Here is a 115,343-nt window from a genome sequence, read left to right as displayed (position 1 = left end):
CCTTGTCACGGTCGAGCGCCACGAGCCGGGCCTCGGGGAAGCGCGTCAGCAGCGCCTCGCTGTGGCCGCCGAGCCCGAGGGTGCAGTCGACGACGACGGCCCCCGGCTCGGCCAGGGCCGGGGCCAGCATGTCCAGACACTGCCGGAGCATGACGGGCACGTGTCGACTCTTGCTCAACGAGGCCTCTCAGTCCGGCGCGGCCGGGTCCGCGCGGCCGGTCCCCGCCCTCACCCGGCCGCCGCCGGGGACCCGGCGAATGGGATGGCTGCCGGCGCCGGAAGCGTCAGCCGACCGGGACGGGAGGAGGCCGAGCCGTACGTACGCGCCGCGCACGCGGGGAGAAACCGGCGCGCTGCCGGTGTCTCCGGGGTGAACAGTCCGCAGGGAGATCATTTCGTCTCCCGTTCGCGTCACTTTAGTCCACCCTGTCTTGCGGTCAATCAACCGCCCTGCGCGTCGTGCTTCCGGGCCTCACGGTGGCACGGTTCGAAGGGATTCACACGTCCGGCGGAGGTTTCGCCTTCTGTGTGGGTTGCCTCACAACAAGCATCGAAGACGTTCTTTGTGCGCTCTCACAGCAGGCCGGGATCATCTGTGACCAGTAACGTCGTGGGTATGACGACTTCCGCATCCGTTCCCGCCGGTCCCGAAGGCGCCATAGTAGGCACCGTCACCGATCGCCTCGTCGATGCCAATGAGCGGTACGCCGCCGCGTTCACCGATCCCGGGATGGACGCCCGCCCCGTGCTGCGCGTGGCGGTGGTGGCGTGCATGGACGCCCGGCTGGACCTGCACGCCGCGCTCGGCCTCGAACTGGGCGACTGCCACACCATCCGCAACGCGGGCGGCGTCGTCACCGACGACGTCATCCGTTCCCTCACCATCAGCCAGCGGGCGCTCGGCACCCGCAGCATCGTCCTCATCCACCACACCGGCTGCGGCCTCGAGTCCCTGACCGAGGAGTTCCGGCACGACCTGGAGATGGAGGTCGGCCAGCGGCCCGCCTGGGCGGTCGAGGCCTTCCGCGACGTCGACCAGGACATACGGCAGTCGATGCAGCGGGTGCGCACGTCGCCGTTCCTGCTGCACACGGACGACGTACGCGGCTTCGTGTTCGACGTGAAGACCGGACTGCTGCGCGAGATCGACCCCGCATGACCCGACGGGCGGGGACCCACCCGGTCCCCGCCTCTGTCATCTGCGAACATCCATTCGGGAAAAAAATCATGGCTGCGGTGCGCCAAAAAGGCCGTAAGGCCGACATATCGCAGTCAGTTATCCACAGGCGAGTGACACGAACCGGTAACGGCAACAAGAATGCGGTTGTGGCGTCACGCGGAACTATCCCCGCGTGCTGTCCGTGTTTCGGGGTGGGCCGGTCCGCATCGCAGAGCGTCGGCCCGGAGCAATAACGGGCCGAGGAGGGCCGGGTGACGACCTATGACGATCGAGCGAGCCTTACTGATCTGACTGCCACTGTGGAGCGCGTCCGCAGCTCGGTGGAAGGAGTGATCGAGGGCAAGCCGGAGGTCGTACGGCTATCGCTGACCGTGCTGCTCGCCGAGGGTCATCTTCTGATCGAGGATGTCCCCGGCGTCGGCAAGACGATGCTCGCCAAGGCGCTGGCGCGATCCATCGACTGCTCGGTACGGCGTATCCAGTTCACTCCCGACCTGCTGCCCTCGGACATCACGGGTGTCTCCATCTGGGACCAGCAGCGCCGGGACTTCGAGTTCAAGCCGGGCGCCATCTTCGCCCAGATCGTGATCGGCGACGAGATCAACCGCGCCTCGCCGAAGACGCAGTCCGCGCTGCTGGAGTCGATGGAGGAGCGCCAGGTCACCATCGACGGCGAGACGTACGCACTGCCGAACCCGTTCATGGTGGTCGCCACCCAGAACCCGGTGGAGATGGAGGGCACCTATCCGCTGCCCGAGGCCCAGCGCGACCGCTTCATGGCCCGCGTCTCCATCGGCTACCCCAGCGCGGACGCCGAGCTGCAGATGCTCGACATCCACGGCGGGGTGAACCCGCTGGACGACCTCCAGCCGGTGGCGCACGCACACGAGATCGTGAAGCTGGTGGAGGCCGTCCGGGGCGTCCACGTGGCGGAGGCGGTCCGGCGCTATGCCGTGGACCTGGTCGCGGCCACGCGTACGCACCCCGACCTCAGACTCGGCGCCTCCCCGCGCGCCACCCTGCATCTGCTGCGCGCGGCGAAGGCGTCCGCAGCCCTCAGCGGCCGGGAGTACGCGCTGCCCGACGACGTGCAGGCCCTCGCCATCGCCGTCCTGGCGCACCGGCTGCTGCCCACCGCACAGGCCCAGCTCAACCGCCGGACCGCGGAGCAGGTCGTCGAGGAGATCCTGCAGCGCACCCCGGTACCCGCGGCACCCCAGCAGGGCCTCACGCTGGGCCGCGGCTACGGCGAGCAGCCGCCCCGGAGGCTGTGATGGCACCCGCGGGGACGGCCCGCACCGGCGCGGAGGACAAGGGCGGGCTGCGCACGACGCTCGCCGGGCTGACCACGCGGGGGCGCTCCTTCCTGGCCGCCGGAATCGCGGCCGCGATCTGCGCCTATGTCCTCGGCCAGAGCGATCTGCTCCGGGTCGGGCTCCTGCTCGCGGTGCTGCCCCTGTTGTGCGCGACGGTGCTCCACCGCACGCGCTACCGCGTCGCGGGCAGCCGCCGGCTCTCCCCCTCGCGGGTGCCCGCGGGGTCGGAGGCCCGGGTCCATCTGCGGATGGACAACGTCTCGCGGCTGCCCACCGGTCTGCTCATGCTCCAGGACCGGGTGCCCTACGTGCTCGGACCGCGCCCCCGCTTCGTCCTGGACCGGGTGGAGGCGGGCGGCCGGCGCGAGGTGTCGTACCGCGTGCGCTCGGACCTGCGGGGCCGCTATCCGCTGGGTCCGCTGCAGCTGCGCCTGACCGATCCGTTCGGGATGTGCGAGCTGACCCGCTCCTTCTCGACCTACGACACCCTCACGGTCATCCCGCGCGTGGAGCCGCTGCCGCCGGTACGGCTGACGGGTGAGGCGAGGGGGTACGGCGACGGGCGGCAGCGCTCGCTGGCGCTGGCGGGCGAGGACGACGTGATCCCCCGGGGTTACCGGCACGGCGACGACCTGCGCCGGGTGCACTGGCGCTCCACCGCGCGCTACGGCGAGCTGATGGTGCGCCGCGAGGAGCAGCCGCAGCGGGCCCGGTGCACGGTACTGCTGGACACACGGGCCATCGCCTACCGCGGTTCGGGGCCGGACTCGTCCTTCGAGTGGGCGGTGGCGGGCGCGGCGTCCGCGCTGGTCCACATGCTCGAACGGGGCTTCTCCGTCCGGCTCTTGACCGATACGGGCAGTTCGGTGCCGGGTGAGGGCGCGGACGGCTTCGCGGGCGCGAGCCAGGAGTCCGCGGACGCGGCCGGGCTGATGATGGACACGCTCGCCGTGATCGACCACTCCGACGGGGCCGGCCTGTCGCGCGCCTACGAGGTGCTCCGCGGCGGCAACGAGGGCCTGCTGGTTGCCTTCTTCGGGGACCTCGACGAGGAACAGGCCACGGTGGCCGCCAAGATGAGCAAACGCAGCGGCGGAGCCCTCGCCTTCCTGCTGGACAGGGATGCCTGGGGACGCGAAACAGCCGACGCTCAGGGCTCGTTGGACCGGAGTGAGGAGCGGCTGCGGATGCTGCGCGAGGCGGGCTGGACCGCGCTGACGGTGCCGAGGGGCGTCTCGCTGGCGGAGCTGTGGCGCGAGGCGGACCGGCAGCGCACGGGTGTGGGCTCCCTGAGCGCCATGGAGGGACGTTCATGAGCGGAAGGGCCCGGATGACGCTGTGCGCCGCGGCGGCGACGCTGCTGGCGTCCTGCGCCCTGCTGCCGCTGGTGTCACCGGCCACCTGGATCCTCCAGGCGGCGTTCATGGTGGCTGTGCTGAGCGGCGTGGGGGCGCTGGCCCGCCGGGTGCCGCTGGCGCGTCCACTCACCATCGTCTGCCAGGCGGTCGCCGGTCTGCTGCTGCTGACGCCGGCCTTCGCCCATGAGCAGGCCATCGCCGGGTTCATCCCCGGCCCCGAGGCCTTCCGCCACTTCGGCGAGTTGCTGCAGTCGGGCGGGGAGGACGTCGGGCGCTACGCGATCCCGGCGCCGCTGACCTCAGGGATCCGGCTGATGTTGGTCGGCGGCGTGCTGGTGATCGGGCTCCTCGTGGACGCCCTGGCGGTGACGTTCCGTGCGGCGGCTCCGGCCGGACTGCCGCTGCTCGCGCTGTACGCGGTGGCCGCGGGCCTCTCGGGTGGCGGCACCGACTGGCTGTGGTTCCTCTTCGCCGCGGTCGGCTATCTGACGCTGCTGCTGGCCGAGGGCCGCGAGCGGCTCTCCCAGTGGGGCCGGGTCTTCAGCGGTGCCTCCCGCAGCGCGGGCGCGGACACCGGCGGCGCCGTCGCCCCGGTGCGCACCGGACGGCGCATCGGCGTGGTCGCGCTGGGCACCGCCCTGGTGGTGCCGCTCGCTCTGCCCTCGCTCTCCGGCGGGCTGCTGCACGGCGCCGGGGCCGGCGTCGGCGCGGGCATCGGCGACGGCAGCACCATCTCCGCGGTCAACCCCCTGGTGTCGCTGCGCGACAGCCTGAACGTGGACCAGGACCGCCAGGTCCTGGCGTACCGCACCAACACGGACGACACCCAGGACATGTATCTGCGGATCGTCGCCCTGGACGACTTCGACGGCACGACCTGGAAGCCCGCCCAGCGCCACATCACGGGCGTGCCGGACACGTTCCCCACACCGTCCGGCCTCGCGGGCGGTGTCCGGCGGACCGAGATCGAGACCCAGATCTCGGCGGCGGACTGGTACGCGCAGGACTGGCTGCCCATGCCGTACCCGGCGACAGGCGTGAGGATCAAGGGCAGCTGGCGGTACGAGCCGGTGGGCCGGACGCTCGTCGGCGACCACGGGCAGAACACGCGCGGCCTGCAGTACACCGTGAAGAGTCTGATCGTGCAGCCGACCGCGGAGCAGCTGGCCACGGCACCAGAGCCGTCGGCGGCGCTGAAACGCGAGTTCACGAAGGTGCCGGGTTCCCTGCCCTTGGTGGTGGCCCAGACGGCCCGCAAGGTGACGGCGGGAGCGTCGAACCACTACGAGGAGGCGGTCAAGCTCCAGGACTACTTCTCGCTCGACGGCGGCTTCACCTACAACACGCAGGTGCAGGTCGGTACGGGGCCGGGCGCGATCGCCCGGTTCCTGAGGGACAAGCAGGGTTTCTGCGTGCACTTCTCCTTCGCGATGGCCGCGATGGCACGGACGCTGGGGATACCCGCGAGAGTCGCGGTGGGCTTCACCCCGGGCTCGCCGGAGGCCGACGGCTCCATGGCGGTGGGCCTGCGGGACGCGCACGCATGGCCGGAGCTGTACTTCGAGGGCGTGGGCTGGACCCGTTTCGAGCCGACCCCGAACCGGGGCACGACACCGGCGTACACGCAGTCGACCGCACCGACCGGTCAGAACCCGATCGCGCCGCATCCGTCGCTGTCGTCGTCCACGGCGTCCTCCAGCGCCCCGTCGGTGAGTGAGAGCTGTTCGCGGGTGGCGCGCAAGCTGGACGCGTGCCCGAGCCAGTCCGCCGGCGCCGCGGTGGTCTCCGGGGATGGCGGGCCTCCGTGGTACCAGATCCTCGCCTGGACGCTGCTGGGACTGGCCGTGGTCGCGGTACCGCTGACGCCGATGCTGTACCGGCTGCGGGCCAGGTCGGTACGCCTGTCCTCCGCCCGGCACGCGTCGTTCGCCCGGTCGGCCCGCCTGCGCCCGGGGAATCGCGGAGCGGCCGATCAGTACACGGACGACGTCTCCGTGACGACCCTGCCGGGCCGGACAACTCCTCCGGAGCGGATGACCGAACTGGCCCTGGGACACACCCTGGCCGTGTGGCGCGAGCTCACGGACACGGCGTGGGACTACGGCATTCCGCCGGACGACGCGCTGACCCCGCGCCGGGCCGCCGAGCGCATCGTGCGGCTGGGCCGGCTGGAGACACCGGCGGCCGAGGCCGTGCACCGGGTCGCGGGCGCCGTCGAGCAGGTGCTCTTCGCACCCGAGCCGCGCCCGCAGGCCGGTCTGGTCGACGATGCGCGCAAGCTGCGGACGGCACTGCGGTCCACGGCGAGCTGGCGGACCCGAGTACGAGCCGTCGTGGCTCCGCGCTCGGCCATGCGTGCCGTGTGGGCCATGAGCGACCGCTGGGCGGACCTCAAGGACCGCTGGACGGCACGCTGGTCGACCCTGCTGCGCCGCCCCTCGGGACAGCAGAGCAGCTGACGCCACGGCCCCGCCCGCGCGGGGCCGTGCGCGGTGGTTGGGACGCGGGTGGCTGCGTGCCGGAGACCGGGCGGGCAGGGTCGTGTGCACCGCCCGGAACCGGCCCGCTCCGCGCCGGACAGAGCGGTCTGCACCGCCCGGGACGGCCGATTCCATGCCGGACAGGGGCCGTGAGCACCGCCCGGGACCGGCCCGCTCTGCGCCGGACAGAGCGGTCTGCACCGCCCGGGACAGCCGATTCCATGTCGGACAGGGACGGGGCACCGCCCGGGACGGTCGTCTCCGGACCGGAAACCGGGCGGGCAAGATCGTGTGCACGGCCCAGGAAAGCCGACTCCGCATCGGAGACTGGGCAGACAGGACCGCGTTGCCGCCCGAGACGGCCGGCTCCGCGCCGGGAGACCGGGGCCGGCAGGGCCACGCTTACCGCCCAGGACGAGCCGACGGGGCTGCGTTCACCGCCCGAGACGCGGCCGGTTCCGCGCCGCGCGGCAAGGCGGAGGGGGCTGTGCTCACCGCCCCCGAGACGGCCGACTCCGCCCCCGGAGACCGGGGCTGGCAAGACCGTGTGCACGGCCCAGGACGGCCGCCTCCACGTCCACGCCGCAGACCAGGGCGGACAAGGGGCCTACGCGGTATGCGAGGGCCGCGGCGCTCGCATGCCCAGGAGGCGCGGCGCGAGTCGCCCTGGGGGCGCGGGCGCCGCAGGTCTCCGTGGGCGGCCGTGCGAGCCCTGGGCATGGCACAAGGGGGCGACCACCTCACCGGTGGTCGCCCCTGCGCTTGTGTCTGTGTCGCCCTGTGGGCTAGTGGCCCTGTTCGTCCCGGCGGCGCTGCCACCGCTGCTCGATACGGTCCATGAACGAGCGTCGCTGCCGGGTCTGCCTGCGCACACCCTGCGTGCCCGGCGCGCTCTGCTCACCCGGCTTGGGAACCTTGCGCCAACCGGTCACCACGAGCACCGCACAGCCCAGCATGACGAGGAAACCCACCACGCTGATCCAGATCTGCTTCGCGACCATTCCGGCCATGAGGAGCGCGATACCTACCAGGAAGCCCGCGGCCGCCTGGTAGACCCGTCGCCGGGTGTACGTACGCAGCCCGCTTCCCTCAAGCGCTGTCGCGAACTTGGGATCTTCGGCGTACAGCGCTCGCTCCATTTGCTCGAGCATTCGCTGCTCGTGCTCCGAGAGCGGCACGGAGTCCTCCTCATCGTGCAGTCGCCTGGGCGACCGGGGGTCCCCTCCAGGATAGGCAGGGAATCGCCCCCTTGAAACCCGCCCCTCTACGCCAATTGGCCAACCGGAACCCGCCATGGGCGTCCCGGCTCACTGAAGCTTCCATTCCCCAGCGGCCGACCCGTCATGCCGGGTGGTCTCCCTCGATCATACGGCGCGGGCCGTCTGTTCGGAGGGCCTGTGGCGTACTCCATCTGCCGCCAAGGCGCTGATCAGCGGGGCGCCTCTCCTTTGAGGGCTCGCCGACCCGCTGGGCGCCCCGGCCGGCTTCGAAGAAACCCACCGTGCCCAGCCCTGCGGACCTCCGCCCTCCCCGGGGCGCTCGGCACCGCCCGCCCTGCCGGGGCCCCACGGCCTCCGCGGCACCGGCGCGCCCCTACGGCTCGCTCTCGCGCCGCAGGCGGGCGTCTCAGCCCTCGGCCGCCTCCTGGGTCTCACCCAGGACATGGAGTTGCGTGGCCACCGAGTGGAAGGCGGCGACCTCGGCGGCCGCGGCCTCCAGTTTGAGCAGCGCCTCCAGGGCCCCGGGCTCGGTGTCCACCAGGACCCCGGGCACCAGGTCCGCGAAGACCCGGACGCCGTGGACGGCGGCGACGCGCAGCCCCGCGTCCTCGACCAGGGCGGTGAGCTGCTCGGCGGTGAAGCGGTGCGGCACGGGGTCGCTCTCGCCCCAGCGGCCGTCAGGATCCTCCAGGGCCCGCTTGGCCTCCTTGAAGTGCCCGGCCAGGGCCCGGGCGAGCACGGCACCGCCGAGCCCGGCCGCGAGAAGGCTGAGGACGCCGTCGGGGCGCAGGGCGGCGACCGTGTTGCGGACGCCTTCGGCGGGGTCCTCCACGTACTCCAGGACACCGTGGCACAGGACCACGTCGTAGCCGCCTCGCTCGACGACGTCGAACAGGCCGTGGGCGTCGCCCTGGACGCCCTGGACCCGGTCGGCGACGCCGGCCTCGGCAGCCCGGCGCTCCAGTGCGAACAGCGCGTTCGGACTGGGGTCGACGACGGTGACGCGGTGGCCGAGGCGGGCGAGGGGCACCGCGAAGTTGCCGCTGCCGCCGCCGGTGTCGAGGACGTCCAGCACGTCCCGCCCCGTGGCCTTCACGCGGCGGTCCAAGGCGTCCTTGAGTACCTCCCAGACCACGGCGGTACGGAGAGAGGCGCGGGGGCGCAGCGGGTCCGACACGGCAGTTGACTCCTCGGCGCGGCACCGCCTGGTGTTCGGCGGAGCGATCGGACGGCTTTCCGGCCCCGGTACCAGGGGGAAAGGCTTCAGGCGCCTCCAGCCTATTGCCTACGCGCCCATGGCCGACGCCCCGTCCACCCGCCGGACGACGCGCCGCCCACACCGTCCACCGCCGCCGGAAGACGTCCGGCGGATGCGCCCCCGCGAGCAGGCCCGGCACCCCCCCGGCGGCGGCGCGGCGCGTGGCTCTGGCCCCGTACGGCTCACCCCGCGTCCGGTATCTCGTGGTCGGTCCCCTGGCGTGGCTGCGGCAGCACCGGCTGCAACACCAGCATCCGCTCGACCAGGCGCAGGAACATCGCCACGTCGCGGATCAGGTCGTCCGCGTCGCGGGTGCTGGCCGCGCCCTGTATGCCGGCCTCGGCGCGGGCGCGTCGGGGGGCGCCGGAGGCGAACAGCGCGCTCCATTCCGTGAGTTCGGGCGCGATCTCAGGAAGCACTTCCCACGCGCTCCTGATCCTGGCGCGGCGTCGCACAGTGGGCTCCGGGCGCCCGCGGGCGGCGAGCACGGCGGCCGCGGTTCGCAGGGCCGCGAGATGGGCGGTCGCGTACCGCTCGTTGGGCGTGCGGAGAACAGCCGCCTCGTCGAGTCCGGCGCGAGCCTGGGCGAGCAGGTCGAGCGCGGCGGGCGGGGCCGTGGCCCGGCGCAGCACGGGGTGCACGTCGCTCGCCGGGCCGGTCAGTGAGGGGGCAGGGCCGGTGCCGCGGCGCCGGCGTGCGGCGGCTGCGGGGTGGCTGGCCATGACGAACCTCCTGTCGTCTGCGTGACGGCACTGTGGCCGTATGTGCCCATCGTGAGGTATGCCACTGACAATCCGTTCTGACCTGGGCTTTTGCTTCGCTCAGGAGTTCGGAGTAGTTTTTGCACTGACCAGTCAGTTCAAAAGGGTCGCCGTGACCTGGCGGCCCGCCAGAGGAACGAGGGGGACGGGCGCATGCGCGAGCACGAGAAGGCTGCCGGGGTCGCCGTCGCTGCCGCGGACTTCGGGCTGCAGGGACCGCGGGGATGGGCGTTCCGGGGTGTCGGCTTCGATGCCGAGCCCGGCTCGCTCATCGCGCTCGCGGGACCTTCCGGCAGCGGCAGGACGAGTCTGCTGCTCGCGCTCACCGGGCGGATGAAGCCGAGCGAGGGGCGGGCCACGGTCGGCGGCCACCTGCTGCCGAAGGACATGTCCGCGGTGCGCCGGCTCAGCGCGCTCGCGCATGTGCCCGGCGTCACCGACCTCGACCCGGCCCTGACCGTCGGCGAGCACCTGCGCGAACGGGCCCTGCTGGAGAGCCGGTTCGGGGACTCCCTGCGCGCGCTGCTGCGCCCGCGGGCCGACCGGGCGGCACAGGCGGGGTGGCGGATCGACACCGCCCTCGCATCCGCCCGGCTCGACCTGGCGGCGCTGCCCAAGGGCTCCCGGACCGCCGTACGCGACCTCGAACGTCTGGAGGCGCTGCGGCTGTCCGTGGCCCTGGCCCTGATCGGCCGTCCGCGCCTGCTGGCCGTCGACGACGCCGACCTGAAGCTCGCCGGCGCCGAACGGTCCGCGGCCTGGGCCCTGTTGAGGTCGCTCACCGAGGCCGGCATCACGGTTCTCGCGGTGTGCGCCGAGGCCCCCGAGGGCGCGGTCGTGATATCGACCGCACCCGAGACCGGCGGACGACCCGACGACGGCGACAAGCACTCCCCCGAGGGCAGCCGGTCCGGCAACGGCGAACGACCCCCTGCGGACCGGCGGTCCAGCGACGACGAGCGGTCCCAGCGGCCGGACGAGGGCGAAGACCCGGCGAGAACCGCACCCGAGGAGCGGCAGACACACCGGCAGCCGGACGCGCGTCCCCAAACCACCCCCGAGAAGCCGTCCGAGGACGGCGGAGACGACGACAAGGAGACGGCGGATGCGCTCGCCGAGACTCGCCGCGCTTGAGCTCAGGCGCTTCGGCAGGGGGAAGCTGCCGCGCGCCGCGCTGGTCGCGCTCCTGCTGCTGCCGTTGCTGTACGGGGCCCTGTATCTGTGGTCGTTCTGGGACCCGTACGGACGCCTCGACCGCATCCCGGTCGCCCTCGTCAACAGTGACCAGGGCGCGACCGTGGCCGGCCGGAAGGTCGCTCTCGGCGACGACCTCGTCAAGGAGCTGCGCAAGAGCGGCACCTTCGAATGGCACGAGGTGAGCCCGGCAGAGGCCAGGAAGGGTGTCGAGGCGGGCACGTACTACCTGTCGCTGACCATGCCGTCCGACTTCAGCAGGCGGATCGCCTCGAGTTCCGGCGACACCCCCGAGACGGGGGCCCTCCAGGTGCGTACGAACGACGCGAACAACTACATCGTCGGGCAGATCTCCAAGACGGTGTTCAACGAGGTACGGGCGGCCGCGTCCACGAAGGCGTCGCGGTCGTTCCTGGACAAGATCTTCATCTCGTTCTCGGACATCCACGGGGCGACCGCGAAGGCCGCGAAGGGTGCGGACCAGCTCTCCAGCGGCATCGGCAAGGCGGAAAAGGGCTCCAAGGACCTCGCCGACGGCCTGCGGGAGGCCGAGAAGGGCAGCGGAAAGCTGTCGAACGGCCTCGGGAAGCTGGGCCGGGGTGCGGGAGACCTTGAGGACGGCGCGCAGCAGCTCGCCGACGGCACCGGGGCGCTGGCCTCGCGGGTGGACGGAGCGGCCGACGAGGTGCGTCCCTTCCTCAAGAAGAACGGCAGGCAGATCGCCGACACCGCCACCCTGGTGGCCGACTCGGCGGACGTGATCAGCGACCACCTCGACGCGTTCGTCACCACGGCGCCGGTCGCCGAGAACGGAACCCGCACGGCGTACGAGGCGCTGGACGCGGTCTACGAGAAGCGCTGCCTCCAGCAGCTCGTGCCCGACCTCGCGTGCGACGACCTCAAGAAGGCGAAGGACGCCGCGGCGCAGGCGGCCCGGCTCGCCAAGGACGTCAACACGGTGGTGCGGGACTACCACGGTGACATGACCACCATGAAGCAGGACCTCAAGACCCTCCAGCTGCAGGCCCGAGCGCTGGCCAAGGCCGCGCCGCACCTCTCCGACGACCTCGACGACGCGGTCGCCAAGGTGGACGCGCTCCACAAGGGCGCCGCCGAGGTCGCCAAGGGAGCGAGGACGCTGCACACCGGTCTGGGCACGGCAGGCACGGCGGCGACGGACCTGAACACGGGCGTCGGCACGCTGAGCACGGGCGCGACCGACCTCAACGGAGGCATCTACAAGCTCGGGGACGGCTCCGGCAGGCTCGCCGGCAAGCTGCACGACGGCGCGGAGAAGATCCCCGACTACGACAAGAGGGACCGCGACCTGCGCACCCAGGTCATGGCCGACCCGGTGCAACTCGCCTCCAGGGACCTGCACCACGCGCCCAATTACGGCACCGGCTTCGCCCCGTACTTCATTCCGCTCTCCCTGTGGGTCGGCGCGATGGTGGCGTACATGCTGATCCCGCCGATGAACCGACGCGCGCTGGCCGCAGGCGCCGCCGCCTGGCGCATCGCGCTGGCGGGATGGCTGCCGGTGGCCGTCGTGGGCGTGCTCCAGACCTCCGCGCTCATGGCGGTGCTGCACTGGGCGATCGGCCTGCAGATGACGCGGGCGGCCGGGACGATCGGCTTCCTCTTCCTCGTGGCGGCGTGCTTCGCGGCGCTCGTGCAGTGGCTGAACGCACGCTTCGGAGCGGCGGGCCGCATCCTGGTCCTCGCCCTGCTGATGCTCCAGCTGACGTCCGCGGGCGGCACGTACCCCGTACAGACCAGTCCGGGGTTCTTCAACGCGATCCACCCCTTCCTGCCGATGAGTTACGTCATCGAGGCACTCAGAAGGCTCATCACCGGCGGCGGCCTCGGGCCGGTGTGGCAGGCGTGTGCCGTGCTGACGGCGTTCACCGCGGGCGCCCTCGCACTGACCGCCCTGTCGGCCCGCCGCAAGCAGGTGTGGACCCTCGACCGGCTGCACCCGGAGCTGAACCTGTGAGCGGGGCAGCCGGGCCTGTGCCCTCTCGCGCGGACGCTGCTGTGACAATCGACGCCATGGAACGCAGCAGCACCGCCGCGAGCGGCGGCTCGAGCCGTCGCGAGGCGACCCGGCAGAAGCTCTACGAGGCGGCCGTCACCCTCATCGCGGAGCAGGGCTTCTCCGCCACGACCGTCGACGAGATCGCCGAACGGGCCGGGGTCGCCAAGGGCACGGTCTACTACAACTTCGCGAGCAAATCCGTTCTCTTCGAGGAGTTGCTGCGGCACGGCGTGGGTCTGCTCACCGCGTCCCTCAAGGAGGCGGCCGAGCAGACCCGCCTGGCCGGGGGCACCAAGGTGGACGCCCTGGACGCGATGATCCGCGCGGGACTCGGCTTCATCGGCCGCTACCCGGCCTTCACCCAGCTCTACGTGGCCGAGCTGTGGCGCACCAACCGGGCCTGGCAGTCCACGCTCATGGTCGTGCGGCAGCAGGTCGTCGCGGTCATCGAGGACGTGCTGCGCGAGGGCGTGGCGAACGGCGAGTTCAGCGACGAGATCGACGTGCCGCTGACGGCGTCGGCGCTGGTCGGGATGGTCCTGGTGGCGGCCCTGGACTGGCAGGCGTTCCAGCCGGAGCGGTCACTGGACGACGTCCACGCGGCACTGTCGCGGCTCCTGCAGGGCCGTGTGAGCGGCAGCCGGCAGGGCAACCCGGCACACCGCAGCAGCAACCGGTAGGGCGACCCGGCACACCGCAGCAGCAACCGGTTGGGACAGCCCGGCGCACCGGAGCGCCGGCCCGGCAACCCGGCAACCGGCAACCCGGCACACGAAAGCGCCGGTCCGGGCCGGCCGCGTCGTCCGCGAGCCGCCTGGAACCGGCGCTCCGTCGTGCTCCCCCGTCGAGCCCCCCGTTCGGTCGTTCCCCCGGGTCCCCCCGTGCCTCGCTTCCGCCGAACCAGGCCGGCGGAAGGAACGGCCGAAGGGCGGGCACCGTTCCGCCGCCCCGTGCCGGCGGTGCCGGAGCCGCACCCCTCACCGTGTCTCCACTCTTTCGTTCCCGCAGGTCGGGGCCCATCCGCGCGGGTACTCAACTCATCGACTGGGTACGGATACTCAGTCCTGCGCACTCACCCCCAGGACGCTCCGGGGCCCCCTGGTGACCATCGCGTCCGTTCCGGTGCTCCCGCCGCCCCGCCCCGAGCGGGCCGAAGACGGTTCCACGGGTCGATGAACGCCCTGGTCACAGGCCCCCGACGGGATTGTCGGCGGTGGCCGATAAAGTCACGGACATGGCACGGATTGCGGTGATCGGCGCCGGGACGGGCGCGATGGCGGCCGCCGCCCGGCTGGCCGTCGCGGGCCACCGGGTGGTGGTGTACGAGCGTTCGCAGACGTACGGCGGCGCGGTCCGCCGTTTCACACGCGACGGCTTCCGCTTCGACACCGGCCCGGGCCTGCTGCCGCTGCCCGCCGTCTACCGCGATCTGTTCGTCAAGACCGGCAAGGAGCCCCTGGAGGCGTGTGCCGAGTTGGTCCAGGTGGACCCGTCGGCACGGCACGTCTTCGCCGACGGCACGGAGGTATCACTGCCCAACGCCTCACGCGCGGGCACGGTCTCCGCGTTGAACACGGCGCTCGGCGCGGGCGCGGGCGACCGCTGGAGCGACTTCCTGGTGCGGGCTCGCGAGGCCTGGGACCGTACGCGCCGCCCGCTGCTGGAGGAGCCGCTGTGGCCCGACTGGCAGGTGCTCGCGGAGCGCGAACCGTATCCGGCCGTGCCGCACAAGCGGCTGCTGCGCACCCGGCGGGCCTCCACGCTCGCGGAGATCGGCGCCTGGGAGCTGCGTGACCCGCGGCTGGCGGCCCTTCTGGAGAGCCATGCGCTGGCGTACGGCCTCGACCCCCGGACCGCTCCGGCGAGCGCGGCCGTGCTGCCGTACATGGAGCATGCCTTCGGCACCTGGTACGTGCGCGGCGGGCTGCGGGAGCTGGCGCGTGCCGTGTACGAGCGGTGCGTGGCCCGGAAGGTCGAGTTCGTCTTCGGGGCCGAGGTGGCCGGGATCGTCGAGAAGGACGGCCGGGCGGCGGGGGTGCGGCTCGGGGACGGGTCGGTGGCGGAGGCGGACCGTGTGGTGGCCGGGGTCGCCCCTGCTGTCCTGGACCGTCTGCTGCCGGGAACGGCGGGTGGATCGGGCCCCGGTGAGGTCCCTGCGCAGCACGGGATGCCCAGCCGGCTGACGGTGCTGCTGGCGCTGCGCGGCGGCCGGCCGGAGGGCACCGCGCACCGCACGGTGGTGCACACGCCGGACCGCGAGGGCGAGTTGGGCAGCCTGTTCGGGGAACCCGCAGGGCTCCCGTCCGCTCCCACGGTGACCGTGCTGCGCCCGGACGATCCCGCACTGGTGCCCGACGCCGAACACGAGGCGGTCACCCTGACGGTCACGGTGCCCTCGGGCCTGACCGTGTCGGCGTCGGATGCGGACCGGATCGTCGGTACCGCCGAGCGGGCGATACCGGGCCTCGGCGACCGCGTCCTGTGGCACGAGGTGCGCACTCCCGCCGATATCGCCGAGGACACCGGGGCGCCCGGCGGCGCGGTCCCGGCACCGGCCCTGGCCGCGGCGGCCGGCGCTCTGCTGCACCCGTCGAACAGCACCCGCGTCCCGGGCCTGTTCACAGTCGGCGGCTGGTCCCACCCCGGGGGCGGTCTCCCCCACGCCGGCATGTCCGGCGCCCTGGTGGCCGGGCTGATCGTGGAGGGGCCGGACTTCCGGGGCTCGCAGTGAGGTCACCGGCGCGCCGGTGACCTCGACCGCGGTCGCTCAGAAGCGGTACTGCTCGTCGAAGCCGTGACCGTGCCCGTGCCCCTGGGTGGTCTGGTCGGCCTGACCCTGGTAGGGGTACTGCTGCTCCGGCGGGAGCTCACCGCCGTACCCGTCCTCCGTGGTGCGCTGTTGGGGGACCCAGACACCGCCGGCCGGGGTCTCGCCATAGGTACCGGTGGCGTACTGGTCCTGGCCGTAGGCCTGCTGGCCGTACTGCTGCTGCCCGCCGTAGGACTGGTCGTACGAGCCGCCGTAGGTCTGCGTGCCCTGATAGGGGTCGGTGTAGGCGGCGTACTGCTGCTGGCCGTTGTCGTAGCCGTACTGCTGCTGGCCGTATCCGGCGTAGCTGTCGTACGCGTAGGCCTGCTGGTCCTGGGGCTGACCGGTACCGGCGTAGGACGCGTCGGCCGCGGCCGCATACGTCTCGTGGGTGTAGACGCCGTAGGAACCGGTGTCCTCGGGCATGGGCTGCGGCTCGTACACGGCGGTCGACTCGGCCGCGCTCTCCATGGGCTGCTGCCCGGAGAAGACGTTGTCGTGGTCGTCGTCGTACGCCCCGCCCTGGTGGTACGTTCCGGCGCCCGTCGTCTCGAGGTCGCCGTCCTCCGGCTCCAGCTCCGGGTCCTGGTGGGCGCCCTCGCCCCGGCGGCGCTTGCTGTCGCCGTCCTCGCGGGAACGGTTGCCGACCGCCCAGCCCGCGGCGAACCCGCGGCGGAACGACAGTGTGACGTAGGTCTGTCCGACCGCGAATGCGGCCGCACCCACTCCGATGACCACCACGGAGGGGATCAGCACGCCGAACACGACGCCGAGGAAGCCGGCGAAGGCGAGCAGTCGCCAGCGCAGGCGTGCCTTGTACTGCAGCAGCACCTCACCGAGCAGCCACAACGCGACGATGCCGAACGCGATATAGAGGACCGTCCAGCCCATGTACGCCCCTCTCCCAGTGGCCGCTACGCAGTGTGTCGTATGGCGGTGCGGCCGGTCTAGGCCCGCTGTGGATGGTGCAGACCCAGATTTTCGTAGATTTCCAGCGTCGCCGTGGAGTTGTTGAGTGTAATGAAGTGCAGTCCGGGGACCCCCTCGGCCAGCAGCCTCGAACAGAACTCGGTGGCGAACTCGATCCCGATGGAGCGTACCGCCGCCGGATCCTCTTTCGCTGTGAGGATCCGCTCTTTCAGTCCGGAGGGGATCCCGGCGTTACTGAGCTGAGGCAGCCGCTCCAGCATCCGGACGCTGGTGACCGGCATGACCTCGGGAATGACCGGGGTCGCGCAGCCGGCCGCGGCGACCCGGTCGCGTAGACGCAGATACGACTCCGGCTGGAAGAACATCTGTGTGATTGCGTAGTCGGCGCCGGCCCGGCACTTGTCGACGAAGTGCGTGACGTCCGTCTCCCAGTCCTCGGAGCGCGGGTGCATCTCGGGGAACGCGGCGACGCCCACGCAGAAGTCGCCCGACTCCTTGATGAGCCGGACGAGTTCGGCCGCGTAGGTCAGACCTTTGGGGTGCGCGACCCAGTCGCCCATCGGGTCGCCGGGCGGGTCGCCGCGGACGGCGAGCATGTTACGGATCCCGGCGTCCGCGTACTGGCCGATGATGTTGCGCAGCTCCGCGACGGAGTGGTTGACCGCGGTGAGATGGGCGACCGGAGTGAGCGTCGTGTCGGCGACGATCTGCTGGGTCTCCCGCACCGTGCCCGCACGGGTGGAACCACCTGCTCCGTACGTCACGGAGACGAAGTCCGGGGCGACGGCCTCGACCCTCCTCAGCGCACTCCACAGGTTCCGCTCGCCCTTGGGGGTCTTCGGCGCCGAGAACTCGAACGAGTACGTCGTCTTGCCGGTGGCGATGATGTCGCGCACGGTCCGCGCGCGATCAGTCCTGGTGGATGCGGTTCCGAGGGCCATAGTCGCAGGTTAACCAGGGGGCGGCGGTCACCCAACCGAAAGCCGGAATATTGCCCGAATTGTCGACTTGTTGTCCACCTGTCGGACAGCCTCCGTTCGGCTAGGCGGCGCGCAGCCGCTTGGCGAACTCCGCTGCCGCGGCACCCGGGTCGTCCGCCTCCGTGATCGCGCGCACGACGACGACCCGGCGGGCACCGGCCTCCAGCACCTCGTCCAGGTTCCCGAGGTCGATGCCGCCGATGGCGAACCAGGGGCGGTCGGTGCCCAGGGCGGCGGTGTGACGGACCAGGCCGAGACCGGGGGCGGGGCGGCCTGGCTTGGTCGGAGTGGGCCAGCAGGGGCCGGTGCAGAAGTAGTCGACGCCCTCCTGTACCGCGGCGGCCTCCGCCTCCGCCTCAGAGTGCGTGGAGCGGCCTATGAGAACGCCGTCGCCGAGGACGGCGCGGGCTGCCGGCACGGGAAGGTCGCCCTGGCCGAGGTGCAGGACGTCGGAGGCTGCGGCATGGGCGACGTCCGCGCGGTCGTTGACCGCCAGCAGCTTGCCGTGGCGGGCGCAGGCGTCGGCGAAGACCTCGAGGTGCGCCAGTTCCTCGGCCGCTTCCATGCCCTTGTCGCGCAGCTGCACGATGTCCACGCCGCCGCTGAGGACCGCGTCGAGGAACTCCGCGAGGTCGCCCTGGCGCTTGCGGGCGTCCGTGCACAGGTAGACACGGGCGTCGGCGAGCCGGGCGGTGCGGGCGGTGTCGGGCACGGTGGGTCCCCCCGTGGTCGGTGGCGTACGGGCCGCGGCGGCGCGCGGTCGCCCAGGGCCGTGGCCGGTGGACCGCAGCCCGTACGCCGGACGGTTGTTCTCAGATCGGATCAGACGGCGAGCGCCTGAGCGCGGCGCTTCACCTCCGTACCCCGATTCTCGCTGAGAGCCTGCGCGGGGGTGCCAGGCAGGGTCGGGTCAGGGGTGAAGAGCCACTCGATCATCTCTTCGTCCGTGAAGCCGTCGTCCCGCAGGAGCGTCAAGGTGCCGGACAGGCCCTTGACGACCTTGTCCCCGTCGATGAAGGCGGCGGGGACGTGCAGCGCGCGGTTCTCACCTCGGCGAACGGCGATGAGCTGGCCCTCCTTGACCAGCTGCCGCACGCGGGTCACCTCGACGTCCAGCGCTTCGGCGATGTCGGGCAGGGTGAGCCAGGCAGGGACGAGAGCATCGATGTTTGCGTCAATCTCGGTCACGGGATCAAGCGTGCCATCCCGGACCGACAGTCGGAAGCGGGGCACCTCCGGAGGAGGTCCGGTTGCCTCCGGCGGCGGATGCGGTGTCGCCGGTACGGGCCACCTCCGGACCGTGTGGTCAGCCGCGCGGCAGCACCGTGACGGGCGCCGACAGCGGCTTGCGGAGCCGTGCGCCACCCACGCAGCCGCGCACCACCACTGGCTGCCGACCCCCGGAACCGGTGGTCAGGCCGTCGCCTCTTTCAGCGGGCGGGACGGGTCCGACAACAGGTCCGGGTCCATGGGGGTGCCCGATTCGATCAGGCGGCGACCCTGGGCCAGGTCCCGGGGGCGGCCCACCGCCAGGAGCGCCACCAGGCGGTCCGAGCGCAGCCAGCACACCGACCAGGCGGCGCCCTCCGGGTCACCGCGCCACACCGTCGTGTCGGCGCCCGCGTGGTGACCCACGTACTGGACGAAGCGGCCGAACTGCTCGGACCAGAAGTAGGGCACCGGGTCGTACGCCACCGGGGTATGGCCGATGATGTTCGCTGCCACCGTGCGCGGACCCTGGAGGGCGTTGTCCCAGTGGTGGACCAGCAGGCGCTCCTCATAGCGGCCGGACGGGAACGACGCGCAGTCGCCGACCGCGTACACGTCCGGCAGCGAGGTGCGCAGGTGTTCGTCGGCCAGCACCTCTCCGTGGACGCCCAGGGCGATGCCCGAGCCGGCGAGCCACGCCGTGGCCGGGCGCGCCCCGATACCTACGACCACCGCGCCGGCGGGCACCCGCGAGCCGTCGTCGAGCACCACGGCCCCCGGTTCGACGCGCTCCACGCGCGCGTGTGTGCGCAGCTCCGCGCCGCTGTCCGCGTACCAGGCGGTCATCGGCGCGGCCACCTCCTCGGGCAGCGCTCCGGCCAGCGGCCGGTCGGCGGCCTCCACGACGGTCACCGCGCAGCCCGCCTCGCGCGCGGCGGTGGCGAATTCGGCACCGATCCAGCCCGCGCCCACGACCACGATGTCGTGCTGCTGGGCGAGGACGGGGCGCAGCCGCTCGGCGTCGTCCAGCGTGCGCAGCAGGTGCACTCCGGGCGCGCCCTCGGCACCCGGCAGCTGGATCGGTTCGGCGCCGGTCGCGAGCACGAGGACGTCATAGCCGACGGCCCCCTCGGCGGTGTCCAACTCGTGGTCGCCAGGGCGCAGCCCGACCACTTCGCAGCCCAGCCGGAGTTCGATGTCGAGGGCCTCGAAGTCGACGTCGAAGGCGGAGCCCTCGGCCCTGCCGAGCAGCACCGCCTTGGACAGCGGCGGCCTGTCGTACGGCTGGTGCGGCTCCGCGCCGATCAGCGTCACACCGCCCGTGAAGCCCTGCTCCCGCAGGGCGACCGCGGTCTGCACCCCGGCCATGCCCGCGCCCACGACGACGACGCGCCGTGCCCCATCGCTCCGTGCCTGCGTCTGCTCGCTCACCTGATCACCATAGTCAACTGACAAATCGTCAGTCAGCGGGCGTGCTGAGTGACCTCTTCCACAACACTCGTCCCGCTGCCCGACTGGGACTCCCACTCCCACGACTCCTCCAGGCGCACCCGCCCGTCGGGAAGTTCCAGGACCTGCGAGACACAGTGCCCGGACGAGGTGGTCCCGTCCTGCTTGAGCTGCACGTACCGGAAGTCGAGGAGGTCACCTTTTCTGGTACCCACCAGATGACCGCGTACGACGTCGCCGCCCGCGTACTGCGCCCAGATCTCGCCGTCCTTCTCGTGGTAGGCAAACCGGGTACGGGTACCCACCTGACCCGGCGCCTGGTCCCGCACCGGGGCGAAGGTGAGACCGTCGAGCGATCGGGTCATGTACGGAGGCTCCCTTACTGAGGCAAACGGCACAGGTTAGGGTGGCCAACGTAAAGCACTCGCGGGAGCCCGGGCGCACCGGGCTGAGAGGGAGGCTGGCGGCCTCCGACCGTACGAACCTGATCCGGGTCATGCCGGCGAAGGGAGGGAGCTGGACGCCCATGTCGTCTACACCCACGTCAGACGTCCTCGTCGTCGGGGGCGGGATCATCGGACTGGTGACCGCCTGGCGGGCGGCGCAACGCGGTTTCGCCACCGCAGTGGTGGATCCCGAACCGGGCGGCGGAGCGGCCCAGGTGGCCGCCGGAATGCTCGCCGCCGTCACCGAACTGCACTACGGGGAGCAGACCCTGCTCGCCCTCAATCTGGAGTCCGCGCGCCGCTACCCGGACTTCGCCGCCGAGCTGACCGAGGCCACCGGCCAGGACCTCGGTTATCGCAGGTGCGGCACGCTCGCCGTCGCGCTCGACGCCGACGACCGCGCCCACCTGCGCGAACTGCACGCCCTCCAGCAGCGGTCCGGCCTCGCGTCGGAGTGGCTGAACGGGCGGGACTGCCGCCGCCTGGAGCCGATGCTCGCGCCGGGAGTGCGCGGGGGGCTCAGAGTCGACGCCGACCACCAGATCGACCCGCGCCGCCTGGTCGCCGCCCTGGTCACGGCGTGTGAACGCGCCGGGGTCGTCTTCCACCGGACGTGGGCCGAGCGGCTCACGGTGGTGCGCGATCGGGCGACCGGGATCAGGACCGGCGAGGGCACGGACCTGACCACCGCCCGGATCGTCCTCGCCGCCGGCAGCCTCAGCGGTCGGCTCGCGGGGGTCCCGGACGAGGTTCTGCCGCCCGTGCGGCCGGTGAAGGGCCAGGTGCTGCGGCTGACGGTGCCGAAGCGGTACGCACCATTCCTGAGCCGTACCGTCCGTGCCGTCGTCCGGGGCAGCCAGGTCTATCTGGTGCCGCGCGAGAACGGCGAGCTCGTCGTGGGCGCCACCAGCGAGGAACTGGGCTGGGACACCACGGTCACCGCGGGCGGTGTGTACGAGCTGCTGCGGGACGCCCACGAGCTGGTCCCCGGGATCACCGAGCTGCCGCTCACCGAGACCCGCGCCGGACTGCGCCCGGGCTCGCCGGACAACGCGCCGCTGCTCGGCCCGACCGAGCTCGACGGCCTTCTCCTGGCCACCGGGCACTACCGCAACGGCGTCCTGCTCACCCCGGTCACCGGTGATGTCATGGCGCACGTCCTGACCACCGGCGACCTCCCCGACGAGGCCCGTCCCTTCACCCCCCGGCGCTTCGCCGCCGCAGCACTCACGGAGCAGCCCGTATGAACATCTCGGTCAACGGCGAGCGCCGCCAGGTGACCCCCGGTATCGCTCTCGACGCCGTCGTGCGGACCCTCACCGCGGCGCCCTCGGGAGTGGCCGCCGCCCTCAACGAAACCGTCGTCCCGCGTACGCAGTGGCCGTCGACGTCCCTCTCGGAGGGTGACCGTGTCGAGGTCCTCACCGCAGTCCAAGGAGGCTGACCCATGGCCGACGATCCCTTCGTCCTCGGTGGTACCACCTACTCGTCCCGGCTGATCATGGGCACCGGCGGCGCACCGAGCCTCGATGTGCTGGAGCGGGCGCTGGTGGCCTCCGGCACGGAGCTGACGACGGTGGCGATGCGGCGCGTCGACGCCTCGGTGCACGGCTCGGTCCTCTCCGTGCTCGACGGGCTGGGCATCCGGGTGCTGCCCAACACGGCGGGCTGCTTCACCGCGGGCGAGGCCGTGCTCACCGCCCGCCTCGCACGGGAGGCGCTCGGCACGGACCTGGTCAAGCTGGAGGTCATCGCCGACGAGCGGACCCTGCTGCCCGACCCGATCGAGCTGCTGGAGGCGGCCGAGACCCTGGTCGACGAAGGCTTCACGGTGCTGCCGTACACGAACGACGACCCCGTCCTCGCCCGGAAACTGGAGGACGTCGGCTGCGCCGCGATCATGCCGCTCGGCTCGCCGATCGGCTCCGGGCTCGGGATCCGCAACCCGCACAACTTCCAGCTGATCGTGGAGCACGCGCGTGTGCCGGTCATTCTGGACGCGGGCGCGGGTACCGCGTCGGACGTGGCCCTCGCCATGGAGCTGGGGTGCGCGGGTGTGATGCTCGCCTCGGCGGTGACCCGGGCACAGGAGCCGGTGCTGATGGCGGAGGCGATGCGGCACGCCGTGGAGGCGGGCCGGCTGGCGCTGCGGGCGGGCCGTATCCCGCGGCGGCACTTCGCCGAGGCGTCGTCCCCGACCGGTGGTGTGGCCCGGCTGGACCCGGAGCGGCCCGCCTTCTGAGGGCGCCTTCCGTGGGGGCGCGCGCATGCGGCGTGCGTCACAGGACGGCTGCAGTCGTGCCCCGGTGGAGCAGTAACACCGGGGCCCGTCAGTGCGCCCTCGTAGACTCACCTGCGTGGATACGACCCTTCAGGACCCCCTCGTCGGCCAGGTGCTCGACGGCCGCTACCGCGTCGACGCGCGCATCGCGGTCGGCGGGATGGCCACGGTCTACCGGGCCGTGGACACCCGCCTCGACCGTGTGCTCGCGCTGAAGGTGATGCACCCGGCGCTGGCCGCCGACGGCTCGTTCGTCGAGCGCTTCATACGCGAGGCCAAGTCGGTCGCCCGCCTCGCCCACCCGAACGTGGTGCAGGTCTTCGACCAGGGCACCGACAGGTCGTACGTGTACCTCGCCATGGAGTACGTCGCCGGGTGCACCCTGCGTGACGTGCTGCGCGAGCGCGGGGCGCTGCAACCGCGCGCCGCCCTCGACATCCTCGAGCCGGTGCTGGCGGCGCTCGGTGCCGCGCATCGCGCCGGGTTCGTGCACCGCGACATGAAGCCGGAGAACGTGCTCATAGGGGACGACGGCCGGGTGAAGGTCGCCGACTTCGGTCTCGTCCGGTCCGTGGACACCGTCACGAACACGACCGGTGCCGTGCTCGGCACGGTCTCCTATCTCGCGCCGGAGCAGATCGAGCAGGGCACCGCGGACCCCCGGGTCGACGTGTACGCGTGCGGGGTCGTCCTCTACGAGATGCTCACCGGCGCGAAGCCGCACCACGGCGACTCCCCCGCCCAGGTGATCTACCAGCACCTGAACGAAGACGTGCCGCCGCCCTCGGCCGCCGTGCCGGGGCTGTCCGTCGAGTTCGACGAGCTGGTGGCGTCGGCGACCGCCCGCAACCCCGAGCTGCGTCCCCACGACGCCGTGGCGCTGCTCGGCCAGGTGATCCGGGCGCGCGGCGCGCTCAGCCCCGACCAGCTGGACGCCGTACCGCCGCAGGCGCTCGCCCAGGCGCACGACAACGCGCACGACCGTACGAGCGTGCTGCCGAGGCTGCTCCCGGTGAACCCGGTGAACGAGGACGAGGACGAGAAGGCGGTGCTCCACCGCACGAGCCGGCTGGAGATACCGCCGCCCGAGCCCGCCGGGCGCCGGAGACGCCCCCGCCGCGGGATGCTGGCGCTGATCATCGCTCTGCTGGTGGTCTTCGGCGCGGGCGCCGGCCTCTGGTACATCAACTCCGGCCAGTTCACCAAGGTCCCCCCGCTGCTGGCGAAGACGGAGGCCGAGGCCCGGCACCGGCTCAAGGAGGCCGGGCTCGAGGTCAGGCAGGTCAAGCACGCCTACAGCGACACGGTCAAGCGCGGCACGGTGATCAGCAGCGACCCGGCGACGGGCGCACGGATCCGCGCCAACGACTCGGTGACGCTGACCGTGTCGGACGGTCCCGAGACCGTGCGGGTCCCCGATCTGAAGGGCTACCGGCTGGACAAGGCCCAGGCCCTGCTGAAGCAGGCCGGTCTGGCCGCGGGCATGGTCACCCGGGAGTTCAGCGAGGACGTGCCCAAGGGCTTCGTGATGGGCACGGACCCGGAAGCGGGCACCGAGCGCCACAGCGGCTCGGCGATCGCGCTGACCGTCAGCAAGGGCAGCCCGGTGGAGGTGCCCGATGTCACGGGCTCGTCCGAAGACGACGCCAGGGCCGAGCTGGAGGACGCGGGGCTGCGGGTGCGGATCGCCGACACCCAGGTCACGTCCGAGTTCGACGCCGGACAGGTGGCCCAGCAGTCGCCGGGCGGGGGCAAGGAGGTCGGCGAGGGCGACACGGTCACGCTGACGATCTCCAAGGGCCGTGAGATGGTCGAGGTGCCGGACGTGGTCGGCGACAACGTGGACGACGCGAAGAAGACCCTGGAGGACGCGGGCTTCCAGGTCGAGGAGGACCGGGGTCTGCTGGGCCTGTTCGGCGACACGGTCAAGAAGCAGTCGGTGAAGGGCGGTCAGAAGGCCCCGAAGGGCTCGACGATCACGATCAGGATCCGCTGACGGGCGCGCCCGGTGATCACCCGGGGAGACCGGCCGGCAGGGCGCCGGGGGGCGCATGACACCCTGGAAGGGTGACGACCCAGCAGTCCCGTGGCCCCCTTCGCGGGTCCGGTGGCCCCCGCAACCCGATCGGCGCCCACGTACCGGTGGCCGGTGGTCTGAACGCGGTCGGGCTGGCCTACGCACGTGATCTCAAGGCCGAGACCGTACAGGTCTTCGTCGCCAATCCGCGCGGCTGGGCGACACCCACCGGCAGCCCGCGGCAGGACGAGGCGTTCCGGGCCGCCTGCGCCGCCGGGTCCATCCCGGTGTACGTCCACGCCCCCTACTTGATCAACTTCGGCTCGCACACCGAGGCGACCGCCGAAAGGTCCGTGGAGTCACTGCGGCACTCGCTGCGCCGGGGCCGTGAGATCGGGGCGCTGGGTGTGGTCGTGCACACCGGCAGCGCCACCGGCGGCCGGGAGAGGACCGTCGCGCTGAAGCAGGTGCGCGAGCATCTGCTGCCCGTGCTGGAGGAGCTGACGCACGACGACGACCCCTTCCTCCTGCTGGAGTCGACCGCGGGCCAGGGTGCCTCACTGTGCTCACGCACCTGGGACTTCGGACCGTACTTCGAGGCCCTCGACGCCCACCCCAAGCTGGGCGTCTGCCTCGACACCTGTCATGTCTTCGCCGCCGGGCACGATCTGACCGCGCCGGGCGGGATGCACCGGACGCTGGACCTGCTGGTGGAGACCGTGGGTGAGGGACGGCTCAAGCTGATCCACGCGAACGACTCGAAGGACGTGGTCGGCGCCCACAAGGACCGCCACGCCAACATCGGCCAGGGCCATATCGGCGAGGACGCGTTCCGCGCCCTGATGACCCACCCGGCCACCGAGGGCGTGCCCCTGGTCATCGAGACGCCGGGCGGCAAGGAGGGGCACGCGGCGGATGTGCAGCGCCTGAAGGACCTGCGCGCTTTCTGAACCCCTGGGGGCACAGGTTCCCGGCTGGTTGTGGAATACCCCCGGGGGGTATACCGTTCCAGCCCCGTACGGGAACCGTAGCCACACCCTGGGGGCATCCATGCAGCACGGATCGCACGCCGAGCACGCTCGGCACAACGAGGGGCACATCGAGCACGAAGAGCACGACGACGGGCACCCGCACCCGGAGGAGGAGACCCACCACGGCGGGCAGCACCACCACCCTGACGCGAGGTGGAACGTGGCCGTGCAGGCGACCCTCCACTGCCTCACCGGCTGCGCCATCGGCGAGGTGCTCGGCATGGTGGCCGGCACGGCGTTCGGCTGGAGCAACCTGGCGACCACCGTCCTGGCGATCGCGCTCGCCTTCTTCTTCGGCTACGCGCTCACCCTGCGCACGGTCATCCGCGCGGGCGTGGGCTTCCGCACGGCGTTCCGTGTCGCGCTGGCCGCGGACACCCTGTCGATCGCGGTGATGGAGCTGATCGACAACGGCGTGATCGCCCTGTGGCCGGACGCGATGGACGCCCAGCTGGACGACGCGCTGTTCTGGTCCTCACTCGCCCTCTCGCTCGCGGCCGCCTTCGTGGTGACCACCCCGGTCAACAAGTGGACGATCGGCCGCGGCAAGGGCCACGCCGTGATGCACCAGTACCACTGACGCAGGCGCGGGGACGGACCCAGGGGTCAGAGCTCGGGGCCGTCCCCGGGCTCCTCCTGGTACGAGTAGCGCTGTTCCTTCCACGGGTCGCCGAGGTTGTGGTAGCCGCGCTCCTCCCAGAAGCCGCGGCGGTCGGCGGTCATGTACTCGACGCCACGGACCCACTTGGGGCCCTTCCAGGCGTACAGGTGCGGGACGATCAGGCGCAGCGGGAAGCCGTGCTCAGCGGTGAGCAGCTCGCCGTCCTTGTGGGTGGCGAAGATCGTACGGTCCGAGGCGAAGTCGGCGAGGCGCAGGTTCGAGCTGAATCCGTACTCCGCCCAGACCATGACATGGGTGACGGTGGGCGCCGGCGGGGCGATCTCCAGGATCGTACGGGCCGGGATGCCGCCCCACTCGGCCCCGAGCATGCTGAACTTCGTGACGCAGTGCAGATCGGCCACCACGGTCGAGTACGGCAGCGCCGTGAACTCCTCGTGGTTCCAGCTGTGCTTCTCGCCGTCCGCGGTGGCGCCGAAGACCCTGAACTCCCAGCGCTCGGGTCGGAACTTGGGGACGGGACCGTAGTGCGTGACCGGCCAGCCCCGCTGCAGTCGCTGTCCCGGCGGAAGCTCGGACCGTACTGCTTCTCCAGATTCGCGCTCCACCGGATGACCCATGACTCCATCCTGACAGACCGCGGAGGGTGCACATGACCAGCGGGATCCCTTTTCCGGACAACCCATACTGAGTGTGCACTTACTGGACGCCTCTCGGTGCCAGTGAAATCATGCGGCGCAACCCGCCAGTCCCCGCTCGGAAGGAGCCCGCGTAATGCAGGGCGACCCGGAGGTCATCGAGTTCCTCAACGAGCAGCTCACCGGTGAGCTGACCGCGATCAACCAGTACTTCCTGCATGCGAAGCTGCAGGAGAACTACGGCTGGTACAAACTCGCCAAGCACACGCGGGACGAGTCGTTCGACGAGATGAGGCATGCGGAGGTGCTCACCGACCGCATCATCCTCCTGGAGGGCCTGCCGAACTACCAGCGGCTCTTCCATGTGCGGGTGGGGCAGACCGTCACCGAGATGTTCGAGGCGGACCGGCAGGTCGAGGTGGAGGCGATCGACCGGCTCAAACGGGGTGTCGCGATCATGCGGGAGAAGGGCGACATCACGTCCGCGAAGATCTTCGAGTCGATCCTCAAGGACGAGGAGGAACACATCGACTATCTGGACACCCAGCTGGCCCTGGTGGAGAAGCTCGGTGAGGCGCTCTACATCGCACAGCTCATCGAGCAGCCGGACAGCTAGGCGGCCTCTCCCAGACCTTCCGGCGCCTGCGGCCCCTCCGGACGGCGTGGGCCGCTCAGCTCGGTGAGCACCGGCTTCCCCTGGTCGGCGAGCTCACGGCGAGGGCAGGAGCCGCGACCCAGCAGGGCCTGGATCCGGCGGACGCACGAGCCGCAGTCCGTGCCCGCCTTACAGGCGGACGCTATCTGCCGGGGGGTGCAGGCACCGTCTGCCGCGTGCTGCTTGACCTGCTGCTCGGTGACACCGAAGCAACTGCAGACGTACACGCGGTTCACCTCCCGGCGGGATCGAGGGTCATGCCGTCCCGACTGATCGGTGAGGCAAACCTAACCTTACCCGTGGCGCGCGGGTGGGAAAAGTGCGGTGGGGCTGGATCGCATGTGATCCACGCCCCACTTCGACTGCCGGTGACGACCTCGCCGGCTACTGGTCCCGGTACATCTCGGCGACGAGGAACGCCAGGTCCAGGGACTGGCTGCGGTTCAGCCGGGGGTCGCACGCCGTCTCGTAGCGCTGGTGCAGATCGTCGACGAAGATCTCGTCGCCGCCGCCCACGCACTCGGTGACATCGTCGCCGGTCAGCTCCACGTGGATACCGCCCGGGTGGGTGCCGAGCTCCTTGTGGACCTCGAAGAAGCCCTTGACCTCGTCGAGCACGTCGTCGAAGCGGCGGGTCTTGTGCCCGGAGGCAGCCTCGAACGTGTTGCCGTGCATCGGGTCGGTCACCCAGGCCACCACCGCGCCCGACGCCGTGACCTTCTCGACCAGCTCGGGAAGGCGGTCGCGGATCTTGTCGGCGCCCATACGGACGATGAAGGTCAGCCGGCCCGGCTCCCGCTCGGGGTCGAGGCGCTCGACGTACCGCAGCGCCTCCTCCGCAGTGGTGTTCGGGCCCAGCTTGATGCCGAGGGGGTTGCGGATCCGCGACGCGAACTCGATGTGCGCGCCGTCCAGCTGCCGGGTGCGCTCACCGACCCACACCATGTGCGCGGAGACGTCGTACAGCTGCCCGGTGCGCGAGTCGGTACGGGTCAGCGCCGACTCGTAGTCCAACAGCAGCGCCTCGTGCGAGGAGAAGAACTCGACGGTCTTGAACTCCTCCGGGTCCGCCCCGCAGGCGTGCATGAAGTTCAGCGCGTTGTCGATCTCGCGCGCCAGCTGCTCGTAGCGCTGCCCGGACGGCGACGACTTCACGAAGTCCTGGTTCCAGGCGTGCACCTGGCGCAGGTCGGCGTAGCCGCCGGTGGTGAAGGCGCGCACCAGGTTAAGCGTCGACGCGGACGCGTGGTACATCCGCTTCAGCCGCTCCGGGTCCGGGATCCGGGACGCCTCGGTGAACTCGAAGCCGTTGACGGAGTCGCCCCGGTAGACCGGCAGGGTCATCCCGTCGCGGGTCTCGGTCGGCTTCGAACGCGGCTTGGAGTACTGACCGGCGATACGGCCGACCTTCACGACCGGCACCGAGGCGGCGTACGTGAGCACGGCACCCATCTGGAGCAGCGTCTTGAGCTTGTTGCGGATGTGGTCGGCGGACACCGCGTCGAAGGCCTCGGCGCAGTCGCCGCCCTGGAGCAGGAACGCCTCGCCCCTGGCGACGGCTCCCATCCGGGCGCGCAGCTGGTCGCACTCGCCCGCGAAGACGAGCGGCGGATACGACTCGAGGTCCGCGATCACTGCGCGCAGAGCCTCGGCGTCGGGGTACTCGGGCTGCTGCGCCGCGGGCAGGTCTCGCCAGGTGTTGCCAGCGCTCGCGCTGGTCTTAGCGTTCACGGTCACCCCATCAACATTACGGGGTCGGGCCGGGCCCCCCGCCGCACGCCCAGCAAATGAGACACCGAGTACACCACGTGGACATGGGGTAAGGTGCCTCGCATGTTCGCGCACACGACCCAGAACTGGTGGTGGACCGCTTCTCCGGCGGCCCACTGACGCGCGTACACACGACATCGCGAAGGCCGCCCGAGGGGCGGCCTTCAGTGTTTTCGGCACCGGAGCCGTTCCCTCTCACCTCACCGAGAAGGAAACGGACCATGCACCTGGCCGACCTGCTGGACGACCCCCGCCCGTTCGCCCTGCTGCGCCGCCGCACACCCGGACGCGACCACGACACCGTCGAGGTGCTGATCGGCCCGGTCGCGCACTACGAGCGCCTCGCCGACCTCCCCGACCGGGGCCTGGCCCTCGTGCCCTACCGCCAGATCCGCGAGCGCGGCTTCGACGTCCGCGACGACGGCACGCCGCTCCTGGCCCTGCTGCCCGATGAGTCGTACGAGGTACCGCTCGGCCGGGCCCTGGACCAGCTCCCCGGACACCGGGTCCGGGTCGAGGACGGCGGCTTCGACGTCACCGACGAGGAGTACGCCGGGATCGTCGGCCGGGTGCTCGCCGAGGAGATCGGGCGGGGCGAGGGCGCGAACTTCGTGATCCGGCGGACCTACCAGGGCCGGATCCCGGGGTTCGGCCGGGCCGACGCGCTCGCGCTGTTCCGGCGGCTGCTGGTGGGCGAGCGGGGCGCGTACTGGACCTTCGTCGTGCACACCGGCGAGCGCACGCTGGTGGGGGCCAGCCCCGAGGTGCATGTGCGCATGTCCGGCGGGACCGTCGTGATGAACCCGATCAGCGGGACGTACCGCTACCCGGCCGGCGGCCCGACGCCCGAGGACCTGCTCGCCTTCCTCGCCGACGGCAAGGAGATCGAGGAGCTGTCGATGGTGGTCGACGAGGAACTGAAGATGATGTGCACGGTCGGCGACATGGGCGGGGTCGTCGTCGGGCCGCGGCTGAAGGAGATGGCCCATCTGGCCCACACCGAGTACGAGTTGCGCGGGAAGTCCTCGCTCGATGTGCGCGAGGTGCTGAAGGAGACCATGTTCGCGGCGACCGTCACCGGCTCGCCCGTGCAGAACGCCTGCCGGGTGATCGAGCGGCACGAGGTCGGTGGCCGCGGCTACTACGCGGGCGCGCTCGCGCTGCTCGGGCGCTCCTCGGGCGGTGGGCCGGAAGGATCCGCGAGCACCCAGACCCTGGACTCCCCCATCCTCATCCGGACCGCCGACATCGACGCGGAGGGACGGCTGCGGGTGCCCGTCGGCGCCACCCTCGTGCGCGGCTCGGACCCGGCGGGCGAGGTCGCGGAGACGCACGCGAAGGCGGCCGGGGTGCTGGCCGCGCTGGGCGTGCGGCCGGCGCGGCCGCGCGAGGAGCAGGCCCGGCCGAGGCTGGCGGACGACCCGCGGGTCCAGGCGGCGCTCGACGGGCGCCGGGGCCGGCTCGCGCCGTTCTGGCTGCGGATGCAGGAGCGGCCCGCGGAGACGACGGGGCACGCCTTCGTGGTCGACGGCGAGGACACATTCACGGCGATGCTCGCGCACGTCCTCACGTCGTCGGGGCTGGAGGTCACCGTTCGCCGGTACGACGAGCCCGGGCTGCGGGAGGCGGCGCTCGCGCACGAGGGACCGCTGGTCCTCGGGCCTGGGCCCGGCGACCCGTCGGACCTCCACGACCCCAAGATGCGGTTCCTGCGGGGCCTGGCCGCCGAGGCCGTGCGGACGCACCCGCACGGAGTCCTCGGCGTCTGCCTCGGTCATGAGCTGATCGCGGCCGAGCTGGGCCTGGACATCGTGCGCAAGGAGGTTCCGTACCAGGGCGCGCAGACCGAGATCGACCTGTTCGGGCGCCGGGAGACCGTGGGCTTCTACAACAGCTTCGTGGCGCGGTGCGACGACGAGGCGGCGGCCGCGCTGGCCACGCACGGCATCGAGGTCAGCCGCGGCGACCGCGGCGAGGTGCACGCGCTGCGCGGGCCCGGGTTCGCGGGAGTCCAGTTCCACCCGGAGTCGGTGCTGTCGGTGGGCGGCACCGCCGTCGTCCGGGAGTTGCTGGGTCAGCCGGCCGCCGTGGGCACGAGCACGTTCTCGGAGCGGCGCCCGGCCAGGTAGTCGAGGACGTTGCGCACCGTGACGTCGACGATCTGACCGACCGCGTCCTCGGTGTAGTAGGCCTGGTGCGAGGTGACCAGGACGTTCGGGAAGGTGACGAGGCGGGCCAGGGTGTCGTCCTCGACGGGCTCCAGGGACTTGTCGAGGAAGAACAGGCCCGCCTCCGCCTCGTACACGTCGAGGCCCACTCCGGTGAAGCGGCCCGCGCGCAGCTCGGTGACCAGGGCCCGGGTGTCGACGAGCCCGCCCCGGCTGGAGTTCACGAGGATGGCGTCGTCCTTCATGGTCTTCAGGGCCGCCGCGTCGATGAGGTGGGTGGTCTGCGGCATCAGCGGTACGTGCAGGCTGACCAGGTCGGATTCGGCGAGCAGCTCCTCCTTGGAGACGTATGTCATGCCGAGGGCGGCGCAGGCCGGGTTCTCGGCGATGTCCCAGCCGAGGAGCCGCATGCCGAAGCCGTGGGCGATCCGGGTGAACACCTCGCCGATCTTGCCGGTGCCGAGCACACCGGCCGTGCGCCCGTGCATGTCCCGGCCCATCAGGCCCTCGAGGCGGAAGTCGAAGTCACGGGTGCGGTTGCCGGCGCGGACGATGCGCCGGTTGACGGCCATGCCGAGCGTCCAAGCGAACTCGGCGACGGAGTAGGGCGAGTAGGAGGAGACCCGGGCGACCGTGATGCCGAGGCGTTCGGCGACCGGGAGGTCGACGTTGTTGAAGCCGGTGGAGCGCTGGGTGACCATCCGGGTGCCGCCGGCCGCGAGGGTTTCGAGGACTCCTCCGCCCAGTTCGCAGTTGACGCTGCTGCACACGATCTCGTGACCGACGGCGATGGGAGCCGTGTCCTCGTTGAGGAACACGTCAAGACAGCGGAGGTCGGAGTACCCCTCGAACGCCTTCTCGAGCAGGGGCTTCTCGTCCGCCTGCACACCGAACGCGAGGATCTCCACGGGGCCCTCCGGGGTCTGGCCGGTATCGCCTGGTACCGCCGAATATACGGCGATGCGGGTGCGTGTGCGGCGGGCGCCCCGGAGGGATGCTGCTGGGGGACGGCGGGCAGGCCGCGGATGTCAGCCGAAGAAGACCCCGACCTCCTCGTACAGCTTCGGGTCGACCGTCTTCAGCTTGGCCGTGGCCTCGGAGATCGGCACCCGGACGATGTCCGTGCCGCGCAGGGCGACCATCTTGCCGAAGTCGCCGTCGCGGACCGCCTCGATGGCGTGCAGACCGAAGCGGGTGGCGAGCCAGCGGTCGAAGGCACTGGGTGTACCGCCGCGCTGGACGTGCCCGAGCACGGTCGTGCGGGCCTCCTTGCCGGTGCGCCGCTCGATCTCCTTCGCCAGCCACTCGCCGACGCCCGACAGCCGGACGTGCCCGAACGAGTCCAGGGACCCGTCCTTGAGCACCACGTCGCCGTCCTTCGGCATCGCGCCCTCGGCCACCACCACGATCGGCGCGTACGAGGCCTTGAAGCGGGACGTCACCCAGGCGCAGACCTGGTCGACGCCGAAGCGCTGCTCGGGGATGAGGATGACATTGGCCCCGCCGGCCAGCCCCGAGTGGAGGGCGATCCAGCCCGCGTGACGGCCCATCACCTCGACCACGAGCACCCGCATGTGGGACTCCGCCGTCGTGTGCAGGCGGTCGATCGCCTCGGTCGCGATGTTGACGGCGGTGTCGAAACCGAAGGTGTAGTCCGTGGCGGACAGGTCGTTGTCGATGGTCTTCGGTACGCCGACGACATGGACCCCGTACTCGTCGGCCAGACGCGCCGCGACGCCCAGGGTGTCCTCGCCGCCGATCGCGATGAGCGCGTCGACCTCCTCCTTGGCGAGGTTCTCCTTGATACGCCGGATTCCGTTCTCCTGCTTGAGCGGATTGGTGCGCGAGGAGCCGAGAATCGTCCCGCCACGGGGCAGGATGCCGCGCACCGCCGGGATGTCCAGCCGTACGGTGTCGCCTTCGAGGGGGCCCCGCCATCCGTCCCGGAAGCCGACGAAGTCGTAGCCGTACTCCTGCACGCCCTTGCGCACGACGCCCCGGATGACGGCGTTGAGCCCGGGGCAGTCGCCGCCTCCGGTCAGTACTCCGACCCGCATGGAAATGTCCCTTCGCCGCGGTTGCCTGATGCGGGTCACGCTAATGGTGACGCACGTCACTTCGGCATGGCGCGGCCGGTCAATTCCGGTGAAATGTCAGCTGGTTGATCACCGTAAATCCACTCGAAAGTGGTATGCCACAGCAATGGTTCACTCGGCGTCGAGCCCCTGCTCGATCGCGTACCGCACCAGTTCCACCCTGTTGTGCAGCTGGAGCTTGCCCAGGGTGTTCTGGACGTGGTTCTGCACGGTGCGGTGCGAGATGACCAGGCGCTCGGCGATCTGCTTGTAGCCCAGTCCCTTGGCGACCAGCCGGAGCACCTCGGTCTCCCGGTCGGTCAGCCGCGGCGCCTTCGGTTCGTCGGCGCCGGTGGCGGGGGCGGGCTCCGAGGCGAGGCGGCGGTACTCGCCGAGGACCAGACCCGCGAGGCCCGGGGTGAACACCGGGTCGCCGACCGCGGTGCGGCGCACCGCGTCGATCAGCTCCTCCGTGGACGCCGACTTCAGCAGATAGCCCGTCGCACCCGACTTCACCGCCTCCAGCACGTCCGCGTGCTCGCCACTCGCCGACAGCACGAGGACCCGCAGCGCCGGGTCGGCGCCGACGAGCTCCTTGCAGACCTGCACGCCCGGCTTCACCGGCAGGTTCAGGTCCAGGACGAGCACATCGGGCGCGGCCGCCCGGGCGCGGCGCACCGCCTGGTCGCCGTCGCCCGCCGTGGCGACCACGTCGAAGCCTGACTCGGCCAGGTCGCGCGCGACGGCGTCCCGCCACATGGGATGGTCGTCTACCACCATGACCTTGATCGGGTCCCGCCGTTCGCCGGCCGTGTCCGCCGTCATCGCCCCGCCGCCTGTCGCACGGCGCCGGCCGGGCCGGGGAGCGGCGCCGCTCCGTGCGGCACCGTCGCGTCTCCTGCGGAACGCGGGCCCGGCGGCCGGCCGTCGGACATCGCCTCCCGGACCGGTCCCCGGCCCGGCTGCGCTCCCGTCATCGCTGCTCCGCCTTCCCCCGTGACCCCTGCGGGTCCTTCACGGCCTTCGGTACCTTCAGTTCCACTTCCGTGCCCTGGCCCGGGACCGAGATCACCTCGGCCGTGCCGCCGATGTCGCGCAGCCGGCCGCGGATCGACTGGGCGACCCCCAGCCGCCCCTCTCCCTCCGCCTCGGCGAGCCGCCCCTCCGGGATGCCGGGGCCGTCGTCCCGTACGGTCACCACGATCCCGTCCAGCTCGTCCTCGACCAGGATCCAGGCGTGCGCCCCGTCCCCCGCGTGCCTGCGGACATTGTCCAGGGCGGCACCGACGGCGGCGGTCAGTTCACGGGCGGCGGCGCGGGGAAGCGGTACCGGCACGCCGGGTCCGGAGAGGGTCACCCGGGCACCGGCGTGCGGGGCGAGCAACGAGAGCAGGTCGACGGGGCCCTCCTCGGCGGCCGGCTCCTCGACCGCACGGACGACCGCGCCCAGCGCCGCGTCCTCCGACACGCGGGAGACCGGCACGAGTCCCGTGGAGACCAGGGTGCGCAGCGCGACCTCCTGCTCACCGGCCAGCCGGCCCAGCTCGGCGGCCTCACCGCCGAGCGCGGAGCCGCGCCGCTGCACCATGGCGAGCACCTGGAGCACGCCGTCGTGGATGTCCCGGGCCAGCCGCTCCCGCTCGCGGGTCGCGGCCTCGATCTCCAGGGCCCGGGCGAGGGTGCGCTCGGAGGCACGGGCGACCTCGACGACGTATCCGATCCCGATGGAGGCGACCCAGACGAGGACCACGTTGTGGACGGTGTCGCGGGCCGGGGCACCGCGCTCGATCAGGTTCGCCGCGGCGACCGGTGTGGAGGCGAGGCCCGCCCACCGCCAGCCGCCCTTGATCGCGTACGCCAGGACGGATCCGGCGGTCCAGATCGAGGGCAGGGTGGGGCCGCCCGAGACGATCCGCTCGTGCGTCGCGGCGAGCGGCGTCAGGAGGATGCCGGTGAGCGCGATGGCGAGGTCGGCGGCGAGGAACCGCTTGGTGCAGCTCGCCGCGTTCGCGACCCTGGGGAGCGTGGCGAGTGTCCACACGCAGAGCACGACGTAGTACGCGATCGCCAGCCAGGGCCGGGCGAACGCACTGTACGCGGTCGCGAAAAGCCCGATCGCATAGACCATCGTCAGGACCCGGTACGCCGTGAGCGCGCGCCACAGCGGCTGCTCGACCGACATACTGATGACCCGCTCGCGCTTGGCCACGTCCCCCACCCCCGAGCCGTACGGACGGCGTTACGAGCCCGCCGGTTCCTTCCCGGCCGCCTTCTCCGCGTCCTTCTGCGCCTGTTCGGATTCCTTGTGCGCCTGCTTCTCCGCCTTCGCCGCCTCCGCGATCTGCCGCTTGGCGGCGGTCGCGTACATGTCGACGTACTCCTGGCCGGAGAGCTTCATGATCTCGTACATGACCTCGTCGGTCACCGCGCGCAGGACGAAACGGTCCTGCTCCATGCCCTGGTAGCGGCGGAAGTCGAGCGGCTTGCCGATACGGATGCCCGGGCGCATCAGCTTGGGCATGACCTTCCCCGGCGGCTGGATCTTCTCCGTGCCGATCATGGCGACCGGGAGGACGGGCGCGCCGGTGGCGAGCGCCACGCGCGCCAGGCCGCCGGGCTTGCCCCGGTAGAGGCGGCCGTCGGGCGAGCGCGTGCCCTCCGGATAGATACCGAACAGTTCGCCGCGCTCCAGCACCTCGATACCGCTCTTGATGGCGGCCTCGCCCGCGCCGCGCGCGCCGGAGCGGTCGACGGGCAGCTGTCCGACGCCCTTGAAGAAGGCGGCGGTCAGCCGGCCCTTCACCCCGGGCGTGGTGAAGTACTCGGCCTTGGCGATGAAGGTGACCTTGCGGTCGAGCATCACGGGCAGGAAGAACGAGTCCGAGAAGGACAGGTGATTGCTCGCGAGGATCGCGGGGCCCTCGGCGGGAACATTCTCGAGGCCTTCCACCCAGGGCCGGAAGGCGAGCTTCAGCGGCCCCCCGATGGCTACCTTCATCGCGCCGTACAACAACCGAGTGCCTCCTGTGTCTGTCGAAGAGACCATAACGCGCCCGGTCGGCAAAGAGGCCGACGGCCCTGGTCGGTGTCAGTGCCGTCGCGTACGGTGAAGTACCTGCAATCGACGTGCCCAGCCCCTTTACATGAACAGGAGACCGACGTGCCGGTCCTCCCTGGAGCCGAGCCGTACCGCCATGACGGCGGGGAGGTCGGCGTCCTCTTCTGCCACGGCTTCACCGGTTCCCCGCAGTCGCTGCGCCCGTGGGCCGAGTATCTCGCCGAGCGCGGCCTCTCCGTGTCGGTGCCGCTGCTGCCCGGGCACGGCACGCGCTGGGAGGACATGCAGCTCACCGGCTGGCCGGACTGGTACGCGGAGGTGGACCGCGAGCTGCGGGCCCTGCGCGAGCGCTGTGCTCAGGTCTTCGTGGCCGGCCTGTCCATGGGCGGCGCCCTCGCCCTGCGCCTCGCCGCCAAGTACGGGGACGCCATCAGCGGCGTCGCCATGGTCAATCCGGCGAACAAGGTGCACGGACTGACCGCGTACGCGCTGCCGGTGGCCCGCCACCTCGTGCGGTCGACGCCGGGGATCGCCAGCGACATCGCCAAGGAAGGCAGCGAGGAGCTGGGATACGACAGGGTGCCCCTGCACGCGGCGTACTCCCTGCGGAACTTCTTCCGTATCGTCGACGGAGAGCTCCCTCAGGTCACCCAGCCGCTGCTGCTTCTGCACAGCCCGCAGGACCATGTGGTCCCGCCGGCCGACTCGGCGCGGATCCTGAGCCGGGTCTCCTCCACGGACGTGCGGGAGATCCTGCTGGAACAGAGCTACCACGTGGCGACGTTGGACAACGACGCGGACCGGATCTTCGAGGAGACCCACGCGTTCATCGGCCGGCTCGCGCCCAGTCTCGGCAAGGAAGGGACGGCCGCAGGTGGCTGAGCACGACTCCGACCGCGAGGACCGCGAGCCGGACGAGAAGGGTGTGCCCTTCGACGAGGAGGCCGCCTGGGCGGCGATCGTCGCGGGGTACGGCGAGGAGCCGGCGGACCCGCCGGGCAGCAAGCCGTACAAGCCGGTCGAGGACCTGGCGCTGCCCGACTGGGAGCCGGACGGCGCCAGGAACGACGACGCGCCGAAGGAGAAGCCGGCCAAGCCGCTGGGCAGCTCGATCTCCTTCGCACCGGGCGTCGGCCCGCGCGACTACACCCCGCCCGAGCCCTCCGAGGACGACTTCGACGAGGACGACGAGGGCCATTTCGTCCCGCCGGAGCCGCCGCCGCTGCCCACGGCGGACACGACGGCGAAGTTCGCCTGGCTCGGGGTGATCGGCGGCCCGGTCGTGCTCCTGCTGGCGGTGCTGCTCGGCTGGGACATGACGTGGTGGCTCACCACGGTCGGCGTCGGCGGCTTCCTCGGCGGCTTCGCGACCCTGGTGGTGCGGATGAAGACGGGCGACGAGGAGGACGACGACCCGGGGCGGGGCGCGGTCGTCTGACCGGCCTACGACGCGGAAACCCTGAGGGCGGCCAGGACCGGGAAGTGGTCCGTGGCCGCCCTCAGGTCCGTCTGCGTCACCCCCGGGTGGCCGAGGGGGACACCGCAGCCGAGGACCTCGACGCCGCCCGTGGCAAAGATCGCGTCGATGCGCTGACAGGGGTCGCCGGGCGTCCAGGTGTACTCGTCGCCCCACGGGGCGGTGGCCCAGCCGTCCTGGAGGTCCGTCGCCAGGCGCTTGAAGGTGGGCCCGTCCGGGCGCTCGTTGAGGTCGCCGCCCGCGATCACGTGCTCGACGCCCAGCCCGGCCAGCCGGTCGAGCAGCATGCCGCCCTGGGCGTACCGCTCCTCGCGCTCCAGGCTGAGGTGGAAGCTGACCACGCCGAGGCGGGCGCCGCCGAACCGCACGACGGCGGTCGAGAAGCCCCTCCGGTGCAGTCCGGGGGTGAGGGGCAGCAGCACGTCCTCGGTGCGCTCGACCGTGGCGCGCAGCGAGCAGAGAATCGCCGGTCCGGCCGCGGTGCCGCCGCCGGAGAGGACCACCAGGCCGGAGGCTGCGGCGAGCCGGGCGAGCTTCTTGCGCCAGCGGAAGAAACGCGGGGCCTCCTGGACGAGCACCAGGTCGGGCGCGCAGGCGCTGATCACCCGGGCGAGCGCGTCGGTGTCGTCACGCATCGAGCGGATGTTGTAGCCGAGAACCCTCAAGACGGCAGAACCGTCGGGTTCGGTTTGGGAGTTGGGCAGCAGCGGGGTCGAGGACGCCATGCCGGTCAACATACGCCCAACCGCCGAGCGCATACCGAGGGGTATTGGCGAGTGAGCCGAGGTGCGCGACGGTGTCGAGAGCCCTTGGGCCCCTCCCACGCAAGCGAAGGGGAACGTGGGGGAACGCGGAGACCCGAAGGCTCAGCGCGCTCGGGCTCTCGACACCGGCTGCGCCCCGGAGACCGACCGAGGCGCGAAAACAAGGGGGGTGACCGCTACATGATCGGGTCGGGCTCCCGGGCCAGGTCCGCGGCGCCCACCAGGCCCGCCTCGTTGCCCAGCTGGGCCGCGATCACCTGGGCGACCGGGCGCCAGTTGCCGCCGACCAGCCAGCGCTTGTACGACTTACGGATCGGGTCGAGGACCAGCTCGCCCTCGTCGGAGAGACCGCCGCCCACGATGAACGCGGAGGGGTCGAACAGGGAGGCCAGGTCGGCGAGGCCGGCGCCGGCCCAGCGGGCCAGCTCGCGGTAGGAGTCCACGGCCACCGGGTCGCCCTGACGGGCGGCCATCGAGATGTGCTTGCCCTCTATGCCGTCGGGGGTGCCGTCACCGAGCGACAGCAGCAGTTCGGCGTTCTCGGGGGTGGCGTTGGCACGCTGCTTCGCGTACCGGACGAGGGCGCGGCCGGAGGCGTACTGCTCCCAGCAGCCCTGCGAACCGCAGCCGCACAGCAGGCCGTCCGGGACCATCCGGATGTGGCCGAACTCGGCGGCCACGCCGAAGTGGCCGCGGCGGAGCTTGTTGCCGATGATGATGCCGCCGCCGAGGCCGGTGCCCAGCGTGATGCAGATGACGTTGCGATGGCCCTTGCCCGCGCCGAACTTGTACTCGCCCCACGCGGCCGCGTTCGCGTCGTTCTCGACGACCACCGGGAGGCCCACGCGGGCCTCGACCTTCTGCTTCAGCGGCTCCTGCCGCCAGTCGATGTTCGGCGCGAAGTAGACCATGGAGCGCTGGCGGTTGACGTATCCGGCGGCGCCGATCCCGACGCCGACGATCTCATGTCCGGCACGGGCGCCCTCGACGGCAGCGGCAATCGCGTCCACGATGCCGTCGGGCGTGCCCGGGGTCGGCACCTTGTGGGTCGAGAGGATGTTGCCTTCCTCGTCGACCACACCGGCCGCGATCTTCGTGCCGCCGATGTCGACGCCGATGGTGAGTCCCATGAATCCCTCAGTTTCGGTCGAGCCCCGCTACGGCCCACCGTACCCGAGGGGGCTGAGGGGCGGCGGATCGCTCCTGGCAGCAGGGGCCTTCGGCCCCGTCCCCGTCGGGACTAGTCCAGGTCGATGCGCTCCCCCGGACCTTGGTCGTCGCCCGGCCCGCGGGGGTCGAAGTCCTCGGAGGTGCCGCCGGTCCATCGCCTCTCGTGGCCCTCGACGGCGGACCGGTAGGCGGCGAGCAGCTCCGAGCCGGCCGCGGCGAGGTGGTCGAAGACCGCAGGGTTGCGTTCTATGACGGGTTCCACGGCGGCCTTGGCCTGCTGCACCACCTGCTGCACCACCTGCTGGGCCGCTCCCGAGGCCGCGGCGCCGAACAGCGGCGTCTGCAGCCCGGACAGCTTCTCCGCGACGGCGTCGACGAGCTTGCGCAGTTCCTCGGCGGCCGAGCCGGGCGGCGTGCCGTACCGGGCACGGCGGCGGGCCTTCTCCGCGGCGAGGTCCTCGGCGCACGCCGTCGCCCAGGCGTCGGCATCGGTCGCGGCTTCCCGCTGCGCACCGGCAGGGGGGACGACCGTCTCGTCGGCGGCCCCCTGGTGAGCGGCGTCGGACGTGGGGCGCTCTTCGCTCATGGCGGACTCCTGACTGCGGTTCGTACTCCCGACGTTACCCGAACGGCGGTACCCGTCTCACCATGTACCGGCCCGCTTCCGGCGCCCCGGGCCGGGGGCAGGTCAGCCGAGGCGCGGCCACAGCTCCGGGTCGGGAACGAAGCGGATCCGCAGCTCGCCCTCGCGCAGGGCCGCCCCGGCCACCGTGCAGCGGCGCAGGGCGGAGGGAAGCGGAACGATCCGGCGGAAGGGTCCGGCGGACACCACGAGTTCGTCGCCGCGGCGGACAAGATCCAGTTCGTCCCGTATGGCGCCCGGCAGCGGGATGTGCCACACCAGCACTCCGTCCTCGGCGAGCCGGTCCGCCACCAGCCACTCGACCGGGGCGGGTGCCTCGTTGACGGCGGGCACGCCCAGGTCGGCGAGGTCGTCGGCGCCGCGCGGGTCGCGGCCGAGATGCGGAACGCCGTGAACGCCCTGGAGACCGTACGTCCCCTGCCACTCCTCCAATGCCTTGCGCTGCTGGGCGACGGCACCCGCGAGCCAGGCGTCGTGTCCGGTGTCGGGCAGGACCCGGTTCGCGATCAGCAGTTCGGGGCGCAGGGCGCGCAGGGCGAGGCCGGTGACCGCGGCGCGGAGGGTGTCGGCGCCGGCCGGCCCCGGCTCGGCCACCAGCCGCACGCTGGTGGCGCGGTCGGCGACGACGGCCTCGACGGCGGCCAGCTCCACGTCCCAGCGGGCGGCCGCCTCGTACAGCCACTCGGCGGGCATCGGGACACCCGCGAGACGGCCGAGGACGGGGCGCAGGGCACGGGCGGCCTGCCGCTCCGGCGGGAGCACACGGCGCAGATAGCGGCGGAGCTCCTCGGGGAGGGCGAGCAGGACGAGGGCCTGCGGTACGGGGGGCAGGTCGACGACGAGGAGGTCGTACACCTCGGAGAGGGCGGCGTCGCGCAGGGCGCGCAGGAGGGCGAGTTCCTCGGCGCCGGGCAGCGGGGTGACCTCCTCGGCGTCCAGCCGGGCGGCACCGAGGAGGTCGAGCACTCCGGCCGCGCGGTCCTGGAAGGCGAGGAGATCGTCCCGGAAGCGGGCGGCGGCGTCGGGACGCCAGGCGCTCAGTCCGGGGGCGGCTTCGACGGGGGTGGCGCCGGTCGGGACGCCGAGCACGGCACCGAGGGTGTCTGTGCGGTCCGCGCTGAGGACGAGGGTGCGCGTGCCCTTGCGGGCGGCGTCCAGCGCGGTGGCCGCGGCGACGGTGGTCCGGCCGGAGCCGCCGGAGCCGGTGATCAGGATGGTGCGCATGAGCGTGAACGGTACCGGGGCCCGGCCGACGGGTCGGGCAGGGACATCGGCGAGCCTCGAGTCACGGAGCGGCCGGGGTCACGCGGACGGCTACTTGACGTCCCCGGTCTCCACCCGCTTCTTCAACCCCGCCAGTGCCCGGTCGATGATGACCTTCTCGGCCTTGCGCTTGATCATGCCGAGCATCGGGATCTTGACGTCCACGGTGAGCTGGTACGTCACCTCGGTGCCGCCCGGGCCCGCCGGCTTCAGAAGGTACGAGCCGTCCAGGGAGCGCAGCATCTGGGACTTGACCAGGGTCCAGGAGACCTCGCGCTCGCCCGTCCACGTGTAGGCGAGCGTCTGGTCGTCCTTGATCGCGCCCGCGTCCATCACCAGGCGTACCTGCTCGGCACGGCCCTGCGCGTCCGTCGCGAGGACCTCGGCCTCCTTCACCTCACCCGTCCAGTCCGGGTAGCGCGCGAAGTCGGCGATCACCCGCATGACGTCGGCCGCGGCCGCCTCGATCGTGATGCTCGAGCTGGTGTGTTCGGCCATCGCCGTGGCTCCTCCAGATGCGGTCCGGTGAGGGAGGGTGAAGTGCACGTGCGCACGTGTGTGCAGCGTGAAGGCTACCGCGCGCGCGCCGCGCCGCTACCACCCCACCTGCCCGTGAGCCACCAGCCCGTCGCCCCGGAGCGGACGCCGCCCGCGCGCCCCTCACCACTCCAGCGCCCAGGGCCTCCCACTGCCGGCGAAATGCCCCACGTTCACGCACTCCGTCCTCCCGATCCGCATCCGCCGCACCAGCGGCTGGTGGACATGGCCGAAGAGCGAGTAGCGCGGGCGCGTGCGGCGGATGGCGTCCAGCAGGGCGCGGCTGCCGCGCTCGAAGCGGCGCGCCACCGTGTCGTACACCAGCTCGGGAACCTCCGGCGGAATGTGGGTGCACAGCACGTCCACCTCGCCGAGCGCCTCGATCTTCGCCGCGTACTCCTCGTCGCCGATCTCGTACGGGGTCCGCATGGGGGTGCGCAGGCCCCCGCCGACGAAGCCGAAGGTCCAGCCGCCGATCTCCACTCGCTCACCGTCCAGGACGGTCGTACCCGGCTGGGCGTACTCGGACCAGAGAGGCGGTATATCGACATTGCCGTAGGTGGCGTACGTCGGCGTCGGGAACGCCGCGAACAACTCGGTGTACTGCCTGCGGACCGCCTTCTCGATGACCGCGGCGCGGTCCGTGCCGATACCGGCCCACAGGTGCGCACCGAAGGCCCGGGCCTCCGCGAAGCGGCGGGCTGTGCGCAGTTCGACGATGCGGTCGGCGTTCTCCACGCCGAACAGATCGGGGAAGATGCCGCGCGAGTGGTCGGCGTAGTCGAGGAAGAGGACCAGGTCACCCAGGCAGATCAGCGCGTCCGCCCCGTCGCCGGCTCTCGTCAGGTCACGCGCGTTGCCGTGCACGTCGCTGACCACGTGAACGCGCGTCCTTCGGTTACCGCCCGGTGTGGGTGCCATGGCGATCAAGGGTAAAGGTGTGCGGCAAACGTGAACAGTGGCGGCCGGACCTGCGATTACTGGCCAGTCAAGAAGTGCGTGGACTACTGTGCGCGAAGGAACGCCAACCCGTGTGACGCACGGAACATCTCGTCGGGCCCCCCTGTCGGAGAGGCCATACCGACGGGTAACGTCCGGGCAGTCCAGTCGTGCTCAGGATTTCAACCATCCTTGGGAGAACCCTGCGCACCTGACCGAGCCTTGGACCGCACCGTCGCAGCACACACCGTCGTGGCGTCGGCGCCCTATGAGGAGCAGCAGTCTTGCGCGAGTTCAGCCTTCCGGCTTTGTACGAGGTCCCTGCGGACGGCAATCTGACCGACATCGTCCGTAGAAACGCCGCGCAGCATCCCGACGTCGCCGTCATCGCCCGCAAGGTGGCCGGTGCCTGGCAGGACGTCACCGCAACCGTCTTCCTCGCCGAGGTGCGCGCCGCGGCGAAGGGGCTCATCGCCTCCGGAGTGCAGCCGGGCGACCGGGTGGGTCTGATGTCCAGGACCCGCTACGAGTGGACGCTGCTCGACTTCGCCATCTGGAGCGCCGGCGCGATCACCGTGCCGGTCTACGAGACCAGCTCTCCGGAGCAGGTGGAGTGGATCCTGAGCGACTCGGGCGCCACCGCCTGCGTGGTCGAGCTGGACGCGCACGCCGCGACGGTCGAGGCCGTGCGCGACCGGCTGCCCGCACTCAAGCACGTCTGGCAGATCGAGCCCGGAGGCGTCGAGGAACTGGGGCGTGCCGGGAAGGACGTCAGCGACGCCACGGTCGACGAGCGCAGCTCGCTCGCCAAGGCCGACGACCCGGCGACCATCGTCTACACCAGCGGCACCACCGGGCGCCCCAAGGGTTGTGTGCTCACCCACCGCAACTTCTTCGCCGAGTGCGGCAACATCGTCGAGCGGCTGCGCCCCCTCTTCCGCACCGGCGAGTGCTCCGTGCTCCTCTTCCTGCCGCTCGCGCATGTCTTCGGACGTCTGGTGCAGATCGCGCCCATGATGGCGCCCATCAAGCTGGGCAACGCCCCGGACATCAAGCACCTCACCGACGAACTCGCCGCCTTCCGGCCGACGTTGATCCTCGGTGTGCCGCGCGTCTTCGAGAAGGTCTACAACTCGGCGCGCGCCAAGGCGCAGGCGGACGGCAAGGGCAAGATCTTCGACAAGGCCGCCGACACCGCCATCGCCTACAGCAAGGCGCTGGACACCCCGTCGGGCCCGTCCTTCGGTCTGAAGATCAAGCACAAGACGTTCGACAAGCTCGTCTACAGCAAGCTGCGCGCGGTGCTCGGCGGCCGCGGCGAGTACGCCATCTCCGGAGGTGCCCCGCTCGGCGAGCGCCTCGGCCACTTCTTCCGCGGGATGGGCTTCACGGTCCTGGAGGGCTACGGCCTGACCGAGACCTGTGCCGCGACGGCGTTCAACCCCTGGGACCGGCAGAAGATCGGCACGGTCGGCCAGCCGCTGCCGGGCTCCGTCATCCGCATCGCGGACGACGGCGAGGTGCTGCTGCACGGCGAGCACGTGTTCAGGGAGTACTGGAACAACGAGACCGCCACCGCGGAGGCGCTGGCCGACGGCTGGTTCCACACGGGCGACATAGGCACCCTCGACGAGGACGGCTACCTCCGGATCACCGGCCGCAAGAAGGAGATCATCGTCACCGCGGGCGGCAAGAACGTGGCCCCGGCCGTGATCGAGGACCGCATCAGGGCGCATGCACTCGTCGCGGAGTGCATGGTGGTGGGCGACGGGCGGCCCTTCGTGGGCGCGCTGATCACCGTCGACGAGGAGTTCCTGGGCCGCTGGGCCGCCGAGCACGGCAAGCCGGCGGGCTCCACCGCGGCGTCGCTGCGTGACGACCAGGATCTGCTCGCGGCGATCCAGGACGCGGTCGACGACGGCAACGCCGCGGTGTCGAAGGCGGAATCGGTGCGGAAGTTCCGCATTCTCCCCTCCCAGTTCACCGAGGAGTCGGGCCACCTCACGCCGTCCTTGAAGCTCAAGCGCAACGTGGTGGCCAAGGACTACGCGGACGAGATCGAGGCCATCTACCGGAAGTAGGGGGCCTATGCCCTCACGTCATGACGCGGTGTCCTCGGCGAGGACCCGCGTCATGGTGCGTTCGGCGAGCGCCGTGATGGTGAGGAAGGGGTTGACACCGATGGACCCGGGCACGAGGGAGCCGTCGGTGACGTACAGCTTGGAGTACCCCTTCACCCGGCCGTAGTCGTCGGTCGCCCGGCCGAGGACGCAGCCGCCGAGCGGGTGGTACGTGAAGTCGTCGGCGAAGACCTTGCTGCCCGTGCCGAAGAGGTCGTACCGGTAGATGGTGGCGTTGGCGTAGTTGATCCGGTCGAACAGTTTCTTCGCCATGCTCACGGAGACGGCGCTCTGCGCGGCGGTCCAGCCGAGTTTCGCGGCATCCGTCACCGGGTCGTAGGTGAACGAAGCCCGCTGCTGGTTCTTGGTGATCGCGAGGTAGAGGCTCACCCAGTGCTCGAGACCGGTGGGCAGCGGGGCGATCTCGGCGAAGACGGGGTTGTCGGTGTTGGCCCAGTCGTCGATGCCCATGACGGGGATGGTGGACTCGTTGGCGCCGACCGTGTCCCAGAGGTGGTTGGCGCGGCCGAGCATCACATTGCCGTTCGTCCCCCAGCCGCTGCCGACGCTCGGGTCGAGGGCGGGCAGGGCGCCCGTCTCCCGGGCACGCAGCAGCAGTTCGGTGGTGCCGAGGCTCCCGGCGCCGAGGAAGAGGTACGTGCAGGAGTACTCCTTGGTCTCCACGACGGCGCCGGTGGTGTCGATCCGGTCCGCGGTGAGCAGATACGACCCGTCGCCCGCCCGCCGTATCTCCCTGACCCGCTCAAGGGTGTTGATGGTGACCTGGCCGGTGCCGAGCGCGGAGGCCAGGTAGGTCCTGTCGAGGCTGCGCTTGCCGTGGTTGTTGCCGTAGATGACCTCGCCGGCCAGGGCGGACTTGGTGGCGGTGCCGGCGGCCTCGCGCTGCATGTACGCGAAGTCGTAGACGTTCGGCACGAAGGTGGTCTTCAGACCGGCGTTGGCGGCGGCCTTCCGGGAGGTGCGGGCGAAGCGGTACCACTCCGTCGCCTCGAACCAGGCGGGATCGACGGTGTTGACGCCCAGCATGGAGCAGGCCCGGGGGAAGTACGTGGCGTACATCTCGGTGGCGTCGACGGTGGGGAACTGCTCGCTGAAGTAGGACTGGAGGGGTGTGACGGCCATGCCGCCGTTGACGAGGGAGCCGCCGCCGACGCCCCGTCCCACGTACACGGACATATGGTCGAAGTGCACACGGTCCAGGACGCCGGGATAGCTACCGATGTCCTTGTTGACGACGTCCAGCCACAGGAAGGTGGCGAGCGGCGCCTCGGTGCGGGTGCGGAACCACATGGACCGCTGGTCCGGAGCGCTGGTGGAGCAGAAGACCTTGCCGTCGGGGCCCGGAGTGTTCCACAGGCGGCCCATCTCCAGCACGAGGGTGCGGATACCGGCCTGGCCGAGGCGGAGGGCCGCCACGGCGCCGCCGTAGCCGGAGCCGACGACGATCGCCGGGGCGGATTCGACCGCGTCGGGCTCGGCGGCCCGGGCGGACTGGAGGCCGATTCGGGTGAATCCGAGGGCGGCCGCCGTCTGGAGGGCGGCCATCCCAAGGATTTGACGTCTCGTCAGGTGATGGTGCGTCAGTTTTCCTGTCATGCACGCAGCATCGGCGGATTTCCGGCTTCCGGCTAGGGGTTTCGGCGGTTCTGGGCACCCCGGCCGGGCCGCGGGGAACTGCGCCCGCTACAGCAGTTCCCTGAGCCTGTCCGCCAGCAGGTCCCAGCGCCACTTCTCCTCGACCCACCGCCGGCCCCGCTCGCCCATGCGGCGGCGCAGCTCCGGGTCGCCCAGGAGGGTGATGACGCGGTCCGCGGTGTCCTCCACCGAACTGCCGCGGACCACCCACCCGGTCTCGCCGTCCAGGACCGCGTCGGGGGCGCCGCCCGAGTCGCCGGCGACCACCGGGAGGCCGGTCGCGGAGGCCTCCAGGTAGACGATGCCGAGGCCCTCCACGTCCAGGCCGCCCCGGCGGGTGCGGCACGGCATCGCGAAGACGTCGCCCGCCCCGTAGTGCGCGGGCAGCTCCGACCACGGGACGGCGCCCGTGAAGCGGACCGCGTCGGCGACACCGGTCTCGGACGCGAGCCTGCGCAGGTCTCTCCCGTAGGGACCACCGCCGACGATCAGCAGGACCGCCTCGGGCTCCTTGGCCAGGATGCGCGGCATCGCCCGGATCAGGGTGTCCTGGCCCTTGCGCGGGACCAGCCGGGAGACGCAGACCACCACCGGGCGGTCCGTGAGGCCCAGGCGGGCGCGGACCTCGTCGCCGCCCGATGCGGGATGGAAGGTCTCCTCGTCGACGCCGGGGGGCAGCTGCACCATCCGTCCGGCCGCCTGCGGCGTCAGCGCGGACGCTATCCGCGAACGCGTGTACTCGCCCAGGTAGGTGATCGTGTCCGTGGATTCACCGATACGGCGCAACAGGCCGCGCGCGGTCGGAAGTTGGGCCCACCCCGCCTCATGGCCGTGCGTGGTCGCCACCAGCCGCTGCGCCCCGGCGCGCCGCAGCGCAGGCGCCATCAGGCCGAGCGGCGCCGCCGCACCGAACCACACCGCCGTACAGCCGTGCTCCCGCAGCAGTCCCACCGCGCGGCGGGTCGCACCCGGCGTCGGAAGCAGCATCGTGGTCCGGTCCCGTACGACGGTGAACGGCTGCTCCGCGTCGAAGGCGGCCGTCGCCCGGGCGCCCTCGTCGCCCCGCTTCCAGGTGGAGGCGTAGACGACGAGCCGCTCGGGGTCCAGGCGCAGCGCCATGTTGTGCAGGAACGCCTGGATACCGCCCGGGCGGGGCGGAAAGTCGTTGGTCACGATCAGGGTCTTGTGCATCGTCGTCGACAGTACCGAACCGGATGTGCGACCGTACTCACAGCTCCGTACGGCCGCGCTTCATGGCACCCGCACGGTGCGCCGGGAGATCATGGCCCCGCACGGCAGAGCGACACGGAACGCGCGAGGACAGGGGCTCATGGACATGGCGGGCACGCGGCGGTTCCCGGTGTGGCTGCTCGTCACCTGGAGTCTGACCAGGCTGGTCCTGCTCCTGTTCGTCTTCAAGGTGTTCATCTTCCCGGGGCCGGACGTCACCAGCGACGTCTCGGTGATCTACCAGGGCTGGTACGACACCCTGAGCACCGGCACCTTCCCGCGCAACGACGTCACCTGGCAGTACCCGCCCGCCGCCGCGCTCGCCATCCTCTCCCCCGCGCTGCTGCCCTTCCTGGACTACGCGCACGCCTTCTACGTCCTCGCCTTCCTCGCCGACCTCGTGGTCCTGTGCCTGCTGCTGTACGCGGGCCAGCGGCCCGGCAAGATCATGCGCGGCGCCTGGGTGTGGGTGGTCGGGGTCGCTCTGCTCGGTCCCACCGTGTACGCCCGCTACGACGTGATGGTGACGGCGGTGGCCGTCGCCGCGCTCCTGGCCGGTACGCGCCGCCCCCGGCTGATGGGGGCGCTCATCGCCGCGGGGGCGCTGCTGAAGGTGTGGCCCGCGCTGCTGCTGGCCGGCACCCTCAAACGCTGGGCCTGGCTCTCCGCGGCGGCGGCGGCCCTCGCGCTCGCCGGGGTCTTCGCCCTGACGATGCCCGGGGCCTTCTCCTTCCTGGGCTTCCAGCGCAACCGCGGCACTGAGGTCGAGTCGCTGGGCTCGCTGGTCTTCCACGTGGGCCGGCACTTCGGCTGGCGGGGCCAGGTGGCACTGAACTACGGCTCGGTGGAGTTCCTCGGCCCCTATGTGGACTGGGTCAGCGCGGCGGCCCTCTTCCTGACCGTGATCGCCTTCGGTTGGCTGCTGCTGTGGCGGGCGAGCGTCCGCCGTACGTCGCCGCACACGCTCGCGGACGCGGGCTTCGTGGCGGTGCTGCTGTTCACGGTCACCAGCCGGGTCATCAGCCCGCAGTACATGGTGTGGCTGGTCGGTGTCGCCGCGGTCTGCCTGAGCTTCCGCGCCAGCCGGATGACGCTGCCCTGCGGGCTGGTGCTGGCCGCCTGTCTGGCCACCGTCCTGGAGTTCCCGCTCTGGTTCGGCCACGTCGTCGCCAGCGACCGGCAGGGTGTCACGATGCTGTTGCTGCGCAACGGCCTGCTGGTGCTCGCCACGCTGACCGCCGCCCGGCAGCTGTGGCACGACACGGTCTCCCGCCCGGCCCCGACCGTGCCGCCTCAGGCCACCCGCACCCAGGAGACACTCGCACCCTCCTGACGGCGGGCCAGCCGAAGCAGCACACCGCACTGCAACGCCATGGCGACGGCGAGGGCAAGGCAGATCCCCGGCAGTCCCAGCCCGGACAGAGCGCGGGCGAGCGGCAGTTGCACCGCCGTGCCGAGCAGCGTCACACGCAGCAGCAGGGGTGCGCCGCCGCTTCCCTCGAAGACCCCGCCGAGCGCGATGAAGCAGGCCGTCAGCAGCAGGTAGGGGCCGACGCAGCGCAGAAAGAGCACCCCGTCGTGTGCCACGGCCGGGCCGGCTCCGAATGCGCGCATGATCCAGGGCGCGAGGAACCCCAGCAGTGCCGCCGCGGCTGCCCCCACCGCCCCCGACAGGAGCACGGCCTGCCGGCCGATGGCCCTTCGCTGCTCCCGTCCTGCGCCCCGGGCATGTGCGGTGTGGATGGCGGCGGCCTGCCGCACCGCGTAGAAGGCCATCGTCGCGATGTACATGACCTTGTAGGCGATCGCATAGGCGGCCACGGCCGTCACCCCGAGCCGGGCCACGATCGCGACGAGGACGAGAGTCCCGGTCTGCCGCACGGTGAAGTCGGCGGACATCGGCACACCGGCCCTCAGCGTGTGCCGCAGGGCCGCCGCGGTGGGCTGCGCGGGCGGGGCGCTTCTCGCCTCCCGGAGCTGGGCGTTGTGGCGCAAGGCGCGCAGCCCGGCCGCGAGGGCGACGCAGCGGCACACCACCGTCGATACGGCGGCGCCCCGGATGCCGTAGGTGTGGATGAACAGCGGGTCGCAGACCAGGATCAACCCGTTGGCGAGAAGCGCGAGGCGCATCGGCGTGCGGGTGTCGCCGGTGCCTTTGAGGATGCCGTCGACCAGTTGCTGGACGAAGAAGACGGCGATCCCCGGCAGGGAGACGGCGAAGTAGCCGACGGCGAGGGGCAGCGCGGGACCGTCGCCGCCCAGGACCGACCGGGCCAGTGGCTCGCGCAGAAGGAACCCGCCGGTCGCGACGAGCGGGGTGACCACCGCGCACAGCGCCCACCCACCGCGCACCGCCGCCCCGACCGCTCCCGGGTTCCCGGCGCCCCGCGCGTGGGCGACCAGGACGGTCGTGCCGGACGCGAACACGAGGGCGATGCCGAGCAGCACGTTCTCCGTGTTGGTCGCGACGGCGACCGCTGCCACGGCCGGACCGCCGTGGCGGGAGACCCAGACGGTGTTGATGATTCCGGCGGCCACGGAGGCGAGCAGGGAGAAGTAGACGGGGTGTGCGAGCGCTATGAGGTGCCTGCGGTGCGAGTTCACGGCCGACGTCCTGCCTCTCGATTCGAGTTACCTCGATTCGAGGTAGCTCGATCAGAGGTACCATGGGCACTCCGACGTCTGCAAGAAGGAGCCGACGCGTGCTGGAGTTGTCGATCCTGGGCTTCCTCGCCGAGGAGCCGCTGCACGGATACGAGCTGAAGGAACGGATCAAGGCCCTGACCGGCCACGTCCGCCCGGTCAGCGACGGCGCGCTCTATCCCGCGATCAGCCGTCTGATCGCGGCGGGCAAGCTGGACCAGCACTCCGAGCCGGGGGTGAGCGCGGCGCCGCGCCGCGTCCTGTCGCTCACCGAGGAAGGGCGCGCGAACCTCCTGGAACGGTTGCGGCGCCCCAAGCAGGCGGAGATCTCGGACCAGGTGCGCTTCAACACCGTGCTGGCGTTCCTGCGCCACCTCCCGGACCGCAGGGAGCAGGCCGCGGTCCTGCGCCGCCGGCTGGACTTCCTCGAGACCCCGACGAGCTTCTTCTACCGCGACGGAAGCCCCGTGCGGGCCGAGGAGACGGACGATCTGTTCCGGCAGGGCATGCTGCGGGTCGCCCGCGCGACCGGCGAGGCGGAAAGGGCGTGGCTGCGGGGAGCGATCGCGCGGCTGGAGGGCTGAGCCCGCTGCCGGGAGCGGCCCGCCCTCAGCCCAGTTGCGCCTTCAGATAGGCCCGCCACTGCCGGGTGAACTCCTCCGGCGTCAGCCCGAGCACCTTCTCCAGCGCGCCCTCGACCGCGCCCGCGCGCTGGTGGTGGTCGCCCACCGCCCGGTAGAACTCGTTCAGCCGGGCCTCTCCCCAGCGGCCCGCGATCATCCGGCAGGCCATCCAGCCGCCCTCGTACGCACGGGCGAGCCTCCCCGCGTCCCCGGCGAAGGCGAAGTCCTCGTCGCCGGGCAGCGCGGCCGGAAGGTGCCCCCGGGCAACCACGCCGGCGAGTTCGGGGGCCACCTGCGCGGGCGTGAGCCCGCTGCTCCGATAGCCGACCCAGTCGGCGTACCCCTCCGAGAGCCACAGCGGGGTGGCCGGCGTGGTGTGCGCGCGGGTGGCGACATGGGTGGTCTCGTGCGTGACGACCACCTGTCTGCCCACGTCGCCGAGGAGGCTGTACGCCTCCGGATTGACGATGATCCGGTCCGCGGGCGCCTTCGCCGTGCCCCCGGCCTCGCCGGTGGTGACCGCCGCGATCCCCCGGTATCCGGACGGTGCCGCACCGAGCAGCCCCGCCATCTCCTTCAGCGACCGCGGTACGAGCATCACGACGTGCCCCGGCCAGTCGGCGCCCCACGCCGCGGTGACGGCGGGCACCGCACGGTCCGCGAGGCGCGCGTAGTCCCGCAGCGCGCCCGGCGGCTGGCCGACCCCGAGGACCAGGCTGTGCGCCCCGCGGACGACCTCGACGGCGCCCTGCTCCCACAGTTGCCGGCCGGCCCCCGCGGCGGGCTGGTCGGAGCCGATGTACCAGCGTCCGCCACTGCGGGTCAGCCGCAGCGCGCGGGCGGCGGTGACCGGCGCCCGGTCGTAGCCCTGGATGCGGTAGCGCAGTTCGGCGTCCGCGGTGGCGGAGTCGCCGGTGCGGTGCAGGGACGTGAGCCGGTACGACCAGGCGGCCAGCGGGACGGCCCGGAGGTTGCCGAACTCGGCCGCGCCGGAGGCGGACCCGCCCGCCCCGTCGCCGGACGGGACCTCGGTCGCCAGGAACGCGGAGCGGTCACCGCCGAGGACGGCCGCCGCCCGCCGGTCGAGGACCCGCTGCACGGCGGAGGTCTGGGCGTCCGGGGCGGGGCTCCCCGAGCAGCCCACGAGCCCTGCGAGCACCAGCACCCAGACCGCCAGCACTCCCCGAAGACGCCCACGACCAGCCACCTTCCGATCGTACGCGGCGGTGCGACCGCCTATCGCCGCCGTGTTCAGGGCCGGATGACCGACGAGACGGGCATCATCCCGACCGGGTCGTAGCGGACCTCGGCCCCCGGATGGGGAGCGTGGATGACCCGCCCGCCGCCGACGTACATCGCCACATGGCTGGCGTCCGAGCGGTAGACGACCAGGTCGCCGGGCCGGGCCTGGGAGAGCGGCACCCGGTGGCCCGCGTACCGCTGCTGCTGCGAGGTGCGCGGCAGACCGATGCCCGCCCTCGCGTACGACCACTGCATGAGGCCCGAGCAGTCGAAGCCGCCGGGCCCGTTGGCACCCCACACATAGGGGCGGCCGAGCGCGGAACGTGCCGCGTCGACGGCGACCGCGGCGCGCGAGCCGGGCGGGGCGATGTCGATGAGGCCGGGCAGGTCGCCGCCCGAGCGCGATGCCCGCCCGTAGGCGGCGCGCTCCGCGGGCGGCAGGGAGTTGATCAACCGTTGCGCCGTGGCCAGCTTCCGCTCCACGTCCTTCTTGTGCCGCGCGACGGCCTTGCGGGTCTTCTCCAGCTCGGCGAGTTCGTCGTCCACCACCGCCCGTTCCCGGGCCAGTTCGCGCAGGGTGCCCTGGAGTTCCCTGAGCTGTCCGGCCTGGCGGGCGCCGATCCGGTCGAGCACGGCCGCCCTGTCGAGGTAGTCGGCGGGGTTCTCCGAGAACAGCAGCGCGAGCGAGGAGGCGAGGCCGCCGGAACGGTACTGGGCCCCGGCGAGTTCGCCGAGCGCATCGCGCATGGCGTTGACGCGGTCCTGCTGCCGGGCGATCCGGTCCTGGGCCCGGCCGACCCGGCGGCGCAGCGAACCGGCTTGCTCCCCGGCCTTGTTGTACGCCTCGGTGGCCCGCTCGGCCTCCTCGTACAGCCGGTCCATCGCGGCCCTGGGGTCGCGTGGTGCGGCCTGGGCCGGTACGGCTCCGAGAGCCGCGGCCGCCGCTGCGGCGGACAGGACGGCGGCCGTGGCGCCACGGCCCCGGCCGAACCCGGATGGTGCAAGACGTCGATGGGACCCCACGTCCGGTCGCGCTCCCTTCCGCTGACGAGCCCCCGCCACCCGGTGGGGGAAACGCGGCAGACAGTAGCCGGATGATCACTGCCCGGCCAAAGAGGCCGACCTGCGCAGACAATGTGAAACCCCGCCGCTGACGCAGGTCATCGGCGGGGCACGGGGTCAGCGGGAGACGCTGGAATTCGCTCGTTCGGGCGGGTCGGGAGAGCCGCCGCGGAAGGACGTCAGATACGGACGCCGAACTGGAAGGGCATATCGCTGATCGCCTCGTAGCGCACGACGGCGCCGGTGTGCGGGGCGTGCAGAACCTGGCCGTTGCCCGCGTAGAGGCCGATGTGGTGCAGGTCGCCGTAGAACAGGACCAGGTCGCCGACCTTGAGTTGGCTCTCGCTGTAGATGCGGGTGCCGGCGTTGGCCTGGTCCTGGGACCTACGCGGAATGGAGACACCGGCCTGGGCGTAGGCCCAGGAGGTCAGACCGGAGCAGTCGAAGGAGGAGGGGCCGGAGGCGCCGTAGACGTAGGGCGAGCCGATCACGCTCTGGGCGGCCGCGAAGGCCGCGCCGGCGCGGCCGGAGACCGTTCCGGGGTTGCCGCTGAGGGCGGTGCGGGCGCTGGCCCGGCTGGAGCGGGCCTGCTCGGCCTGAAGGGCGGACCGTTCCTGGGCGGTGAGGCTGTTGAGGAGCTTCTGCGCCTCGGCGAGCTTGCCCTGGATCTCCCGCTTGTTCTTGCCGAGTTCGGCGCGGGTGGTGGCGAGGTCCTTGAGCTTGTCGGTGGCTTCCTGCCGCTCCTGGGCCAGCTCGCGCTGCTTCTCCTGGATCTTCTTCAGCGCCTCGACCTGCTGGCTGCTCAGCTGGTCGAGCGTGGACGCCTTGTCCAGGAAGTCGTCCGGGTTGGAGGAGAGGAAGAGCTGCACGGAGGGGTCGATGCTGCCGGTGCGGTACTGGGCACTGGCCATCGTGCCTATGCCGTCGCGCAGTTGGTTGAGCTCGTCCTGGCCCCGGGCGACCTTGTCCTGCAGGGTGGAGATCTCCTTCTCCAGCTTCGCCTGCTTCTCCTTGGCCCCGTCGTAGGCCTCAGTGGCCTTCTCCGCCTCTTGGTAGAGGTTGTCGACCTTGGACTTGACCTCGTCCTTGCTCGGCTTCTCACTGGGGGCCGCATTGGCGGCCTGCGCGCTGATGGCCACGGCGGCGGCGGCGGCGGTGGTGAGCACGGTCACACGGGCGCGGCTCGGCTGCTTGGGTCGACGGTGGGACGCCACGTGGGCGAGCTCCTTCTTCCTTCAGCCGCCTACCGACACGCCGGTGGGCGGTGCCCTCCGCCGTCATCCACCCCTTGTGAGTGATCGCCCGTGCGGAGGTTCGAAGCCAGACCCTAGTGACCCATCTGTGATCAGTTCAAATCCCGAGCGCAAAAATCTCAGTCACGCAACGCATTCTTTGCGCGGAACTCACGTGCAGTGATACCGCCTTGACGCTACGTTGCGTGACGATCTCCCCAATTCGGGCATGACCGACGGATGTTGCGCTTGGTGCGTTGGTGATCCATGGGGTGTTCGGCGCAAGAGGCAAGCCGAGCCAGGGAGTCCGTTATGCCCGGGAAAGTCGCTTCAGCAGCATCGCCGACGCGACCGGGCGCGCGCCCGCCCTGGCGACCCCGTCGGCCACCTCGCGATCGGTGGAGGCCACGATCACCGGCCGGCCCGGCGGCTCCGCGCGCACCAGCTGCCGGATCAACTCATCGGCGGTGACCCCCGGTTTGGAGAACAGCACCCGCACCCCGCGCGGCGGTGCGAGCAGGACGGGCGCGGCCAGTTCGGCTCCGTCGAAGACGCAGGTGACCTCGGCGCCGGTCTGCGCGGCGAGCTGCGAGAGCTGCCCGAGGAGTCTCAGCCGCTGCTTCTCCAGCGGCATCTGCGGATAACCGGTCTTGGTGACGTTGTAGCCGTCGACGACCAGGTGCGCCTGCGGCAGTGCCAGCAACTGGTCGAGGATCGCGGGATCGTTTTCGGAGAGCGCACGGGCCGCGATGTCCTTCGGGGTCATCCGTCCCGGCTCCACCGCGTCCACGGTCTCGGCCGGCCGTACGGAGACCGGCGGCAGCGCCAGCTCCCGCCGCAGCCCCTGCGCCGCCTCCAGCACGGTGTCCAGAAGCAGCCGGACGCGCATGTCCTCGACGCTGCGCCCCTCGCGCGCCGCTCTGCGCGTGGCCTCGAGGTTGGCCTCCACCTCGCCGAGGCGCGCCTTGAGCCGGCGGCTCTCGCTCTCGGCGGAGGACACCGCCGTCTGCCCCTCGGCACGGACGGCCTCGATCTCACTGCGGGCCTTGCGCAGGGCGGCCTCGCCGCGCTTGACGTCACTGAGGGCGGCACGCAGCTTGCGGTGAAGCGATTCGGCTTCCCTGCGCACCGACTCCAGTTCCGTACGCAGCCGTTCGGTCTCGGCCCGGGTCTGGCCGCGGGCGGCCACCAACTCCTCGCGCAGCCGCTCCAGCTCGGCCCGGCTCTCCTCGTCGGCACGCTCGGCGTGCGCGCGCTGGGCCTCCTCGCCCGCGGCGGTCACCAGCTTCACCCAGCCCACCGGACGCAGTACATAGGCCGCGGCGGCCACGTCGAGCGGGTCCGCGGCCGCGGGCGGCGAGCCGGAGTCGAGGGCGTCGGCGAGCTCCGGCTGAGCCTCTCGGAGCTTCTCCCCGATCCGCTGCCGGAACAGCGCATCGGTCTCCAGGGACGCCGCCATCGCGTTGCCGGCGAACTTCGCACGGCGGTTCGGAGCGAACCGGGCATACTGCCGCAGCTGTGCGGGCAGTTCGCCGAGGGTCAGCCCGCCGAAACCGTCGGAGACGATCTGCACGACCCGGTGACGCACACCGTCGGGCAGCGGACGGTCGAGCACCTCAGCGGTGCCGTCGACCGGCTCCCCGCCCGAAGTCTCCACCATCCGTCACCCCAATGCCTGTGCGAGGCCGCCTCCCTCAGGAGCCGGCGCCCGGCCTGTCCACGAGTTCCACCTGATCCACGGCGTTGCACCAGCGGCACCGCACCGACTCGATGGTCTCACTGACCACCTCGCGCTCCTCTACCTTCGGCTCTCCGGCCAGATCGAGGTGCACGTACTCGACCACCTTCGACGAGCGGGTGACGTCGAAACGCGTGAGGTTGCCGCAGAGCGTGCAGCGCCACCGGGTCGTTTCGGTCGGGAGGGGAACCGTCATCGTGGCTTCTCTTCCTTCTTCCAGTCTCCGTGATGCGCCAGTTTCCCTGGAGCGTGTGGCTCGTAACCCTACGGCCTGGCGAGTACCCGCCGCCTGCCCGTCTCAGCGGCGAGGCACTCTGTGCCCATCAGTGCGGTTACGCCATGCTCTGTCCCATGTTCAGCACCTGGAGCAGGACGGCCGCCGGAGCCCTGCGGGGACAGTCGGCGCCGGTGACGTACGGCCTGATCGCCCTGTGCTGTCTGATCTTCGTGATGGGACCGGCCGCGGGCCTGAATCCGGCGTACGGCACCGGGGACGCGTTGCTGGCCGCCGAGCGCGCCTACTTCGCCCGCTGGGGCGTGGTGCCCGCGGAGCTCTTCAGCGGGACACCGCGGGCCGCGATCACCCCCGTGACGGCACTGTTCGTCCACGGCACCTGGGTGCATCTGCTGGGCAACATGCTCTTCCTCTATGTCTTCGGGGCGATGACCGAGGAGCGGATGGGCCATCTGGAGTTCGCCCTGTTCTACCTGGGCTGCGGCTACCTGGCGCTGCTCGGGTACGCCGCGGCCAACGAGAGCTCGGCCCAGGCGCTGGTCGGGGCCTCCGGGGCGATCTCCGCGGTCCTCGGCGCGTTCCTGTTCCTGTTCCCCAAGGCCAGGGTGACCAGTCTCTTCCCCTTCCTGCTCTTCCTGCCGCTGCGCTTCCCGGCGTGGGTGGTGCTGCCCTTCTGGGCCGCCCTGCAGTGGATGGCCGCGGGCCGCGCCAGCCAGGGTCCGGGGGTGGCCTACCTCGCCCACCTGGTCGGCTTCACCCTCGGCTTCGTCTACGCATGGGTGCGCTACGGCCGTACGAGTAGGGTGAAACCCCCAGTCCAGGCCCCCGAGGGAGAACACCAGCCGTGATCACCGCGATCGTCCTCATCAAGACCAGCGTGGACCGGATCCCCGAGATCGCCGAGTCGATCGCCGCGCTGGACTCCGTCAGCGAGGTCTTCTCCGTCACGGGCACCTACGACCTCATCGCCATCGTCCGGGTCAAGGCCCACGACGACCTGGCGGACGTCATCCCCGGGCGGATCAGCAAGATCCCGGGCGTTCTGGGCACCGACACGCACGTCGCCTTCCGCACCTACTCCCAGCACGACCTGGAGGCGGCGTTCGCGATCGGGCTCGACAACTAGCGGCCCCGGCCGCAGGGGCCGCTCTCCCGTCCGCCGCGGGGCGGACGGGAGAGAGCCCACCTGGTCGTGTCCCCGTGGCTCAGACCGCCGGCACGCAACGGCCGTCCTCCGTGCGGTAGTTCCACTTCGCACCGTCGCGGACCAGTTCCTTGACCGCACCGAGGAAACGCTCCACGTGCTCGTCGGGCGTGCCCGCACCGAAGCTGACGCGGATCGCGTTCAGCGACTTCTCACCGGGTGCCGCCTCGGGGGCGCCGCACTCCCCCTGGGTCTGCGGGTCGGCGCCCAGCAGCGTGCGCACCAGCGGGTGGGCGCAGAAGAGGCCGTCGCGGACGCCGATGCCGTACTCCGCGGAGAGCGCGGCGGCGAAGTGGGAGCTGTTCCAGCCCTCGACGACGAAGGAGATGACCCCGACGCGGGGCGAGTCGTCGCCGAAGAGGGAGAGCACCTTGACCTCCGGGACCCCGGCCAGCCCTTCCCGGACCTTCTCGATCAGGTACTGCTCGCGGGCGACGAGGGCGTCGAAACCGGCCTCGGTGAGGGCCTTGCAGGCCGAGGCGATGGAGTAGGCGCCGATGACATTGGGCGAGCCCGCCTCGTGCCGTGCGGCGCTCTCGTGCCACTCGACGTCCACTCCCCCGTCGGTGCGCCGGGTGACCTTGCGGCTGGCGCCCCCGCCCGCCAGGTAGGGCTCGGCCGCACGCAGCCAGTCGGCACGGCCGGCCAGGACTCCGGAACCGAACGGCGCGTACAGCTTGTGCCCGGAGAACGCGATCCAGTCGACGTCCAGGTCCTTGACCGACACCGGGTGGTGCGGGGCCAGCTGGGCGGCGTCCAGCACGATACGGGCGCCGTGCGCATGGGCGGCCGCCGCGAGCTCGCGCACCGGCCACAGCTCGCCGGTGACGTTCGAGGCGCCGGTGACACAGACCAGGGCCGGGCCGTGGGGATCGCGGTCGGCGAGGGCGCGCTCCAGGGTCGCGACGGCCTGCTGCGGAGTGCGCGGGGCGTCCAGGCAGGTGACGCGCGCACCCCGCCAGGGCAGCAGGGAGGCGTGGTGTTCCGTCTCGAAGACGAAGACCTGGCAGTCGTCCGGAAGGGTGGCGGCGAGGAGGTTGAGCGAGTCGGTGGTGGACCGGGTGAAGATCACCTCGTCCTCTTCGTGGCAGTCGAGGAACGCGGCGACGGTCCGTCGGGCGTTCTCGAACAAGTCGGTGGACAGCTGCGAGAGGTATCCGGCACCGCGGTGGACGCTGCCGTAGTACGGGGCGTAGGCCGCCACGTCGTCCCAGACACGCTGGAGTGCCGGGGCGCTGGCCGCGTAGTCGAGCGCGGCGTAGGTGACCTCTCCGCCTGTGACGAGCGGGACGGCGACATCCCGGCCCAGAACGGGCAGCGGGGCACAAACGGACGGGTCGGCGGCAAGGGTGGAGACGGACATGGGTGCACTCCCGTGTGAGCAGGTGGGATCGCCGTGCCGGACGGCGCGCACGACGGCGCGCGGCTGCGTCATCGGCACGGGAAAGGTGAAAAGAGGTGAAAAGGGGATGCGGAAGCGGGGCTCTGCGGCCCTATCGCATTCGCTTGCTCACGGAAGGCTCCCTCGAACGACCAGGACCCCTGGTGACGCGAGGGGTCCGCGCTTGCCGCAGACCTCGCTGCCTACGGCCTGGTCCTCACCCGGGGCACCCCGCCACGGACGGAGGGTTGCCGGACAGCCGGCCGGGGCCGAATGACTGTCGCTCATGACCTGCACAGGACGCTACGGGACGTGATCGCACGGCCGCAACTTCTGTCCGGATGCCGGGATGCACACAGGGTTGCGAAGGCCCGGTCCGGAGAGGGGCCGCGCGCACGGCTGTGGTGGGCGGTCCGGGGACGGGGACGCGAACACGGCCACGCGGGGCCGGACCGCAGACCACGCCCCACACACGACCACGACGACAGCGACCCGCGCACGGCCACGAAGGCCGCACCGGAGACGGGGACGCGCACACCGCCGTGGGGGCCGGACCGCAGATCGCGATCCACACACGCGTACGACGGCCGCACCGCCGACAGCGACCCGCGCACGGCCACGAAGGCCGCACCGGAGACGGGGACGCGCACACCGCCGTGGGGGCCGGACCGCAGACCGCGATCCACACACGCCTACGACGGCCGGACCGCAGACCACGAGCCAAGCACGGCCACGACGGCCGGACCGCCGACCGCGACCCGCACACCGCCACCAAGGCCGCACCCGAGACGGGGACGCGCGCGGGTACAAAGGCCGCTCCGCAGACCGCGACCCGTACGTCGCCACGAAGGCCCATCCACAGCCGGGGATGCGTGCACGGCCGCGAAGGCGCCTGAGCGCCGGACGGGCGGCCCGCCGGGCAGCGATGCCTGGTGGGCCCCACCGGCCCTGAGCCGGTGGGGCACCCCTGTCAGGCACACCCGGAACAGCCCGTAGCGGAGCCGAGGAGCACCGCGCCCCGGGCCCCACGGGCATCAGGCGTGGGTCGCCGCCACCCAGTGGTCCAGCGTCCGCTTGGCCGCCCCCGAGTCGATGGACTCCACGGCCTTCTCCATCCCGGCCCGGATCTGCTCCGCGAGCGACCCGGAACCCGGCTCCAGCGCCACCAGCGCCGCCGCCGAGTTCAGCAGTACGGCGTCCCTTACCGGGCCCGTCTCACCGGTCAGCACCCGTCGCGCCACATCGGCGTTGTAAGAGGCGTCGGCACCGCGCAACGCCTCCACCGGGACCAGCTCGATCCCCACGTCCCGGGGGTCGAAGGCCTCCTCGGTGACCTTGCCGTCGCGGACGATCCAGACCCGGGAGGTCGATGTGGTCGTCAGCTCGTCCAGACCGTCGTCGCCCCGGAACACCAGCGAGGAGTTGCCGCGCTCGGCGAGGACCCCCGCCACGATCGGCGCCATCCGCGGGTCAGCGACACCCACGGCCTGGGCCTTCACCCGCGCCGGGTTCGTCAGCGGGCCCAGGATGTTGAACGTCGTACGGATTCCCAGTTGCCCGCGCGCCGCCGCCACGTGCCGCAGCGCGGGGTGGAACTTCACCGCGAAGCAGAAGGTGATCCCGGCCTCCTCGGCCACCTCGGCCACCCGGTGCACCGGCAGCTCCAGATTGACCCCGAGCTTCTCCAGCACGTCCGAGGCCCCGGACGCGGAGGACGCGGCCCGGTTGCCGTGCTTGACGACCTTGGCTCCGGTGCCGGCCACCACGATCGACGACATCGTGGAGATGTTCACCGTCTTCGCGCCGTCACCGCCCGTACCGACGATGTCGACCGTCGGCCCCGGCACCTCGATCACGTTCGCGTGCTCGTACATCGCACGGACGAGGCCGGTGATCTCCTCCACCGTCTCGCCCTTGGCCCGCAGTGCCACCGCGAACCCGGCGATCTGCGCGTCCGACGCCTCGCCGCGCATGATGCGGTCCATCGCCCAGGCCGTGTCGTCCGCGCTCTGGTCACGGCCGTCCAGCAGCCCGTTCAGTACCTGGGGCCAGGAACGGCCCGCCGCGGTGTCGCCTCCAGCGGGGGTCACAGCGCTCATAAGCCGCTCCTGGGTCGTTGTCCCGGACTACGGGACGCATATCTCGAACAGGTCCACCCTATCCAGCCCGGCAGACGGCGAAGGGCCCCGTCCGAACACCGGACGGGGCCCTTCGACTGTGGCGTGTGGCGTGCGCAGCGATCAGTGGTGGCCGTGGCCGCTCGTGATCTCCTTGTACTCCTCGACCGTGGGCTTGGGGATCTGGTTGGTGTCCCCGTAGTAGCCGTAGCTCAGCTTGGAGCGCAGCTTGTCCGTGGCCTTGATCTTCCGCTCGACGCCGTTCTCGTCGACCGTCGGGCCGATCTCGGCCGGCCTGTACTGCTCGTGCGCCGTGAGCGTGTGCAGCTGCTCCTGGCTGAGCGGCTCGTGGACCTCGATGAACTCACCGTGCGGCAGCCGCTTGATGATGCCCGACTCGCGGCCGTGCAGCACCTTGTCGCGGTCGCGGCGCTGGAGGCCGAGGCAGACCCGCTTGGTGACCACGAACACGAGGACCGGCACCACGAAGAAGGCGATGCGGACGAACCAGGTGATCGCGTTGATCGACAGGTGGAAGTGCGTGGCCCAGATGTCGTTGCCACCACCCATCAGCAGCACGAAGTACCAGGCGATCCACGCGGTACCGAAGGCCGTACGCGTCGGGGCGTTGCGCGGGCGGTCCAGGATGTGGTGCTCGCGCCTGTCCCCGGTGACCCAGGACTCGATGAACGGGTAGACCGCGATCGTCACCAGGACCAGCGGGAAGATCACCAGCGGGATGAACACGCCCAGGACGAGCGTGTGACCCCAGAAGTTGACCTCCCAGCCCGGCATCGTACGGATCAGGCCCTCGGAGAAGCCCATGTACCAGTCGGGCTGGGCACCCGTGGACACCTGGTCCGGACGGTAGGGCCCGAAGACCCAGATCGGGTTGATCGTGGCGAGCGCCGCGATGGCCGCGATGACACCGAAGACCAGGAAGAAGAAGCCTCCGGCCTTGGCCATGTACACCGGCAACAGCGGCATGCCGACGACGTTGTTGTTCGTCTTTCCGGGACCCGCGAACTGCGTGTGCTTGTGGTAGAAGACCAGGATCAGGTGGCCGACCACCAGGCCGAGCATGATGCCCGGCAGCAGCAGGATGTGGATCGAGTAGAAGCGGGCCACGAAGTCGCCGCCCGGGAACTGTCCGCCGAAGAGGAAGAACGACAGGTACGTGCCGACGATCGGCACGGACAGGATCGCGCCCTCCATGAAGCGGACACCGGTGCCGGAGAGCAGGTCGTCCGGGAGCGAGTAACCGGTGAAGCCGGTGAACATGCCGAGGACGAACAGCAGGAAGCCGAACAGCCAGTTGATCTCACGCGGCTTGCGGAACGCGCCCGTGAAGAACACGCGCATCATGTGCACGAACATGCCGGCGAGGAAGATCAGCGCGGCCCAGTGGTGGATCTGACGGATGAGCAGGCCGCCACGCACATCGAAGCTGATGTGCATCGTGGAGTTGAAGGCCTCGCTCATGGCCTGACCCTGCAGCGGCACATAGCTGCCGTGGTACACGACCTCGTTCATCGAGGGGTGGAAGAACAGCGTCAGGTACACACCCGTGAGGATGATGACGATGAAGCTGTAGAGGCAGACCTCGCCCAACATGAACGACCAGTGGTCGGGGAAGATCTTGCGCATGTTGGACTTCGCCAGGGAGTAGATCCCCAGGCGGCCGTCGACCCAGTCCGCGATGCGCTCGCCGGCCGGTGCCCGTCCGCGCGAGCTGTCCGCCGAGCCGGCGGCAGACGGATTCGTGTTGCTCGATGTAGTACTCATCCGCGCTCCCAGAATGCAGGACCGACGGGCTCCTCGAAGTCGCCGAGCGCCTCGAGGTAGCCGTCCGCGTTGACGCCGATGCGCAGCTGCGGCAGGGCGTGACCGGCCGGGCCGAAGATGACTCGGGCACCGTCGGAGAGGTCGAAGGTGGACTGGTGGCACGGGCAGAGGACGTGGTGCGTCTGCTGCTCGTACAGGGAGATCGGGCAACCGACGTGGGTGCAGATCTTCGAGTAGGCCACGATGCCCTCGTGGGACCACTCGAGTTCCTTCTTGTCCTTGATGTTCTCCGGCTGGAGCCGGACGATCATCAGGGCGGCCTTCGCGATCTGGACCTGGAAGTCCTCGTTGGTCTCCTCCAAGCCCTCAGGCTTGGCGAAGGTGAGCGAGCCCACCGCGACGTCCGAGGGACGCAGCGGCTGGTTCGTGTTCATGTTGACGAGGAGCTTGCCCTTGGACCAGATCGTGTGACGGAGCTTGGTCCCGGGCAGCGGACCCAGGTCGCGCAGCAGCATGACGCCGGAGAGCGGGAACAGGGCCAGCGCGCCGAACATCGTGTTGCGGATCAGCTTGCGCCGGCCGAACTGCGACTCCTTGGCACCCTGCTGGAAGTCCGCGACGACCTTCGCCTTGACCTCGGGGGGGGCCTCGATCGGGTGACGCTCGTCGGCGATCTCCATGTCGGACATCAGGGTGCGGGCCCAGTGGACCGCGCCCGCGCCGATCGTGAACAGCGCCACGCCCAGCGTCAGACCCAGCGCGAAGTTCATCGCGCTGATGTGCCCGATCGGGAAGACGAAGATCGACCTGTCGTTCGGGATCGTCACGTACGCGGCGATGAAGCCGAGGGTGGCCAGCATCGACACGGTGAACAGCATGGCCACCGTGCGCTCGGACCGCTTGGCGGCCAGCTCGTCGATGTCCTGGATGCGGTGCTCGTGGGGCGGCAGGCCCGGGTCGGCGAACGGGTTCTGCTCGTCCGCCACCGTCACTGCACCGTGCGCGGTGTCCTGCTCAGCGGGCAGGTTCTCTTCTGGAATGTCTTGGCTACTCATGACTTCTTGGCCTTTGCGGTCCGAGCGGCGACCCAGACGGCGACCACGATCAGCGCGCCGAGGCCGAAGATCCAGGCGAACAGGCCCTCGGAGACCGGTCCGAGGCCGCCCAGCTCGAGGCCGCCGGGGTTCACGGTCTGGTCGCCGTCGACCGCGTGGAGGTACGCGATGATGTCCTTCTTGTTCTGCTGCGACAGCGTGGTGTCCGGGAAGGACGGCATGTTCTGCGGGCCGGTCTGCATGGCCTCGTAGATGTGCTTCGGGGCGACGCCCTCAAGGGTCGGCGCGAACTTGCCGTGCGTCAGCGCACCGCCCTTGCCGCCGGTGTTGTGGCACTGCGCGCAGTTGGTGCGGAAGAGCTCACCACCCCGGGCGATGTCGGCACCCTCGGGGCTGTAGTCGTTCTTCGTCGGCACGGCCGGGCCGGCGCCGAGAGAGGCGATGTACGCGGCGAGCTGGTCGATCTGGGCCTGCGAGTAGATGTTCTTCTTCGCCGGCACCTGGGGGCCCTGCGAGGTCGCGGCGGGCATACGGCCGGTGCCGACCTGGAAGTCGACCGCCGCCGCGCCCACGCCGATCAAGCTCGGGCCGTCGGAGGAGCCCTGACCGCCGGTGCCGTGGCAGCTGGCACAGCCCACCTGGTAGAGCTTCTTGCCCTCCTCGATGGCGAGGGACTGGGCGGTGTCATCGGCCTGCGCCTTACCGGCGGGCGCGAACGCGGCGTACAGCCCCCCGGAGAGCGTCAGCGCGATGAGTAGGACGACGAGCGCCGCCATCGGATGGCGTCGTCGTGCGGAGAGCTTTTTCACGGATTACCCCGGTGTCAGGATCTTCTGCGTCGATGCTTCTGGAAAAGGATCGGATCGTCTCGGGCGTTCGGTTCTCCCCGATCGGGTGAACGTCCGCCGCGGCCGACGGCCGACTACTTGATCATGTAGATCGTGGCGAAGAGGCCGATCCAGACGACATCGACGAAGTGCCAGTAGTAGGACACGACGATGGCGGCGGTCGCCTGCTCGTGTGTGAACCTCCGCGCCGCGTAGGTGCGGCCGAGGACCAGCAGGAAGGCGATGAGACCACCCGTCACGTGCAGGCCGTGGAAGCCGGTGGTCAGGTAGAACACCGAGCCGTACGGGTCCGAGGACAGCGAGAGGCCGTCCTTCTTGACCAGCTCGGTGTACTCGAAGATCTGCCCGCCGACGAAGATCGCACCCATGATGAAGGTGACGATGAACCATCCCCGGAGCTTCTTCACGTCACCGCGCTCGGCGGCGAACACGCCGAGCTGGCAGGTGAGGGAGGAGAGCACCAGGATCGTGGTGTTCGTCGCCGAGAACGGGAAGTTGAGATGGCTCGCCATCTCCTTCCAGTGAGTCGGCCCTGTCACCGATCGCAGGGTGAAGTACATCGCGAAGAGGGCCGCGAAGAACATCAGCTCGGAACTCAGCCAGATGATGGTTCCGACGCTGGTGAGGTTCGGTCGGTTGACCGACGGGTGCGCGTGCCCGGTGTCTACTGTCGTTGCTGTCGCCACGACCGACATTATGTCGGTCGCTTATCCCGCCCTCACTCCGGGGGGTGCCGTTCGGAGTGTCCGCACCCTCTGTACTGCCCGGATGGCGGATCGAAGCCCTGTCCGAACCGCTGTTGACCACGAGTTCAAGGGAGTAGCATCCGCCCCAACGTTCCGTTCCGTACGACGGCAGACACCACTGCGTACCGGAGGAAGCCATGCAGCCGACCGCCACGGTGCTGGTCTACAGCGACGACTCCAACACCCGAGAGCAGGTGCGGCTCGCGGCCGGGCGCAGGCCCGCTCCGGACGTTCCCGAGGTCCGGTTCGTGGAGTGCGCGACACCGGCCGCCGTCGTCAAGGAGCTGGACCGGGGCGGCATCGACGTGTGCGTCCTGGACGGCGAGGCCGTTCCGATGGGCGGGATGGGCGTCTGCCGGCAGATCAAGGACGAGATCTTCAACTGCCCGCCGGTGCTCGTACTGATCGCGCGCCCGCAGGACGCGTGGCTGGCCACGTGGAGCCGGGCCGACGCGGCGGTGGCACTGCCGGTGGAGCCGGTCGAGTTCGCCTCCGCCCTGGCCGCCCTGATGCGCCGCAAGGCCCTCCTGAGCGCCTGACGGCCCGTCCGTCCGGTACGGGGACCGCCGGCCGGTACGGAGGCGCCTGCGGGGGCGTCATGTCCTGTCGCGGCCCTACGACGTCATGGCCCCGCACCCCTGACGGGGCGCGGGGCGCTCGTCCTCACGCGGACTCGGGGCGCAGTCTCGCGCTGCTCAGGTTGCGGCCGTCGGAGCCGTCCGCCACCAGGGCGCTGCCCTTGCGCCACTTCGACCAGTCGACGTTCCAGTCGCCGAAGCCGTTGCCGAACGGCTCCATCTGCTTGCCGTTGGAATTGACGACCTTCACGATGTCGCCCTCCCGGACGGTGTTGAAGAACCATCTGGCGTAGGCGTTGCTCATACCGGTGCAGCCGTGGCTCACGTTGGCGTACCCCTGGCTGCCGACGGACCAGGGCGCGGCGTGCACGTACTCGCCGCTCCAGGTGACCCGGGCCGCCCAGTAGACGTTCAGGTCGTAGCCGTCGCTCGAGTTGCTCGAGATGCCGATCGTGGTTCCGCGCATCCGTACGACGTACTGCTTGCCCAGCACCACCTTGACGCCGTTTCGGGTCTCGAATCCGGGCCTGCCGGTGGTGATGGGTATCTGATTGACCACCTCGTCGTTCTTGTAGACCGTCATCCGGTGTGCGGCGGCGTCCGTGACGGCGACTATGCGGTCTCCCGTGGTGAGCTTCACGGGCTCCGACTTGCCGCCCCAGAGGCGGTCCGCCACCTTCACGCCGTCGAGGTCGCTGTGGGCGGTGATGGTGGCGTGCGTGGGCCAGTAGGTCTGGGGCCGGTAGTGCAGTTCTTTGTCGTTCACCCAGTACCAGGAGCCCTCGACCACGGGCGCGGAGTCCACCTTGAGGGCGCGCTCCACCACCGCCCGGGACGTCTTGTCCTTGACGGGCTCGCTGAGTTCCGCCGTGACGGGCTGGCCGACACCGTAGGTCCCGCTGTTGGGTCCGAAGGTGACCTTCAGCGTCTTGCTCTTGGGGGTGCTGGTGTCGAACTCGATGACCTTGCGGCCGGGTGCGCCGTCCTCGTCCTCCGTGCTCACCGTGACCGTGTAGTGGGTGCCCGCGGCCAGCGGTGAGGTGCTGTGCCAGCGGCGGCCGTCGGCGGAGAGCTCACCGGCCACGTAGCGTCCCCGGGCGTCGGTGACCGTGACGTCCGTGATGCGCCCGTCCTCATCCGAGGCGGTGATCTCCAGGGGCTTGTCGGGGTCGACCTTCTTCGCTTTGCCGGCAGGCGCGTTGTAGGCGATTTGGTCCGCCGCGTCGTACGGCCTTGCCGCCAGCGGGTTCCCGTCGGCCCCGCAGCCGACGAGTCCCGCGCCGAGGGCGAGCACCGACAGGGTGCAGCCGACGACCGTGCGGTGTCGCGGGCGCGCGCTCCGGAAGAACACTTTGTGACTCATGACCTCACGCTATGGAGGTCTGTCAACTATGGCGCGCCGAGAGATCCGTGCGGGGGACGCACGGTGCGGCAAAAGAGGGAGCCCGGACATTCCTGACGGAGTGTCCGGGCTCCCGTAGCGCTGGGCGCGTGCTACTGGGTGCGGTTCTCGCCGCGGTAGTACTCGAAGACCCAGCCCCACAGGCCCACCAGGATCAGCGGGGCCGAGAAGTACATCAGCCACCAGCCGATCGCGATGCTCAGGAAGGCGAGCGCGCCACCGACGCCGAGGGCGAGCGGCTGCCAGCTGTGCGGGCTGAAGAAGCCGACCTCGCCGGCGTCGTCCGCCACGTCGGCCTCAAGGTTGTCCTGGGCGCCCGTGTCGACCCGCCGGGCCGTGAAGGCCAGGTAGTAGCCGATCATGATGCTCAGGCCGAAGGCCAGGAAGAGCGCGGTGGTACCGGCCGGCTCCTTGGACCACAGACCATAGGTGATGGCCACGGCGAGCAGGAAGACCGCCAGCCAGATGAACATCTTGCCCTGGATCTTCACTTGCCGGCCTCCTTGCCACCGGAGACGGCCTTGGTACCGGCACCCGCGTGCTCGAGCTGCTCGAGCGCGGCGATCTCGGGGTGGTGCAGGTCGAAGGCGGGGGATTCACTGCGGATCCGCGGCAGGGTGAGGAAGTTGTGCCGCGGCGGCGGGCAGGACGTGGCCCATTCGAGCGAACGGCCGTAGCCCCACGGGTCGTCGACGCCGACCGGCTTGCCGTACTTGGCCGTCTTCCACACGTTGTAGAGGAACGGCAGGATCGACAGGCCGAGCAGGAACGAGGAGATCGTCGAGACCGTGTTCAGGGCGGTGAAGCCGTCAGCCGCGAGGTAGTCCGCGTAACGACGCGGCATGCCCTCGGCACCCAGCCAGTGCTGCACCAGGAAGGTGCCGTGGAAGCCGATGAACAGCGTCCAGAACGTGATCTTGCCGAGCCGCTCGTCGAGCATCTTGCCCGTCATCTTCGGCCACCAGAAGTGGAAGCCGGCGAACATCGCGAAGACGACGGTGCCGAACACCACGTAGTGGAAGTGCGCCACCACGAAGTAGGAGTCCGAGATGTGGAAGTCCATCGGCGGCGAGGCCAGGATGACACCGGTCAGACCACCGAAGGTGAAGGTGATCAGGAAGCCGGTGGCCCAGAGCATCGGTGTCTCGAAGGACAGCGAGCCCTTCCACATCGTTCCGATCCAGTTGAAGAACTTCACGCCGGTGGGTACGGCGATGAGGAACGTCATGAACGAGAAGAACGGAAGCAGCACGCCGCCGGTGACGTACATGTGGTGCGCCCACACGGTCACGGAGAGACCGGCGATGGCGATGGTGGCGCCGACGAGACCCATGTAGCCGAACATCGGCTTACGGCTGAAGACCGGGATGACTTCGGAGATGATGCCGAAGAACGGTAGCGCGATGATGTACACCTCTGGATGGCCGAAGAACCAGAAGAGGTGTTGCCATAGCAAGGCGCCGCCGTTGGTCGCGTCGAAGACGTGAGCACCGAACTTGCGGTCCGCCTCCAGGGCGAACAGCGCGGCCGCGAGGACCGGGAAGGCCAGCAGCACGAGCACACCGGTCAGCAGCACGTTCCACACGAAGATCGGCATGCGGAACATGGTCATGCCGGGTGCGCGCATGCAGATGATCGTGGTGATGAAGTTGACCGAGCCGAGGATCGTGCCGAAGCCGGAGAAGGCCAGACCCATGATCCACATGTCGGCGCCGATGCCCGGGGAGCGGACCGCGTCCGACAGCGGGCTGTAGGCGAACCAGCCGAAGTCGGCCGCGCCCTGCGGGGTGAGGAAGCCGCCGACCGCGATCGTCGAACCGAACAGGTAGAGCCAGTAGGCGAACATGTTCAGCCGCGGGAACGCCACGTCGGGCGCGCCGATCTGCAGCGGCATGATCCAGTTCGCGAAACCGGCGAACAGCGGCGTCGCGAACATCAGCAGCATGATCGTGCCGTGCATCGTGAACGCCTGGTTGAACTGCTCGTTCGACATGATCTGCAGGCCCGGACGGGCCAGCTCGGCGCGCATGAGCAGGGCCATGACGCCGCCGATGAGGAAGAACGCGAACGACGTGACCAGATACAGCGTGCCGATCGTCTTGTGGTCGGTGGTGGTCAACCACTTGACGACGACGTTGCCGGGTCGCCTGCGCCGTACCGGCAGCTCGTTCTCGTACGAGTCCTCAGCTGCGGCGGCACCCTGGGGTTCGTTGAGGATGCTCACAGGTTGTTCGTCTCCCGGTTCTTCTCGTGGCTCGTCTGCGCGATGCCGGCGGGAATGTAACCGGTCTGCCCCTTCTTGGCGAGGTCCTTGAGGTGCTGCTCGTAGCGGTCGGGCGAGACCACCTTCACGTTGAACAGCATCCGGGAGTGGTCGACGCCGCAGAGCTCGGCGCACTTGCCCCGGAAGGTGCCCTCCTGGTTGGGGGTCACCTGGAAGGCGTTGGTGTGGCCCGGGATGACGTCCTGCTTCATCAGGAACGGCAGCACCCAGAAGGAGTGGATGACGTCGCGCGAAGTGAGGATGAAGCGGACCGTCTTGCCCTTCGGCAGCCAGAGCGTCGGACCGGGGTTGCCCGTCTGCGGGTTGCGCGTGGCGGGCGTGCCGAAGTCGTAGACACCGCCGGCGTTCGCCGGGAAGTCGTTCTTGTACCGGTTCGGAATCGCGTCCAGGTTCGCATCGGTCTTCGCGTCACCCGTCACCCCGGAGACCGGAGTGACGTAGTTGAAGCCCCAGCTCCACTGGTAGCCGACCACGTTGACGGTGACGTCCGGCTTCTTGGAGAGGTCGAGGAGCTTCGACTCGTCGCGGGCCGTGAAGTAGAAGAGCACCGAGACGATGATGAGCGGCACGACCGTGTACAGCGCCTCGATCGGCATGTTGTACCGGGTCTGCGGAGGAACCTCGACCTTGGTGCGGCTGCGCCTGTGGAACATGGCGCTCCACAGGATCAGGCCCCACACCAGCACGCCGACGGCGAGCGCGGCAGCCCAGGAGCCCTGCCACAGGGAGAGGATCCGCGGAGCCTCTTCCGTGGTCGGGGTGGGCATACCAAGGCGGGGGAAGTCCTTGTATGTGCAACCGGTTGCGGTCGCCAGGACCAGGCCCGCGGTCAGTGCCTGCAGCAGCTTCCGCCGCATCGGGCGCCGCGGCGAGCGGTCGGAGCCGTTGGGACTCACGTAGCGCCTTCCCGAGAGTCTCGCCCGCGCGGTTGGCTGCGGCCTTCTCGCTGGTCGGTCGCCGTCCTGCGTCGGGCAGGGTTTGATGTTTATGCGGACCAAACCCTACTGGACGCTATTTGGGGCTGCGCGGGGAGGGTGCCCAACGCGCCGCCGGTCACCCCGAAGGGGTGGAATGACCGCTTCTGGCCACCATCTGACGGGGGCTCGAAGGCGGCTCCCCGGAGACCGGGATCCTTCGCCGAGCCGCGTGCTTCGCAAGAGTTAGCGTTGCGGTGTGTCCTACTTCGACGCCGCCTCCGCCGCTCCCCTCCACCCCATCGCCCGCCAGGCGCTGCAGGCCTCGCTGGACGAGGGGTGGGCCGATCCCGCCCGGCTGTACCGCGAGGGGCGGCGGGCCCGGCTCCTGCTGGACGCCGCGCGCGAGGCGGCCGCCGAGGCGGTGGGGTGCCGCCCGGACGAGCTGGTGTTCACCACGTCCGGCACACGGGCGGTGCACTCCGGCGTCGAGGGAGCGCTGGCGGGTCGCCGCCGGACCGGACGCCACCTGATCGTGTCATCGGTCGAACACTCCTCGGTCCTCCATGCGGCGGAGGTGTTCGAGGCGGACGGCGGCACGGTGACCCGGGTGCCGGTCTCCCGTGCGGGAGCGGTCACCCCCGAGGCGTACGCGGCGGCGCTGCGCTCAGACACCGCGCTGGCCTGCCTGCAGTCGGCCAACCACGAGGTGGGCACGGTGCAGCCGGTCGCCGAGGTGGCCGCCGTGTGCCGTGCGGCCGGCGTGCCGTTGCTGGTGGACGCGGCGCAGTCGCTGGCCTGGGGGCCGGTCGAGGGCGACTGGTCGATCCTCACGGCCAGCGCCCACAAGTGGGGCGGGCCGTCAGGTGTGGGGCTGCTGGTCGTGCGCAAGGGAGTGCGGTTCGCGCCTCAAGGGCCGCTGGACGAGCGGGAGTCGGGACGGGCCCCGGGGTTCGAGAACATCCCGGCCGTCGTGGCGGCCGCGGCGTCGCTGCGGGCGGTGCGGGCGGAGGCGGCCGGAGAGTCGGCACGGCTGCGGGAACTGACGGAGCGGATCCGGGCGCGGGTGCCGGACTCGGTCCCCGATGTGGAGGTGGTGGGCGACCCGCACCGCCGACTGCCCGGGATCGTCACCTTCTCCTGTCTCTATGTCGACGGGGAGACATTGCTGCACGCACTGGACCATGAGGGTTTCTCGGTCTCGTCCGGGTCGTCCTGCACGAGCAGCACGCTGACGCCGAGCCATGTGCTCAAGGCGATGGGCGTGCTGAGCGAGGGCAATGTCCGCGTCTCCCTGCCGACCGGTACGCCGGCGGAGGAAGTCGACCGGTTCCTTTCTGTGCTGCCCGGTGCGGTGGCGGCGGTGCGCGAAAAGCTCGGCGCACCGTCCCCGCGGACTCTTACGCGCGAGGACGCCCTGGTCGTGGACACCCTGGGCAAACGCTGCCCCATCCCCGTGATCGAGCTGGCGAAGGTCATCGGGGACGTGCCGGTGGGCGGGACGGTGCGGGTCCTGTCGGACGACGAGGCGGCGCGCCTGGACATCCCGGCGTGGTGCGAGATGCGGGAGCAGGAGTACGTCGGGGAGGAGCCGGCAGAGCGGGGCTCCGCCTATGTGGTCCGCCGGCTCTCCTAGACCTGCGCCCGGGGCGCCGCCCGCCCGCGGTCAGCCCAGGTGCTTCTGGACCTGTGCCGCCGCCTCGTCGCCGTACGCCTTGGTGAAGCGTTCCATGAAGTGGGCGCGGCGCAGCTGGTACTCCTGGGTGCCCAGCGTCTCGATGACCAAGGTGGCGAGCATGCAGCCGACCTGGGCCGCGCGCTCCAGCGGGACACCCCACGCCAGACCGGACAGGAATCCCGCGCGGAAGGCGTCGCCGACGCCCGTCGGGTCGACCTTGGCCATCTCCTCGGGCACGCCGACCTCGATCGGGTCCGCACCGGAACGCTCGATGCGCACGCCCCGCGAGCCGAGCGTGGTCACCCGGTGGCCGACCCGGCCCAGGATCTCGGTCTCGGTCCAGCCGGTCTTGGTCTCGATGAGCCCCTTCTCGTACTCGTTGGAGAAGAGGAAGGTCGCCCCGTCCAGCAGTATCCGGATCTCGTCACCGCTCATGCGCGCGATCTGCTGCGAGAAGTCGGCGGCGAACGGGATGGACCGGGTGCGGCACTCCTCCGTGTGGCGGAGCATCGCCTCCGGGTCGTCGGCACCGATCAGCACCAGGTCGAGCCCGTCCACACGGTCGGCGACCGTCTTGAGCTCGATCAGCCGGGCCTCGCTCATGGCGCCGGTGTAGAAGGAGCCGATCTGGTTGTGGTCGGCGTCGGTGGTGCACACGAAGCGGGCGGTGTGCTGGGTCTCGGAGATGCGTACGGAGTCCGTGTCCACCCCGTGCCGATCCAGCCACGCCCGGTAGTCGTCGAAGTCCGAGCCGGCCGCGCCGACCAGGATCGGCTGGGTGCCGAGCTGCCCCATGCCGAAGGCGATGTTCGCGCCCACCCCACCACGGCGAACGTCGAGACGGTCCACCAGGAAGGAGAGGGAGACCGTGTGCAGCTGATCCGCGACGAGCTGGTCGGCGAAGCGGCCGGGGAAGGTCATGAGGTGGTCGGTGGCGATGGAGCCGGTGACTGCGATACGCACGGCGAGGACACGCTCCTGTGGAGGAGGGGATTGACAGTTCACGCTACCCGGTGAGCCCCGCGCTTCGAAGCAGGCAAAACTACCCGATAGTAGATCTTTCTCGGCGACCCCGGACGTGCTTACGGTTCCGTCATGACGAAGCTCGAGGTTCCCGGCACCGCCCTGATCGATCCGGATACGGATCTGGCGTCACTGCGCGGCGACTGCGCCCGGATGGTTCCGCACTGGGCCGCACCCGCGAAGTCCACCCCGCCGCACGTCTCCCCGTCCTCGATCCACGGGGTCAGCGTGCCGCCCGCCTCGGCCCGCCTCCTGGACGCGATGTCCGACTACGGGGACTGACCGGGGTGCCTCGGACACGGCGCGCCGGACGAGCGTCGGCGCGCTCCCGGGAACCGTGCGCTCCCCCGCTGCGTCCCATTGCCGCCCCCCGTCCGGGGGAGGCGGTGTGCGACCTTCCTGTGGCGTTCCACGGCACGGCGGGGTCTCCTGGGACAGCAGCGCAGCCGAAGGAGCGATGCGGTGAACACCGAGCGACCCGACGACGCGAGTGACGGTACCGAAGTCACCGGGGGCACCGACGGGACCGTGCCGCGCCGGCGGCGCTCCCCGGCGGTCGTCGCCTCGGTCGTTGCCGCCGTCCTGCTCGTCGGGGGCGGCGGGGCCTACCTCGCGGCCACCGCGTCCGGCGGCACCGGCGGCTCCGCTTCGCCGGGCGGGGACGGCACTCCCCCGGCGCTGGCTCTCGACGGGTTCAGCGAGGGCGGCGGCACATCCGGGATCGCGGTGGGCGAGCCCAATCCGTACGGCACGACCTACACCGCCCGGGGCGAACTGCCCGACGGCCCGGAGCCGGCGCCCGTGTACTGGGCGAAGGGCGCGGTGACGCGGGCCGAGGTGGCCCGGCTCGCCGGGGCACTGGATCTGAGCGGCACACCGAAGCTGGTCGCGGGGGCCTGGACGGTCGGCGCCGCGAAGGACGGTTCAGGACCGCTCCTGCGGGTGGCCGGGCAGGCGCCCGGGACCTGGACGTTCAGCCGGTACGCGGCCGGGTCCGACAACCTCTGCAAGAGCGTCACGACGTGCTCGTCCCGCCAGGACATCCCCGGACCGGTGAGCGAGGCCGCCGCGAAGCAGGCCGCCGCGCCGGTGCTGAAGGCACTGGGCCAGGAGGACGCCCGCCTGGACGCGCACCAGCTCATGGGATCGGTCCGCGTGGTGAACGCCGATCCGAAGGTCGGCGGACTGCCCACGTACGGCTGGTCGACCGGCATCCGGGTCGCCGCCGACGGCCAGGTGACGGGCGGTAGCGGCAACCTCTCGGCACCGGTGAAGGGTGCCGACTACCCGGTCGTCGGCGCGAAGAAGACCCTGGACCTGATGAACGGCGCGCCCACGTCGTACGGCCGCAAGGGCATCGGCGGCTGCGCCAGCCCGGTGCCGCTCAAGGACCGGGACGAGGCGCCCTGCAAGGCGCCCACCGGGATGCCGGAGCGAAGCTCGGCGACCGTGCGGGACGCGGTGTTCGGGCTGGCCGCGCACTCCATGGCCGGAAAGCCGGTGCTGGTGCCGTCGTGGCTGTTCACGGTGCGTCCGGCCGGGACCGGGGACGACTTCACAGTGACCCGTGCGGCGGTCGACCCGCGGTATCTGAGCGCACCGCAGCCGCCGGGGCAGCCGCGCGAGACGCCGAGCCCCCGGCCGAGCGCACCGGGGGACGAGCCGACGTCGGCGCCCGCGACGCGTGATGTGAAGGTGATGGGCTACACCGCCGAGGGCCAGGACCTCACCATCACCTACGAGGGCGGGGTCTGCGGCGACTACGCGGCGTCGGTGAGCGAGAGTTCCGGCAAGGTGACCGTGACGGTGACCGAGACGCCCTGGCAGGGCAAGGTCTGCATCATGATCGCCAAGATCTACCACGACACGCTGCGCCTGAAGGCGCCGCTCGGGGACCGCGAGGTGGTGGGCTCGGACGGCAGGCCGATCCCGAAGGAGACGGCGAGCACGCTGCCGCACGCGTCCGTGGGCGGGGCTGGGCCGAACGGGTCGCGCTAGGACGGCCCCGGCCCACCGGCACGCGAAGGCGGCGCCCCCGTCGAGGGGGACGCCGCCTTCCTACGCGTACTGAAGCCCGGTCGAGACTCAGCTGAAGGAGTCACCGCAGGCGCAGGAGCCCGTCGCGTTCGGGTTGTCGATCGTGAAGCCCTGCTTCTCGATGGTGTCGACGAAGTCGATGGTGGCACCGCCCAGGTACGGAGCGCTCATGCGGTCGGTGACGACCTTGACCCCACCGAAGCCCTTCTCCACGTCGCCGTCGAGGGAACGCTCGTCGAAGAAGAGCTGGTAGCGCAGGCCGGAGCAGCCGCCGGGCTGGACTGCGACGCGCAGCGCCAGATCGTCACGGCCTTCCTGGTCGAGCAGGGCCTTGACCTTGGCCGCGGCGGCGTCGGTCAGGATGATGCCGTCGGTGACGGTGGTGGTCTCGTCCTGTACGGACATCTACATCTCTCCCGGGTTGTACGGAGACTGCTTGCCGACGAGTGCAACCGGCGTGGCCGCGGATTCATTCCGGGCCGAGCGCGTTTCTTGCGCTCCCTCCTTCATGCTCGCATACGCGGCGGAACACGCACAGCGGCCTGTGGACAAGGTGGGGGACACCGACATGTCGCCCGGTGCACGACTGGCGGACCACCGGGCTTCCCCTTCCGTAGGGTCGACCGGTACATGCCGGGATTCACGTCACATCGACGCTATCGGCATCGTCAAACTGACGTGAACCGGTTATGATAGATAGTGTCAATTCGACGAAAAGGCATGTCCCGCCGGCCCCCGGGCCGGCGAGCCGCAGAACAGAAAGGGTGCGTGACGTGACCACCGCCCAGACCCAGGAGCTCGACGTCCAGCCGACGCCTCTCGCCCTCCTGTTGCTCGGCCGCGAGGCCGACCCGAGGAGCGAGCGGGGCGTCGAGTGCCCCGGTGACCTGCCGTCGCCGTCCGACCCGGACCTGGTGGAGCGCGCCCGCGCGGCCAAGGAGAAGCTCGGGGACAAGGTCTTCGTGCTCGGCCACCACTACCAGCGCGACGAGGTCATCCAGTTCGCCGACGTCACGGGCGACTCCTTCAAGCTGGCGCGAGACGCCGCGGCCCGCCCGGAGGCGGAGTACATCGTCTTCTGCGGTGTGCACTTCATGGCCGAGTCGGCGGACATCCTCACGTCCGACGACCAGAAGGTGGTGCTGCCGGACCTGGCCGCCGGATGCTCCATGGCGGACATGGCGACGGCCGAGCAGGTCGCCGAGTGCTGGGACGTGCTGACCGAGGCGGGCATCGCCGAGCAGGTCGTGCCGGTCTCGTACATGAACTCCTCCGCCGACATCAAGGCGTTCACGGGCAAGCACGGCGGCACCATCTGCACGTCGTCGAACGCCAAGCGGGCCCTGGAGTGGGCGTTCCAGCGGGGAGAGAAGGTCCTTTTCCTGCCGGACCAGCACCTGGGCCGCAACACCGCGGTGCGGGACATGGGGATGTCGCTGGACGACTGCGTCGTCTACAACCCGCACAAGCCGAACGGCGGGCTCACCGCCGAGGAACTGCGCGCCGCGAAGATGATCCTGTGGCGCGGTCACTGCTCGGTGCACGGCCGCTTCAGCCTCGACTCGGTCAACGACGTACGGGAGCGGATCCCCGGCGTGAACGTGCTGGTCCACCCCGAGTGCAAGCACGAGGTCGTCGCCGCCGCGGACTACGTCGGTTCGACGGAGTACATCATCAAGGCGCTCGAGGCGGCGCCGGCCGGCTCCAAGTGGGCCATCGGTACGGAGCTGAACCTCGTTCGGCGGCTGGCCAACCGTTTCGCGCCGGAGGACAAGGAGATCGTCTTCCTCGACAAGACGGTGTGCTTCTGCTCGACGATGAACCGCATCGACCTGCCGCACCTGGTGTGGACGCTCGAGTCGCTGGCCGAGGGCAACCTGGTCAACCGCATCGAGGTGGACAAGGAGACCGAGGCCTTCGCCAAGCTGGCGCTCGAGCGGATGCTGGCCCTGCCGTAGCGCTTGCCGCTGGGTTGTGGCGGGGTTCTGCGCCGTAGCGCTTGCCGCTGAGTTGTGACGGGGTTCTGCGCAGTTCCCCGCGCCCCCATCGGGGTGCGTCTACGGCTGCGGGTGCGTCGTGGGGTTCTGCGCAGTTCCCCGCGCCCCTATCCGGGTGCGTCTACGGCTGCGGGTCCGTCGTGGGTTTTGCGCCGTTCCCCGCGCCCCCATCCGGGTGCGTCGACGTCTGCGGGTCCGTCGTGGGGTTTGCGCAGTTCCCCGCGCCCCCATCCGGGTGCGTCGACGTCTGCGGGTCCGTCGTGGGGTTTGCGCAGTTCCCCGCGCCCCCATCCGGGTGCGTCTGCGGCTGCGGGTCCGTCGTGGGGTTTGCGCAGTTCCCCGCGCCCCTGTGGGGGTGCGGGCTCTTGCGGTGGTCCGTGAATGGTGAGGCCCGGCCCGCATTGATGTGCGGGCCGGGCCTCTGTCATACCCGGGTGGCTACACCCCCGCGGGCTCCGGCTCCTCGGACTCCGCCGGCTCGACGACGGTCCCCGCCTTCTTCGCCCGCTTCGCCGCCTTCTTCTTGGCGCGGCGCTCCTTGCGGAGCTCCAGCATCGCGTAGAGGGTCGGGACCAGCAGGAGGGTCAGCAGGGTCGAGCTGATCAGACCGCCGATCACCACCACCGCGAGCGGCTGGGCGATGAAGCCGCCCTCGCCCGTGACGCCCAGGGCCATCGGCAGCAGCGCGAAGATGGTGGCCATGGCCGTCATCAGGATCGGGCGCAGACGGTGGCGCCCACCCTCGACCACGGCCTCCACAACGCCGTACCCCTGCCTGCGGTACTGGTTGATGAGGTCGATCAGCACGATCGCGTTCGTCACCACGATGCCGATCAGCATCAGCATGCCGATCATCGCCGGGACACCCATCGGGGTGCCCGTGGCGATCAGCAGACCGATCGCGCCGGTCCCCGCGAACGGGATGGAGACCAGCAGGATCAGCGGCTGGGCCAGGCTGCGGAACGTCGCGACCAGCAGCATGAACACGATCGCCACCGCGGCCAGCATCGCCAGGCCCAGGTTCTTGAACGCGTCGCTCTGGTCGGACGAGACACCGCCGATCTCCGCCGTCGCGCCCGCGGGCAGCTTCAGGGCCTTGATCTTCGACTGGAGGTCCGCGCTCACCGCGCCCGTGTTCTCACCGGTCGGGCGCGCCGTGATGGTCGCGGCCCGCTGACCGTCGATACGGGTCATGGACACCGGACCGTCCACGAGTTCCACCGTCGCGATGTCGCTCAGCTTCACCGCGCCCAGCCGGAGGTTCTTCAGCTGGTCCAGGGTCTGCGCCGGCTTCGCCGCCCTGATGACGACGTCCCGTTCGGTGTCGTCCAGGACCGCCTTGCCGGCGGTGGTGCCCTTGACCGCCTCGGCGACGGCCGCACCGAGCGTCTGGTCGTTGAAACCGGCCGCGGCCGCACGGGAGTTGGCCTTGACCGAGATACGCGGCACGCTCTGCGCCAGGTCGCTCGAGACGTCGGTGACGTCCTTGAGCTTCGCCACCTCCGCGCGGACCTGCTCGGACGCCTTGCGCAGCACGTCCCCTTCGGGCGCCTTCACGACCACGCTCAGGTCCTGGCTGCCGAAGCCGTCGCCCGCCGAGACGGTGGTCGTACCGATCCCGGACAGCCGTGCCAGCCCGTCCTCGATACCGCTCTGGACGTCCGCGTACTTCGCCGAGCCGTCCAGCATGACCGTGTACGAGGCCTGGTTGGTGTCGGTGCCGCCACCGAACGCCGCCATGAAGCCCGACGAGCCGATCGTGACCTGGTAGTCCTTGACGCCCTTGACCCCGGCGATCATCTTCTCGACCTTCTTGGCCTGCTCGTCCGTGGCCGCGAGGCTCGTGCCCGGCTTCAACTTCTGCTTGACCGTGAGGACTTCCTGCTCGCCCTGGTCGAAGAAGTTCGTTTTCAGCAGGGGCGCCATGCCGAAGCTCCCGACCAGCACGACCACCGCGATCGCCACGCTGGTGATGCGGCGGCGGGTCGCGAAACGCAGCACCGGCACGTAGAAGCGCTGCAGCCGGCTCTTCGCCTCCTTCTCCTCCGCCACGCGGCGTGCCTCGGCGGCGTCCTCGGCCCCGATCTTCGGGGCACGCAGGAACCAGTACGACAGCACCGGAACGACCGTCAGCGACACCAGGAGCGAGGCCAGCAGGGCCGCCGTCACGGTGAGGGAGAACGGGCCGAACAGCTCGCCCACCATCCCGCCGACCAGGCCGATGGGCAGGAAGACCGCCACCGTCGTCAGCGTGGACGAGGTGACCGCTCCGGACACCTCGCGGACCGCGGTGAGGATGGCCGACCGACGCTCCTCCCCGTAGCCGAGGTGCCGCTTGATGTTCTCCAGGACCACGATCGAGTCGTCGACGACACGGCCGATGGCGATGGTCAGCGCGCCGAGCGTGAGCACGTTCAGCGACACGTCGCGCGTCCACAGAACGATCAGGGCCAGGACCACCGACAGCGGGATCGAGACCGCCGTGACGAGGGTCGAGCGGACCGACGTCAGGAAGACGAGGATCACCAGGACCGCGAAGAGCAGACCCAGCGCGCCCTCGGTCGTCAGACCGTGGATGGACTTGGAGACCGCCGGGCCCTGGTCACTGACCACGGTGATCGCGGCGCCGGAACCGAGCTGCTTGCGCAGGTCCGGCAGCTTGTCCTTGACCGCGTCGGAGATGGCTACCGCGCTGCCGTCGTGGTCCATGGTGACGGCCACGGCGAGGCTCGGCTTGCCGTCCGTGCGGGTGATGGAGTCGGCGGTGGCCTCCTGCTGCTCGACCGTGGCCACGTCACCGAGGCGCACGGGCTTCTGGCCGGGAGCGCCCGCGACCATCAGGTCCTCGATCTGCTGGAGCGAGGTGAAGCCTCCGCCGACCTGGACCGTGCGGTTGCTGCCGTTCTCGTCGAAGGAGCCCGCGGGGACCGTGGCTCCGCCCGCCTGCAGGGCCTGGCCGAGCGTGGCCGCGGTCAGCCCGGCCCGGGCGAGCTTCGCGTCGTCGGGCGTGACGGTGACCTGGAGGTCCCGTACGCCGTTGACGGTCACCTGGCCGACGCCGGAGATGTCCTTCAGAGCGGGTACGACCGTCTTGTCGAGCTGGTCGGACAGGGCCTGCTGGTCCTTGTCCGAGGTGACGGCCAGGACGACGGCGGGGATGTCGTCCGTCGAACCGGCGATGACCTGCGGGTCGACCGAGTCCGGGAGCTGGACCCGGGCCCGGTTCACGGCCTGCTGGACATCGGCGACGAGCTGCTTGGTGTCGTTGCCGTAGTCGAAGGACGCCATGAGGACGGCGTTGCCCTCGCTCGCCGTGGAGGTGACGCCCTTGATGCCGTCGACGGCCTTGAGATTGTTCTCGATCGGCTCGACGACCTGCTTTTCGACCACGTCGGGGGACGCCCCCTGGTACGGCGCCAGGACGGACACGACGGGAAGGTTGATGGTGGGCAGGAGTTGCTGTTTGAGCTGCGGGATCGCGATCGCCCCGAAGACGAGCGCGACGATGGACATCAGCGCTATCAGGGCCCGTTGCGCGAGGCTGAATCGTGACAGCCAGGACATGGGTCGGCGGTCTCTCTCTGTGGCTGAGCGGAAGGACGGGCGCAGAGGAGCGCCCACCTCCTACACCCTGCACCATCGGACGATGTGCTTCCGTCGCCCTCAGGTCCATTTCCTTACGGCGCGCCTACTGCGACCGCAGTACGGCCGGAAGAGCGGCACTCCACCCGTGGACGCACCGGGCCCCGCGGCCCGCTCACTCCGACCTCGGACGCACCAGCCCCGACTCGTAGGCGATGACCACCAGTTGTGCCCGGTCGCGCGCACCCAGCTTGGCCATGGCCCGGTTGACGTGTGTCTTGACCGTCAGCGGGCTGACCTCGAGGCGTTCGGCGATCTCGTCGTTGGAGTGGCCGCCCGCCACCTGGACGAGCACCTCTCGCTCGCGCCCGGTGAGCGTGTCCAGCCGGTCCGAGCGGGCCGCGTCGCGTCCGTCGTCGCCGTCGCCCTGGGCGAGGAAGCGGGCGATGAGCCCCTTGGTGGCGGCGGGCGACAGCAGCGCCTCGCCGCCGTTCGCGATCCGGATGGCGTTCAGCAGTTCCTCGGGCTCGGAGCCCTTGCCGAGGAATCCGGACGCCCCGGCGCGCAGCGACTGCACGACGTAGTCGTCGACCTCGAAGGTCGTCAGGATGACCACGCGGACGTCGGCGAGGGCGGGATCGGCGCTGATCAGGCGGGTGGCGGCCAGACCGTCCGTGCCGGGCATCCGGATGTCCATCAAAACCACGTCTGCGCGCCGCTCCTTGGCCAGCCGGACGGCCTCGGCGCCGTCGGACGCCTCGCCCACCACCTCCATGTCCGGCTCCGAGTCGACCAGCACGCGAAAGGCGCTGCGCAGCAGCGCCTGGTCGTCGGCGAGCAGGACACGGATGGTCATACGGACCCTCCCTGGACGGTGGTCATGCGCTCTCCCCTGCCGCGGTCGTCACCTGGTTCCTGACCGGCAGCATCGCATGGACCCGGAAGCCCCCTCCGTAGCGGGGACCGGCGGTGAGGGCGCCGCCGAGCGCGGTGACACGCTCGCGCATACCGAGCAGCCCGTGCCCGCCGTGGCCGTCGTCGGGTGCGGCGTCCTCGCCGGTGCCGTCGTCGAGGACCGTGATCTCCATGTTCTGTCCCACGCGGACGACGCTGACTTCGGCCTTCGCCTCGTGGCCCGCGTGCTTCTGCACATTGGTGAGGGCCTCTTGGATGACGCGGTAGGCGGCCAGGTCGACGGCGGCGGGCAGAGCGGCGCCGTGGTCGGCGCGGGCGACCTCGACGGGGAGGCCCGCGTGGCGGAAGGTGTCGGCGAGATCCTCGAGACGGGCGAGGCCGGGGGCGGGCTCGGTCGGGGCCTCGGGGTCGCCCGACTGTCTGAGCAGCCCCACGGTGGCCCGCAGTTCGTTGAGCGCCGAGCGGCTGGCCTCGCGGACGTGGGCGAGGGCCTCCCGTGCCTGGTCGGGCCGTTTGTCCATGACGTGAGCGGCGACCCCGGCCTGCACATTGACCAGGGCGATGTGGTGGGCGACGACGTCGTGCAGGTCGCGGGCGATGCGCAGCCGCTCCTCGGCGACCCGGCGCCGGGCCTCCTCCTCACGGGTCCGCTCGGCCCGCTCGGCGCGCTCCCTGATGGCGTGCACGAAGGCGCGACGGCTGCGTACGGCGTCGCCGGCGGCCGCGGCCATGCCCGTCCAGGCGAAGAGGCCGAGGTTCTCCTGGGCGTACCAGGGCAGCGGGCCGGCGTGCATGGCGGCGCCCGTCAGCACGGTCATGGTGAGCAGGCCGACACGCCAGGTGGTGGGGCGGTCGGTGGTGGAGGCGACGGTGTAGAGGGCCACCACGGCGGACATGGCGACGGGGGCGCGGGGGTCGGCGGTGACGAGTTCCACGAGGGAGAGGGCGGCCGTCGCGGCGAGGACCGCCATGGGGTTGCGGCGGCGCAGCACCAGGGCCCCCGCGGAGAGCACCATGAGCGTGAGGCTGAGGGCGGCCGGGGTGTGGGCGGACCAGGTGGGCCCGGTCTCGCCGTGGGGGTCCACGAAGGAACCGGCCACCATGCAGACAAGAACGCCGAGGGCGAGGAGGGCGTCCACGGCGAGCGGATGGGCGCGGAGGCCGTCCCAGGTGCGTTCCAGGGTGCTCACCTCAGCAAAGGTACGGGGCGGAACGGGCGCCGTGCGGTGGCCGGAACGGGGCCCGGGCCGGGCTTGGCCTCCGGGGCCGCCGCCCCGGGCGCCGCTTCGGCCTGAACGGCCTCGTCCTCAAGCGCCGGCCGGCCGAGTCGCCTCAGCCGGCCGGTGCCACGCACAGGACCCGGGGGCACGCTTGCCCGGGCTGCCGCCCCGGGCCCCCGCTTCGGCCCGAACGGCCTCGTCCGCTTGCTCAGCCCGGGATCAGGCCGTCCTCGTTCAGCATCTTGCAGACCTCTGCGAGGCTCGCGTCCGGTGACGGCAGGATCAGTTCCGACGGTTCCAGGGAGTCGTCAGGAAGCGGGGTGCCAAGACGGCGGACCTCGTCCAGGAGGGCGTGCAGAGTGCGGCGGAAGCCCTGTTCGTCGCCGCTCTCCATCTCCCGGAGCAGTTCGTCGTCCAGCTTGTTGAGCTCGGTGAAGTGGTTGTCGTCCAGCTTCACCTGCCCCTCCCCCATGATCCGTACGATCATGTCGCCCTCCTCAGGCGTGGGACCGGTGGTAGCGGGTCACTGCTTGTCGAAGCGCGGGGTGTCCTGCGGCTGGGACTGGTTCTGGCCCTGTCCCGTGCCGCCCTCGATGGCCTGCTGCTGCGAGGAGCCGCCGGCCAGCTCCGCCTTCATGCGCTGCAGTTCCAGCTCCACGTCCGTACCGCCGGAGAGCCGGTCCAGTTCCGCCTGGATGTCGTCCTTGGCCATGCCGGAGGGGTCGTCCAGGGCACCGGAGGCCAGGAGCTCGTCGATCGCGCCGGCGCGGGCCTGGAGCTGCGCGGTCTTGTCCTCGGCCCGCTGGATGGCCAGACCGACGTCGCCCATCTCCTCGGAGATGCCGGAGAAGGCCTCGCCGATGCGGGTCTGGGCCTGGGCGGCCGTATACGTGGCCTTGATGGTCTCCTTCTTCGTGCGGAAGGCGTCCACCTTGGCCTGGAGGCGCTGGGCCGCGAGCGTGAGCTTCTCCTCCTCGCCCTGCAGGGTCTGGTGCTGGCTCTCCAGATCCGTCACCTGCTGCTGGAGCGCGGCGCGCCGGGACAGGGCCTCGCGGGCCAGGTCCTCGCGGCCGAGGGCGAGCGCCTTGCGCCCCTGGTCCTCGAGCTTGGTGGACTGACTCTGCAGCTGGTTGAGCTGCAGCTCCAGGCGCTTGCGGCTGGTCGCCACGTCCGCGACACCGCGCCGCACCTTCTGCAGCAGCTCCAGCTGCTTCTGGTACGAGTAATCGAGGGTCTCGCGCGGGTCCTCGGCCCGGTCAAGGGCCTTGTTCGCCTTCGCGCGGAAGATCATCCCCATACGCTTCATGACACCGCTCATGGGCTTCGCGCGCCCCCTTCTGACGGACTCCAGCTCACAGATCTGCGACAGAACCCACAGTACGGGCCCTGCCTCCATTACCGCACTGTCCGGGGACGGATGCGGTCATCCCCAAGGACGACTGCTTACCTTTCCCGGTCCGGCGTAGGGAGTAGTGGTCCCCCGAGGTTACGTACGGGGTGACTCCTGGATTCCCTCAGCCGCCTTCCGGGAGAACGTCGGCTGTCTTCCTTTTGAGGCCCTCTGTCCCAGTACAGACGACCGGTGTTGCCGGATCGTTCCCCGGGGGGCTGGGGTCCATGCGGGTGTACCCCGTACCCTTGGGTTTTGTGTTCCGTAGCCGTGCCAAGGATGAGAAGGCCCCCGCCGACAAGGCGCCGGTGACCGACTCCAAGCAGACCCGTGACCCGCAGGCCCCGAAGGGCAGGCCCACGCCCAAGCGCAGTGAGGCCCAGTCCCAGCGGCGCAGCGTCGCCAACACGCCGACGACGCGCAAGGACGCCGCCAAGCGGCAGCGCGACGAGCGGCGCGCCGCCATGGAGCGGCAGCGCCAGGCTCTGGCCGGTGGCGACGAGCGCTACCTGCCGGCGCGGGACAGGGGTCCGGTCCGCAAGTTCGCGCGCGACTTCGTCGACGCCCGCTTCAACGTCGCCGAGTTCTTCCTGCCACTGGCCGTGGTCATCCTCGTGCTGAGCGTGGTGCGGGTGGCGTCGCTGCAGAACATCGCGCTGCTGCTGTGGCTCATCGTGATCGTCCTGATCGTGATCGACTCGATCTTCTCCGCCATCCGGCTGAGGAAGCGGCTCGCCGAACGCTTCAGCGGCCAGAACACGCGGGGCGCCGTCCCCTACGCGCTGATGCGCTCCCTCCAGATGCGCCGCCTCAGGCTGCCCAAGCCGCAGGTCAAGCGCGGAGAGCGGCCCTGAGCGCCGATTCCTTCTCGGGGCGGGCGGCTGATGCCTGGCTGAGCAAGCTGGGCGGACTGCGCGACGTCGTACGCCAGGAGCTGGTGGCCCGGCAGCTGGACGAGCAGATAGCCGGGCGGTTCCCGGTCGGGCAGCGGCTGCGGGTGCTGGACGTGGGCATGGGCCAGGGCACCCAGGCGCTGCGCCTGGCCCGCGCCGGGCACCGGATCACGGGGCTCGAGCAGGATCCGAAGATGATCTCCGTGGCCCGCGAGGCCCTGTCCGGCGAACCGGAGGGCATCCGGGAGCGCGTGCGGATCATCGAGGGCGACGGCCGGGACACCGGGGTGCACTTCCTGCCGGGCAGCTTCGACCTGGTGCTGTGCCACGGGGTGCTCATGTACGTCGAGGAGCCCGATGCGCTGGTGGCGGGGCTGGCCCGGATGCTCGCGCCCGGTGGCCTGCTGTCGCTGCTCGTGCGCAACGGGAACGCGCTGGCGATGCGGCCGGGGCTGTCCGGTGACTGGGCGGAGGCGCTGGTCGCGTTCGACGCGGCGACGTACCGGAACCGGCTCGGGCTCGTTGCGCGCGCGGACCGGCTGGAGACGCTGACCGCCACGCTCGCTGGCATCGGAGCGCCGCTGCACGCCTGGTACGGGGTGCGGGTCTTCACCGACACCGCGCCGGACGGGGCCCAGCTGCCCCCCGATGCCGAGACGCTGCTGGCGGTGGAGGAACGGGCCGGCAGGACGGACCCCTATCGAGGGGTCGCCGCGTTGCTGCATCTGTGCGGGGTGCGGGGCTGAGGACGGCTCGGGGCACCGCCGCCGTGGCCGGGCACCGCCGTTCGGGCGTATCGAGGAAGCGGAACGACCGCCCCGAATCGAGACTCGGGGCATGGACCCTTCCCGTACCCGTGTCCTCCGGCGGCCGTCGGCGCCGCTCCTGATCTGCGCTCTGGTGCTCCTGCTCGGCGGCTGTACCGGGTCCGGCCCGGCCGCCAGGAGGGAGACCCCGGCGAGCCCGGCGACCACTCGCGCCTCGGCGGGTGACGACCTGGAGCAGGAATACCAGAGGGTCATCAAGGACGTGCTGCCGTCCGTCGTGCAGATCCAGGCCGGCAACTCGCTGGGGTCCGGGGTGGTGTACGACGACAAAGGGCACATCGTCACCAACGCCCATGTGGTCGGGAACGAGAAGACGTTCCAGGTGACCACGGCCAACAGCGAGGCCACACACACGGCGTCCCTCGTGTACTCGTACCCGGCGCAGGATCTCGCCGTCGTCAAACTGGACAAGGTGCCGGCCGGGCTGAAGGCGGCCGCCTTCGGGGACTCGGCCAAGGTCGAGGTGGGGCAGATCGTGCTCGCCATGGGCTCGCCGCTCGGTCTGTCCTCGAGCGTGACGCAGGGGATCGTGTCGGCGACCGGACGGACCGTCAGCGAGGGAACGTCGGAGAGCGGTGGCACGGGTGCCACCATCGCGAACATGGTGCAGACCTCGGCGGCGATCAACCCGGGCAACAGCGGTGGCGCGCTCGTCGACCTGAACAGCCAGGTCATCGGCATCCCCACGCTCGCCGCGATCGATCCCGAGCTGGGAGGCGGCGCGGCACCCGGGATCGGATTCGCCATCCCGGCCTCCACGGTGAAGGCGATCGCCGACCAGATCATCAAGAGCGGCAGGGTGACCACCTCGGGGCGGGCCGCGCTCGGCATCACCGGCCGCACGGTGGTGAACGGCGGCCTGCAGCCGGTCGGAGTCGCGGTGGTCGACGTCAAGGGCGGCGGGCCGGCCGACAAGGCGGGGCTCCGGAGCGGGGACATCATCACCGGGTTGGGTGACACGGCGATCACCACGATCACGTCCCTCGCCGAAGCGCTCGCCGGTGACCGGCCGGGGCAGACGACGACGATCACGTACTCGCGGAACGGAAGCCGGAAGACGACCGACATCACCCTCGGCGAGCAGTAGCGGCCCCGGGCGAGGACCGTGCGGCCCTCGCCCGGGCGGCTACGCCTCGCTCGCGGCCCGTCCGCCGGCCGGGTGCCTCACTCGGCGTGCAGACTCATCGGCCCGTAGATCTCCGTCGTGTCCTCGAACAGCCGTACCTGGTCGGCGCCGCCGTCGCGCAGGTCCCGCCAGTGCTCCCCGATCCATGACTCGGCATCCCCCTGGGTGGTGAACTCCTCGGGCGCGACCGCGGGCTGGACCTCCGCCCCGTCGGCCTTCTCGAACCGCCACGTCCATGCCGCCATGTACGCCTCCCAGATATGAGCACATGCAGAGCAGAGGCCGGATCTTGGTCCGGCTGCTGCCATGAGCCTAGCCGGACGCGCAACACCTGCGAGGACCCGGGAAAATCGGGTGCGTGGAAGTGACGCTGCTCGGTACCGGTGCCCCCGCGGGACTGCCCCGCCCCGACTGTCCCTGTGCGGCCTGCGCGCGTGCGCTGGGTCCTGAGGCCCGCGCGGCTACCGCGGTGCTCGTGGACGGGACGCTGCTGCTGGATCTGACGCCGGGTGCGGCGTTCGCCGCCGCGCGCGCCGGGCAGTCGCTGTCGGGGGTCCGCCAGGTGCTGCTGACGCACCCTCACGAGGGGCCGCCCATCGAGGTGCCCGCGGGCCTGCCGCAGCCCGTACGGGTTCCGGACGGGCGGGAGTTGGCCCTGCTGACCGGGCACCGGGTGCGGGCCCTCGCGATGGACTCGCCGGGTACCGGCTACGTGGTGACCGGACCGGAAGGGCTGCGGCTGCTGTATCTGCCGCCGGGAGCGGCGCCGGCCGGCCTCGGGGAGCCGGCGGAGTCGTACGACATGGTGATCGCCGATGCCGTGGGACGGCCGGACGCGCTGGCGAAGCTGCGGGCGGTGGGGGCCCTCGGCCCGGCCACCGACGTCGTCGCCGTCCATCTCGACCATGACGTGCCGCCGGGAGCGGAGCAGCGGCGGCGGCTCGCGGCGGCGGGAGCACGGGCGGTGCCGGACGGGACCACGCTGGCCGTCGGCGCCTACGAGGACGTGCCGGAGGTGCCGCAGCGCACGCTCGTGCTGGGCGGGGCGCGCTCGGGCAAGTCGGTGGAGGCCGAGCGGCGCCTCGAGGCGTTCCCCGACGTGCTGTACGTGGCCACGGGCGGCTCACGGAACGGGGACACGGAGTGGGCGGCGCGGGTGGCCGCACATCGCGAGCGGCGGCCGGGGTCCTGGCGCACCGCCGAGACCTGCGACCTCGTGCCGCTGCTGAAGGACGAGGGGCCTCCGCTGCTGATCGACTGTCTGTCGCTGTGGCTGACCGACGCGATGGACACGGTGAACGCCTGGGACGACGCGGAGTGGGCGGGCGGTGGTGAACGGGCGCTGCGGGCGCGCGTCAGGGAGCTCACGAGGGCGGTGCGTGAGACCCGCCGGACGGTCGTCGCCGTCTCGAACGAGGTCGGCTCCGGCATCGTCCCGTCGACCGCGTCCGGCCGCCGCTACCGCGACGAACTCGGCCGTCTGAACGCGGCGTTCGCGGGCGAGTGCGAGCATGTGCTGCTGATCGTGGCCGGGCAGGCGCTGACGCTACGCGGCTGAGGCGCCGCTGCGCGCGATGATCCGGTAGGCGTTGGAGAAGCGGGTGCGCCGCAGCAGCGGGGCCAGCGCGTGGTCCAGAACCGTGGCAGTCGCCATCAGCGGTGCGGTGACCCCGACCAGGGCCGTGCGCAGCGTGCTCTCGACGCGCGACGGCGGTTCGGCCCGCCACGGGGCGTCCGGCGCCGGCACGACACGGGCCAGGACCAGCGCCAGGGCGCCCGCGATGTCGTACGGGGTGTGCGGCTCACGGCGGTCCGTGGCGACGATCGCGCAGCCCAGCGCCTCCAGTTCGGTCAGCAGGTTGGCCGCCGGCATCAGATGCAGATGGCGCGGCCGGCCGTACGGCACCCACCACTTTCCGAGGAGGGTGCCGAACGCGCTCTGGGGGTCGGGGACTTCGAGGAGCAGATGGCCGCCGGGGCGCAGCACTGTCAGGGCGGCGCGCAGTTCGGCACGCGGATCGGGGGTGTGCTCCAGATGGTGGAACATGCTGACGACGTCGTAGCGGGAACGCAGGCGTGCCAGCATCCGCGGATCGGTGAGATGCCCGCGGTGGGCCTCCTCGACGCGGCCGGCGGCCCGCGCCTGCTCGACGCGCCCGCTGGCGTCGAGGCCGTCGAAGGACGTGTACGGATGGACCTCCTTGGCCGCTTCCGGGAAGTGGCCGAGGCCCGTGCCGACGTCGAGCCAGCTCTCCGGCTCCGGGAAGGGCAGCATGGCGCGGGCCGCGGCCCGGTGGCGGCCCGCGCTGCCGCGGGCGGTGAGCAGACGGTCGGCGAGTCCGTCGAGTCCGGGGTGGCCGCCGTGGAAGTCGCGGTGATGGAAGGCGAGCCCCTCGGCGGTCAGCCGGGGGTTCTGGAAGGCGTGGCCGCAGTCCCGGCATTCGTCGACGACGAACGTGCCCGGCTCGCACCGCACGGGGTCCGGGGTGCGCAGCCGGATGTGCAGCCGCGTCGAACCGCACCACGGGCAGTCCTCGCGGCGCGGCTCGTGCAACCGCTCGGTCCCCCGGACGAGTTCACCGGCGGACTCGGCACCGGACTCGGCGGCCGGCTGCGGGGTGGCGGGCATGGGCGGCTCCTGTGGGCGGCGTGGACGGCATACGGCTGTGGCGACGCGAGAGGCCACGCGGGTCCACGACATTACGCCTCTAAACGGTACGTACGGGATACCACTCAGGGACGCAATGACGTGCCGTCGACGTGGCGCCTCCGCGTTCGATCGCTGCCGGTACTGTTCGGCCAATGAGCTCGCTTAATCTCGACGACTTCACCGACCTGATCGAGCGCCCCGACGGCGGGGTCCGCCGCGACGCGGAGGCGCGCCGGGAGCGTCAGATCGTGCCGCCCGGGGCGCTGGGCCGCCTCGACGAACTGGGTGAGTGGCTGGCGGCGGCGCAGGCCGCCGTACCGGTGCGGCCGATCGAGCGGCCGCGCGTGGTGCTGTTCGCGGGCGACCACGGGATCGCCGCGCTCGGCGTGTCCGCGCGCCCCGCAGGCAGCGCGGACCGGCTGGTGCGGGCGGTGCTGGAGGGCGGCAGCCCGGCGTCGATCCTGGCGCGGCAGCTGAACGTGCCCGTACGCGTGGTCGACATGGCACTCGACTGCGAGCCTGACGAACTGCCGGCCGAGGTCGTACGGCACCGGGTGCGGCGCGGCAGCGGGCGCATCGACGTCGAGGACGCGCTGACGCCCGAGGAGGCGGAGACGGCGTTCCGGGCGGGGGTCGCGGTCGCGGACGAGGAGGCGGACGCCGGTACCGATCTGGTGGTCCTCGGCGATGTGAGCGTCGGCGGGACGACCCCGGCGGCCGTACTGGTCGCCGCGCTGTGCGGGACGGACGCGTCGGTGGTGACCGGGCGCGGGGGCCTCGCCATCGACGACCTGGCCTGGATGCGAAAGTGCGCCGCCGTGCGTGACGCGCTGCGGCGGGCCCGGCCCGTGCTGGGCGACCAATTGCAGTTGCTGGCGGCGGTGGGCGGGGCCGATCTGGCCGCGATGACGGGCTTCCTGCTCCAGTGTGCCGTGCGCAAGACCCCGGTGATCCTGGACGGGGTCGTCTCGGCGGCGTGCGCGCTGGTCGCCCAGCGGGTCGCGTTCCGGGCGCCGGACTGGTGGCTGGCCGGGCAGAACAGCGGGGAGCCGGCGCAGGCGAAGGCGCTGGACCGGATGGCGCTGGAACCGCTGCTCGACCACGGGGTGACGGTCGGCGAGGGCACCGGCGCGCTGCTGGCGCTGCCGCTGGTCCAGGCGGCCGCGGCACTTTCGGCGGAACTTCCGGTCGAGCCGGAGCAGACCGACGGCGACGAGGACCAGGAGTAGAGGAGGGCCGGTCCTCCCACCCACGACCGGCGCATTCCGGCTCGTACCGATCCCCCACGCACCCGTAGGCGCCCCATATCATCGCCCTTCATGGGAGATGCCCGTTTTCATGCGGAACAGGAACGCACGATTCGGCCGGGGGACGGGGCGCGGCGGTCCGGTCCGGCCTCCCGGCGGGCCGCCGCGTTCGCCGTCTGGTATCTGCGCGCCGTCACCTTCATCAACTTCCTCTCCGCCGTATGGGTCTCTCTCGGGCAGGACGTGCGGCGGCACAACCAGCAGAACTTCTTCACCCCGTACCTGCTGACCGCCGGTTTCGCCTCCGGGGTGTTCACGATGTTCCTCGCCGTCACCATGCGCCGGCGCAAGCGGGCGGCGTGGATCCTCAACCTCGCGCTCAGCGGGCCGTTCCTGCTGCTGTTCGCCTTCGCCATGGCCTTCCCGGAGATCCGCCAGTACGCGCAGAACTGGGTCTCCCTGGTGCTCACGGCGGCCTTCGTGGGCTCGCTGCTCGCCGGACGGCGGGAGTTCTACGCCAAGGGCGACCGGTCCAATCCCCGGCTCGCCGCCGTGGTCGCCGTCGGCGGCCTGCTCGCCTCCTCGCTGCTCGCCGCCCTGCTGGTCACCGTCACCAACACCGCGCACGGGGCCCCTCGTTCGACCTTCCTGGAACGGTGGCGCTACGGCACCCTGCGGCTGGTCTCCGTCTCCGTCGACGGCACGCACTACCCCGGCATCTCCCCGCCCAACTGGGTCAACGTCGCCATCAACGTCTGCAGCACGCTGCTGGTCCTCGCCGTCCTGTACGCCGCCTTCCGCTCCCGGCGCGCCGTCGACGCGATCAGCGAGGACGACGAGAAGCGGCTGCGGGTACTGCTCGACCGGCACGGCGACCGCGACTCGCTCGGCTACTTCGCCCTGCGCCGGGAGAAGAGCGTGATCTGGTCGCCCACCGGCAAGGCGGCGGTCGCCTATCGCGTCGTCGGCGGGGTCTCGCTCGCCTCCGGCGACCCGATCGGCGACCCGGAGGCATGGCCCGGCGCCATCGAGCCCTGGCTCGCCGAGGCACGTGAGCACGGCTGGATCCCCGCCGTGATGGGCGCGAGCGAGGAGGCGGGGACCGTGTACGCGCGGCACGGAATGGACGCGCTCGAACTCGGTGACGAAGCGATCGTGGACGTCGCCGAGTTCACCCTCGAAGGACGTGCCATGCGCACCGTCCGCCAGGCCTACAACCGCGTGAAGCGGGCCGGTTACACGGTCCGCATCCGGCGCCACGCGGACATCCCCGCCGACGAGATGGCGTTCCTGCTGAAGAAGGCCGACGACTGGCGGGACGGGGCCACCGAGCGCGGGTTCAGCATGGCCCTGGGACGGCTCGGCGACCCCGAGGACGGGCAGTGCGTGATGCTCGAGTGCACGGACAGCCGAGCCGGCGAAGGGGCGGGCGAGTTGCGCGCCCTGCTGTCCTTCGTGCCGTGGGGGCCCCACGGTCTCTCGCTCGACCTGATGCGGCGTGACCGGGACTCCGAGAACGGGCTGATGGAGTTCATGGTCATCGAACTGCTGCAACGCGCCCGGGATATCGGGATCACCCAGGTATCGCTCAACTTCGCCATGTTCCGTTCCGTCTTCGAACGTGGTGCTCGCCTCGGTGCGGGACCGGTGCTGCGACTGTGGCGTTCGCTGCTCAGCTTCTTCTCACGCTGGTGGCAGATCGAGTCGCTGTACCGGGCCAACGCCAAGTACCGGCCCATCTGGGAGCCCCGGTTCCTGCTCTTCGAGAAGAGCGCGGACCTGCTGCGCATCGGCCTGGCCTCGGCCCGCGCCGAGGGGTTCCTGGAGGCTCCGGGACTGCCGAAGTGGGTGCACCGCAAGCACCTGCAGTCACACCGATGAGAGGCGCCGGACAGATGAGGACCGCCGGATGAACGCCCTCGCCCGCATGGCGCGGGCCGAGTGGGGACTGCTGTACGCGACCGTGCGGCAGGCCCTCGCGCGGCGGCGCCTGCGGGCGATCCCGATGACCTGGGTGGCCGTGTGCCTGACATCGCTGCTGCAGTTCGTGCAGAACCAGCCGTGGGGCTTCGGTCTCGTGCAGGACATCGGGTCCGTGCGAGCCGAGGATCCGCTGTGGGTGGCCCTGCTCCGCACTCCGTCCTCGCTCTTCGTCCCCGCCCTCGACCTGCCGGTCTGGGGCGCGCTGCTGCAGATCCTCATCGTGTTCGGGTTCGCCGAGATCTGCCTGGGCTGGTGGCGCACACTCGGCATCGCGTACGTCGCCACACTGGCCGGCACGCTGTACGCGCGCGTGGGCATCGCCCTCGGTCCGCACCATCCGCTGGGGCTGCCCGCGGCGGACGCCCGGGTCGTCGACACCGGTCCGTCCGCGGCGGTGATCGGGCTCGCTCTGTTCCTGTGCTGGCGCTACCGCGCGCACGTCACGTCGGGCGCGGTGATGGCGGCGATGACCGTGGAGCTCGTGGTGAAGGACAACCTGGCGGGCAAGGAACACATCGCCGCGATCGGCGCGGTCCTGACGCTGTGCGGGCTGTCGGCGCTGCGTTCAGGGACGGCGGCCGGGCAGCCGGGCCGGCTACGGATCGGGTTTGCCGCCGATCCAGTCCTGCAGTCTGCGGCTCGGGGCGGTCCAACGACGGTCGTGGCGGTACGCCCGCAGCCCGGCCCTGGCCCGGGTGTGCGGCCGCCGGCGGTAGAACCGCCTCGCCCATGGCGAGCCCGGTCGGGCCAGGCGGACGGCGCCGACCAGGGCGACCACCGGGACGATCACCCCGAAGATCGCGGTGCGGGCCTTGCCCTTGCTCAGGGCCAGCAGAGAGAGAAGGAAGTTCACGCCCACGGTCACGATGACGGTGCCGCGGTCCTGCAACTCGTCCTGGGAGAGGTTGTCGACGCCGAACGGCACGAAGCCGGCGAGGACCAGGGCGACCAAGGCCGCGGTGACCACGACGACCTCGACGCTCTGACGTCCCTGCTCGGTCCAGTAGACGTCCGCCAGGTGGAGGATCAGCGCGAACTCGTCCAGGACGAGGCCCGCGCCCACGCCGAAGACGGCCGCGAAGAGGCCGGAGCCCGGTCCCTGGCGGCCGGCCAGGGCGCCGAAGCCGCCGGCGACGGTCAGGACGACACCGGGCACGACATGGTGGATGTGCAGCCCGCCCGCCTCGACGTTGCCGAACGGTCCCTTGCCGGCGCGGATGAGGCGGGTGACGGTGCGGGTGATCACGAAGGTCAGCACAAAGGCGCTCAGCGCCAGCAGCAGGGGTAGTTTGCCCGGCTCAAGGATGTTGCGCTGCAGCCAGTGGCCCATGGGTGCAGTGTGCCCGCGGGCCGGGACCGCCGCCTGCTTGCGCGAGGCCGGGGGGTGACGCCTAGTCTGCGCCGGTGCTCAAGATCCCGCCGCTCCACGGCCTCCGCTTCGCCTTCGGTACTCTCACCGTCCTGCCCGTCCGGGTGACGCGCTGGGACCGGGACGCCGCGCGCGGCGGGATGGTGTGGGCGTCCCTCGTCGGACTCGTGGTCGGCGCGCTCGCGGGGCTGCTCGGCGCGGTGCTGGCCGTCGCGGGGGCCGGTTCGCTGCTCGCCGCCGTCTCCGCCGCCGCCGTACCGGCCGTGCTCACCCGGGGACTCCATCTGGACGGGCTCGCCGACACCGCCGACGGACTGGGCAGCGGGAAGCCCGCCGAGGAGGCGCTACGGATCATGAAGCAGTCGGACATCGGGCCGTTCGGTGTGGTCACGCTGGTCCTCGTCCTGCTGGCCCAGGTGGCGGCCCTCGCCGACGCGTACAGCGGCTCCTGGGCGCGGGGGGCGCTGGCCGCCGTCGTCTCGGCGACCGCCGCCCGGCTGGCGCTCACGCTGGCCGCGCGCCGCGGGATACCGGCCGCGCGGCCGGAAGGGCTGGGGGCCGCGGTCGCGGGAGTGGTCCCGGCCGGCGGCGCGCTGGCGATGGCCCTCACCGTCACCGCCGCGGCGGCCGCCGGGGGCGCGCTGTGGGGGGCGGACGGCGCCGTCCGTACGGCCGCCGCCGTAGTCATTGCCGTGGCCGCCGCGGAGTTGCTGCTGCGGCACTGCGTCCGTCGCTTCGGCGGCGTGACGGGCGATGTGTTCGGCGGGCTCGCGGAGACCGCGGCGACGACCGCGCTGGTGGTGCTGGCCCTGGGGTGACCTCCCCCGCCCGCCCTGCGGAGCCGCCGCCCGTGGTGCCGGCCCCGAGGGCCTCCGCGCGGACGGTGCGGCGGAGAAGGCGACGGCCTCCGTGATCCTGAGGGCCCGGTGCCCGCCGCCGTGGTTCAGCAGGGGCGCCGCCATGCCCCCAGTTCGTACTTCTTCAGCATCGAACTCAGCTTCAGCCGCCGGGATTCGGCGCAGAAACGCCCGGTGGGCAGCTCGTACTCGACGTGGAAGACGGCCTTGCCGGCGGCGGTGAACGGTTCCAGCCGTCCGCACTCGCCGTACTGGGCGCACTGCTCGTTGACCGCGAAGTCGAAGTCGCGTACCAGCCGGGGGATCTGGTCGAGGTCGTTCTTCAGGCCGACGGCCATCCCCCGCTCGTGGGCCAGTCTGGCCACGAGGCGGTTGTAGCGGAGCTGGTCGGAGGCCTTGAGGGGGAATCCGGTGTGGTTGCGGTAGCCGTCCATGTTGTCGGGCTCCACCGCGTCGAAGCCCTTCCTGCGGCACATGTCGAAGCGGTTCGCCATGAGGGGTTCCAGGACGTCGGTGCGGCGGATGTCGAACCAGCGCTCGCCCTTCCAGCCGTTGCCCTTGCCCAGCACGGACTTCGGGAACTTCTTGGCGTCCGGACGGAAGCCCTCCCAGGCACCGGTCGACACATAGCAGACGACCTTGCGGCCCTCGCGGTGCAGCGCGGTGACGGTCGCCCTCGAGTGGTCGAAGCCGTCGATGTCGTAGACCGGTACGTCGACGGAGGTGTCGAGGTGCCCGCTGAGCTGCCACTGCCAGGCGACACCGGGGCGCGGCTGCCAGCGGGCCCTGCCCGGCTCGCTGTCCTCGGTGACGGTGGTGCATCCGGCGAGCAGCAGGAGCAGGGCGACGAGCGGGATCGGACGCTTCACGGGGCAGGCTCTCCAGGGCGTGCGGCAACGTACCCCCAAGATGATCGCCGACGTCCCGGGCCCCGAGGCGCAGAACGCTCCGCGGACGCGTGGCCTGACCGGGCGTTCCGCGCCGCGCACACGGCCGCGCGGAACGCCGGACACGAGGGGTGCGGCCCGTACCGCGGGGAGCGCGTTCGGGACGTTGCGGGTGCGCCACCGAGAGATGAACACCGGGGGGCATGAGCGAACGCCGCACCCGAGCGTAGGCTCATGCTGGGTGTCCCTGCCCTGGTGAAGACCGAACGAATCGAGCGATCCGGGCCGGGGCCCGGGCCGGTCGACCCCATCCGTTCGGCCGAAACTCAATCGGAAGCGAGATTTCACCACCGTGACTGCTCTCACTCTCAGCACCGCCGCGGCGGCCGGCCAGCGGGCCGACGCAATCGTGGTCGGTGTCGCGAAGGGCGCGGAGGGCCCGGTCGTCGCACCGGGCGCCGAGGCCGTGGACCAGGCGTACGACGGCAAGCTCGCCGCCATACTGGAGACCCTGGGCGCCACGGGCGCCGAGGGCGAGGTGACGAAGCTGCCCGCGCCCTCCGGCTTCAAGGCGCCCGTCGTGGTGGCGGTGGGCCTCGGTGCCGACTCCGAAGACCCGGAGAACGCCGACGGCAAGGAGGCGTCCTTCGCCGCCGAGTCGCTGCGCCGCGCCGCCGGCTCCGCCACCCGTGCGCTCGCCGGTTCCAAGAAGGCCGTCTTCGCGCTGCCGATGACGGACGCCGACGCCGCCGCCGCCATCGGCGAGGGCGCTCTGCTCGGCGCGTACTCGTTCGACACGTACAAGGACAACGGCAAGAACGGGAAGAACGGCAAGGCCCCGCTCGGCGAGGTCGCCCTGCTCGGTGCCAAGCCCCGCGACAAGGCGTACAAGGCGGCCGTCGAGCGCGCCGTGGCCGTCGCCGAGGAGCTCAACCGCGCCCGCGACCTGATCAACACCCCGCCGAACGACCTGACCCCGGCCGCCTTCGCCGCCATCGCGCAGACCGCGGCCAAGGAGCACGGCCTCAAGGTGCAGGTGCTGGACGAGAAGGCACTGGCCAAGGGCGGATACGGCGGCATCCTCGGCGTCGGCGTGGGCTCGGCCTCCCCGCCGCGCCTCGTGAAGCTGTCGTACACGCACGCAAAGGCCGACAAGCACCTGGCCCTGGTCGGAAAGGGCATCACCTACGACTCGGGCGGCATCTCGCTCAAGCCGGCCGGCCACAACGAGACCATGAAGTGCGACATGAGCGGCGCCGCGGCCGTCTTCGCCACGGTCGTGGCCGCCGCCCGCCTGGGTCTCGAGGTCAACGTGACCGGCTGGCTCGCCCTCGCGGAGAACATGCCGTCCGGCTCGGCCACCCGCCCGGGTGACGTGCTGCGCATGTACAGCGGCAAGACCGTCGAGGTCCTCAACACGGACGCCGAGGGCCGGTTGGTCCTCGCCGACGCGCTGTGGGCGGCCTCCCAGGAGCAGCCCGACGCGATCGTGGACGTGGCGACCCTGACCGGCGCGATGGTGCTGGCGCTCGGCAGCCGCACCTTCGGGATCATGTCGAACGACGACGCGTTCCGCGCCGCGGTCCACGCGGTCGCCGAGGAGGTCGGCGAGGAGTCCTGGCCGATGCCGCTGCCGGAGCACCTGCGCAAGGGCATGGACTCCCCGACGGCCGACATCGCCAACATGGGCGAGCGGATGGGCGGCGGCCTGGTCGCCGGCCTGTTCCTGAAGGAGTTCATCGGCGACGGCATCGTCTGGGCCCACCTCGACATCGCCGGCCCGGCCTTCAACGAGCAGGGCCCCTTCGGCTACACCCCGAAGGGCGGCACCGGCTCGGCGGTGCGCACGCTGGTCCGGCTCGCGGAAGTGGCGGCTGCGGGCGATCTGGGCTGAACCGACCCGCGCATGAGGGCGGCCCCTGGCTCCTGCCGAGCCCGGGGCCGCCCTCATGGACGTACCGGCGTTACGCCCTCGACGAAATCCCTTCGGGCCACGCCGCCGCGACCTCCCGACGTGACGGATCAGACGCCCCACACCCGGGCCCGCCGCTTCCCGTGCCGCCGACAAGTGCGAAGATGGGGCACGGCAGGACAGGGCCCCACCGAAGGGCCGAAGCTCAAGCGGCCGGACACCAGCCGCCTGCCGGTCATCGGAGACCGGCGTACGGCGCACATGCATGGAGGACGTGACGTGGCGAACGACGCCAGCACCGTTTTCGACCTAGTGATCCTCGGCGGTGGTAGCGGTGGTTACGCCGCGGCCCTGCGCGGGGCGCAGCTGGGCCTGGACGTCGCCCTGATCGAGAAGGACAAGGTCGGCGGCACCTGCCTGCACAAGGGTTGCATCCCCACCAAGGCTCTGCTCCACGCGGGCGAGATCGCCGACCAGGCCCGCGAGAGCGAGCAGTTCGGTGTCAAGTCCACCTTCGAGGGCATCGACGTCCCGGCCGTCCACAAGTACAAGGACGAGGTCATCTCGGGCCTGTACAAGGGTCTGCAGGGCCTGATCGCCTCGCGCAAGGTGACCTACATCGAAGGTGAGGGCCGGCTGTCCTCCCCCACCTCCGTCGACGTCAACGGTCAGCGGATCCAGGGCCGTCACGTCCTCCTGGCGACCGGTTCCGTGCCGAAGTCGCTGCCTGGCCTCCAGATCGACGGCAACCGCATCATCTCCTCGGACCACGCCCTCGTCCTGGACCGCGTGCCCCAGTCCGCGATCATCCTGGGCGGCGGCGTCATCGGCGTCGAGTTCGCCTCCGCGTGGAAGTCCTTCGGTTCCGACGTCACCGTCATCGAGGGCCTCAAGCACCTCGTCCCGGTCGAGGACGAGAACTCCTCCAAGCTTCTCGAGCGCGCCTTCCGCAAGCGCGGCATCAAGTTCAACCTCGGCACCTTCTTCCAGAAGGCCGAGTACACCCAGAACGGTGTCAAGGTCACCCTCGCCGACGGCAAGGAGTTCGAGGCCGAGGTCCTCCTCGTCGCCGTCGGCCGCGGACCGGTCTCCCAAGGCCTCGGCTACGAGGAGCAGGGTGTCGCCATGGACCGCGGCTACGTCCTCGTCGACGAGTACATGCGGACGAACGTCCCGACCGTCTCCGCCGTCGGCGACCTGGTCCCCACGCTCCAGCTCGCGCACGTCGGCTTCGCCGAGGGCATCCTGGTGGCGGAGCGGCTGGCCGGCCTGAAGACCGTCCCGATCGACTACGACGGCGTGCCGCGGGTGACGTACTGCCACCCCGAGGTCGCCTCCGTCGGTATCACCGAGGCCAAGGCCAAGGAGATCTACGGCGCGGACAAGGTCGTCTCCATCAAGTTCCCCCTCGGTGGCAACGGCAAGAGCCGGATCCTGAAGACCGCGGGCGAGATCAAGCTCGTCCAGGTCAAGGACGGTGCCGTGGTCGGCGTCCACATGGTCGGCGACCGCATGGGCGAGCAGGTGGGCGAGGCCCAGCTGATCTACAACTGGGAGGCTCTGCCGTCCGAGGTGGCCCAGCTGATCCACGCCCACCCGACGCAGAACGAGGCGCTCGGCGAGGCCCACCTGGCCCTGGCCGGCAAGTCTCTCCACATGCACGACTGACCCTCGGTCGACGAACGCGACGACACAGACTTCCGCACTTCCGTAAGGAGCAACCGAAACCATGCCGGTTTCCGTAACCCTTCCGGCGCTCGGCGAGAGCGTCACCGAGGGCACCGTCACCCGCTGGCTGAAGGCCGAGGGCGAACGCGTCGAGGCCGACGAGCCGCTGCTCGAGGTCTCGACCGACAAGGTCGACACCGAGATCCCCGCGCCGGCCTCCGGCGTGCTCACCTCCATCAAGGTCGCCGAGGACGAGACCGTCGAGGTCGGCGCCGAGCTGGCCGTCATCGACGACGGCACGGGCGCGCCCGCCGCCGCCCCGGCTCCGGCCGCCGCAGAGGCTCCCGCCCCGGCCCCCGAGCCCGCGCCCGTCGCTGCCGCGCCGGCTCCGGCCGCCCCGGCCCCGGCCCCCGCCGCCGCTCCGGTCGCCCCGGCCGGTGCCGCCCAGGGCACCGACGTGGTCCTGCCCGCGCTCGGCGAGTCGGTCACCGAGGGCACCGTCACCCGCTGGCTGAAGGCGGTCGGCGACTCCGTCGACGCCGACGAGCCGCTGCTCGAGGTCTCCACGGACAAGGTCGACACCGAGATCCCGGCGCCCGCCTCCGGCGTGCTCCTGGAGATCGTCGTCGGCGAGGACGAGACCGCCGAGGTCGGCGCCAAGCTGGCCGTCATCGGCGCGCCGGGTGCCGCTCCGGCGGCCGCCCCGGCCCCTGCCGCCCCCGCCCCGGCGCCCGCCGCTCCGGCGGCCCCGCCGGCTCCGGCGCCCACCCCGGCCCCTGCCGCCCCGGCTCCGGCCCCCGCCGCGGCCGCCCCGGCTCCGGCCCGGCCCGCCGCCCCGGCTCCCGCACCCGCCCCGGTCACCCCGGCGCCGGCCGCTCCGGCCGCCGCCCAGCCGACCGACGAGGGCGCGTACGTCACCCCGCTGGTGCGCAAGCTCGCCGCCGAGAACGGCGTCGACCTGTCCACCGTCAAGGGCACCGGCGTCGGCGGCCGTATCCGCAAGCAGGACGTCCTCGCCGCCGCCGAGGCCGCGAAGGCCGCCCCGGCTCCGGCCGCCGCCGCTCCGGCCGCGAAGAAGGCCCCCGTCCTGGAGGTCTCCCCGCTGCGCGGCCAGACCGTGAAGATGCCGCGGATCCGCAAGGTCATCGGCGACAACATGGTCAAGGCCCTGCACGAGCAGGCCCAGCTGTCCTCGGTGGTCGAGGTCGACGTGACCCGCCTGATGCGCCTGCGCGCCCAGGCCAAGGACGCGTTCGCGGCCCGCGAGGGCGTCAAGCTCTCCCCGATGCCGTTCTTCGTGAAGGCGGCGGCCCAGGCGCTGAAGGCCCACCCGGTCATCAACGCCAAGATCAACGAGGCCGAGGGCACCATCACCTACTTCGACACCGAGAACGTCGGTATCGCGGTGGACTCCGAGAAGGGCCTGATGACCCCGGTCATCAAGCACGCCGGTGACCTCAACATCGCGGGTATCGCCAAGGCCACCGCCGACCTGGCGGGCAAGGTGCGGGCCAGCAAGATCACTCCGGACGAGCTGTCCGGTGCGACCTTCACCATCAGCAACACCGGTTCGCGCGGCGCGCTGTTCGACACGATCATCGTGCCCCCGGGCCAGGTCGCGATCCTCGGTATCGGCGCCACGGTCAAGCGCCCGGCCGTCATCGAGACGGAGGAGGGTACGGTCATCGGCGTCCGCGACATGACGTACCTGACGCTCTCCTACGACCACCGTCTGGTGGACGGCGCCGACGCGGCCCGCTACCTGACCGCGGTCAAGGCGATCCTCGAGGCGGGCGAGTTCGAGGTCGAGCTCGGCCTCTGAGCCACCGAGAGGTGACCGACCACAGCGGCGCCCCCGTCCGGAGTTCTCCGGGCGGGGGCGCCGTGTTTGTTTCCGGGCCCGGCGTGTAAGTCTCGTCTCACCTGCACGAAAGCGCCGCCGTGCGCCTCTTCGGCACGGGGATACGGCCTTATTGTCTAAACGTCGAAGCCCTGGGTCCCGCCCGTCGCCCGACCACCGTCCCCCACGAGGCCCTTCGGACCGAAGCATCGGATCCGAGCCATCGCCTAAGGAGCCCTCATGACCGCGCCCGTCGTCCACTCGCTGCGCGAACAGATCCGCGAGCACATCGTGGAGGGCATCGTCAGCGGGCGCTGGAAGCCGGGCGAGCGGATCGTGGAGCGGCGGATCGCCACGGAGCTGGAGGTCAGCCAGACACCGGTCCGTGAGGCGCTGCGGGAGCTGGAGTCGCTGCGACTGATCGAGTCGGCGCCCAACAAGGGGGTCCGGGTCAGGAATCTGACCGCCGCCGACCTGGAGGAGTCCTACCCCGTACGAGCCGGTCTCGAGGCCATCGCTGCGGAGCTCGCGGCGGAGCGGCTGGCACAGGACTGCTCGGCCCTCGAACCGCATGTCACCGCGCTGTACGAGGCGGACCGCAAGTCGGACGGTACGGCGCAGGTGCGGCACACGGTGGCCTTCCACCGGGAGCTGGTGCGGGCGGCCGGCAACTCGGTGCTGCTGCACACCTGGGAGGGGCTCGGCATCGAGGTGTTCACGGCACTGTCGATCCGGTGGCTGGGGACGGTGCAGCAGTCCTACGCGGAGGAGCACGAGGAGCTGGTGGCCGCGTTCCGCCGCCGGGATCCGCGCATCGCGGACATAGTGAAGGCCCATGTGCTGGGCTGCGCCCCGCGGGCCTGAGGTCCGAAGCGCCGGTGACCGCTCCGGCAGCAGAGCGGGTCCACGCTCAGACGCGGCCGTCACCTGCGAAAACCCCTGGATTCAGCGGCACCCGGTGTCTCCTAGGAAGGCACCCCGTGCCGACTTTCTCGTGATCGAGAGGTTTTGGCCCTCAAACCTTTGATCGATCATCGATCAGGGAGTTACAGTCGCCGTCGGGCCTCTACCGAAGCCCTCGCCCTGTCCTGCCAAAGACCAAGGGCACCCCGAACCCTTACCGATGAGGGAACCCCCTTCGACTGAGGAAGGCGGCGTAATGACCGACCCCAACGCCATCCAGCCGAGCGAGCTCGATCAGCTCCCGGACCGCGACCCGGAGGAGACCGCCGAATGGCAGGCCTCCCTGGACGCCGTCGCCAAGGCGGCCGGGCCGCACCGTGCCGCGTACCTGATGCGGCGCACCCTGGAACGTGCCGAGGGCGCCGGCGTCGCGCTGCCCAAGCTCCTCGAGACGGACTACGTCAACACCATCCCGACCGCCGCCGAGCCCACCGTGGCCGGTGACGAGGCGATGGAGGCCCGGATCACCGCGTGGAACCGCTGGAACGCTGCCGCGATGGTGACCCGCGGCAGCAAGTACGGCGTGGGCGGCCACATCGCCACCTTCGCCTCCGCGGCCTGGCTCTACGAGACCGGCTTCAACCACTTCTTCAAGGGCAAGGAAAGCGACGGCTCCGGCGACCAGCTGTACGTCCAGGGCCACGCCTCCCCCGGCATCTACGCCCGCGCCTTCCTCGACGGCCGCCTCACCGAGGCCCAGCTGGACAACTTCCGCCAGGAGGCCGGTGGCAACGGTCTGCCGTCCTACCCGCACCCGCGCCGCCTGCCCTGGCTGTGGGAGTTCCCCACGGTCTCCATGGGCCTCGGTCCGCTCTCGGCCATCTACCAGGCCCGCTTCAACCGCTACCTCACCAACCGCGGCATCAAGGACGTCTCGTCCTCGCACGTGTGGGCGTTCCTCGGTGACGGCGAGATGGACGAGCCCGAGGCGACGGCGGCCCTCGCGCTGGCCGCCCGTGAGGAGCTGGACAACCTCACCTTCGTCATCAACTGCAACCTGCAGCGCCTCGACGGCCCGGTCCGCGCCAACTTCAAGATCGTGCAGGAGCTGGAGGCCCAGTTCCGCGGTGCCGGCTGGAACGTGATCAAGACCCTGTGGGGCACGGCCTGGGACGAGCTGTTCGCGCTCGACACCACCGGCGCGCTCGTACGCCGGCTGCGTGAGGTCCCGGACGCGCAGGTGCAGACGTACCAGACGCGCGACGCCGCCTACATCCGCGAGGACTTCTTCGGCAAGGACCCGGCGCTCGTCGAGATGGCGAAGCTGCTGAGCGACGACAAGATCCTCGAGTGCTTCCACCTCTCCCGCGGCGGCCACGAGGCCCGCAAGGTCTACGCCGCCTACAAGGCCGCCCTGGAGCACAAGGGCGGGCCGACGGTCATCCTGGCCCAGACGGTCAAGGGCTTCACGCTCGGCCAGGGCTTCGCGTCGAAGAACGCCAACCACCAGATGAAGAAGCTGACGGTGGACGAGTTCAGGACGATGCGCGACCTGCTCGAACTGCCCATCCCGGACAGCCGGTTCGCCGACGGCCAGGTCCCCTACGGCCACCCCGGCGCCGACTCCCCCGAGGTCCGCTACCTCCAGGAGCGCCGTGCCGCCCTCGGCGGCCCGGCCCCGGCGCGCCGCGTCCACCCGCTCGCGCCGCTGCCCGCGCCCGCCGACAAGGCCTTCGCCGCCTTCGACAAGGGCTCCGGCTCGCAGAACCTGGCGACCACCATGGCGTTCGTCCGCCTGGTCAAGGACCTGGTCCGCGACAAGGAGACGGGCCGACGCTGGGTGCCGATCGTCCCGGACGAGGCGCGCACCTTCGGTATGGAGTCGCTCTTCCCGTCCCTCGGCATCTACTCGCCGAAGGGCCAGACCTACGAGCCGGTCGACCGCGACCAGCTGATGTACTACAAGGAGGCCAAGAACGGCCAGATCCTCAACGAGGGGATCACCGAGGCCGGTTCGATGGCCGACTTCATCGCCGCTTCGACGTCGTACGCGACGCACGGCGAGGCGATGATCCCGTTCTACATCTTCTACTCGATGTTCGGCTGGCAGCGCACGGCCGACCAGATGTGGCAGCTCGGCGACCAGCTCGGTCGCGGCTTCCTGGTCGGCGCCACGGCGGGCCGCACCACGCTGACCGGTGAGGGCCTGCAGCACGCCGACGGCCACTCCCCCGTCATCGCCGCGACCAACCCGGCCGCGCTGAGCTACGACCCGGCGTTCGCGTACGAGATCGCGGTCATCGTGAAGGACGGTCTGCGCCGTATGTACGGCCAGGCGGCCCCGGGCGAGGACCAGAACGTCTTCTACTACCTGACCGTCTACAACGAGCCGCTGCCGCAGCCCGTGAAGCCGTCGGTCGCCGGCATCGACGAGGGCATCGTCAAGGGCCTGTACCGCTTCAACACGGCGGAGTCGGCGGGGCTTTCCCCGGCGGCGAACGCCCCGCGCATCCAGCTGCTGGGCTCCGGCACGGCGATCCACTGGGCGCTCGAGGCGCAGAAGCTGCTCGCCGAGGAGTGGGGCGTCGCCGCGGACGTGTGGTCGGCGACCTCGTGGGGCGAGCTGCGGCGCGATGCCATGGAGGCGGACGCGGCACTGCTGCGGGGCGAGGAGCGCATTCCGTACCTGCGTCGGGCCCTGCAGGGCGCCGAGGGCCCGGTGCTCGCGGTCTCCGACTACATGCGCCAGGTCCCGGACCAGATCGCGCAGTGGGTCGAGCAGGACTACTCCTCGCTGGGCGCCGACGGCTTCGGCCTCTCCGACACCCGTGCGGCGGCCCGCCGCCACTTCGGCGTGGACGCCCCGTCGATCGTCGTCGCGGCCCTGGCCCAGCTCGCGCGGCGCGGTGAGGTCAAGGCCACGGCCGTGAAGGAGGCCCGGGAGCGCTACGGCCTCTGACGCCCTGACCTGTGTGCCCCGCCCCGGCCGCCCCGCCGGAGCGGGGCACACTTGTACGCATACGGTGAGGGCGGCCTGTCGATTGCCGAGGCGGTGCCCCTGTGAATGAATGGGCGGCCGTAGGCGTCCCTGCGTCCCATTCCCTCGCGGCAGTCCCGGAGCCGACCATGAAGATCTTCAACCGTCCCTCCGCACCCACCTGGGCCGATCTGTCGACCACCGACGTCCCCGGCGCCAGGGACTTCTACGGCCGGCTGTTCGGCTGGACCGGCGCCGACGTGCCCGACCCGGAGGCGGGCGGGTACGGGATGTTCCTCCTGGACGGTGCGTACGCCGCGGGGTACGGCCCCTGTACCGCGCAGGGGAAGCCGGTGTCCTGGCTGGTCTACTTCCAGGTGGAGGACGCCGATGCCACCGCGGTGGCTGTCACCGGCAACGGGGGCGCGGTGGTCGCCCCGCCCATGGACGTCTTCGACGCGGGCCGGCTCGCCGTCTTCAGCGACCCCGAGGGCGCGGTGTTCGGCGTCTGGCAGCCCCGCGGGCACCGCGGCTTCGGTGTGGTGGACCGGCCGAACAGCGTGTGCTGGTTCGAGTTGATCGCCAGGGAGCCGGAGAAGGCCAAGGACTTCTACCGCGCTGTCCTCGGCTGGGACGGCGAGACCCATCCCTTCGGCCCGTCCGAGTACACCGAGTGGGAGCTCGACGGCGAGACGTTCGGCGGCATGAAGCGCATGAACGAGGACTTCCCGTCGGAGCTTCCGGCGCACTGGACGATGTACGTGGCGGTCGAGGACTGCGATGCCGCCGCGGCGCGGGTCACCGAACTGGGCGGCTCGGTGCGCGTCCGGCCCACCACGATCCCGCCGGGCCGCTTCGCGGTCGTCTCGGACCCGCAGGGCGGCCATCTGTCGCTGATCACGCGGTCCGAGGCGCGGTAGCGGGCAGGCGCGGGCTCCGCCGGAACGGGCGGGGCGACTGCGGTGTCCTGTCGGTGCCGCCCGGCATCATGAACGCATGCGTGCCGCTCGTCTCATCAAAATGGTGCTGCTGCTCCAGTCCCGGTCCTCCATGACCGCCGCCGAGCTGGCCCGTGAGCTGGAGGTGTCCGAGCGGACGGTCACCAGGGATGCCCAGGCACTGTCCGAGGCGGGCATTCCGGTGTACGCGGACCGGGGGCGGAGCGGTGGCTACCGCCTCGTCGGCGGCTATCGCACCCGGCTGACGGGGCTCGCCCGCGGTGAGGCCGAGGCGCTGTTCCTCAGCGGTGTTCCGGGAGCGCTGCGCGAGATGGGGCTCGAGGACGCGGCCGGTGCGGCCCGGCTCAAGGTGTCCGCGGCCCTGCTGCCCTCCCTGCGCGACGCCTCCCGCACGGCGGCGCAGCGGTTTCATCTGGACGCGCCCGCCTGGTTCACCGAGCCCACGACTCCGCCGCTGCTGCCGGCGGTCGCGGACGCGGTGTGGGACGACCGCCGCATCACCGCGCGCTACCGGCGCGGCCAGGACGAGGTGGAGCGGGAGCTGGAGCCGTACGGGCTCGTCCTCAAGGCGGGGGTCTGGTACCTGTGCGCGCGAGAGGCACGGCAGGGGTCGTTCCGGGTGTACCGCATCGACCGCGTCACGGCCGTGGACCTGGGCGAGGAACGGTTCGGGCGCGACGAGGAGTTCGATCTGCCCGCCTTCTGGGCGGAGCAGGCGGAGCAGTTCGCGCGGTCCATCCTGCGGGCCGAGGTCCTGGTGCGGCTGTCCGAGGCCGGCGTACGCACACTGCCCTACGCCGTCGATCCCGCCGCGGCCCGCCGGGCGCTCACGGCCGCGGGCGGCCCGGACGAGCGGGGCTGGGTGACGGTGTGCCTGCCGGTGGAGTCCGAGGAGGTGGCGCACGCGCAACTGACCGCGCTGGGGCCGGAGGTCGAGGTGCTGTCGCCCGAGGGGCTGCGCGTGCGTTTCGCCGAGGACGCGATACGTCTCGCGGCGCTCTACGCCCGATAACGATCCGCCGCACTCCACGTGCGTCGCCCCCTGCGAGGGCCGATGCTGGTCCAGTGATGGACGAGACGGAGTTCTGGGAGCTGGTGGACGCGAGTCGTGCGGCCGCCGAGGGCGACCCCGACGAGCAGGCCGATCAGCTCGTGGAGCGGCTGGTACGGCTGGATCCCGACGTGGTCCTGGACTTCGCCCGGCACTTCGAGTCCCGATACAACCGCGCCTATCGCTGGGACCTGTGGGGCGCCGCCTGGGTGCTGCTCGACGGCGCGAGCGACGATGCGTTCGACTTCTTCCGGTGCTGGCTGATCGGCCAGGGCCGGGAGGTCTACGAGGGGGCCCTGCACGACCCCGACACACTCGCCGACCTCCTGGTGGACTTCGACGAGGAGGTCGACGGCGACGGTGAGGAGCTCGGCTACGCGGCGGACGAGGCGTACGAGCAGCTCACCGGAACCGTGGCACCCGACCTGGGCATAGCGCCCGCCGCCTCCGAGCCCGAGGGCAGCTCGTTCGACCTGGAGAACGAGACCCTGCTCGCCGACCGCTATCCCGCGCTGTGGGACCGCTTCAAGGGCTGAGGCGCGCGCCGCGCCGCCGCTCGTGCCACGCGCCGGCGGCCGGGACCGCACGGCGGCGGACCGCTCGGGGAGGGGCGTCACCGCCTGCCCTGCAGATGCGCCGCCTTCTCCCTGATCGACGGGAGCAGGGCACTGAGCGCCGCGCCCGGGCACCTCGTCATGTAGCCGTCGTTGTGGCCCGCGAGGGCGGGCAGCAGGGCGCTGGTGCCCGCCTTGTAGCGGCTGAGGCCGTTGCTGGAGATGAGCCGGACCTTGCTGCGCGGGTCGATGTTGGCGAGGCCCAGCTTCCAGGCGGCGAGGGCGGCGATCGCGTCGGTCATCGCCTTGGGCACGGGCACACCCGCGGTGAACGTGCCGATGGCGGCGATGCCGGCGGTGCGGTGGTTGAAGCCCTGGGTGTGGGCGCCGGTGACGGGACGGTCGACGCCGCCCGCGCGGCCCTCGTAGATGTGGCCACAGCGGTCGACGAGAAAGTTGTAGCCGATGTCGTCCCAGTGGCGGTTGCCGGTCTGGCCCGAGTAGAGGTAGCGGATGATGCGCGGGGCGTTTGCGCAGTTATAGCCGTTCGGCGAGTCGGTGTGGTGCACGAAGACGGCGATGACCTTGTCGTCGTAGCGCGGCGGCGGCTGGCCGTCGGTGCTGACGTCCGCCCACACCGATCTCGGCACGATGCCCGGCTTGGGCGCCAGGTGCAGGACGACGGTGGACTTGACCTCGACCGGCCGCGGGGCGGTGGCCACCGCCGGCCGCTCCACCCCGGAGGCGCACAGCACCAGTGCGAGGACGGCGGCGACACCGGGCACACAGCCGAGCAGCGGAAGTGCGACACCACGCAATTTCGTCGCACGCCCCACCAGCGGACGCGCCACACCACGCATCCACGCCGCACGCCCCACCACCGGACGCGCCACACCACGTACCCACGCCGCACGCCCCACCACCGGACGCGCCACACCACGTACCCACGCCGCACGCCCCACCACCGGACGCGCCACACCACGGATCCGCGCCGCACGCCCCACCACCGGACGCGCCACATCACGTACCCGCGCCGCAGGCCCGTTCTGCGGCTCCCGGGTTCTTCGCAAGACAGGCATGGAGTCACTTTCCGTCACCTCCGTCCACTCCGCGATGTGTGGTGTGCCACCTGGTGGAACCATCGTCCGGGTCCGCGACGTTTTTACTGTTCGACGCGTGGATGGCCGGTGTGCGGGCATCCCCACGAGTGACTGATCACTGTGCTTCCACGGCGCGTACTAAGGGGTCCGAGAGAAAGGCGGCTCTGTGGACCTGCTCGACATCCTGATCATCCTGGTGATCCTGGCCTATGCGGCGTCCGGCTACCGGCGCGGTCTGGTGGCCGGTTGTGTCTCCCTGGCCGGCTTCGTCGGCGGTGCCGTGATCGGTGTGTGGATCCTGCCGTGGGTGATGAGCCTGGTGACGCGAGGCACCTCCGCCGCGACGGTGACCGCGGTGTTCACGGTGCTGCTCCCGGCGGCGGTGGGTCACGAGCTGGCGGGACGTCTCGCCCTCAAGCTGCGGCGCGAGCTGGACCGCGGGCCCCTGCGGGTGGCCGACGGGATCGGTGGGGCGGCGGCCAACACGGTGGCCGTGCTGATCGTGGCATGGGTGGCCGCGAGCGTCCTGGGCGCCTCCTCGTCACCGCTGGTGACCGGGGCGATACGCGACTCCAGGCTGCTGGGCGCCGTGCAGAGCGCGATGCCGGACACGACCCCCACCTGGTTCTCCCGCGCCACGTCCACCCTCACCCAGGCGGGTTTTCCGCAGGTCTTCAACCCGTTCGAGAACGAGCCCACGGCCGGCGTCGCCGAGCCGTCCGGGGACAGCGTCACGGCGAGCGCGACGAACGCGGCCAAGCTCAGCACGGTGAAGATCGAGGGCGCGTCGGGCACCGAGGGCCGTGAGGGCAGCGGTTTCGTGTACGCGGCGCGGCACGTGATGACGAACGCCCATGTGGTGGCGGGCATCGACCACCCGTCCGTCCGGATCGGCGGTGTGGGCCCGTCGTACGCGGCGCGCGTGGTGTTCTTCGACCCCGACCGGGACGTGGCCGTCCTCTATGTACCGGATCTGCACGCACCGGTCCTGCGCTTCGACGACGGAGCGAAGCGCGGCGACGCGGCCGTCGTCGCGGGTTACCCGCAGGACGGCGACCTGACGCTGCGGGCCGCCACGGTCGCGAACCGGATCCAGGCCACGGGCCAGAACATCTACAGCACCGCCACCGTGACCCGGGAGATCTACTCGATCCGCTCGACGGTCCTGCCGGGCAACTCCGGCGGCCCGCTGCTGACCACCGGCGGCCGGGTCTACGGCGTTGTCTTCGCCCGCTCCACCTCGGACCAGGAGACCGGGTACGTGCTGACGGCGGACGAGGTCGCGGGCGACGCCCAGCGCGCCGCGCGGGCCACGGCGGCGGTGGACACGGGCGACCTCATCAGATCGTGAGCCGCCCGGCGCCGGTGCGGGCGCTCACAGGGAGCGCCCCATGAGGATGTCGTCGACATACTCGCCCTCGAGCAGGAACTCCTCGGGCAGGATCCCCTCCACCAGGAACCCCTCGGACTCGTAGAGCCCCCGGGCCGGGGTGTTGTGGCCGAGGACCCGTAGCGTGATGCGCCGCGCCCCGCGCCGCCGCGCCTCGTCCTGCACGGCCCGCAGCAGGGCCCGGCCGACGCCCGCGCCGCGTGCCTCGTCGGCGACCGCGAGCCCCTGGATCTGCCGGACGTGGGAGTTGCACTCGAGCGGCGTCGGGTAGCCCAGCCGGATGTAGCCGACGACGGTACCGCCGAGTTCGGCGACCAGATGGTCCCGCGGCCCGAAACGCTCGGTGTAGAAGGGCTCGTACGGCGGCTGCGGACGCGGCTGCACCGCGTGCAGCGGGGACCAGGTGTCCCGGTCGAGCCGGCCGAGTGTCTCCTCGTCGCCGGGCGTGGCCTGGCGTATGTACGGAACGGGCATGAGGATCACTGTACGGCGGGGGTACGAGGAGCCGTCCGGTTTTGCGGCCGGGTACCGGGCAGGATGGGCGCATGGAACGTTCCCGAATCGCCGTCGCCGGTGCGTCCGGTCTCATCGGCAGCGCCCTGACGCGATCGCTGGCCGCCGACGGGCACGAGGTGGTGCGTCTGGTGCGTCGCGAGGCCCATGGGGAGAACGAGGTCTGCTGGAATCCCGAAGGGCAGTACGTCGACGCGACGGGGCTTCTCGGGTGCGACGCCGTGGTGAACCTCGCCGGGGCCGGCGTGGGCGACCACCGCTGGACGGACGCGTACAAGAAGACGCTGCGCGACAGCCGGGTGCTCGGCACCGCGGCGCTGGCGGAGGCCGTCGCGTCCCTGCCCGAGCCGCCGCACGTCTTCGTCAGCGGCAGTGCGATCGGCTATTACGGCGAGACCGGGGACCGGGAGGTGGACGAGAAGGCGCCGCCCGGGGACGGCTTCCTGTCCTCGATGTGCGTGGAGTGGGAGGAGGCCGCGGCCCCTGCCCAGGAGGCGGGCGTCCGCACGGTGTTCGCGCGTACGGGACTGGTCGTGGCCCGCGAGGGCGGGGCCTGGGGGCGGCTGTTCCCACTGTTCAAGGCGGGGCTCGGCGGACGGATGGGCGACGGTGGCCAGTACTGGTCGTTCATCTCGCTGCACGACGAGGTGGCGGCGATCCGTCACCTCATCGACCGTGAGGACCTGTCGGGGCCGTTCAATCTGACGGCACCGCAGCCGCTGACCAACCGTGAGATCACGGCTGCGATGGGGCGCGTGCTGCACCGGCCCACGCTCTTCACGGCACCCGCGTCGGCTCTGCGCGTCGCGCTCGGCGAGATGGCCGGGGACGTGCTCGGCAGTGTCCGGGTGGTGCCCACGCGGCTGCTGGAGTCCGGGTTCTCCTTCGCCTTCCCGGGGATCGAGGACGCGTTGCGGGCGGCGCTCCGACAGTAGCCGAGAGGCCGGACCGCGGCACGGGACGTTCGCCTTCGACCACATGCGACCGTCGTGCGACCGTGCTCTGGCGATGCGCGACTTCACTTGACCGGTCACGGACCTACCCTCGACCCGAACTCGGGTATTCCGGACGCCCGTTGGGGGCATGACGTCTCCACCGGCCGCACAACCTCGAGGAGGGGCACGTGCTAGAGCCCGTGTATCAGGCGGACGTCGTCATCGTGGGGGCCGGGGTCGCGGGCCTCGCGGCTGCCCACCGGCTGACCAGTGCAGGAGTGACCACGGCAGTTCTGGAGGCCGCCGCCTTTGTGGGCGGACGTATGTCGACCGAGAAGGTCGACGGCTTCCGGCTCGACCGGATCGGGCAGCTCCTGTCCACGTCGTATCCCGAACTGCGCCTCACCCCGGGGCTCGACGCACTCGTGCTGCGTCCCTTCGCACCGGGGGTCCTTGTGCACAGCGAGGGGCGCCACCACCGCGCGAGCTCCCCCCCGGCAGGAGGGGGCGCAAGGGGCGCACTCAGCGCTGTGCGTGCGCTCGCTTCTGCTCCTCGCGCGACTTACGCGCCCCGTACGGGGGTTGGCGCGACCGGGGGACGCGTCGTCCGCTTCAGGGCGGCGGGGTCGCGTTCACCGGTGCCCCGGCCGGCCACTACCCTCGGCAGCGCCATGGACCAGGCCCGGCTCGGCGCGGCACTCGCGCGCCTCGCCGCCACGCCCGTGGAACGGCTGCTGGCGCGGCCCGAGTTGCCCGCCCGCCGAGCGCTGACGAACCGTGGGCTCCCCGCTCGTACGGTCGACGGATTCCTCCGGCCGCTGCTGGCCGCCTTGTTGTGCGACCCGGAACTGACCACGTCGAGCCGCTGCGCCGATCTCGCGCTGCGCGCCTTCGCGAGCGGACGGCTGTGCCTGCCGGAGGGCGGGGCGGAGGTCCTGCCCGAACTGCTGGCACGGGCGCTGCCGCCGGGCACGGTGCACACCGGGGTCCACGCCACCTCCGTCTCCACGACCTCGGTGACCACCGCCGATCACGGTGAATTCCGCTGCCGCGCGGTCCTGGTGGCGACCGACGCGCACGCCGCGGCCGGCCTGCTGCCCGGCCTCCGAGTCCCGGACTTCCACCCCGTCACCGTCGTCCACCACACGATGGACGAACCGCCGCAGACGGGCGCGTCGCTGCTGCTGGACGCGGACCGTGAGGGACCCGTGGCACACACGGCGGTGGTCAGCACGGTGGACCCGTCCCGGGCGCCCGCGGGGCGCTCCCTGGTCTCCTCCACGGTGCTGGGCCCGCCACCGGACAGCGTCGACAGCGCCGTACGGGCGCATCTGGCCCGCCTGTACGGCACCTCGACGACCCGCTGGGAGACGCTCGCCGTCCATCACACGGCGCGTGCCGTCCCGGCGATGCGGCCTCCGCACGACGTGCACCGGCAGGTACGGCTGCTGGCCGGCCTGTACGTGTGCGGCGACCACCGGGACACCAGCACGGTGCAGGGCGCACTGCACTCCGGTCACCGGGCCGCGTCCGCCGTCCTGGCCGACCTGGGCGCCGGGCCGATGCACGCCACCGAACCACTGGCCAAGGCGGCCTGACGCTCACCGGTGCGCGGCGACCCGGTCACGGTAGCCACGCACCGGCGTCGCGTCCTTGTACGGCTCCCGCCGCCGCTCGAGGTCCCGCACCGCACTCCGGTCACGTGGTCGCATCCGCCGTCTTGACCGACCCGGACGCCGAACCGATGCACGCGGCAGCCCGACGCTCGCCGGTGCGCGGCGACCCGGTCACGGTAGCCACGCACCGGCGTCGCGTCCTTGTACGGCTCCCGCCGCCGCTCGAAGTCCCGCACCGCACACCGGTCACGTGGTCGCATCCGCCGTCCTGACCGACCCGGACGCCGAACCGATGCACGCGGCAGCCCGACGCTCACTGGAGCGCGGCGACCCGGTCACGGTAGCCACGCACCGGCGTCGCGTCCTTGTACGGCTCCCGCCGCCGCTCGAAGTCCCGCACCGCACACCGGTCACGT

The 115,343-nt window shown here is 71.3% G+C and carries 102 protein-coding genes, 1 pseudogene and 2 riboswitches (1 of these 105 only partly in view); of the genes and pseudogenes, 48 read left to right on the top strand and 55 right to left on the bottom strand.

All coding sequences use genetic code 11. The features are described 5' to 3' along the window. Positions 1–178 carry the 5' end (the start) of a 16S rRNA (cytosine(1402)-N(4))-methyltransferase RsmH gene (rsmH, locus tag ABZ904_RS06115; protein WP_359389155.1) on the bottom strand. 779 nt of this gene lie to the left of the window's left edge, so only the first 178 of its 957 coding nucleotides appear in the window; its start codon is at positions 176–178; its stop codon lies off the left edge, out of view. 438 nt (positions 179–616) lie between these two features. On the opposite strand from rsmH, the gene ABZ904_RS06110 reads away from it, so the two are divergent. The 4 genes from ABZ904_RS06110 to ABZ904_RS06095 all read left to right on the top strand — a co-directional run bounded on the left by ABZ904_RS06110 (position 617) and on the right by ABZ904_RS06095 (position 6,313). Continuing rightward, positions 617–1,159, top strand: coding sequence for a carbonic anhydrase (locus tag ABZ904_RS06110; protein WP_359389153.1), 543 nt, complete (start codon positions 617–619; stop codon positions 1,157–1,159). A 272-nt stretch (positions 1,160–1,431) separates the two neighbouring features. Next, positions 1,432–2,454 (top strand): MoxR family ATPase, encoded by a 1,023-nt coding sequence (locus ABZ904_RS06105; RefSeq protein WP_359389150.1) that lies wholly within the window; start codon positions 1,432–1,434, stop codon positions 2,452–2,454. Then, positions 2,454–3,812 carry a DUF58 domain-containing protein gene (locus ABZ904_RS06100; RefSeq protein ID WP_360989198.1) on the top strand — a complete coding sequence of 453 codons (1,359 nt, stop codon included), beginning with the start codon at positions 2,454–2,456 and terminating at the stop codon, positions 3,810–3,812. Before ABZ904_RS06105 ends, ABZ904_RS06100 begins: the two co-directional genes overlap by 1 nt. Further along, positions 3,809–6,313: a DUF3488 and transglutaminase-like domain-containing protein gene (locus ABZ904_RS06095; protein ID WP_360989195.1), complete on the top strand. Its 2,505-nt coding sequence runs from the start codon at positions 3,809–3,811 to the stop codon at positions 6,311–6,313. Before ABZ904_RS06100 ends, ABZ904_RS06095 begins: the two co-directional genes overlap by 4 nt. Before the next feature lie 806 nt (positions 6,314–7,119). On the opposite strand, the gene ABZ904_RS06090 is transcribed toward ABZ904_RS06095, so the two are convergent. From ABZ904_RS06090 to ABZ904_RS06080, 3 genes are all read right to left on the bottom strand, one after another. Next, on the bottom strand, positions 7,120–7,512 hold the full coding sequence (locus tag ABZ904_RS06090) for a DUF3040 domain-containing protein (RefSeq protein WP_359389143.1): 393 nt from the start codon (positions 7,510–7,512) through the stop codon (positions 7,120–7,122). A gap of 448 nt (positions 7,513–7,960) precedes the next feature. Then, on the bottom strand, positions 7,961–8,731 hold the full coding sequence (locus ABZ904_RS06085; RefSeq protein ID WP_360989191.1) for a methyltransferase: 771 nt from the start codon (positions 8,729–8,731) through the stop codon (positions 7,961–7,963). Positions 8,732–8,994: 263 nt separating this feature from the next. Continuing rightward, positions 8,995–9,534, bottom strand: coding sequence for an SAV_6107 family HEPN domain-containing protein (locus ABZ904_RS06080; RefSeq protein ID WP_359389137.1), 540 nt, complete (start codon positions 9,532–9,534; stop codon positions 8,995–8,997). A gap of 192 nt (positions 9,535–9,726) precedes the next feature. On the opposite strand from ABZ904_RS06080, the gene ABZ904_RS06075 reads away from it, so the two are divergent. The 4 genes from ABZ904_RS06075 (at position 9,727) to ABZ904_RS06060 (ending at position 15,536) form a co-directional block, all read left to right on the top strand. After that, the gene (locus ABZ904_RS06075) at positions 9,727–10,707 is read left to right on the top strand and encodes an ATP-binding cassette domain-containing protein (RefSeq protein WP_360989188.1); all 981 of its coding nucleotides are present in this window, start codon (positions 9,727–9,729) and stop codon (positions 10,705–10,707) included. Further along, complete coding sequence (locus ABZ904_RS06070) at positions 10,679–12,763, top strand: YhgE/Pip domain-containing protein (protein WP_359389131.1); 2,085 nt, start codon at positions 10,679–10,681, stop codon at positions 12,761–12,763. The genes ABZ904_RS06075 and ABZ904_RS06070 overlap by 29 nt, the downstream gene beginning before the upstream one ends. Positions 12,764–12,819: 56 nt before the next feature. After that, positions 12,820–13,485 carry a TetR/AcrR family transcriptional regulator gene (locus ABZ904_RS06065; protein ID WP_359389129.1) on the top strand — a complete coding sequence of 222 codons (666 nt, stop codon included), beginning with the start codon at positions 12,820–12,822 and terminating at the stop codon, positions 13,483–13,485. Between the two features lie 554 nt (positions 13,486–14,039). Continuing rightward, complete coding sequence (locus ABZ904_RS06060) at positions 14,040–15,536, top strand: NAD(P)/FAD-dependent oxidoreductase (RefSeq protein ID WP_360989183.1); 1,497 nt, start codon at positions 14,040–14,042, stop codon at positions 15,534–15,536. 36 nt (positions 15,537–15,572) lie between these two features. Here ABZ904_RS06060 and ABZ904_RS06055 read toward each other — a convergent pair whose 3' ends face one another. The 6 genes from ABZ904_RS06055 to ABZ904_RS06030 all read right to left on the bottom strand — a co-directional run bounded on the left by ABZ904_RS06055 (position 15,573) and on the right by ABZ904_RS06030 (position 20,547). Further along, positions 15,573–16,505, bottom strand: a complete 933-nt coding sequence (locus ABZ904_RS06055; protein WP_359389123.1) for a hypothetical protein — start codon at positions 16,503–16,505, stop codon at positions 15,573–15,575. A gap of 56 nt (positions 16,506–16,561) precedes the next feature. After that, positions 16,562–17,485 carry a methylenetetrahydrofolate reductase [NAD(P)H] gene (metF, locus tag ABZ904_RS06050; protein WP_359389120.1) on the bottom strand — a complete coding sequence of 308 codons (924 nt, stop codon included), beginning with the start codon at positions 17,483–17,485 and terminating at the stop codon, positions 16,562–16,564. A gap of 100 nt (positions 17,486–17,585) precedes the next feature. Further along, the gene (gene thiE / locus ABZ904_RS06045; RefSeq protein ID WP_359389117.1) at positions 17,586–18,236 is read right to left on the bottom strand and encodes a thiamine phosphate synthase; all 651 of its coding nucleotides are present in this window, start codon (positions 18,234–18,236) and stop codon (positions 17,586–17,588) included. 110 nt (positions 18,237–18,346) lie between these two features. Next, on the bottom strand, positions 18,347–18,712 hold the full coding sequence (locus ABZ904_RS06040; RefSeq protein WP_359389114.1) for an Rv2175c family DNA-binding protein: 366 nt from the start codon (positions 18,710–18,712) through the stop codon (positions 18,347–18,349). A 225-nt stretch (positions 18,713–18,937) separates the two neighbouring features. Then, positions 18,938–20,164, bottom strand: a complete 1,227-nt coding sequence (locus ABZ904_RS06035; protein ID WP_359389111.1) for an FAD-dependent oxidoreductase — start codon at positions 20,162–20,164, stop codon at positions 18,938–18,940. A 32-nt stretch (positions 20,165–20,196) separates the two neighbouring features. Next, positions 20,197–20,547 carry a hypothetical protein gene (locus tag ABZ904_RS06030; RefSeq protein ID WP_359389108.1) on the bottom strand — a complete coding sequence of 117 codons (351 nt, stop codon included), beginning with the start codon at positions 20,545–20,547 and terminating at the stop codon, positions 20,197–20,199. Positions 20,548–20,598: 51 nt separating this feature from the next. Continuing rightward, a riboswitch (TPP riboswitch) is annotated at positions 20,599–20,710 on the top strand. Here ABZ904_RS06030 and thiO point away from each other — a divergent pair. The 6 genes from thiO to ABZ904_RS06000 all read left to right on the top strand — a co-directional run bounded on the left by thiO (position 20,709) and on the right by ABZ904_RS06000 (position 26,537). Further along, positions 20,709–21,875 (top strand): glycine oxidase ThiO, encoded by a 1,167-nt coding sequence (gene thiO, locus ABZ904_RS06025; protein ID WP_359389106.1) that lies wholly within the window; start codon positions 20,709–20,711, stop codon positions 21,873–21,875. (Overlaps the previous riboswitch by 2 nt.) Next, positions 21,872–22,072, top strand: a complete 201-nt coding sequence (thiS, locus tag ABZ904_RS06020) for a sulfur carrier protein ThiS (RefSeq protein ID WP_359389103.1) — start codon at positions 21,872–21,874, stop codon at positions 22,070–22,072. Before thiO ends, thiS begins: the two co-directional genes overlap by 4 nt. Positions 22,073–22,075: 3 nt before the next feature. Further along, entirely contained in the window at positions 22,076–22,870 is a 795-nt protein-coding gene (locus ABZ904_RS06015) for a thiazole synthase (RefSeq protein WP_361821424.1), read from the top strand. Positions 22,871–22,985: 115 nt separating this feature from the next. After that, a complete protein-coding gene (gene pknB / locus ABZ904_RS06010; protein WP_361821422.1) occupies positions 22,986–24,905 on the top strand; it encodes a Stk1 family PASTA domain-containing Ser/Thr kinase in 1,920 nt (639 codons plus the stop codon). Between the two features lie 71 nt (positions 24,906–24,976). Then, positions 24,977–25,876 carry a deoxyribonuclease IV gene (locus ABZ904_RS06005; RefSeq protein WP_360989170.1) on the top strand — a complete coding sequence of 300 codons (900 nt, stop codon included), beginning with the start codon at positions 24,977–24,979 and terminating at the stop codon, positions 25,874–25,876. Positions 25,877–25,976: 100 nt separating this feature from the next. After that, positions 25,977–26,537, top strand: coding sequence for a DUF4396 domain-containing protein (locus ABZ904_RS06000; RefSeq protein ID WP_361821420.1), 561 nt, complete (start codon positions 25,977–25,979; stop codon positions 26,535–26,537). A gap of 26 nt (positions 26,538–26,563) precedes the next feature. Here ABZ904_RS06000 and ABZ904_RS05995 read toward each other — a convergent pair whose 3' ends face one another. Then, entirely contained in the window at positions 26,564–27,196 is a 633-nt protein-coding gene (locus ABZ904_RS05995; RefSeq protein WP_359389089.1) for a sulfite oxidase-like oxidoreductase, read from the bottom strand. 154 nt (positions 27,197–27,350) lie between these two features. Here ABZ904_RS05995 and bfr point away from each other — a divergent pair, with 154 nt between their 5' ends. Next, the gene (gene bfr, locus ABZ904_RS05990; protein WP_360989163.1) at positions 27,351–27,830 is read left to right on the top strand and encodes a bacterioferritin; all 480 of its coding nucleotides are present in this window, start codon (positions 27,351–27,353) and stop codon (positions 27,828–27,830) included. Here the strand turns inward: bfr and ABZ904_RS05985 are convergent. After that, positions 27,827–28,105 (bottom strand): (2Fe-2S)-binding protein, encoded by a 279-nt coding sequence (locus tag ABZ904_RS05985; RefSeq protein WP_359389083.1) that lies wholly within the window; start codon positions 28,103–28,105, stop codon positions 27,827–27,829. The two genes, bfr and ABZ904_RS05985, sit on opposite strands and share 4 nt — an antisense overlap. Positions 28,106–28,253: 148 nt before the next feature. Further along, entirely contained in the window at positions 28,254–29,606 is a 1,353-nt protein-coding gene (locus ABZ904_RS05980) for a class II 3-deoxy-7-phosphoheptulonate synthase (RefSeq protein ID WP_359389080.1), read from the bottom strand. Positions 29,607–29,702: 96 nt separating this feature from the next. Here ABZ904_RS05980 and ABZ904_RS05975 point away from each other — a divergent pair, with 96 nt between their 5' ends. Both ABZ904_RS05975 and ABZ904_RS05970 read left to right on the top strand, forming a co-directional pair. Next, positions 29,703–29,759 (top strand): trp operon leader peptide, encoded by a 57-nt coding sequence (locus ABZ904_RS05975; protein WP_359389524.1) that lies wholly within the window; start codon positions 29,703–29,705, stop codon positions 29,757–29,759. A 101-nt stretch (positions 29,760–29,860) separates the two neighbouring features. Next, entirely contained in the window at positions 29,861–31,768 is a 1,908-nt protein-coding gene (locus tag ABZ904_RS05970) for an anthranilate synthase family protein (protein WP_359389077.1), read from the top strand. On the opposite strand, the gene ABZ904_RS05965 is transcribed toward ABZ904_RS05970, so the two are convergent. The 5 genes from ABZ904_RS05965 to ABZ904_RS05945 form a co-directional block, all read right to left on the bottom strand. Beyond that, positions 31,714–32,715, bottom strand: coding sequence for a 2-hydroxyacid dehydrogenase (locus tag ABZ904_RS05965; protein WP_359389074.1), 1,002 nt, complete (start codon positions 32,713–32,715; stop codon positions 31,714–31,716). The two genes, ABZ904_RS05970 and ABZ904_RS05965, sit on opposite strands and share 55 nt — an antisense overlap. 120 nt (positions 32,716–32,835) lie before the next feature. Beyond that, positions 32,836–33,864, bottom strand: a complete 1,029-nt coding sequence (locus ABZ904_RS05960) for a 6-phosphofructokinase (RefSeq protein WP_359389071.1) — start codon at positions 33,862–33,864, stop codon at positions 32,836–32,838. Between the two features lie 150 nt (positions 33,865–34,014). Continuing rightward, positions 34,015–34,707: a response regulator transcription factor gene (locus tag ABZ904_RS05955; RefSeq protein WP_359389068.1), complete on the bottom strand. Its 693-nt coding sequence runs from the start codon at positions 34,705–34,707 to the stop codon at positions 34,015–34,017. Between the two features lie 148 nt (positions 34,708–34,855). Continuing rightward, positions 34,856–36,091 carry a DUF5931 domain-containing protein gene (locus ABZ904_RS05950; protein WP_361821414.1) on the bottom strand — a complete coding sequence of 412 codons (1,236 nt, stop codon included), beginning with the start codon at positions 36,089–36,091 and terminating at the stop codon, positions 34,856–34,858. Positions 36,092–36,121: 30 nt separating this feature from the next. Continuing rightward, a complete protein-coding gene (locus ABZ904_RS05945) occupies positions 36,122–36,880 on the bottom strand; it encodes a lysophospholipid acyltransferase family protein (RefSeq protein WP_359389062.1) in 759 nt (252 codons plus the stop codon). 162 nt (positions 36,881–37,042) lie between these two features. Between ABZ904_RS05945 and ABZ904_RS05940 the strand changes: the two genes are divergently transcribed. Next, entirely contained in the window at positions 37,043–37,822 is a 780-nt protein-coding gene (locus tag ABZ904_RS05940) for an alpha/beta fold hydrolase (protein ID WP_361821411.1), read from the top strand. Then, positions 37,815–38,378 (top strand): hypothetical protein, encoded by a 564-nt coding sequence (locus ABZ904_RS05935; RefSeq protein WP_359389057.1) that lies wholly within the window; start codon positions 37,815–37,817, stop codon positions 38,376–38,378. Before ABZ904_RS05940 ends, ABZ904_RS05935 begins: the two co-directional genes overlap by 8 nt. A 5-nt stretch (positions 38,379–38,383) precedes the next feature. On the opposite strand, the gene ABZ904_RS05930 is transcribed toward ABZ904_RS05935, so the two are convergent. The 6 genes from ABZ904_RS05930 to ABZ904_RS05905 form a co-directional block, all read right to left on the bottom strand. Further along, entirely contained in the window at positions 38,384–39,142 is a 759-nt protein-coding gene (locus ABZ904_RS05930; protein ID WP_361821408.1) for an endonuclease/exonuclease/phosphatase family protein, read from the bottom strand. Between the two features lie 215 nt (positions 39,143–39,357). Further along, complete coding sequence (locus ABZ904_RS05925) at positions 39,358–40,311, bottom strand: ROK family glucokinase (protein WP_359389052.1); 954 nt, start codon at positions 40,309–40,311, stop codon at positions 39,358–39,360. A 110-nt stretch (positions 40,312–40,421) separates the two neighbouring features. After that, on the bottom strand, positions 40,422–40,937 hold the full coding sequence (locus tag ABZ904_RS05920; RefSeq protein ID WP_359389049.1) for a DUF5304 domain-containing protein: 516 nt from the start codon (positions 40,935–40,937) through the stop codon (positions 40,422–40,424). Between the two features lie 102 nt (positions 40,938–41,039). Beyond that, positions 41,040–42,218, bottom strand: a complete 1,179-nt coding sequence (locus ABZ904_RS05915) for an ArsA-related P-loop ATPase (RefSeq protein ID WP_359389046.1) — start codon at positions 42,216–42,218, stop codon at positions 41,040–41,042. A gap of 90 nt (positions 42,219–42,308) precedes the next feature. Continuing rightward, positions 42,309–42,755 carry an SRPBCC family protein gene (locus ABZ904_RS05910; protein ID WP_359389043.1) on the bottom strand — a complete coding sequence of 149 codons (447 nt, stop codon included), beginning with the start codon at positions 42,753–42,755 and terminating at the stop codon, positions 42,309–42,311. Between the two features lie 162 nt (positions 42,756–42,917). Next, positions 42,918–43,715, bottom strand: a complete 798-nt coding sequence (locus tag ABZ904_RS05905) for a metallophosphoesterase (protein WP_359389040.1) — start codon at positions 43,713–43,715, stop codon at positions 42,918–42,920. Positions 43,716–44,017: 302 nt separating this feature from the next. On the opposite strand from ABZ904_RS05905, the gene ABZ904_RS05900 reads away from it, so the two are divergent. Further along, complete coding sequence (locus tag ABZ904_RS05900; protein WP_360989146.1) at positions 44,018–45,814, top strand: AMP-binding protein; 1,797 nt, start codon at positions 44,018–44,020, stop codon at positions 45,812–45,814. A gap of 18 nt (positions 45,815–45,832) precedes the next feature. Here ABZ904_RS05900 and ABZ904_RS05895 read toward each other — a convergent pair whose 3' ends face one another. After that, positions 45,833–47,419, bottom strand: a complete 1,587-nt coding sequence (locus tag ABZ904_RS05895) for a GMC oxidoreductase (RefSeq protein ID WP_359389034.1) — start codon at positions 47,417–47,419, stop codon at positions 45,833–45,835. Between the two features lie 138 nt (positions 47,420–47,557). Then, complete coding sequence (locus ABZ904_RS05890) at positions 47,558–48,700, bottom strand: glycosyltransferase family 4 protein (protein WP_360989142.1); 1,143 nt, start codon at positions 48,698–48,700, stop codon at positions 47,558–47,560. Between the two features lie 139 nt (positions 48,701–48,839). Between ABZ904_RS05890 and ABZ904_RS05885 the strand changes: the two genes are divergently transcribed. Continuing rightward, positions 48,840–50,072: a glycosyltransferase family 87 protein gene (locus ABZ904_RS05885; RefSeq protein ID WP_360989463.1), complete on the top strand. Its 1,233-nt coding sequence runs from the start codon at positions 48,840–48,842 to the stop codon at positions 50,070–50,072. Here the strand turns inward: ABZ904_RS05885 and ABZ904_RS05880 are convergent. Then, positions 50,033–51,343 (bottom strand): MATE family efflux transporter, encoded by a 1,311-nt coding sequence (locus ABZ904_RS05880; RefSeq protein ID WP_361821401.1) that lies wholly within the window; start codon positions 51,341–51,343, stop codon positions 50,033–50,035. The two genes, ABZ904_RS05885 and ABZ904_RS05880, sit on opposite strands and share 40 nt — an antisense overlap. Before the next feature lie 98 nt (positions 51,344–51,441). Here ABZ904_RS05880 and ABZ904_RS05875 point away from each other — a divergent pair, with 98 nt between their 5' ends. Next, positions 51,442–51,966, top strand: coding sequence for a PadR family transcriptional regulator (locus tag ABZ904_RS05875; protein ID WP_359389024.1), 525 nt, complete (start codon positions 51,442–51,444; stop codon positions 51,964–51,966). A 25-nt stretch (positions 51,967–51,991) separates the two neighbouring features. Here the strand turns inward: ABZ904_RS05875 and ABZ904_RS05870 are convergent, their stop codons facing one another. The 5 genes from ABZ904_RS05870 to ABZ904_RS05850 all read right to left on the bottom strand — a co-directional run bounded on the left by ABZ904_RS05870 (position 51,992) and on the right by ABZ904_RS05850 (position 57,475). Further along, entirely contained in the window at positions 51,992–53,212 is a 1,221-nt protein-coding gene (locus tag ABZ904_RS05870; RefSeq protein WP_360989136.1) for a hypothetical protein, read from the bottom strand. A gap of 44 nt (positions 53,213–53,256) precedes the next feature. Then, entirely contained in the window at positions 53,257–54,270 is a 1,014-nt protein-coding gene (locus tag ABZ904_RS05865) for an NlpC/P60 family protein (RefSeq protein ID WP_361821398.1), read from the bottom strand. Between the two features lie 218 nt (positions 54,271–54,488). Next, the gene (locus ABZ904_RS05860) at positions 54,489–55,523 is read right to left on the bottom strand and encodes an NlpC/P60 family protein (protein WP_359389015.1); all 1,035 of its coding nucleotides are present in this window, start codon (positions 55,521–55,523) and stop codon (positions 54,489–54,491) included. A gap of 328 nt (positions 55,524–55,851) precedes the next feature. Next, positions 55,852–57,201, bottom strand: a complete 1,350-nt coding sequence (locus ABZ904_RS05855; RefSeq protein ID WP_361821395.1) for an NYN domain-containing protein — start codon at positions 57,199–57,201, stop codon at positions 55,852–55,854. A 34-nt stretch (positions 57,202–57,235) separates the two neighbouring features. Continuing rightward, complete coding sequence (locus ABZ904_RS05850) at positions 57,236–57,475, bottom strand: hypothetical protein (RefSeq protein ID WP_103843079.1); 240 nt, start codon at positions 57,473–57,475, stop codon at positions 57,236–57,238. A 155-nt stretch (positions 57,476–57,630) separates the two neighbouring features. Between ABZ904_RS05850 and ABZ904_RS05845 the strand changes: the two genes are divergently transcribed. Next, complete coding sequence (locus ABZ904_RS05845; protein ID WP_359389008.1) at positions 57,631–58,362, top strand: rhomboid family intramembrane serine protease; 732 nt, start codon at positions 57,631–57,633, stop codon at positions 58,360–58,362. After that, on the top strand, positions 58,359–58,640 hold the full coding sequence (locus ABZ904_RS05840) for an Lrp/AsnC ligand binding domain-containing protein (protein WP_359389005.1): 282 nt from the start codon (positions 58,359–58,361) through the stop codon (positions 58,638–58,640). The genes ABZ904_RS05845 and ABZ904_RS05840 overlap by 4 nt, the downstream gene beginning before the upstream one ends. Before the next feature lie 79 nt (positions 58,641–58,719). Here the strand turns inward: ABZ904_RS05840 and ABZ904_RS05835 are convergent, their stop codons facing one another. The 6 genes from ABZ904_RS05835 to ABZ904_RS05810 form a co-directional block, all read right to left on the bottom strand. After that, the gene (locus ABZ904_RS05835; RefSeq protein ID WP_361821391.1) at positions 58,720–60,081 is read right to left on the bottom strand and encodes an aminotransferase class V-fold PLP-dependent enzyme; all 1,362 of its coding nucleotides are present in this window, start codon (positions 60,079–60,081) and stop codon (positions 58,720–58,722) included. Between the two features lie 193 nt (positions 60,082–60,274). After that, positions 60,275–60,391, bottom strand: a riboswitch (SAM riboswitch). Between the two features lie 742 nt (positions 60,392–61,133). Next, positions 61,134–62,198: an anthranilate phosphoribosyltransferase gene (trpD, locus tag ABZ904_RS05830; RefSeq protein WP_359388999.1), complete on the bottom strand. Its 1,065-nt coding sequence runs from the start codon at positions 62,196–62,198 to the stop codon at positions 61,134–61,136. Between the two features lie 141 nt (positions 62,199–62,339). After that, complete coding sequence (locus ABZ904_RS05825) at positions 62,340–64,001, bottom strand: ubiquinol-cytochrome c reductase cytochrome b subunit (RefSeq protein WP_359388996.1); 1,662 nt, start codon at positions 63,999–64,001, stop codon at positions 62,340–62,342. Continuing rightward, positions 63,998–65,056 (bottom strand): Rieske 2Fe-2S domain-containing protein, encoded by a 1,059-nt coding sequence (locus ABZ904_RS05820; protein WP_361821386.1) that lies wholly within the window; start codon positions 65,054–65,056, stop codon positions 63,998–64,000. Before ABZ904_RS05820 ends, ABZ904_RS05825 begins: the two co-directional genes overlap by 4 nt. Next, positions 65,053–65,865 (bottom strand): c-type cytochrome, encoded by an 813-nt coding sequence (locus tag ABZ904_RS05815; protein WP_359388990.1) that lies wholly within the window; start codon positions 65,863–65,865, stop codon positions 65,053–65,055. The genes ABZ904_RS05820 and ABZ904_RS05815 overlap by 4 nt, the downstream gene beginning before the upstream one ends. 113 nt (positions 65,866–65,978) lie before the next feature. Then, on the bottom strand, positions 65,979–66,599 hold the full coding sequence (locus ABZ904_RS05810) for a heme-copper oxidase subunit III (RefSeq protein ID WP_359388987.1): 621 nt from the start codon (positions 66,597–66,599) through the stop codon (positions 65,979–65,981). Between the two features lie 188 nt (positions 66,600–66,787). On the opposite strand from ABZ904_RS05810, the gene ABZ904_RS05805 reads away from it, so the two are divergent. Then, positions 66,788–67,189: a hypothetical protein gene (locus ABZ904_RS05805; protein WP_359388984.1), complete on the top strand. Its 402-nt coding sequence runs from the start codon at positions 66,788–66,790 to the stop codon at positions 67,187–67,189. A gap of 124 nt (positions 67,190–67,313) precedes the next feature. On the opposite strand, the gene ABZ904_RS05800 is transcribed toward ABZ904_RS05805, so the two are convergent. From ABZ904_RS05800 to coxB, 4 genes are all read right to left on the bottom strand, one after another. Then, a complete protein-coding gene (locus ABZ904_RS05800; RefSeq protein WP_361821382.1) occupies positions 67,314–68,591 on the bottom strand; it encodes an Ig-like domain-containing protein in 1,278 nt (425 codons plus the stop codon). 131 nt (positions 68,592–68,722) lie between these two features. Continuing rightward, the gene (locus ABZ904_RS05795; protein WP_359388978.1) at positions 68,723–69,121 is read right to left on the bottom strand and encodes a cytochrome c oxidase subunit 4; all 399 of its coding nucleotides are present in this window, start codon (positions 69,119–69,121) and stop codon (positions 68,723–68,725) included. Then, positions 69,118–70,854 carry a cytochrome c oxidase subunit I gene (ctaD, locus tag ABZ904_RS05790; protein ID WP_359388974.1) on the bottom strand — a complete coding sequence of 579 codons (1,737 nt, stop codon included), beginning with the start codon at positions 70,852–70,854 and terminating at the stop codon, positions 69,118–69,120. The genes ABZ904_RS05795 and ctaD overlap by 4 nt, the downstream gene beginning before the upstream one ends. Beyond that, positions 70,851–71,810 carry a cytochrome c oxidase subunit II gene (gene coxB, locus ABZ904_RS05785; protein ID WP_359388971.1) on the bottom strand — a complete coding sequence of 320 codons (960 nt, stop codon included), beginning with the start codon at positions 71,808–71,810 and terminating at the stop codon, positions 70,851–70,853. The genes ctaD and coxB overlap by 4 nt, the downstream gene beginning before the upstream one ends. A gap of 277 nt (positions 71,811–72,087) precedes the next feature. Between coxB and ABZ904_RS05780 the strand changes: the two genes are divergently transcribed. After that, on the top strand, positions 72,088–73,464 hold the full coding sequence (locus ABZ904_RS05780) for an aminotransferase class V-fold PLP-dependent enzyme (protein ID WP_359388968.1): 1,377 nt from the start codon (positions 72,088–72,090) through the stop codon (positions 73,462–73,464). Positions 73,465–73,494: 30 nt separating this feature from the next. Here the strand turns inward: ABZ904_RS05780 and ABZ904_RS05775 are convergent, their stop codons facing one another. Then, positions 73,495–74,469 carry a carbohydrate kinase family protein gene (locus ABZ904_RS05775; protein WP_359388965.1) on the bottom strand — a complete coding sequence of 325 codons (975 nt, stop codon included), beginning with the start codon at positions 74,467–74,469 and terminating at the stop codon, positions 73,495–73,497. 132 nt (positions 74,470–74,601) lie between these two features. Between ABZ904_RS05775 and ABZ904_RS05770 the strand changes: the two genes are divergently transcribed. After that, positions 74,602–74,811, top strand: coding sequence for a hypothetical protein (locus ABZ904_RS05770; protein ID WP_359388962.1), 210 nt, complete (start codon positions 74,602–74,604; stop codon positions 74,809–74,811). A gap of 180 nt (positions 74,812–74,991) precedes the next feature. Further along, a complete protein-coding gene (locus ABZ904_RS05765) occupies positions 74,992–76,527 on the top strand; it encodes a hypothetical protein (RefSeq protein WP_361821379.1) in 1,536 nt (511 codons plus the stop codon). Positions 76,528–76,614: 87 nt separating this feature from the next. On the opposite strand, the gene ABZ904_RS05760 is transcribed toward ABZ904_RS05765, so the two are convergent. Continuing rightward, a complete protein-coding gene (locus tag ABZ904_RS05760; protein ID WP_359388956.1) occupies positions 76,615–76,971 on the bottom strand; it encodes an iron-sulfur cluster assembly accessory protein in 357 nt (118 codons plus the stop codon). 368 nt (positions 76,972–77,339) lie between these two features. Here ABZ904_RS05760 and nadA point away from each other — a divergent pair, with 368 nt between their 5' ends. Then, a complete protein-coding gene (gene nadA / locus ABZ904_RS05755) occupies positions 77,340–78,524 on the top strand; it encodes a quinolinate synthase NadA (protein WP_361821375.1) in 1,185 nt (394 codons plus the stop codon). 477 nt (positions 78,525–79,001) lie between these two features. Here nadA and ABZ904_RS05750 read toward each other — a convergent pair whose 3' ends face one another. The 5 genes from ABZ904_RS05750 to ABZ904_RS05730 all read right to left on the bottom strand — a co-directional run bounded on the left by ABZ904_RS05750 (position 79,002) and on the right by ABZ904_RS05730 (position 85,598). Beyond that, positions 79,002–82,127: an efflux RND transporter permease subunit gene (locus tag ABZ904_RS05750; RefSeq protein WP_361821373.1), complete on the bottom strand. Its 3,126-nt coding sequence runs from the start codon at positions 82,125–82,127 to the stop codon at positions 79,002–79,004. Positions 82,128–82,320: 193 nt separating this feature from the next. Continuing rightward, entirely contained in the window at positions 82,321–83,001 is a 681-nt protein-coding gene (locus ABZ904_RS05745) for a response regulator transcription factor (RefSeq protein WP_359388948.1), read from the bottom strand. Positions 83,002–83,023: 22 nt separating this feature from the next. Further along, on the bottom strand, positions 83,024–84,250 hold the full coding sequence (locus ABZ904_RS05740; protein ID WP_360989093.1) for a histidine kinase: 1,227 nt from the start codon (positions 84,248–84,250) through the stop codon (positions 83,024–83,026). Between the two features lie 238 nt (positions 84,251–84,488). Further along, a complete protein-coding gene (locus tag ABZ904_RS05735; RefSeq protein ID WP_361821369.1) occupies positions 84,489–84,767 on the bottom strand; it encodes a hypothetical protein in 279 nt (92 codons plus the stop codon). Positions 84,768–84,803: 36 nt separating this feature from the next. Beyond that, the gene (locus tag ABZ904_RS05730) at positions 84,804–85,598 is read right to left on the bottom strand and encodes a PspA/IM30 family protein (RefSeq protein WP_359388939.1); all 795 of its coding nucleotides are present in this window, start codon (positions 85,596–85,598) and stop codon (positions 84,804–84,806) included. A 299-nt stretch (positions 85,599–85,897) separates the two neighbouring features. Here ABZ904_RS05730 and ABZ904_RS05725 point away from each other — a divergent pair, with 299 nt between their 5' ends. From ABZ904_RS05725 to ABZ904_RS05715, 3 genes are all read left to right on the top strand, one after another. After that, the gene (locus ABZ904_RS05725; RefSeq protein ID WP_359388936.1) at positions 85,898–86,524 is read left to right on the top strand and encodes a DUF3043 domain-containing protein; all 627 of its coding nucleotides are present in this window, start codon (positions 85,898–85,900) and stop codon (positions 86,522–86,524) included. A gap of 83 nt (positions 86,525–86,607) precedes the next feature. Next, entirely contained in the window at positions 86,608–87,309 is a 702-nt protein-coding gene (locus ABZ904_RS05720) for a methyltransferase domain-containing protein (protein ID WP_359388933.1), read from the top strand. Positions 87,310–87,400: 91 nt separating this feature from the next. Next, complete coding sequence (locus ABZ904_RS05715; RefSeq protein ID WP_359388930.1) at positions 87,401–88,477, top strand: trypsin-like peptidase domain-containing protein; 1,077 nt, start codon at positions 87,401–87,403, stop codon at positions 88,475–88,477. 77 nt (positions 88,478–88,554) lie between these two features. On the opposite strand, the gene ABZ904_RS05710 is transcribed toward ABZ904_RS05715, so the two are convergent. Further along, the gene (locus ABZ904_RS05710) at positions 88,555–88,761 is read right to left on the bottom strand and encodes a hypothetical protein (RefSeq protein ID WP_359388927.1); all 207 of its coding nucleotides are present in this window, start codon (positions 88,759–88,761) and stop codon (positions 88,555–88,557) included. Positions 88,762–88,874: 113 nt separating this feature from the next. Between ABZ904_RS05710 and ABZ904_RS05705 the strand changes: the two genes are divergently transcribed. Then, positions 88,875–90,074 (top strand): bifunctional adenosylcobinamide kinase/adenosylcobinamide-phosphate guanylyltransferase, encoded by a 1,200-nt coding sequence (locus ABZ904_RS05705; RefSeq protein WP_359388924.1) that lies wholly within the window; start codon positions 88,875–88,877, stop codon positions 90,072–90,074. Here the strand turns inward: ABZ904_RS05705 and ABZ904_RS05700 are convergent. Then, positions 90,063–91,145, bottom strand: a complete 1,083-nt coding sequence (locus ABZ904_RS05700) for a class I SAM-dependent methyltransferase (protein ID WP_359388921.1) — start codon at positions 91,143–91,145, stop codon at positions 90,063–90,065. The genes ABZ904_RS05705 and ABZ904_RS05700 overlap by 12 nt on opposite strands. A gap of 173 nt (positions 91,146–91,318) precedes the next feature. Here ABZ904_RS05700 and cobT point away from each other — a divergent pair, with 173 nt between their 5' ends. From cobT to ABZ904_RS05685, 3 genes and pseudogenes are all read left to right on the top strand, one after another. Continuing rightward, entirely contained in the window at positions 91,319–92,395 is a 1,077-nt protein-coding gene (gene cobT, locus ABZ904_RS05695) for a nicotinate-nucleotide--dimethylbenzimidazole phosphoribosyltransferase (RefSeq protein WP_360989076.1), read from the top strand. A 90-nt stretch (positions 92,396–92,485) separates the two neighbouring features. After that, positions 92,486–94,294, top strand: coding sequence for a phosphatidylglycerol lysyltransferase domain-containing protein (locus ABZ904_RS05690; RefSeq protein WP_359388914.1), 1,809 nt, complete (start codon positions 92,486–92,488; stop codon positions 94,292–94,294). 28 nt (positions 94,295–94,322) lie between these two features. Then, a pseudogene (locus ABZ904_RS05685) lies at positions 94,323–94,961 on the top strand (hypothetical protein); the annotation flags it as partial. A 30-nt stretch (positions 94,962–94,991) separates the two neighbouring features. Here the strand turns inward: ABZ904_RS05685 and ABZ904_RS05680 are convergent. Further along, the gene (locus ABZ904_RS05680; RefSeq protein ID WP_359389518.1) at positions 94,992–95,726 is read right to left on the bottom strand and encodes a hypothetical protein; all 735 of its coding nucleotides are present in this window, start codon (positions 95,724–95,726) and stop codon (positions 94,992–94,994) included. Positions 95,727–95,800: 74 nt separating this feature from the next. On the opposite strand from ABZ904_RS05680, the gene ABZ904_RS05675 reads away from it, so the two are divergent. Next, a complete protein-coding gene (locus ABZ904_RS05675) occupies positions 95,801–96,583 on the top strand; it encodes an adenosylcobinamide-GDP ribazoletransferase (RefSeq protein WP_359388911.1) in 783 nt (260 codons plus the stop codon). 125 nt (positions 96,584–96,708) lie between these two features. Here ABZ904_RS05675 and ABZ904_RS05670 read toward each other — a convergent pair whose 3' ends face one another. Next, positions 96,709–97,491: an endo alpha-1,4 polygalactosaminidase gene (locus tag ABZ904_RS05670; RefSeq protein WP_359388908.1), complete on the bottom strand. Its 783-nt coding sequence runs from the start codon at positions 97,489–97,491 to the stop codon at positions 96,709–96,711. Between the two features lie 370 nt (positions 97,492–97,861). On the opposite strand from ABZ904_RS05670, the gene ABZ904_RS05665 reads away from it, so the two are divergent. The 8 genes from ABZ904_RS05665 (at position 97,862) to ABZ904_RS05630 (ending at position 109,355) form a co-directional block, all read left to right on the top strand. Continuing rightward, positions 97,862–99,403: a leucyl aminopeptidase gene (locus ABZ904_RS05665; RefSeq protein WP_359388905.1), complete on the top strand. Its 1,542-nt coding sequence runs from the start codon at positions 97,862–97,864 to the stop codon at positions 99,401–99,403. A 297-nt stretch (positions 99,404–99,700) separates the two neighbouring features. After that, the gene (gene lpdA / locus ABZ904_RS05660) at positions 99,701–101,089 is read left to right on the top strand and encodes a dihydrolipoyl dehydrogenase (protein ID WP_361821360.1); all 1,389 of its coding nucleotides are present in this window, start codon (positions 99,701–99,703) and stop codon (positions 101,087–101,089) included. 61 nt (positions 101,090–101,150) lie between these two features. Beyond that, on the top strand, positions 101,151–102,911 hold the full coding sequence (gene sucB, locus ABZ904_RS05655) for a 2-oxoglutarate dehydrogenase, E2 component, dihydrolipoamide succinyltransferase (protein ID WP_361821357.1): 1,761 nt from the start codon (positions 101,151–101,153) through the stop codon (positions 102,909–102,911). A 258-nt stretch (positions 102,912–103,169) separates the two neighbouring features. Next, positions 103,170–103,793 (top strand): GntR family transcriptional regulator, encoded by a 624-nt coding sequence (locus ABZ904_RS05650; RefSeq protein ID WP_359388896.1) that lies wholly within the window; start codon positions 103,170–103,172, stop codon positions 103,791–103,793. 295 nt (positions 103,794–104,088) lie between these two features. Next, complete coding sequence (gene aceE / locus ABZ904_RS05645; RefSeq protein WP_359388893.1) at positions 104,089–106,791, top strand: pyruvate dehydrogenase (acetyl-transferring), homodimeric type; 2,703 nt, start codon at positions 104,089–104,091, stop codon at positions 106,789–106,791. A 167-nt stretch (positions 106,792–106,958) separates the two neighbouring features. Next, entirely contained in the window at positions 106,959–107,729 is a 771-nt protein-coding gene (locus tag ABZ904_RS05640; RefSeq protein ID WP_359388890.1) for a VOC family protein, read from the top strand. A 76-nt stretch (positions 107,730–107,805) separates the two neighbouring features. Beyond that, positions 107,806–108,780: a WYL domain-containing protein gene (locus ABZ904_RS05635; RefSeq protein WP_359388887.1), complete on the top strand. Its 975-nt coding sequence runs from the start codon at positions 107,806–107,808 to the stop codon at positions 108,778–108,780. A 56-nt stretch (positions 108,781–108,836) separates the two neighbouring features. Then, complete coding sequence (locus ABZ904_RS05630) at positions 108,837–109,355, top strand: DUF4240 domain-containing protein (RefSeq protein ID WP_361821579.1); 519 nt, start codon at positions 108,837–108,839, stop codon at positions 109,353–109,355. Between the two features lie 77 nt (positions 109,356–109,432). On the opposite strand, the gene ABZ904_RS05625 is transcribed toward ABZ904_RS05630, so the two are convergent. Next, positions 109,433–110,224 carry a peptidoglycan recognition protein gene (locus ABZ904_RS05625; RefSeq protein ID WP_359388884.1) on the bottom strand — a complete coding sequence of 264 codons (792 nt, stop codon included), beginning with the start codon at positions 110,222–110,224 and terminating at the stop codon, positions 109,433–109,435. Positions 110,225–110,639: 415 nt separating this feature from the next. Between ABZ904_RS05625 and ABZ904_RS05620 the strand changes: the two genes are divergently transcribed. After that, a complete protein-coding gene (locus ABZ904_RS05620) occupies positions 110,640–111,824 on the top strand; it encodes a MarP family serine protease (RefSeq protein WP_360989051.1) in 1,185 nt (394 codons plus the stop codon). A gap of 24 nt (positions 111,825–111,848) precedes the next feature. On the opposite strand, the gene ABZ904_RS05615 is transcribed toward ABZ904_RS05620, so the two are convergent. Further along, on the bottom strand, positions 111,849–112,346 hold the full coding sequence (locus ABZ904_RS05615) for a GNAT family N-acetyltransferase (RefSeq protein WP_359388878.1): 498 nt from the start codon (positions 112,344–112,346) through the stop codon (positions 111,849–111,851). A 62-nt stretch (positions 112,347–112,408) separates the two neighbouring features. On the opposite strand from ABZ904_RS05615, the gene ABZ904_RS05610 reads away from it, so the two are divergent. After that, complete coding sequence (locus ABZ904_RS05610) at positions 112,409–113,311, top strand: TIGR01777 family oxidoreductase (RefSeq protein WP_361821351.1); 903 nt, start codon at positions 112,409–112,411, stop codon at positions 113,309–113,311. 188 nt (positions 113,312–113,499) lie between these two features. Beyond that, a complete protein-coding gene (locus ABZ904_RS05605; RefSeq protein ID WP_361821348.1) occupies positions 113,500–114,909 on the top strand; it encodes an NAD(P)/FAD-dependent oxidoreductase in 1,410 nt (469 codons plus the stop codon). Positions 114,910–115,343 lie beyond the last annotated feature (434 nt).

It is taken from the genome of Streptomyces sp. NPDC046900, assembly GCF_040644975.1.
Classification (GTDB): Bacteria; Actinomycetota; Actinomycetes; order Streptomycetales; family Streptomycetaceae; genus Streptomyces.
This window is presented reverse-complemented; position numbering and strand designations above follow the sequence as displayed.

Coding starts and splice junctions, on each gene's coding strand:
- ABZ904_RS06110 (WP_359389153.1), top strand. CDS start 617: ATGACGACTTCCGCATCCGTTCCCGCCGGTCCCGAAGGCGCCATAGTA.
- ABZ904_RS06100 (WP_360989198.1), top strand. CDS start 2,454: ATGGCACCCGCGGGGACGGCCCGCACCGGCGCGGAGGACAAGGGCGGG.
- ABZ904_RS06095 (WP_360989195.1), top strand. CDS start 3,809: ATGAGCGGAAGGGCCCGGATGACGCTGTGCGCCGCGGCGGCGACGCTG.
- ABZ904_RS06080 (WP_359389137.1), bottom strand. CDS start 9,534: ATGGCCAGCCACCCCGCAGCCGCCGCACGCCGGCGCCGCGGCACCGGC.
- ABZ904_RS06075 (WP_360989188.1), top strand. CDS start 9,727: ATGCGCGAGCACGAGAAGGCTGCCGGGGTCGCCGTCGCTGCCGCGGAC.
- ABZ904_RS06070 (WP_359389131.1), top strand. CDS start 10,679: ATGCGCTCGCCGAGACTCGCCGCGCTTGAGCTCAGGCGCTTCGGCAGG.
- ABZ904_RS06065 (WP_359389129.1), top strand. CDS start 12,820: ATGGAACGCAGCAGCACCGCCGCGAGCGGCGGCTCGAGCCGTCGCGAG.
- ABZ904_RS06060 (WP_360989183.1), top strand. CDS start 14,040: ATGGCACGGATTGCGGTGATCGGCGCCGGGACGGGCGCGATGGCGGCC.
- ABZ904_RS06055 (WP_359389123.1), bottom strand. CDS start 16,505: ATGGGCTGGACGGTCCTCTATATCGCGTTCGGCATCGTCGCGTTGTGG.
- metF (WP_359389120.1), bottom strand. CDS start 17,485: ATGGCCCTCGGAACCGCATCCACCAGGACTGATCGCGCGCGGACCGTG.
- ABZ904_RS06030 (WP_359389108.1), bottom strand. CDS start 20,547: ATGACCCGATCGCTCGACGGTCTCACCTTCGCCCCGGTGCGGGACCAG.
- thiO (WP_359389106.1), top strand. CDS start 20,709: ATGTCGTCTACACCCACGTCAGACGTCCTCGTCGTCGGGGGCGGGATC.
- thiS (WP_359389103.1), top strand. CDS start 21,872: ATGAACATCTCGGTCAACGGCGAGCGCCGCCAGGTGACCCCCGGTATC.
- ABZ904_RS06015 (WP_361821424.1), top strand. CDS start 22,076: ATGGCCGACGATCCCTTCGTCCTCGGTGGTACCACCTACTCGTCCCGG.
- ABZ904_RS06000 (WP_361821420.1), top strand. CDS start 25,977: ATGCAGCACGGATCGCACGCCGAGCACGCTCGGCACAACGAGGGGCAC.
- ABZ904_RS05995 (WP_359389089.1), bottom strand. CDS start 27,196: ATGGGTCATCCGGTGGAGCGCGAATCTGGAGAAGCAGTACGGTCCGAG.
- bfr (WP_360989163.1), top strand. CDS start 27,351: ATGCAGGGCGACCCGGAGGTCATCGAGTTCCTCAACGAGCAGCTCACC.
- ABZ904_RS05970 (WP_359389077.1), top strand. CDS start 29,861: ATGCACCTGGCCGACCTGCTGGACGACCCCCGCCCGTTCGCCCTGCTG.
- ABZ904_RS05960 (WP_359389071.1), bottom strand. CDS start 33,864: ATGCGGGTCGGAGTACTGACCGGAGGCGGCGACTGCCCCGGGCTCAAC.
- ABZ904_RS05955 (WP_359389068.1), bottom strand. CDS start 34,707: ATGACGGCGGACACGGCCGGCGAACGGCGGGACCCGATCAAGGTCATG.
- ABZ904_RS05945 (WP_359389062.1), bottom strand. CDS start 36,880: ATGAAGGTAGCCATCGGGGGGCCGCTGAAGCTCGCCTTCCGGCCCTGG.
- ABZ904_RS05930 (WP_361821408.1), bottom strand. CDS start 39,142: ATGGCGTCCTCGACCCCGCTGCTGCCCAACTCCCAAACCGAACCCGAC.
- ABZ904_RS05925 (WP_359389052.1), bottom strand. CDS start 40,311: ATGGGACTCACCATCGGCGTCGACATCGGCGGCACGAAGATCGCGGCC.
- ABZ904_RS05920 (WP_359389049.1), bottom strand. CDS start 40,937: ATGAGCGAAGAGCGCCCCACGTCCGACGCCGCTCACCAGGGGGCCGCC.
- ABZ904_RS05915 (WP_359389046.1), bottom strand. CDS start 42,218: ATGCGCACCATCCTGATCACCGGCTCCGGCGGCTCCGGCCGGACCACC.
- ABZ904_RS05910 (WP_359389043.1), bottom strand. CDS start 42,755: ATGGCCGAACACACCAGCTCGAGCATCACGATCGAGGCGGCCGCGGCC.
- ABZ904_RS05905 (WP_359389040.1), bottom strand. CDS start 43,715: ATGGCACCCACACCGGGCGGTAACCGAAGGACGCGCGTTCACGTGGTC.
- ABZ904_RS05895 (WP_359389034.1), bottom strand. CDS start 47,419: ATGGCCGCCCTCCAGACGGCGGCCGCCCTCGGATTCACCCGAATCGGC.
- ABZ904_RS05890 (WP_360989142.1), bottom strand. CDS start 48,700: ATGCACAAGACCCTGATCGTGACCAACGACTTTCCGCCCCGCCCGGGC.
- ABZ904_RS05885 (WP_360989463.1), top strand. CDS start 48,840: ATGGACATGGCGGGCACGCGGCGGTTCCCGGTGTGGCTGCTCGTCACC.
- ABZ904_RS05855 (WP_361821395.1), bottom strand. CDS start 57,201: ATGGTGGAGACTTCGGGCGGGGAGCCGGTCGACGGCACCGCTGAGGTG.
- ABZ904_RS05850 (WP_103843079.1), bottom strand. CDS start 57,475: ATGACGGTTCCCCTCCCGACCGAAACGACCCGGTGGCGCTGCACGCTC.
- ABZ904_RS05845 (WP_359389008.1), top strand. CDS start 57,631: ATGTTCAGCACCTGGAGCAGGACGGCCGCCGGAGCCCTGCGGGGACAG.
- ABZ904_RS05835 (WP_361821391.1), bottom strand. CDS start 60,081: ATGTCCGTCTCCACCCTTGCCGCCGACCCGTCCGTTTGTGCCCCGCTG.
- trpD (WP_359388999.1), bottom strand. CDS start 62,198: ATGAGCGCTGTGACCCCCGCTGGAGGCGACACCGCGGCGGGCCGTTCC.
- ABZ904_RS05825 (WP_359388996.1), bottom strand. CDS start 64,001: ATGAGTACTACATCGAGCAACACGAATCCGTCTGCCGCCGGCTCGGCG.
- ABZ904_RS05820 (WP_361821386.1), bottom strand. CDS start 65,056: ATGAGTAGCCAAGACATTCCAGAAGAGAACCTGCCCGCTGAGCAGGAC.
- ABZ904_RS05810 (WP_359388987.1), bottom strand. CDS start 66,599: ATGTCGGTCGTGGCGACAGCAACGACAGTAGACACCGGGCACGCGCAC.
- ABZ904_RS05805 (WP_359388984.1), top strand. CDS start 66,788: ATGCAGCCGACCGCCACGGTGCTGGTCTACAGCGACGACTCCAACACC.
- ABZ904_RS05800 (WP_361821382.1), bottom strand. CDS start 68,591: ATGAGTCACAAAGTGTTCTTCCGGAGCGCGCGCCCGCGACACCGCACG.
- ABZ904_RS05770 (WP_359388962.1), top strand. CDS start 74,602: ATGACGAAGCTCGAGGTTCCCGGCACCGCCCTGATCGATCCGGATACG.
- ABZ904_RS05760 (WP_359388956.1), bottom strand. CDS start 76,971: ATGTCCGTACAGGACGAGACCACCACCGTCACCGACGGCATCATCCTG.
- ABZ904_RS05750 (WP_361821373.1), bottom strand. CDS start 82,127: ATGTCCTGGCTGTCACGATTCAGCCTCGCGCAACGGGCCCTGATAGCG.
- ABZ904_RS05745 (WP_359388948.1), bottom strand. CDS start 83,001: ATGACCATCCGTGTCCTGCTCGCCGACGACCAGGCGCTGCTGCGCAGC.
- ABZ904_RS05735 (WP_361821369.1), bottom strand. CDS start 84,767: ATGATCGTACGGATCATGGGGGAGGGGCAGGTGAAGCTGGACGACAAC.
- ABZ904_RS05730 (WP_359388939.1), bottom strand. CDS start 85,598: ATGAGCGGTGTCATGAAGCGTATGGGGATGATCTTCCGCGCGAAGGCG.
- ABZ904_RS05725 (WP_359388936.1), top strand. CDS start 85,898: ATGCGGGTGTACCCCGTACCCTTGGGTTTTGTGTTCCGTAGCCGTGCC.
- ABZ904_RS05715 (WP_359388930.1), top strand. CDS start 87,401: ATGGACCCTTCCCGTACCCGTGTCCTCCGGCGGCCGTCGGCGCCGCTC.
- ABZ904_RS05710 (WP_359388927.1), bottom strand. CDS start 88,761: ATGGCGGCATGGACGTGGCGGTTCGAGAAGGCCGACGGGGCGGAGGTC.
- ABZ904_RS05700 (WP_359388921.1), bottom strand. CDS start 91,145: ATGCCCGCCACCCCGCAGCCGGCCGCCGAGTCCGGTGCCGAGTCCGCC.
- cobT (WP_360989076.1), top strand. CDS start 91,319: ATGAGCTCGCTTAATCTCGACGACTTCACCGACCTGATCGAGCGCCCC.
- ABZ904_RS05690 (WP_359388914.1), top strand. CDS start 92,486: ATGGGAGATGCCCGTTTTCATGCGGAACAGGAACGCACGATTCGGCCG.
- ABZ904_RS05680 (WP_359389518.1), bottom strand. CDS start 95,726: ATGGGCCACTGGCTGCAGCGCAACATCCTTGAGCCGGGCAAACTACCC.
- sucB (WP_361821357.1), top strand. CDS start 101,151: ATGCCGGTTTCCGTAACCCTTCCGGCGCTCGGCGAGAGCGTCACCGAG.
- ABZ904_RS05650 (WP_359388896.1), top strand. CDS start 103,170: ATGACCGCGCCCGTCGTCCACTCGCTGCGCGAACAGATCCGCGAGCAC.
- aceE (WP_359388893.1), top strand. CDS start 104,089: ATGACCGACCCCAACGCCATCCAGCCGAGCGAGCTCGATCAGCTCCCG.
- ABZ904_RS05640 (WP_359388890.1), top strand. CDS start 106,959: ATGAAGATCTTCAACCGTCCCTCCGCACCCACCTGGGCCGATCTGTCG.
- ABZ904_RS05635 (WP_359388887.1), top strand. CDS start 107,806: ATGCGTGCCGCTCGTCTCATCAAAATGGTGCTGCTGCTCCAGTCCCGG.
- ABZ904_RS05630 (WP_361821579.1), top strand. CDS start 108,837: ATGGACGAGACGGAGTTCTGGGAGCTGGTGGACGCGAGTCGTGCGGCC.
- ABZ904_RS05610 (WP_361821351.1), top strand. CDS start 112,409: ATGGAACGTTCCCGAATCGCCGTCGCCGGTGCGTCCGGTCTCATCGGC.